At 50.1% G+C, this 115,343-nt stretch carries 90 protein-coding genes (2 of these 90 cut by a window edge); 52 read left to right on the forward strand and 38 right to left on the reverse strand.

What is annotated here, in order from left to right; translation table 11 throughout:
- The 3 genes from ACXAGC_RS00570 to parC all read right to left on the reverse strand — a co-directional run.
- Window positions 1–1,828, reverse strand: the 5' portion of a protein-coding gene (locus ACXAGC_RS00570) for a putative bifunctional diguanylate cyclase/phosphodiesterase (protein ID WP_474841483.1). Its footprint begins 353 nt before the window's first position; only the first 1,828 of its 2,181 coding nucleotides appear in the window; the start codon lies at window positions 1,826–1,828; the stop codon falls past the left edge of the window.
- Entirely contained in the window at window positions 1,800–2,339 is a 540-nt protein-coding gene (locus tag ACXAGC_RS00575; RefSeq protein ID WP_474841485.1) for a heme NO-binding domain-containing protein, read from the reverse strand. The genes ACXAGC_RS00570 and ACXAGC_RS00575 overlap by 29 nt, the downstream gene beginning before the upstream one ends.
- Before the next feature lie 109 nt (window positions 2,340–2,448).
- Window positions 2,449–4,752: a DNA topoisomerase IV subunit A gene (gene parC, locus ACXAGC_RS00580; protein WP_474841487.1), complete on the reverse strand. Its 2,304-nt coding sequence runs from the start codon at window positions 4,750–4,752 to the stop codon at window positions 2,449–2,451.
- A gap of 200 nt (window positions 4,753–4,952) precedes the next feature.
- Between parC and ACXAGC_RS00585 the strand changes: the two genes are divergently transcribed.
- From ACXAGC_RS00585 to ACXAGC_RS00615, 7 genes are all read left to right on the forward strand, one after another.
- Window positions 4,953–5,987, forward strand: a complete 1,035-nt coding sequence (locus tag ACXAGC_RS00585) for a family 43 glycosylhydrolase (protein WP_474841489.1) — start codon at window positions 4,953–4,955, stop codon at window positions 5,985–5,987.
- Between the two features lie 103 nt (window positions 5,988–6,090).
- Entirely contained in the window at window positions 6,091–8,094 is a 2,004-nt protein-coding gene (locus tag ACXAGC_RS00590) for a GDSL-type esterase/lipase family protein (RefSeq protein WP_474841491.1), read from the forward strand.
- A gap of 1 nt (window position 8,095) precedes the next feature.
- Window positions 8,096–9,655: a rhamnogalacturonan acetylesterase gene (locus ACXAGC_RS00595; protein ID WP_474841493.1), complete on the forward strand. Its 1,560-nt coding sequence runs from the start codon at window positions 8,096–8,098 to the stop codon at window positions 9,653–9,655.
- 2 nt (window positions 9,656–9,657) lie between these two features.
- The gene (locus tag ACXAGC_RS00600; protein WP_474841495.1) at window positions 9,658–10,500 is read left to right on the forward strand and encodes a sugar phosphate isomerase/epimerase family protein; all 843 of its coding nucleotides are present in this window, start codon (window positions 9,658–9,660) and stop codon (window positions 10,498–10,500) included.
- A 531-nt stretch (window positions 10,501–11,031) separates the two neighbouring features.
- Entirely contained in the window at window positions 11,032–14,058 is a 3,027-nt protein-coding gene (locus tag ACXAGC_RS00605) for a TonB-dependent receptor (protein ID WP_474841497.1), read from the forward strand.
- 76 nt (window positions 14,059–14,134) lie between these two features.
- On the forward strand, window positions 14,135–14,449 hold the full coding sequence (rhaM, locus tag ACXAGC_RS00610; protein ID WP_474841499.1) for an L-rhamnose mutarotase: 315 nt from the start codon (window positions 14,135–14,137) through the stop codon (window positions 14,447–14,449).
- A 160-nt stretch (window positions 14,450–14,609) separates the two neighbouring features.
- A complete protein-coding gene (locus tag ACXAGC_RS00615) occupies window positions 14,610–15,665 on the forward strand; it encodes an aromatic ring-hydroxylating oxygenase subunit alpha (protein ID WP_474841501.1) in 1,056 nt (351 codons plus the stop codon).
- A 40-nt stretch (window positions 15,666–15,705) separates the two neighbouring features.
- Here the strand turns inward: ACXAGC_RS00615 and ACXAGC_RS00620 are convergent, their stop codons facing one another.
- Entirely contained in the window at window positions 15,706–16,692 is a 987-nt protein-coding gene (locus ACXAGC_RS00620; protein WP_474841503.1) for a glycoside hydrolase family 28 protein, read from the reverse strand.
- 432 nt (window positions 16,693–17,124) lie between these two features.
- Window positions 17,125–17,919: a DUF1961 family protein gene (locus tag ACXAGC_RS00625; protein WP_474841505.1), complete on the reverse strand. Its 795-nt coding sequence runs from the start codon at window positions 17,917–17,919 to the stop codon at window positions 17,125–17,127.
- Between the two features lie 171 nt (window positions 17,920–18,090).
- On the opposite strand from ACXAGC_RS00625, the gene ACXAGC_RS00630 reads away from it, so the two are divergent.
- The 11 genes from ACXAGC_RS00630 (at window position 18,091) to hutC (ending at window position 33,888) form a co-directional block, all read left to right on the forward strand.
- On the forward strand, window positions 18,091–20,796 hold the full coding sequence (locus ACXAGC_RS00630) for an exo-rhamnogalacturonan lyase family protein (RefSeq protein ID WP_474841507.1): 2,706 nt from the start codon (window positions 18,091–18,093) through the stop codon (window positions 20,794–20,796).
- Window positions 20,797–21,064: 268 nt separating this feature from the next.
- Complete coding sequence (bglB, locus tag ACXAGC_RS00635) at window positions 21,065–22,171, forward strand: beta-galactosidase BglB (RefSeq protein ID WP_303572053.1); 1,107 nt, start codon at window positions 21,065–21,067, stop codon at window positions 22,169–22,171.
- A gap of 26 nt (window positions 22,172–22,197) precedes the next feature.
- Window positions 22,198–23,745, forward strand: coding sequence for an MFS transporter (locus ACXAGC_RS00640; RefSeq protein ID WP_474841510.1), 1,548 nt, complete (start codon window positions 22,198–22,200; stop codon window positions 23,743–23,745).
- On the forward strand, window positions 23,738–25,075 hold the full coding sequence (locus ACXAGC_RS00645; RefSeq protein WP_474841512.1) for an oligogalacturonate lyase family protein: 1,338 nt from the start codon (window positions 23,738–23,740) through the stop codon (window positions 25,073–25,075). Before ACXAGC_RS00640 ends, ACXAGC_RS00645 begins: the two co-directional genes overlap by 8 nt.
- An 11-nt stretch (window positions 25,076–25,086) precedes the next feature.
- Window positions 25,087–25,848, forward strand: a complete 762-nt coding sequence (locus ACXAGC_RS00650; RefSeq protein ID WP_474841514.1) for a glucose 1-dehydrogenase — start codon at window positions 25,087–25,089, stop codon at window positions 25,846–25,848.
- 76 nt (window positions 25,849–25,924) lie between these two features.
- Window positions 25,925–26,698, forward strand: a complete 774-nt coding sequence (locus ACXAGC_RS00655) for an IclR family transcriptional regulator (protein WP_119502766.1) — start codon at window positions 25,925–25,927, stop codon at window positions 26,696–26,698.
- A 10-nt stretch (window positions 26,699–26,708) separates the two neighbouring features.
- Entirely contained in the window at window positions 26,709–27,716 is a 1,008-nt protein-coding gene (locus tag ACXAGC_RS00660; protein WP_474841515.1) for a sugar kinase, read from the forward strand.
- Between the two features lie 50 nt (window positions 27,717–27,766).
- Complete coding sequence (locus ACXAGC_RS00665; protein WP_119502768.1) at window positions 27,767–28,555, forward strand: DeoR/GlpR family DNA-binding transcription regulator; 789 nt, start codon at window positions 27,767–27,769, stop codon at window positions 28,553–28,555.
- Window positions 28,556–29,037: 482 nt separating this feature from the next.
- Window positions 29,038–31,659, forward strand: a complete 2,622-nt coding sequence (locus ACXAGC_RS00670) for a M14 family metallopeptidase (protein ID WP_474841518.1) — start codon at window positions 29,038–29,040, stop codon at window positions 31,657–31,659.
- Window positions 31,660–31,774: 115 nt separating this feature from the next.
- The gene (locus tag ACXAGC_RS00675; protein ID WP_474841520.1) at window positions 31,775–33,151 is read left to right on the forward strand and encodes a formimidoylglutamate deiminase; all 1,377 of its coding nucleotides are present in this window, start codon (window positions 31,775–31,777) and stop codon (window positions 33,149–33,151) included.
- A complete protein-coding gene (gene hutC / locus ACXAGC_RS00680; protein WP_474841522.1) occupies window positions 33,151–33,888 on the forward strand; it encodes a histidine utilization repressor in 738 nt (245 codons plus the stop codon). Before ACXAGC_RS00675 ends, hutC begins: the two co-directional genes overlap by 1 nt.
- A gap of 35 nt (window positions 33,889–33,923) precedes the next feature.
- On the opposite strand, the gene ACXAGC_RS00685 is transcribed toward hutC, so the two are convergent.
- Entirely contained in the window at window positions 33,924–35,252 is a 1,329-nt protein-coding gene (locus ACXAGC_RS00685; protein ID WP_474841524.1) for a Na+/H+ antiporter family protein, read from the reverse strand.
- A gap of 202 nt (window positions 35,253–35,454) precedes the next feature.
- Between ACXAGC_RS00685 and hutI the strand changes: the two genes are divergently transcribed.
- From hutI to ACXAGC_RS00710, 5 genes are all read left to right on the forward strand, one after another.
- Window positions 35,455–36,675, forward strand: coding sequence for an imidazolonepropionase (gene hutI / locus ACXAGC_RS00690; protein ID WP_474841526.1), 1,221 nt, complete (start codon window positions 35,455–35,457; stop codon window positions 36,673–36,675).
- A complete protein-coding gene (gene hutH / locus ACXAGC_RS00695) occupies window positions 36,672–38,216 on the forward strand; it encodes a histidine ammonia-lyase (protein WP_474841528.1) in 1,545 nt (514 codons plus the stop codon). Before hutI ends, hutH begins: the two co-directional genes overlap by 4 nt.
- Complete coding sequence (gene hutG / locus ACXAGC_RS00700; RefSeq protein ID WP_474841530.1) at window positions 38,213–39,013, forward strand: N-formylglutamate deformylase; 801 nt, start codon at window positions 38,213–38,215, stop codon at window positions 39,011–39,013. The genes hutH and hutG overlap by 4 nt, the downstream gene beginning before the upstream one ends.
- A gap of 9 nt (window positions 39,014–39,022) precedes the next feature.
- Window positions 39,023–40,678 (forward strand): urocanate hydratase, encoded by a 1,656-nt coding sequence (gene hutU / locus ACXAGC_RS00705; RefSeq protein WP_474841532.1) that lies wholly within the window; start codon window positions 39,023–39,025, stop codon window positions 40,676–40,678.
- Between the two features lie 162 nt (window positions 40,679–40,840).
- Window positions 40,841–43,948 carry a hybrid sensor histidine kinase/response regulator gene (locus tag ACXAGC_RS00710; RefSeq protein ID WP_474842370.1) on the forward strand — a complete coding sequence of 1,036 codons (3,108 nt, stop codon included), beginning with the start codon at window positions 40,841–40,843 and terminating at the stop codon, window positions 43,946–43,948.
- A gap of 28 nt (window positions 43,949–43,976) precedes the next feature.
- Here the strand turns inward: ACXAGC_RS00710 and ACXAGC_RS00715 are convergent, their stop codons facing one another.
- Window positions 43,977–44,684, reverse strand: a complete 708-nt coding sequence (locus tag ACXAGC_RS00715; RefSeq protein ID WP_303572068.1) for a DUF2982 domain-containing protein — start codon at window positions 44,682–44,684, stop codon at window positions 43,977–43,979.
- A 265-nt stretch (window positions 44,685–44,949) separates the two neighbouring features.
- Between ACXAGC_RS00715 and ACXAGC_RS00720 the strand changes: the two genes are divergently transcribed.
- The 3 genes from ACXAGC_RS00720 to ACXAGC_RS00730 are packed head-to-tail and all read left to right on the forward strand — an operon-like array spanning window position 44,950 to window position 48,359.
- Window positions 44,950–45,963 (forward strand): aspartate carbamoyltransferase, encoded by a 1,014-nt coding sequence (locus ACXAGC_RS00720; protein ID WP_474841535.1) that lies wholly within the window; start codon window positions 44,950–44,952, stop codon window positions 45,961–45,963.
- Window positions 45,964–45,968: 5 nt separating this feature from the next.
- Window positions 45,969–47,249, forward strand: a complete 1,281-nt coding sequence (gene hemL, locus ACXAGC_RS00725; RefSeq protein ID WP_474841537.1) for a glutamate-1-semialdehyde 2,1-aminomutase — start codon at window positions 45,969–45,971, stop codon at window positions 47,247–47,249.
- A gap of 21 nt (window positions 47,250–47,270) precedes the next feature.
- The gene (locus tag ACXAGC_RS00730; protein ID WP_474841539.1) at window positions 47,271–48,359 is read left to right on the forward strand and encodes an adenylate/guanylate cyclase domain-containing protein; all 1,089 of its coding nucleotides are present in this window, start codon (window positions 47,271–47,273) and stop codon (window positions 48,357–48,359) included.
- A gap of 5 nt (window positions 48,360–48,364) precedes the next feature.
- Here ACXAGC_RS00730 and ACXAGC_RS00735 read toward each other — a convergent pair whose 3' ends face one another.
- Together ACXAGC_RS00735 and ggt are read right to left on the reverse strand one after the other, a co-directional pair.
- The gene (locus tag ACXAGC_RS00735; RefSeq protein ID WP_119502783.1) at window positions 48,365–49,282 is read right to left on the reverse strand and encodes a Dyp-type peroxidase; all 918 of its coding nucleotides are present in this window, start codon (window positions 49,280–49,282) and stop codon (window positions 48,365–48,367) included.
- Window positions 49,283–49,353: 71 nt separating this feature from the next.
- On the reverse strand, window positions 49,354–51,018 hold the full coding sequence (gene ggt / locus ACXAGC_RS00740) for a gamma-glutamyltransferase (protein WP_474842372.1): 1,665 nt from the start codon (window positions 51,016–51,018) through the stop codon (window positions 49,354–49,356).
- A gap of 328 nt (window positions 51,019–51,346) precedes the next feature.
- Between ggt and ACXAGC_RS00745 the strand changes: the two genes are divergently transcribed.
- Window positions 51,347–52,246 carry a glycosyltransferase family 2 protein gene (locus tag ACXAGC_RS00745; protein ID WP_474841541.1) on the forward strand — a complete coding sequence of 300 codons (900 nt, stop codon included), beginning with the start codon at window positions 51,347–51,349 and terminating at the stop codon, window positions 52,244–52,246.
- Between the two features lie 113 nt (window positions 52,247–52,359).
- Here ACXAGC_RS00745 and ACXAGC_RS00750 read toward each other — a convergent pair whose 3' ends face one another.
- The 3 genes from ACXAGC_RS00750 to glnK all read right to left on the reverse strand — a co-directional run bounded on the left by ACXAGC_RS00750 (window position 52,360) and on the right by glnK (window position 55,681).
- Window positions 52,360–53,862, reverse strand: a complete 1,503-nt coding sequence (locus tag ACXAGC_RS00750) for a catalase (RefSeq protein WP_349589900.1) — start codon at window positions 53,860–53,862, stop codon at window positions 52,360–52,362.
- Between the two features lie 204 nt (window positions 53,863–54,066).
- Window positions 54,067–55,311 (reverse strand): ammonium transporter, encoded by a 1,245-nt coding sequence (locus tag ACXAGC_RS00755; RefSeq protein WP_119502788.1) that lies wholly within the window; start codon window positions 55,309–55,311, stop codon window positions 54,067–54,069.
- Window positions 55,312–55,342: 31 nt separating this feature from the next.
- Complete coding sequence (gene glnK / locus ACXAGC_RS00760) at window positions 55,343–55,681, reverse strand: P-II family nitrogen regulator (protein ID WP_119502789.1); 339 nt, start codon at window positions 55,679–55,681, stop codon at window positions 55,343–55,345.
- Window positions 55,682–55,927: 246 nt separating this feature from the next.
- Between glnK and ACXAGC_RS00765 the strand changes: the two genes are divergently transcribed.
- The 3 genes from ACXAGC_RS00765 to ACXAGC_RS00775 all read left to right on the forward strand — a co-directional run bounded on the left by ACXAGC_RS00765 (window position 55,928) and on the right by ACXAGC_RS00775 (window position 58,352).
- Entirely contained in the window at window positions 55,928–56,752 is an 825-nt protein-coding gene (locus tag ACXAGC_RS00765; RefSeq protein ID WP_474841544.1) for a hypothetical protein, read from the forward strand.
- 63 nt (window positions 56,753–56,815) lie between these two features.
- Window positions 56,816–57,733, forward strand: coding sequence for a DUF808 domain-containing protein (locus tag ACXAGC_RS00770; protein WP_474841546.1), 918 nt, complete (start codon window positions 56,816–56,818; stop codon window positions 57,731–57,733).
- 319 nt (window positions 57,734–58,052) lie between these two features.
- On the forward strand, window positions 58,053–58,352 hold the full coding sequence (locus ACXAGC_RS00775; RefSeq protein ID WP_474841548.1) for a hypothetical protein: 300 nt from the start codon (window positions 58,053–58,055) through the stop codon (window positions 58,350–58,352).
- A gap of 230 nt (window positions 58,353–58,582) precedes the next feature.
- On the opposite strand, the gene mrcB is transcribed toward ACXAGC_RS00775, so the two are convergent.
- A complete protein-coding gene (gene mrcB / locus ACXAGC_RS00780; RefSeq protein ID WP_474841550.1) occupies window positions 58,583–60,913 on the reverse strand; it encodes a penicillin-binding protein 1B in 2,331 nt (776 codons plus the stop codon).
- 165 nt (window positions 60,914–61,078) lie between these two features.
- Here mrcB and ACXAGC_RS00785 point away from each other — a divergent pair, with 165 nt between their 5' ends.
- On the forward strand, window positions 61,079–61,318 hold the full coding sequence (locus tag ACXAGC_RS00785) for a DUF6489 family protein (RefSeq protein WP_119502794.1): 240 nt from the start codon (window positions 61,079–61,081) through the stop codon (window positions 61,316–61,318).
- Window positions 61,319–61,333: 15 nt separating this feature from the next.
- Window positions 61,334–63,109 (forward strand): PHA/PHB synthase family protein, encoded by a 1,776-nt coding sequence (locus tag ACXAGC_RS00790; protein WP_474841552.1) that lies wholly within the window; start codon window positions 61,334–61,336, stop codon window positions 63,107–63,109.
- A gap of 66 nt (window positions 63,110–63,175) precedes the next feature.
- Here the strand turns inward: ACXAGC_RS00790 and ACXAGC_RS00795 are convergent, their stop codons facing one another.
- Window positions 63,176–63,574 (reverse strand): DUF4168 domain-containing protein, encoded by a 399-nt coding sequence (locus ACXAGC_RS00795; RefSeq protein ID WP_474841554.1) that lies wholly within the window; start codon window positions 63,572–63,574, stop codon window positions 63,176–63,178.
- 275 nt (window positions 63,575–63,849) lie between these two features.
- On the opposite strand from ACXAGC_RS00795, the gene phaR reads away from it, so the two are divergent.
- The 5 genes from phaR to ACXAGC_RS00820 all read left to right on the forward strand — a co-directional run bounded on the left by phaR (window position 63,850) and on the right by ACXAGC_RS00820 (window position 68,196).
- A complete protein-coding gene (phaR, locus tag ACXAGC_RS00800; protein ID WP_119502797.1) occupies window positions 63,850–64,266 on the forward strand; it encodes a polyhydroxyalkanoate synthesis repressor PhaR in 417 nt (138 codons plus the stop codon).
- Between the two features lie 235 nt (window positions 64,267–64,501).
- On the forward strand, window positions 64,502–65,119 hold the full coding sequence (locus ACXAGC_RS00805) for a phasin family protein (protein WP_474841557.1): 618 nt from the start codon (window positions 64,502–64,504) through the stop codon (window positions 65,117–65,119).
- A 26-nt stretch (window positions 65,120–65,145) separates the two neighbouring features.
- A complete protein-coding gene (locus tag ACXAGC_RS00810) occupies window positions 65,146–65,493 on the forward strand; it encodes a phasin family protein (RefSeq protein WP_119502799.1) in 348 nt (115 codons plus the stop codon).
- A 107-nt stretch (window positions 65,494–65,600) separates the two neighbouring features.
- A complete protein-coding gene (locus tag ACXAGC_RS00815) occupies window positions 65,601–66,818 on the forward strand; it encodes a polyhydroxyalkanoate depolymerase (protein WP_119502800.1) in 1,218 nt (405 codons plus the stop codon).
- Between the two features lie 139 nt (window positions 66,819–66,957).
- Window positions 66,958–68,196 carry a lytic murein transglycosylase gene (locus ACXAGC_RS00820; protein WP_474841560.1) on the forward strand — a complete coding sequence of 413 codons (1,239 nt, stop codon included), beginning with the start codon at window positions 66,958–66,960 and terminating at the stop codon, window positions 68,194–68,196.
- 65 nt (window positions 68,197–68,261) lie between these two features.
- Here ACXAGC_RS00820 and phbB read toward each other — a convergent pair whose 3' ends face one another.
- Both phbB and hrpB read right to left on the reverse strand, forming a co-directional pair.
- Window positions 68,262–68,984 (reverse strand): acetoacetyl-CoA reductase, encoded by a 723-nt coding sequence (phbB, locus tag ACXAGC_RS00825; RefSeq protein ID WP_349589921.1) that lies wholly within the window; start codon window positions 68,982–68,984, stop codon window positions 68,262–68,264.
- Window positions 68,985–69,306: 322 nt separating this feature from the next.
- Window positions 69,307–71,790 carry an ATP-dependent helicase HrpB gene (gene hrpB, locus ACXAGC_RS00830; protein ID WP_474841563.1) on the reverse strand — a complete coding sequence of 828 codons (2,484 nt, stop codon included), beginning with the start codon at window positions 71,788–71,790 and terminating at the stop codon, window positions 69,307–69,309.
- A gap of 188 nt (window positions 71,791–71,978) precedes the next feature.
- Here hrpB and ACXAGC_RS00835 point away from each other — a divergent pair, with 188 nt between their 5' ends.
- The 4 genes from ACXAGC_RS00835 to ACXAGC_RS00850 all read left to right on the forward strand — a co-directional run bounded on the left by ACXAGC_RS00835 (window position 71,979) and on the right by ACXAGC_RS00850 (window position 77,075).
- Entirely contained in the window at window positions 71,979–73,157 is a 1,179-nt protein-coding gene (locus ACXAGC_RS00835; protein WP_474841565.1) for a GGDEF domain-containing protein, read from the forward strand.
- Between the two features lie 77 nt (window positions 73,158–73,234).
- Complete coding sequence (gene thpR / locus ACXAGC_RS00840; protein ID WP_474841567.1) at window positions 73,235–73,837, forward strand: RNA 2',3'-cyclic phosphodiesterase; 603 nt, start codon at window positions 73,235–73,237, stop codon at window positions 73,835–73,837.
- Between the two features lie 91 nt (window positions 73,838–73,928).
- The gene (gene purU / locus ACXAGC_RS00845; protein ID WP_119502805.1) at window positions 73,929–74,783 is read left to right on the forward strand and encodes a formyltetrahydrofolate deformylase; all 855 of its coding nucleotides are present in this window, start codon (window positions 73,929–73,931) and stop codon (window positions 74,781–74,783) included.
- Between the two features lie 108 nt (window positions 74,784–74,891).
- The gene (locus tag ACXAGC_RS00850; protein WP_474841569.1) at window positions 74,892–77,075 is read left to right on the forward strand and encodes a M3 family metallopeptidase; all 2,184 of its coding nucleotides are present in this window, start codon (window positions 74,892–74,894) and stop codon (window positions 77,073–77,075) included.
- A gap of 86 nt (window positions 77,076–77,161) precedes the next feature.
- Here the strand turns inward: ACXAGC_RS00850 and ACXAGC_RS00855 are convergent, their stop codons facing one another.
- A complete protein-coding gene (locus ACXAGC_RS00855) occupies window positions 77,162–77,743 on the reverse strand; it encodes a hypothetical protein (protein ID WP_474841571.1) in 582 nt (193 codons plus the stop codon).
- Window positions 77,744–77,894: 151 nt separating this feature from the next.
- A complete protein-coding gene (locus tag ACXAGC_RS00860; protein ID WP_474841573.1) occupies window positions 77,895–78,734 on the reverse strand; it encodes an NHL repeat-containing protein in 840 nt (279 codons plus the stop codon).
- Between the two features lie 206 nt (window positions 78,735–78,940).
- Here ACXAGC_RS00860 and ACXAGC_RS00865 point away from each other — a divergent pair, with 206 nt between their 5' ends.
- Complete coding sequence (locus ACXAGC_RS00865; RefSeq protein WP_474841575.1) at window positions 78,941–80,740, forward strand: cation:proton antiporter; 1,800 nt, start codon at window positions 78,941–78,943, stop codon at window positions 80,738–80,740.
- A gap of 273 nt (window positions 80,741–81,013) precedes the next feature.
- Here ACXAGC_RS00865 and waaA read toward each other — a convergent pair whose 3' ends face one another.
- Window positions 81,014–82,321: a lipid IV(A) 3-deoxy-D-manno-octulosonic acid transferase gene (gene waaA / locus ACXAGC_RS00870; protein ID WP_474841576.1), complete on the reverse strand. Its 1,308-nt coding sequence runs from the start codon at window positions 82,319–82,321 to the stop codon at window positions 81,014–81,016.
- Window positions 82,322–82,402: 81 nt separating this feature from the next.
- Between waaA and ACXAGC_RS00875 the strand changes: the two genes are divergently transcribed.
- The 3 genes from ACXAGC_RS00875 (at window position 82,403) to ACXAGC_RS00885 (ending at window position 85,547) form a co-directional block, all read left to right on the forward strand.
- The gene (locus ACXAGC_RS00875) at window positions 82,403–83,437 is read left to right on the forward strand and encodes a glycosyltransferase family 9 protein (RefSeq protein WP_474841578.1); all 1,035 of its coding nucleotides are present in this window, start codon (window positions 82,403–82,405) and stop codon (window positions 83,435–83,437) included.
- A complete protein-coding gene (locus ACXAGC_RS00880) occupies window positions 83,434–84,510 on the forward strand; it encodes a glycosyltransferase family 4 protein (RefSeq protein ID WP_474841580.1) in 1,077 nt (358 codons plus the stop codon). Before ACXAGC_RS00875 ends, ACXAGC_RS00880 begins: the two co-directional genes overlap by 4 nt.
- A 95-nt stretch (window positions 84,511–84,605) precedes the next feature.
- Window positions 84,606–85,547 (forward strand): bifunctional helix-turn-helix transcriptional regulator/GNAT family N-acetyltransferase, encoded by a 942-nt coding sequence (locus ACXAGC_RS00885; protein WP_474841582.1) that lies wholly within the window; start codon window positions 84,606–84,608, stop codon window positions 85,545–85,547.
- Window positions 85,548–85,629: 82 nt separating this feature from the next.
- Here ACXAGC_RS00885 and rplI read toward each other — a convergent pair whose 3' ends face one another.
- From rplI to ACXAGC_RS00935, 10 genes are all read right to left on the reverse strand, one after another.
- Window positions 85,630–86,082: a 50S ribosomal protein L9 gene (gene rplI / locus ACXAGC_RS00890; RefSeq protein ID WP_119502813.1), complete on the reverse strand. Its 453-nt coding sequence runs from the start codon at window positions 86,080–86,082 to the stop codon at window positions 85,630–85,632.
- A gap of 20 nt (window positions 86,083–86,102) precedes the next feature.
- Window positions 86,103–86,333, reverse strand: coding sequence for a 30S ribosomal protein S18 (gene rpsR, locus ACXAGC_RS00895; RefSeq protein ID WP_070126454.1), 231 nt, complete (start codon window positions 86,331–86,333; stop codon window positions 86,103–86,105).
- An 11-nt stretch (window positions 86,334–86,344) separates the two neighbouring features.
- Window positions 86,345–86,743 (reverse strand): 30S ribosomal protein S6, encoded by a 399-nt coding sequence (rpsF, locus tag ACXAGC_RS00900; protein ID WP_474841584.1) that lies wholly within the window; start codon window positions 86,741–86,743, stop codon window positions 86,345–86,347.
- A 169-nt stretch (window positions 86,744–86,912) separates the two neighbouring features.
- Window positions 86,913–87,683, reverse strand: coding sequence for a 3-keto-disaccharide hydrolase (locus tag ACXAGC_RS00905; protein ID WP_119503512.1), 771 nt, complete (start codon window positions 87,681–87,683; stop codon window positions 86,913–86,915).
- 55 nt (window positions 87,684–87,738) lie between these two features.
- Window positions 87,739–88,356, reverse strand: a complete 618-nt coding sequence (locus tag ACXAGC_RS00910) for a gluconate 2-dehydrogenase subunit 3 family protein (protein ID WP_474841586.1) — start codon at window positions 88,354–88,356, stop codon at window positions 87,739–87,741.
- A 2-nt stretch (window positions 88,357–88,358) separates the two neighbouring features.
- Window positions 88,359–90,041 carry a GMC oxidoreductase gene (locus ACXAGC_RS00915; protein ID WP_119502817.1) on the reverse strand — a complete coding sequence of 561 codons (1,683 nt, stop codon included), beginning with the start codon at window positions 90,039–90,041 and terminating at the stop codon, window positions 88,359–88,361.
- A 43-nt stretch (window positions 90,042–90,084) separates the two neighbouring features.
- Window positions 90,085–90,972 (reverse strand): hydroxypyruvate isomerase family protein, encoded by an 888-nt coding sequence (locus ACXAGC_RS00920; RefSeq protein ID WP_119502818.1) that lies wholly within the window; start codon window positions 90,970–90,972, stop codon window positions 90,085–90,087.
- Window positions 90,965–92,182, reverse strand: a complete 1,218-nt coding sequence (locus ACXAGC_RS00925; protein ID WP_474841589.1) for a nucleoside permease — start codon at window positions 92,180–92,182, stop codon at window positions 90,965–90,967. Before ACXAGC_RS00925 ends, ACXAGC_RS00920 begins: the two co-directional genes overlap by 8 nt.
- A 49-nt stretch (window positions 92,183–92,231) precedes the next feature.
- Entirely contained in the window at window positions 92,232–93,287 is a 1,056-nt protein-coding gene (locus ACXAGC_RS00930) for a sugar phosphate isomerase/epimerase family protein (protein WP_119502820.1), read from the reverse strand.
- A gap of 31 nt (window positions 93,288–93,318) precedes the next feature.
- A complete protein-coding gene (locus ACXAGC_RS00935; RefSeq protein WP_474841592.1) occupies window positions 93,319–94,476 on the reverse strand; it encodes a Gfo/Idh/MocA family protein in 1,158 nt (385 codons plus the stop codon).
- 295 nt (window positions 94,477–94,771) lie between these two features.
- Between ACXAGC_RS00935 and ACXAGC_RS00940 the strand changes: the two genes are divergently transcribed.
- The 3 genes from ACXAGC_RS00940 to ACXAGC_RS00950 all read left to right on the forward strand — a co-directional run bounded on the left by ACXAGC_RS00940 (window position 94,772) and on the right by ACXAGC_RS00950 (window position 97,175).
- Window positions 94,772–95,776 carry a LacI family DNA-binding transcriptional regulator gene (locus tag ACXAGC_RS00940; protein ID WP_474841594.1) on the forward strand — a complete coding sequence of 335 codons (1,005 nt, stop codon included), beginning with the start codon at window positions 94,772–94,774 and terminating at the stop codon, window positions 95,774–95,776.
- 73 nt (window positions 95,777–95,849) lie between these two features.
- Window positions 95,850–96,743, forward strand: coding sequence for a sugar phosphate isomerase/epimerase family protein (locus ACXAGC_RS00945; RefSeq protein ID WP_303572102.1), 894 nt, complete (start codon window positions 95,850–95,852; stop codon window positions 96,741–96,743).
- Window positions 96,744–96,851: 108 nt separating this feature from the next.
- Entirely contained in the window at window positions 96,852–97,175 is a 324-nt protein-coding gene (locus tag ACXAGC_RS00950) for a DUF3392 family protein (protein WP_119502824.1), read from the forward strand.
- Here ACXAGC_RS00950 and acnA read toward each other — a convergent pair.
- Window positions 97,172–99,967, reverse strand: a complete 2,796-nt coding sequence (gene acnA, locus ACXAGC_RS00955) for an aconitate hydratase AcnA (RefSeq protein ID WP_474841597.1) — start codon at window positions 99,965–99,967, stop codon at window positions 97,172–97,174. The two genes, ACXAGC_RS00950 and acnA, sit on opposite strands and share 4 nt — an antisense overlap.
- Before the next feature lie 145 nt (window positions 99,968–100,112).
- On the opposite strand from acnA, the gene ACXAGC_RS00960 reads away from it, so the two are divergent.
- Window positions 100,113–100,586, forward strand: a complete 474-nt coding sequence (locus ACXAGC_RS00960; protein ID WP_474841599.1) for a cupin domain-containing protein — start codon at window positions 100,113–100,115, stop codon at window positions 100,584–100,586.
- Between the two features lie 35 nt (window positions 100,587–100,621).
- Here the strand turns inward: ACXAGC_RS00960 and ACXAGC_RS00965 are convergent, their stop codons facing one another.
- The 3 genes from ACXAGC_RS00965 to ACXAGC_RS00975 form a co-directional block, all read right to left on the reverse strand.
- Window positions 100,622–101,839, reverse strand: coding sequence for an MFS transporter (locus ACXAGC_RS00965; RefSeq protein ID WP_474841601.1), 1,218 nt, complete (start codon window positions 101,837–101,839; stop codon window positions 100,622–100,624).
- Window positions 101,840–101,970: 131 nt separating this feature from the next.
- On the reverse strand, window positions 101,971–103,389 hold the full coding sequence (locus ACXAGC_RS00970; RefSeq protein WP_474841603.1) for a sugar porter family MFS transporter: 1,419 nt from the start codon (window positions 103,387–103,389) through the stop codon (window positions 101,971–101,973).
- A gap of 55 nt (window positions 103,390–103,444) precedes the next feature.
- Entirely contained in the window at window positions 103,445–104,665 is a 1,221-nt protein-coding gene (locus tag ACXAGC_RS00975) for a XylR family transcriptional regulator (protein ID WP_474841605.1), read from the reverse strand.
- A 169-nt stretch (window positions 104,666–104,834) separates the two neighbouring features.
- Between ACXAGC_RS00975 and xylB the strand changes: the two genes are divergently transcribed.
- From xylB to ACXAGC_RS00990, 3 genes are all read left to right on the forward strand, one after another.
- A complete protein-coding gene (xylB, locus tag ACXAGC_RS00980; RefSeq protein ID WP_474841607.1) occupies window positions 104,835–106,325 on the forward strand; it encodes a xylulokinase in 1,491 nt (496 codons plus the stop codon).
- 71 nt (window positions 106,326–106,396) lie between these two features.
- Entirely contained in the window at window positions 106,397–107,716 is a 1,320-nt protein-coding gene (gene xylA / locus ACXAGC_RS00985; RefSeq protein WP_474841609.1) for a xylose isomerase, read from the forward strand.
- Window positions 107,717–107,779: 63 nt separating this feature from the next.
- Window positions 107,780–108,940 carry a pyridoxal phosphate-dependent aminotransferase gene (locus ACXAGC_RS00990; RefSeq protein ID WP_474842375.1) on the forward strand — a complete coding sequence of 387 codons (1,161 nt, stop codon included), beginning with the start codon at window positions 107,780–107,782 and terminating at the stop codon, window positions 108,938–108,940.
- Between the two features lie 87 nt (window positions 108,941–109,027).
- On the opposite strand, the gene ACXAGC_RS00995 is transcribed toward ACXAGC_RS00990, so the two are convergent.
- From ACXAGC_RS00995 to ACXAGC_RS01015, 5 genes are all read right to left on the reverse strand, one after another.
- Window positions 109,028–111,142, reverse strand: coding sequence for a TonB-dependent siderophore receptor (locus ACXAGC_RS00995; RefSeq protein WP_474841611.1), 2,115 nt, complete (start codon window positions 111,140–111,142; stop codon window positions 109,028–109,030).
- A gap of 132 nt (window positions 111,143–111,274) precedes the next feature.
- Complete coding sequence (cheD, locus tag ACXAGC_RS01000; protein WP_474841613.1) at window positions 111,275–111,883, reverse strand: chemoreceptor glutamine deamidase CheD; 609 nt, start codon at window positions 111,881–111,883, stop codon at window positions 111,275–111,277.
- Between the two features lie 11 nt (window positions 111,884–111,894).
- Window positions 111,895–112,725 carry a CheR family methyltransferase gene (locus tag ACXAGC_RS01005; RefSeq protein WP_474841615.1) on the reverse strand — a complete coding sequence of 277 codons (831 nt, stop codon included), beginning with the start codon at window positions 112,723–112,725 and terminating at the stop codon, window positions 111,895–111,897.
- A complete protein-coding gene (locus ACXAGC_RS01010) occupies window positions 112,726–115,017 on the reverse strand; it encodes a methyl-accepting chemotaxis protein (protein WP_474841617.1) in 2,292 nt (763 codons plus the stop codon).
- Window positions 115,018–115,020: 3 nt separating this feature from the next.
- Window positions 115,021–115,343: the 3' portion of a chemotaxis protein CheW gene (locus tag ACXAGC_RS01015; protein WP_119502837.1), read on the reverse strand. The gene runs 181 nt beyond the window's last position; only the last 323 of its 504 coding nucleotides appear in the window; the start codon falls outside the window, past its right edge — the gene reads right to left on this strand; it ends in the stop codon at window positions 115,021–115,023.

Below are 115,343 nucleotides of genomic sequence, written 5' to 3' on the forward strand. Positions count from 1 at the left end.
CACTAATTGCCCGCTGCTCATCCTGCATAAAAATAGACTCGGTCAGTTCTATTTCAATTAATGACTCCGACACTTTTTTTTCCGCACAAATGGCTTTCGCCTGAGCGGGAAAGTGAGGATCTAATAACTGGTTTGCACTGATGTTAACGGCGAGAGGCACAACCTGATGCTGCTGTGCCATAACGATGAGGTAGTCACATGCGCGGGACAAAGCCTGCAAGCCGATTTGCAAATCCAGCTGATTCGCCTCAGCCAGCGGAATGAAAATGCCCGGAGAGACGTTACCGTGCATAGCAGACTGCCACCGGCACAATACTTCGCCGGACTTCAGCACGCCCTGTACATCGTATTTACCCTGAATGTAGAAATCCAGGCTATCCTGCTCGATGGTCTTACGTAAATCAGACAGCATGCTGACCTGCGCCTTCATACTCTCCCACAAGCCCTGCTGGTAAACACTCACCCGCCCTTTACCGCCAATCTTCGCCTGATACATGGCTGCGTCGGCATTCTGAATTAAGCGTTCAACGCTGCCGCCATCAAACGGATGACAGGCAATGCCGATACTCGCGGAAAGATGTAACTCGGTACTCTGCGCCTCAATTTTGAGGTTTTCTATCCCCTTAATGACAGATTCACCGATGGCGCTGGCACGATCTTCATCACAATCCGGCAATACCACCACAAACTCATCGCCCCCCCAGCGGGTGACTGTTTTACTGTTGTAATGTATGCGGGAAAGTACGCGGGCCACTTCCTGTAAACAGCGGTCACCGATTTCATGGCCGGCACCGTCATTGATTTGTTTAAACCCGTCCAGGTCGATAAACAAGAGCTTAAAATTCTGACCGGATTCCAGTGCGTTTTCCAAAGCTTCATTCAGCCCGTTACGGTTGCTCAAACCGGTCAGATCATCATGCATGGCCATCTGACGTAAGCGGGTTTCATTAAATTTACGCTCTGAAATGTCACGGACAGTGGCAATCAGATAAGGCTTTTTCTGATACTGGCTTTCAAACCGTGCCAGCGATATATCTACCGGCAATTCCCGCTCATCAAGTGTTACCAGCACCGTTTCAAACCGTATTTGCTGGTGTCCGTGCTTTGACAAATGTTTGTCTGCATCAACAATCAAATCCTTTAACGACCAGCCGAGGGTCATGTTTTTATCCTGCACTTTGATAAGAGAAACGAATGCCTCGTTACACTCAGTGATGGAATAGTCGTCTGACAACACCAGCATTGCTTCGCGGGAGCTTGCGAAGGCGGATGCCATCAGATGAAAGGTCTGCTCTGCTTCACGTTCGTAAGTGATGTCGCGGGTGGTGCCCACAATCCGCACTGCAGAACCAAATTCGTCCCGCTCCAGCACTCTGCCCCGTAAACGCATCCAGAGAAACATTTCGCGGAACCGGTAACGGAAGGACACCTCAAGCCGGTCTTCGCCGCCATGCAGTACGATGGACCACTGAAACTCCAGATTGGAAATGTCTTCTTCGTGTATGTTTCGCAGCAAATCAATCGGACTACTTTCCCGCAGAGACTCTTTAGCGGAATGGAGTGAAAATGAACGGATGGTAATTCTGTCGTCACTGGCACGCCATTCCCAGTAAGACTCCTGGGCAGCCCACATGGCAAGACGCAACCGGGTTTCCGTTGCCTGACTCTGCTGCAGAGCGTCATACAAAGCTACGCTACGTTCAGTCAACAGGGCTTCCGCCTGTTCACGGGCACGCTTTTCCCTGGCTAAACGGCGCTCCAGCGCTGCAATCGCCTTGCTGTTTTTGTCCATGTCCGCATCAGCTTTCAACGGTGATATTGAATTCATAGGTATGGGGCTTGTCTGATCTGACTGTTGTACGTTGAATTGTTTGCCCGAAGTGATCGGCAGCTGCGTCCATCAGACCTTCAGCCAGAGAATGCAGTTCGCGGGTTGAGTAATATTCTAACAGCATGGTGTTATCCGTTTTGGACAACACTTTGAAAGTCGGTAAATCAGCATCAGGATAGAGTTTGCGCACCTGAACGTGAATATCGTTGTCCAGCACACTGAGGGCATCCAGAATGCCGCTGCGCCCTGCCATCACCTGGCCATGGGCGGAAGCAAGACGACCAAACAAATAGTAGCCAAAGTCGTGCAGCAGTTCCTCTGCAGGCTTGCCGGTCTTTTCCACCAGCACACCAACCAGTTTCTGCATTTCAGAGAAGGGGTAGTAACCTACTGATGTGTAGGCACCATCATTTTCAAGGTTCGCCGCGATAATCACCTCATCAGCAAATTCCGGTGAGACCTTTTCTTCCAGCATTTCAACCAGCGTTGTGAACACAATCCCCAGCATACGGACATTCCTGTTTTATCCAATCTTATTAAGTGTAGCCCGGTAATACCGGGCCACAACTCAATAATTGGTCTAAACCGCAGAAGGTAAGCTGATTGCAGTCAGAGACTTAGGCGTCGTCGTCGTTGCCTTCGCTGTCTGTTTCAGGCGCAGCAGCTTTGGGGAGTTCAACAATGAGGTCGTCTACCCGCTGCAGACCACGGGGAAGTTTGTTGCCCCGGCGTCCCCGCTCACCCTGGTAATGCTCAAGGTCAGCCGGTGACAGTGTCATGCTGCGCTTGCCAGCAACCACTTTCACCGATGCGCCGTCAGGTACAACGGCTAAACAGCACACAAACTCTTCACGGGTTTGTGCTTTCGCTGATGGGATATTAATGATTTTATTGCCTTTTCCTTTCGCAAGGCTGGGTAAATCCCGTAATGGGAACAGCAACATACGCCCTTCATTAGAAATGGCTAAGCACCAGTCGGATTCAATATCATTTACCCGTTGCGGCGTAATCACTTTGGCTGCGGAGGGTAAACTTAAGAACGCTTTACCGGCTTTATTTTTGCTGATCATATCCGCAAATTTGCCGACGAATCCGTAACCGGCATCAGATGCAATGAGATATCGCTGCTCATCATCACCCATGAGTACATCAGTAAACTGTTCTCCTCCCACTACACTGAAGCGCCCGGTCAGCGGTTCCCCCTGACTGCGGGCAGAAGGCAGACCATGGGCGTCACAGGAGAATGCGCGGCCCGAAGTATCTAAAAACACCGCAGGCTGATTGCTCCGGCCTTTCGCGCTCGCCAGAAATCCGTCACCGGCTTTGTAGCTTAGCCCTTCTGCGTCTACGTCATGACCTTTGGCGCATCGTGCCCAGCCTTTTTCCGACAGAACTACTGTTACCGCTTCGGACGGGATAAGCTCTTTTTCAGACAGGGCTTTGGCTTCGCCACGCTCTACCAGCGGCGAACGGCGATCATCACCGTACTTCTCAGCATCAGCCAGAATTTCTTTCTTAATCAGCGTCTTTAAGCGGCGATCAGAGCCCAGTAAGGTTTCCAGTTTCTTGCGCTCCTCTTCCAGCTCATCCTGCTCACCTTTAATTTTCATCTCTTCTAACTTGGCGAGGTGACGTAATTTCAGTTCCAGAATGGCTTCTGCCTGCTTATCAGACAGTGAGAACCGGCGCATGAGCTCTGCTTTCGGCTCATCAAAGGTACGGATGATCTCAATCACTTCATCGATATTTAAGAAGGCAATCATTAAACCTTCTAAAATATGCAAACGCGCCAGCACTTTATCCAGGCGGTACTGAAGACGGCGGGTTACAGTGTCTTTACGGTAAACCAGCCATTCCGCAAGAATAGTGCGCAAATCTTTCACTTGAGGACGGCCGTCAAGACCAATCATATTCAGGTTTACGCGGTAACTTTTCTCTAAATCTGTAGTCGCGAACAAATGCTGCATGAGCTGTTCACTGTCCACACGGTTAGAACGCGGCGTGATAACGAGGCGGGTTGGATTTTCGTGGTCAGATTCGTCACGTAAATCACTTACCATAGGCAGCTTTTTCGCCTGCATCTGAGCAGCAATTTGCTCTAACACTTTGCCGCCGGAGGCCTGGTGAGGCAGCGCCGTAATAACAATGTCGCCACTTTCTTCAGTGTACACAGCACGCATTTTTATTGAACCGCGTCCGGTTTCGTAAATTTTCCGGATGTCTGCCCGCGGGGTAATGATTTCTGCATCGGTTGGGAAATCCGGTCCCTGAACATGCTCCAGTACGTCATTTAATTCGGCTTTGCTGTCATCCAGCAGCATGGCACAGGCATTGGCGACTTCACGCACGTTGTGAGGAGGAATGTCTGTGGCCATCCCTACCGCAATCCCTGTCACGCCGTTTAGCAAAATATGCGGCAAACGTGCAGGTAAAACTTTAGGTTCTTTCAGCGTACCGTCAAAGTTAGGCATCCAGTCTACGGTGCCCTGTCCCAGCTCGTTCAGCAGCACTTCACTGAAACGGGATAAACGGGCTTCTGTATAACGCATGGCAGCAAAGGATTTGGGATCATCCGGTGCTCCCCAGTTTCCTTGTCCGTCTACCAGCGGATAGCGGTATGAAAACGGCTGAGCCATCAGTACCATGGCTTCGTAACAGGCAGAATCACCGTGAGGGTGGAATTTACCTAATACGTCACCCACGGTTCTGGCCGACTTCTTGTATTTTGCCGTTGAACTTAAACCAAGATCAGACATCGCATATATAATGCGGCGTTGAACGGGCTTTAAGCCATCTGCGATATGAGGTAATGCCCGGTCCATGATTACGTACATGGAGTAATTTAAATAGGCATCTTCGGTAAACCGGCGTAGAGGAAGTTGCTCAACCCCATCCCGGTTGATAATGATTTCGTCGCTCATGCGTTATTTTCGTTATGATGTGGTTCACTACTTTTTAGCCATTGTGAGCCAATCCCCGCCGATACGCAATAAGCTGACAAACCGGGCGGTAATTTCATTATTGGAACAAAACGTTGAAGCCGCCTGTTCAGCCTTGCCTGCGGAACACCGCCCGCTCTACACTCGCTTCACTCAGTGACGACTTATTAACGTGGACAGGGATGAAGCCTGAAGCAATTATTCTATGCCTTGCTGTTTCTTTGATGACAGCTTGTGCCGGTGACAGAAGCGTATCTGAAACACAGTCTGTGCAAGGTAAGGCAGCCCCGAAACCACTTTACCGTGACCCCGTTTATGACGGCGCCGCTGATCCTACAGTGATGTGGAATCCTCAAACTTCCAGCTGGTTCATGTTCTACACAAACCGGCGTGCCAATATGCCAGATCCCGAAGGTGTTGAATGGGTTCATGGAACGCCCATCAGTATCGCAGAATCAACGGATGGTGGTGTGACATGGCGCTATAAGCGCAATGCTGTTATCAACTATCCCCACTCCGGTGATAACAGTATTACCTACTGGGCACCGGATGTGTTTTTTCATGAAGAAACCTGGCACATGTATCTCACCATTGTGCCCGGCGTATTTACAGACTGGGCTCATCCCCGCACCATCGCGCATTTCACCAGTACTGACATGCTGTCATGGCATTATGAGTCAACATTGAAGCTGGCCAATGAGAAAGTCATTGATGCCGATGTCATCGCCCTGCCGGATGGTGGCTGGCGCATGTTTTACAACAATGAGCCTGACGGGAAGTCTGTGTACTATGCTGACAGCGACGATTTGTATCACTGGCAGGACAAAGGCAAAGCTCAACTGGCCAGTCGCGGGGAAGGTCCGGTTGCTTTTAAGTGGCAAGGTTACTGGTGGCTGATTGTTGACGCATGGCGAGGGCTGGCGGTTTACCGCTCGAATGATTTAACCCGCTGGGAACAACAAACCGGCTATTTACTGGCGGACCCCGGAACAGGAAAAGACGACGGTATTAACGGCGGCCATCCCGACGTAGTGGTTGAAAATGACCGCGCCTGGCTTTTCTATTTCACCCATGGCGGCAGAGTGGGAGAGAATGCAGGGAAAGACAATGCAGAGTCCAGACGCAGTGTCATTCAGGTCACTGAGTTGCAGTTTGAAGGTAACTGGCTGACTACTGACAGGAATGCGCCTGCGCTTATATCCTTACCGGCAAAATAATTTTGAACCCGCCGGTTCAAATGTGAAATTATTTTTACATACCTGTTTACGCATTGTGAATCCTTGTGATTGAATTTGACTGTACTTTTCAGGATGAATCACAGTGAAACTAACCAATCCATTTGCCGCGAGGCTTGCCGGCCACACCGCTCTTTTTGCAAGCATCATTACCTTCACAGCTTTTTTCCTGGCAAGCTGTGCCAAATCCCCTCCTCCCCAATCCGAACCTGACTATACCGCTTACCTGTTTGCGTCGTTCAGAGGTAATGGTGAAGACGGCTTGCATCTGGCATACAGCAGAGACGGTCTGAATTGGACTGCGTTGAATAACGATTATGCCGTTTTGACACCAGACGTCGGCACGAAGCTGATGCGGGATCCCACGTTAATAAGAGGACCGGAATCTTTTCACATGGTGTGGACCACCGGCTGGGAAGACAAAGGTATTGGTATAGCTCACAGTGATGATTTGGTCACCTGGAGCGACCAGCAGTTTGTCCCAGTGATGTCGTCCTATCCTGCCGCTAAAAATGCCTGGGCGCCGGAAATTTATTATGACGAAACAGAGCAGGAGTTTGTCATCTTCTGGGCATCTACTCTGGCCGGAAAATATCCTAAAACTGAGGCTCAGGCAGATAAGGGCTGGGATCACCGCATCTATGCAACCCGTACGAAAGATTTCGCCGGATTTACCCCCACCACGCTTTTCTATCAGCCGGACTTCAATGTCATTGATGCCAACATTACGGCGCTGGATTCAGGATACGTGATGCTGGTAAAAGACGAGACCCGTTATCCTGCCGCCAAACGCTTACATACGGCATTCAGTGACAATATCAACGGGCCATGGAGGTTCACTGAATCGTCTTTTTCTCCGGATAGTTTATGGGTAGAAGGCCCGACGACGCTTAAGGTAAAAGACGGTTTCCTGGTGTATTACGATGCCTATATGACACACCGGTTTGGTGCTATGTTCACCAGAGACTTCATTCACTTTGAAGACAGAACGCCTCAGCTTAATTTGCCTGCCGGCACCCGTCATGGTAGTGCTATTCCCATTACCGAAGAAGAACTTCAGACACTGCTTAACGCCCGGGGTGATGACACAACGCACTGGTCAGCAGATTCACTGAAATCAGTGTGCAGTGGTGTACCGTTAACCTGCAAACTGGGGGGCGGCACGGGCAATTACCAGGTCGCAGTTTCCGGCACACTGTCATCAGATATCTACGCAGAGAGCCGCAGAAAAATGTTCACTCCGGCGGTCGCCAGCGATATGTCTGCTAACCCCGGGTCTCCCACTGCTTACTTCGCGGTTAATGTGCGCGACCCGGAAGGCCAGCCCATTCAGGATGTCAGCGAGCCGTCAACGGATGGACTGAACCTTACCTTTATGCAGCCCCTTGATACCATCAGCAGTATTGAAGTGACACCTGTCAGGAACAGCCGCTCTTTGTTTATCATCGGTGATTCAACGGTGTGCGATCAAACACCGCAATGGTCAAAGGCCAGCGAAGATCGCTATACCGGTTGGGGGCAGTTGCTGCCAGCCTGGTTTGCGCCGTCAATGACTGTCATTAACTATGCAGACAGCGGAGAAGGCACCGAAGCATTCTCTGTGCCTGATGGCGTGCTCTGGCAGAAAATGGCGGGACAAATCCAGCCTGATGACTGGGTATTAATCCAACTCGGGCACAACGATAAGAAAACCCCAAAGTCCGTTTACGTGTCACGGATGACCGGATTACTTGAAACCATTCAGGGTAAGGGAGCACATCCGGTTGTAATTTCTCCGATGATCCGCAATCACAATATTCCGCTCACGCAGCAGCACATATACGGCGATCTTGTTGTGCGGGACGTACTGCCTGAAATCACCGCCTCCGCGAATGTACCCTACATTGATTTAATGTCGCTTTCCCATGACTGGGCCACCCGGTTGGGACAGGCTGAAGCACAAACCTATTTTGTGGATGACGATCAGACCCATTCAAACGAGCACGGCGCAGGGATATTCGCACAATTTATAGTGGATGAAATCAGCCGTCAGCAATCAGACCTGGCCAGTTACCTCCGTGTATCGCAACATGACAAAGCAGAGAAATAATATGCCTTATCTATCACGCTTCTTACGCCCCGTTTTCGCGTTCTTCGTTACCAGTGTTTGCGTGGTGTTTTCCTTTACCGCACTGGCAGATGATGAAAAGCATCTGACACCAGCCACCATTTTTATCGCCGGCGATTCCACTGCAGCCACGTATAACAATGCTGATCACCAGGGCTGGGGAGCGGTTTTTCAACAATACTTAGACGACAAACAGGTCACCGTTGATAACCGTGCCAAAGGAGGCCGCAGCACGCGAACCTTTATTGCTGAAGGCTGGTGGGACAAATTACTTAACGATGTGAAGCCGGGGGATATCGTGCTTATCCAGTTCGGTCACAATGATGCCAGCCCCGTCAATGACGACTCCAGAGCCAGAGGGACATTGAAGTCTCTGACTGAAGAATACCGCGACATACACAATTTACTGACCGGCAAAGACGAGCGGGTATTTTCTTTCGGTCACTACATTCGCCAGATGGTGGCAGATGTCCGACAGAAAAAAGCCACCCCTGTTTTACTGTCGCTGACGGCCAGAAATATCTGGCATGGCGATCGTATCGAACGGGGCTCCGGTGAATATGGTGGCTGGATGCACAGTCTGGCCATGGAACTGCATACACCATTTATTGATGTGACCAACGCTGCGGCTGATCAGTTAGAAGCACTGGGCAAGGAAGACACCGCTGCGCTTTATCCAAAGGATCATACTCACTTTCATACGCAGGGGGCAAAGCTTCACGCTGAAGTCGTTGTCGCTGCCATAAAAGGTATGCGCCCGTCTCTTTCACCAGAACTGTATTCAGAAACCGGTAATGCGGTTACTGCGAACAACTGGACCTTCGTTAATTTACCCGTGGTGCAAAATCAGGCACTTCGCAGTGTGTTTATGGTGGGCGATTCTACTGTCAGAAATGGTCGTGGCGATGGTGCCGGCGGTCAGTGGGGTTGGGGTGATTTCATTGCCGCCGCGTTGCCTGATGCCAATGTGAACTTTGTTAACCGCGCCGTAGGAGGCCTGAGCAGCCGGACTTTCGTCACCGGCGGACACTGGCAACGGGCACTGAATATGATGAAGCCCGGCGATATTGTGCTGTTACAATTTGGCCATAATGATGCCGGCGCGCTTAACGATGACTCCAGAGCCCGCGGTACCATTAAGGGCACAGGCATGGAGCAAAAGCGTATTGAGAACATGCTTACCGGCGAACCTGAAGTTGTTCACACCTATGGCTGGTATTTACGTAAGATGATTGGAGAGGCCAAAGCGCAGGGCGTCATCCCGGTAATTTGCTCTCCGGTTCCCCGTAAAAAATGGGAAGACAACGGCTTTCGTACTGCCCGCGCCCGTGACAGTTATCCCCAATGGGCAGAGGCGGTGGCCCGCACTGGCAACACGGCTTTCATCGATTTACACGAATTGGTTGCAAGCGCTTACGACGGTAAACCCCATGAGTTAATCGACAGCTATTTTGGTGATGCCCATACCCACACCAGCAAAGTAGGCGCAGAAGTCACTGCAGCAATAGTCGCTGAGCGCTTAAAACCTATGCTGGGTCTGTAAACATGAGTGCATTGAATATCGGCGTACGCGCCCATGATTTTGGTCAGGGCAGTATCGAGGAAGTTAGCAACCGCATTGGCCAGTATGATGTGTCCTGCGTGCAACTGGCTTTGCCCAAGTCCTTTCCTTTTATGGGACCGGATGCAGGGCGTATTACGCCGGGCTTTGCCAGCAAAGTGAAAAACGCCTTCGCTGCACACAATATCGATATTGCTGTGCTGGGTTGCTACATCAACCCCGTGCATCCGGATAAGCAAATCCGTGAAGCATCGCTGCAATGGTTTGAAGAGCATTTGCAGTTTGCCAGCGACTTCGGTTGCAAAATCGTGGGAACGGAAACCGGCAGTATTAATGCAGATTGCCTCTGGCATCCCGATAATCATTCAGAGAAAGCGTTTGATGAACTGGTTACTTCAGTGAGAAGGCTTGCCCTGACCGCAGAGAAGTTCGGGGTAATCGTCGGTATTGAAGGTGTGGCGCATCACCACATTATTAATACACCGCAACGTTTGTGTCAGTTGCTGGAGGCGGTGGATTCCCCAAACGTCAAAGTGATCTATGATCCGGTAAACTTCTTTCCGGTAAACATGCCTGTCTCTCAGGAGGCTGCCATGGATGAGATGTTTGCAAAGCTTGGACAGCAAATCGTCGCAGTGCACTGTAAAGACTTCATCACTAAAGACCACAAAAAATTCGGGGATTTACCTTCCGGCACAGGTGAGATGAATCACCGCTATCTTTTTGCCTGGCTGGCCAGATTTAAACCGGATATTCAGATCATTCTAGAAAATACATCTGCCGGCAACATCGACAAGGTACTTTCCTTTCTGGATAATCAATTGTAGTTCAACCCTTTTCAAGCGTGTTTGCTCAATCCTCTGTACCCAACCCTCCGGGCAAACACGCAATTTATCCTGTTATTTTTACACCGGCAATTCCCGCGAAACAATTGTAAACCAGCCGTCAAAACAGATTTAAAAACCTGTTAGTTTCATATATTAAATTTTTTGTACTTTTCCGAAAATAGTTTTGGCCACTATTGACCGGTAATTTTGCCCCCGAAAAGCACGATGACTGACCTGACACACCGGTAAATGACATCAAACTCGCTTATTTGATCACCTAAAAAAGCATTATTAATCATAACCTTAAACACACGCCAACCGCTCCCATTTCAATTATGGAACTTTATAGTTAAAAGCTTATTTATCCCTTGACGGCTGATTGTGGATGAAAACGCTTGATTGGAAATGATTGGGCTGTGTTGACGGCTTTTTGGGCCGGGATTACCATCATTTTCGATGTAAACAAAATATTAAAAACATGTACGGAAGACTTACATCGAACTTGGCCGATAACAGCAAATCGAGGTTAAAATGAAAAACTTCAAGGACAACAGAAGAAACACCGGGCAAAACCCTACCCTTGCCCGCAAGCCACTTGCCACACTTATTTCAAACCTACTGATTGCAGGATCCTGTGCGTCCCTTTCACTGGCAGCAGTGCCGGCATTTGCACAGCAGAATACCGCTACGCAGCAGGAAGACGCCATTAAGGTGTCCGCTACTGCTAATGCCAATAACGCTGAAACTGCAGAAGCAGAAAATGCGGATGACGAAACAGAAGTTATTGAAGTCAAAGGTATCCGTTTCAGTCAGCGTGGCGCTATCGACCGTAAGAAGATGGCAGGCACCATTATGGACTCCCTTGTAGCTGAAGATGTCGGCCAGTTCCCCGACAAAAACGTGGGTGAAGCCCTGCAACGTATTCCCGGCGTTCAACTTGACCGTGATTTTGGAGAAGGTGCGTCAATCAGTATCCGGGGTGTTGAGCCCGGCTTGCTCCGTGTAGAAGTTAACAATGTATCAGCCCAGGGCTTTGGCGGCGACCGTGGTGTCGACTTCCGCGCCATGGCGTCAGAACTCATCCGCTCACTGGATGTAATTAAAGGTTCAGAAGCCCGGCTAACTGAAGGGGGTATCGGTGGTACCGTGCAGGTTAACACCCGTAAACCTAACGAGTTTACTGAGAACTTCCTGTCTGTGAACGCCGAAGGCCAGTACAACGACCTTACCGGCGAGCCCAATAACCGCTTTAACTTTGTTGGTGTATACAAATTTAATGAAGATTTTGGTGTACTGGCGAACGTAACCAGTGAGAAAAAGAACACCATGATCCATGCTATCCGGAATACCGAGTGGATGCTGTTCGATGATTACGACAACACCGCAGAAAAGACGTTCGTGAATCAGGATTTTGCAGATATTACTGACAAAGCAGACTGCGCCACATCCAGTGATCAGGACCTGTGTGAGCAACAATGGTATGACTTCTCACCCCGTATCCCCCGCTACGGTATCTGGGGTCGTGAGGAAGACCGGATCAGCGCCAACCTGATGGTACAGTACCGTTTCAATGATCGTTTCCAGACACATGTGGGTTACACCTATAACGACCGTGATAAGACCGCAACTGACCTGAACCTGCACTTGGAATCAGGTTCCGCCGCCCGTGTCGATCCGGCATCTGTAGTGGTTGATGACCAGCACAATGTGACCTATTTTGAGACCATTGCCGCCGGTGTGACCAACCGTACGCTGAATTTCGCCTGGGATCAGACAACGTCTATCTTCGAAGCAGGTTTCGAATATGATGCCGATGTGTGGAGCGTAGAAGGCTTGCTCTCCAAATCAGACTCTAAGCAGGACATTGATTCCCGGGATACCCATATTACTGCCGAAGGTCTTGCTGGCATTGCTGTTACACTGAATGATGAAGGCATGCCGGAATGGGATTTCAACGACGGCTATTTTTATAATGCCGATGACCCTACCGATACCTCCGACCGTTTTGATGTAAACGACCCGGGCAGCTACCGCTCACGCTCACGCTATAAATATGCACCGCATACCGATGAATCAGACGAAACCATGGCAAAACTGGATTTCACTTATGTGCCGGATTCAGATTTCATCACTATGGTGCGCTCCGGTGTGCAGTACACGAAACAGGAACAGATCAACGCCGATTATCAGTACAACATCATTCGTGATGTGGGTCAGGTATATAATGGTGTTGAGTGGACCGTTGATGACCAGATTGCGCTGATCAGCGGCAATACTTTCCAGTCAGATGAGTTGTTTGACGGCTATGATTTACCGGTAAGTACCGTAGGCTCTTATCAGGCCGTTGATACCCAGCCTTTCATCGATGCAATTCAGGCCATTTCGGACGACAACACAACCCGTGAAGATCTCGATGTGCGTTCAGGCAACTACGACGTATCGGTAGAAACCCAGGCCATCTATCTGCAGGGTAACTTCGAGACTTACGTGGGTGAAATGCGTCTTTGGGGTAATGCCGGTGTGCGGTACGTTAAAACGAAAACGGCTGCAAACGGTAATGTTTGGGAACGGATTATTGTTGACCAGGTTGATGAGAATGGTGATGTTCTCACTGACCCAATCACCGGCGAAGACTTAGCAGGTGTGGAAGATCCGGATCATCCGGAGGATTTCGAGGGCCGTAAAACTGTTGACGGTGAATACAGCGACACGCTGCCAAGCATTAACGTGAACCTCGGTATCATTCCTAATGAGCTGGTGCTTTACATGGGTGCAGCAAAAGTTATGTCACGGCCAAAAACCACCGACCTGAACGTGAACGCTGACTGTACCATTTATAAAACACGACGCTCTGTCGAAGATGATATTCACGATTACTGTACTGCCGGTAACCCCGCTCTGAATCCGTATCGTGCGAATCAGTTTGATATTTCACTGAACTGGTATCCCGATGAGAACTCAGTCATCTCCGGTGCTTACTTCATCAAAGATATCACCAGTTGGATCATTGATGCAGAAACCCGTTTTGATGTGGACTTCTTCGGCGACGGCCGTCTGTTTGATGTGCGCCAGAAAATCAATGGCTCAGGTGTAACCACCAAGGGTATCGAGCTTCAGGCTTCCACTGTATTCACCTGGTTGCCGGCGCCCTTCGACGGCTTCGGCGGTAGTGTGAACTACACCCGCATGTCTGCTGATGATGTTGGTTTGTTCAACCAGTTAAACGGTGAGGAACTGCCCTTCCCGTCACAATCTGAAAACAGCTATAACCTGACTGCGTTCTATGAAACGGATATGTGGAGTGTTCGCCTTGCATACAACTATCGCGACGAATACCTGGCATCGCCGGCAGACCGTTCCGGGAACCCCGTCTTCGTTGATGATTCGGGGTATCTGGACGCAAAAATTGTATACAACGTCACAGAAAACCTGCGCGTATACGCTGACGGTCGTAACTTAACCGGTGAAGTGAAAACTTATACTGCAGGCCCGCACCGTTTATCAGATCTGCAGTGGTCCGGACGTGAGTACGCTGTAGGTGTGACTTACCAGTTCTGATACCGACATAGTTAACTTTGTTACATAAGGCTTCCTGACAGGAAGCCTTTCTTTGTTTACTTACCAGGAGCAACCTTTGGAAACCATCGCATTTGTTATGCAATTACGCCCCGGTTTTGAAGCGGAATATGAAAAACGCCATGATGAAATATGGCCGGAGTTGGTGACGCTATTGAAAGAAGCCGGAATAGAAGACTATTCCATTTTCCTGCATCCGCAAACGCTGCAACTGTTCGCCACACTTAAGCGCCCGGAAAATCACAAAATGGATACCCTGCCAGAGCAGGCAATAATGCAAAAATGGTGGGCGTATATGGGCGACATTATGGACCACAATCCCGATAACAGCCCCGTCAGCGTGCCACTGAAGCCGGTTTTTTATCTCAGGTAGAGCAACACTTGAGATTTCGGTTAGCCGCACCATTTTATTTAAAAATTATTCTTTACGCGGACTCATTTACAGAGTAAAAATGCGCCAAATTCGGGTAAGCCGGATCCTACTCTGCCAGCCAGTCTTGCAGCTTACTTTTTTGTCATTGCCGGAGAACTCAATGGCATTTCAATATCCGCCGGTGAAGAGCTATTTCGACGCTGCATCATGCGATGCTGAGGTTAAGTTTGCCTTCGAAAAAGGGCTGCGTTATGCAGGCCACACTCTTATGGTACCCGAAAAGTTCAGCTACTTTACCCTGCCTCACCTGCATGATCGCTACGTGCTTTTTAATCAGGGTGATGGTTACGACATCGTGTCGAATGTTTGTCTGCACAGACAGGCAAAACTGCTTGAAGGCGCAGGGCGCACACGAAATATAATCTGTAAGTTGCATTGCTGGGGCTATGACAACCTGGGCACGCTGCGTGGCACACCGCAATTTGGCGAAAAGCAAACCGGTGCACTGAAAAAAGAGTCACTGGTGAACTGGCACGGCTTACTCTTCCGCGACCGCGCGCCGGACATGGACTTAAAAGCACTGGGTCTTAGCAGCTACATTAACTTCGATGATTATTTTTTCGCTGATCTGGAAACGGCCCGCTATAACTTTAACTGGAAGACATTCATTGAGATTTACCTGGAAAATTACCACGTATTCTCTATGCACCCGGGTTTAAAACAGTATGTGAAAGCCGATGACCTGGAATGGGAATTTGGCAATGATTTCTCAGTACAGAAAGTGGGACTGGGTCAGGATTTACTGAAAGCGACAACACCTCACTACCGCCATTTCCAGGATGCACTGGCTGAGCGCTTCGCCGGCAACCTCCCCCGGTACGGTGCGATCTGGTGCTTTATCTATCCCAACATCATGATTGAGTGGTATCCCGAAGTACTGGTTGTCAGCACTGTATATCCGGACGGTCCGCGACACTGTACTAACCACGTAGAGTTTTATTATCCGAAAGCATTCCACGCAAAATCGCCGGAATACTTCACGGCAGAGAAAAACGCCTACATGGAAACCGCTGAAGAAGATGAAGTGGCCTGCACACTGCTGGAAAAAGGCCGTGAAGCGCTTTACCTTTCAGGCGAAGAAGAATTCGGCCCGGTAGACAGTTTTCTTGAAGCCGGTGTTGCCGGTTTTTATGAGTTTTTGACACAGGCTGAGTAGACAAGGTGGCAGTAGTTATCCTGCCACCATTGCTGATAATTTATGCGTTATACCACTCAAAACCACCAACATTAACGTTCTGAACCGCCTCTTCGCGGGTGTTTTCTGCAACCACATTGCTGAGTGTGACGTTGCTGACCGGCAATTCTGCCTGGCCTTCTATCTTACACAGATACCCGGCTTTGCCCACCCGGACGTTCTGCAAATGAATGCCGGAGATAGTCGTCAGTTTGCGCTCGTAAGTGGGTACAAGATCTTTCCACTGATACAGTATATCTGTGGCAATGGTCAGTGCGCCGCCGTTGATGGCAGGTGCGGTGATATTCTGCACCACTACATTTCGTACATAACCGCCTCTGCGCTCGTTGGTTTTTATCAGAACCAGATTGCCCGTGCCTTCATACGTAAATGCTGCGCCGCCTTCAAAATGGCAATCATCGACAAACACATTTTCAATGCCACCGGATAATTCACTGCCTATGGCGATTAGCTGATGAGCCCGCTTTATCCGGCAATGCCGGATAACCACGTTTTTGCACGGCATGTTTAAGCGCCAGGCGTCCTGATTTCTGCCAGCCTTAATGGCTATTGCATCATCCCCCTGGTCAAACTCACAATGTTCAATCAGCAGGTTTTGTGTCATTTCAGGGTCAACGCCATCATTATTGTGTCCGTACGCTTTTACCGAAACGCCGCGGATGACAACATGCTCACTCATGTAAGGATGCAGTACCCAGAACGGGCTGTTTTCGATATCAATATCTTCTATCAGTACGTGTTTACAACGATTGAAATGCACGAAGTGAGGACGCAGGTTGGCATCTTCATAATCCATTTTACGGACTTCAACCGGCTCGCCTTTCGCTGCCATATGATAAAGGTTCGCCAGCGCCTGCATATGTTCAGGCGGACGCTTATACCAGATTTTCCAGGTATCCAGGTTGGCAAAAAGCTTGCCTTCACCGCTGAGCGCAATGTACTCGCATCCGTAAGCGTAAATAAGCGGCGAGTAGTTATAACACTCCATGCCTTCCAGGATGTTTTTACAGCGGGTAAGTAATCTTTCGGATCCCCTGAAAAAGTAAGCTGAGCACCTTTCCGGACGTGCAAATTCACAAAGCTTTTTAAATGGATTTTACCGCACACCCACTCACCCTGAGGAATAATCACCCGCCCGCCACCAGCCTGATGAGCGGCATCAATTGCACTTGCGATCGCCCGGTTGTTGGCGTGCTTATCACCCGCGATGGCACCAAAGGCGCGGATATCAAACTCCGGCGTATGAGCAAAGTCGGGAACAATGATATCCGGCATAGCAAAAGGTGTATTGGTCTTAAACGACTGCGTATTCATACCGGCCTGAGATGAGGTGATAACTGAAGATTGCTGACATGCAGCCAGCAAGGCTGCGGACGATGATGCGAGCAGGAAATCCCGCCGGGAAAGACGTTGTTTATCGTTATTTCCCATGGCCAGCTCCTTTCAGCGCCCAAATTTTCAAATCGCGGTACTGAAACTTTGTCCACTGCATTTGCCGGAAGCCGAGTTTCCCGTCCTGTAACGGCGGGCCGGTGTCGATGCCGTCTACCACCGGCACATCGTCGGTGTAATCGATAACGGTGCGCCCGTTGATCGAAAGTTGAATATGATTCTTATGTTTCACTAAGCGAATATGATTGATGCGGGTCTCTGTTGCCGCTATGCCGGGCTCACCTTGTTGCAGTAACGAGAATGTGTTGTTTTTGCGCAGATTAGCGTGCCCCCTTGCCGGATTGTGCGCAGCGTTCGCGTAATAAGAAATATGGTAACTGCGAATATCCCCGTTGGTATATTGGGTGAATGTGCCATCCCTCGGAGCAAGGCTTGCATCAAAAATGTCTTCACCTCGTACGCCTTTTGCGGCAAAAAACACGATAACCAGTCCCGCATCTGTCTTCAGCGCCTGCGCATCCCACTCTGCAATGAAACTGTCAGGCAGCGTCTCAGGCATCCAGAACACATGGTGACCTGCTTCGTCGGGCGACCACATTTGCATCCAACCATTCTGAAAGGCTGCCCGGCCCGGGCCTTCCATACGCCAGCCCGCCATATCCACCTCCCGGGATAACGGATTTTGATAAATAATGTCGCCTTTTGTCCATTTTTCTTCCACCACCTGTGCACTGGCAGTCATCCCCGGTGATGCATTACCACTACAGCCACAGGCCAGAAAAAATAAAGCGCCTGCAGCAAAATACGTTCTGACTGAAACCATACTCCCTCCGTGTGCCATAACACTATTTTTCAAATGTGAAACTCTTTGACGATTCACTGGCAATCACAACCGGTCAAATAGTGTTATTTTCGTTCTCGTATGATAGAAGTTAAACAAAGATTAACAAGCGGTTAATATTTTTAGTTTCAGATTTGGTATAAAAGGAATCTCATGGACAGACGGCAATTCATCGTTAACAGCAGTATGGCGGCGTCCGTACCTTTTGCATTGTCAGCAACAGGTTGTGCTTCAACGGTAGCGGGACAGGCAGCAGGGCAACAGGCAATAAAGCCGGTAACGCGACTGCCCGGAGCACTGAGCTGGCTGGAGGGAGAACAACCCGCTTATCAACCGGGCACCACGTTTGGCTATCCCTGGCCCCGCGGCGAATTACAAGCTGAAACGCCGTTGTCGCTGGTTCATGAATCAGGCACGCAGCTCCCGCTGCAGTCCTGGCCCACCGCTTACTGGCCCGATGGCTCGGTTAAGTGGACTGCGCATGCTATTCCGGCAGACGCCCGATGCGGTGATGCGTGTAAAATAGTGAAAAGTAAACCCGCCACGCCTGCTAAGGCGGTATCCGTTGATGAATCGAATCAGCACATCAATGTAAACACCGGTGTCATACAGTTTTCTGTTCCCAAAAAAGGTTCGTCGTTAATCAGCACGCTCTCCCGCGATGGCAAAGTAACGGGGAAAGACGCCAAACTGGTGGGAATGCGAAAAGCGTCGCCTGATAACGACGCCACCAATGAGCATTTTGAATCTCAAATTCAACAGGTCGTTGTGGAACAAAACGGTCCGGTGCGGGCGGTAATTAAAGTAACCGGCATAAACCGCACTGCATCACAACGTGACTGGCTACCTTTCACGTTACGCATGTATGCTTATGCAGGCGGTGAAACCGTACAACTCACCCATTCATTTATCTTCGACGGAGATGCAGAATCCGACTTTATCAGTGGTTTAGGTCTCAGGTTTAACGTGGTGCAAAGAGACGAGCTTTACAACCGCCACGTTCGCTTAGTGGGCGCAGACAACGGTTTGTGGGGCGAGGCGGCAAGAGGCATCACCGGGCTGCGCCGTGACCCGGGTGAAGCGGTCCGGAAAGCGCAAATTGAAGGTATAGCTCTGCCACCTGAGTCAGAGTGGGATGAACGGGTAACCAGCCGTTTGCATTACATTCCCGTGTGGAACGATGTCACCCTTACCCAGACAACGGCAAACGGTTTCGAAATCCGCAAACGTACCAAAGCCGGGCATGGCTGGATTGGTTCAGATCAGGGGCATCGTGCCAGCGGCGTCGGCTACCTGGGAGGCGTGTCCGGCGGGATCCTGTTTGGCATGCGGGATTTCTGGCAATTACACCCGGTGCAAATTGATTTGCGGGACACCGGTCAGGATGAATCCTCTGCCACTATCTGGTTCTACTCTCCTGAAGCCCCCGCGATGGATTTACGTTTTTACCATGACGGCATGGGTCAGGATACCTACGACAAACAACTCGATGCCCTGAATATTATTTACGAAGACTATGAGCCCGGATTCGGCGATGCTCATGGTATTGCGCGCACCACAGAGTTTACTCTGGCCGTAACCGGCAGTACGCCATCCCGCCAGCAAACTATTGATATGGCAGCGGCAATTCGCGAACCGGCCAGACTGATTGCCGCACCGCAGGACTACCTGGCAGCCAACGTATTCGGCGGCTCCTGGAGCCTACCGGACTCATCAACCCCTGCCATGAAGAAAATTGAAGATCGCCTGGCCTGGCAAGTGGAATATTATGCCGGGCAAGTTGAGCAACGTCACTGGTACGGATTCTGGAACTATGGCGACATTATGCATACCTACGACAGCGACCGGCACGTGTGGCGCTATGACATAGGCGGATATGCCTGGGATAACTCAGAGCTCTCGCCGGACCTGTGGCTCTGGTACTCCTTCCTCCGCACCGGCGATCCCACCACCTTCCATCTGGCTGAAAGAATGACCCGCCATAACCGTGATGTGGACATTTATCACGCAGGCCGCTTTAAAGGATTAGGCACCCGTCACAATGTGCAGCACTGGGGATGCAGTGCCAAGCAAATGCGGATCAGCACCGCGTCTTATCGCCGTTTTCATTATTTCATTACCGGCGATGACCGCACAGGTGATGTGCTCAGCGAAGTGACGGATGCAGATAAAGCGCTGGCCGTGCTCAACCCCACCCGCAAGGTAGAAAGGACAAACCCGATCCCCGGCCTGGCGAAAATGGGAGCCGGCACAGACTGGGGCTCTGCCGCCGCAAACTGGCTGACTGCATGGGAGCGTACCGGCGATGATAAGTACAGAGCACGTCTTGCGGATGCCATGACAGTCATCGGCAATCACCCTCAGGGCTTTTTCGCCGGAGCATTTGGGTATGATCCTGAGAAACAGGCGTTAGTACCCTACCCTGAAGCTGACCCAACCCTGTCTCATTTAAGTTCAGTGTTCGGCCTCATCGAAATGTCCACAGAACTAAATCAGCTCATCGATATTCCGGCTTACCGGGAAGCCTGGCTTAAATACGGCCGGCTTTACAGCGCGCCGGATGAAGAGCAGGAAGCTGCGCTGGGGAAAGTGATGCGCGGCAACAGTCTTACCGTGGCCCACTCGCGGTTAACCGCCTATGTGGCTGCGCAGGAAAATGATCCTGAACTGGCCAGACGCGCCTGGAAAGAATTCAGGCAGGAATGGGGAGGAGAGAAATCCATTGGCACAACCCGGGTAACGGGTCCTGATGTGCTAAACCCCGTTGATGAAGCCGCCTGGGTATCGACAAATGATGCCGCCCAGTGGGGCCTGGCCGCTATTCAGAATCTGGCGCTGGTGAAGTCAGCACTTTCATAGAATGACGCGCTTTCACCGGTAAAGCGCAACAGTGTGTGGAAAAGGTTTGTGTCAGTCAAACCTACCCTTCGGGCGGCAGTTTTGCCGCCCTTTTTTCAACGTCCTTCCTTTTTTGATTTCACTTCGCTGAACCCTCTGTTTCAAATGTGAAATTAATGTCACATATTTTAACATTTCGATGTTAAGCCAATGTAAATCGAGGTAACGTGATTGAAATTGATTATTTCGGTAACGCCGTTACCCGTTTGGTTTTAAAGAAGGACTTATCATGCCTGCATTAGTTAACGACATCGCGTATTCCACCGTCCGGCAGAACATAGACAAACTCATCGATAATCTGGTGAACATCACCGATGAAACCGGAGAATTCTTGCTAAAGCTGGAAGACGGCAGAGTGATAGACACCAAAGGCTGGAATGACTGGGAATGGACCCACGGCATTGGTTTATATGGCTTGCTTAAATATTGGGATATCACCGGCGACGATAAGGCCCGTGAAATTATAGAAGACTGGTTTGCTAACCGCTTTGCAGAAGGCACTCCCACGAAAAACGTCAACACCATGTCGCCGTTCCTGACACTGGCATACATGCAGGAACGCACGGGCAACCGCAGCTACCTGCCGTATCTGGATGTGTGGGCAGAGTGGATCATGGATGGTATTCCACGCACTGAGGAAAATGGTATTCAGCATATTGTTTTCAACTCGGTAAACTACCAGCAAATGTGGGATGACACGCTGATGATGAGTGTTATGCCGCTGGCAAAAATCGGCTTGTTACTCGACCGACCTCACTATGTTGAAGAAGCTAAGCGCCAGTTTATGGTACACACCAAATACCTGGCTGATCGTAAAACCGGACTATGGTTCCACGGCTGGACATTCGACGGCCGTCACAACTTCGCTGACGCACTGTGGGCCCGTGGTAATTGCTGGGTCACCATTGCCATTCCTGAGTTTATAGAGCTGTTGGATCTCCCTGAAACCGACGCACTGCGATTGTTTTTGATTGAAACCCTTGAGGCTCAGGTCAAAGCGCTGGTTGAAACGCAGCATGAAAGCGGTTTGTGGCACACACTGCTGGATGATCCCACTTCTTACCTTGAAGCATCTGCCGCAGCCGGTTTCGCATACGGCATCTTAAAAGCGGTACGCAAAGGCTACATTAGCGATGAATACCGTCCTTGTGCAGAAAAAGCCATTAAAGCTGTGCTTGAAAACATCGATGAAACCGGCGAGTTACAGCAGGTCTCCTTTGGTACGCCGGTGTTTGACACCTTACAGGGCTACAAGGATATTCCGCTGACGTCGATGCCTTACGGCCAGTCCATGGCGATTCTGGCACTCGTTGAGTACATGAACGCATACATCTGATTGATTTAATCAAGGAGGAGCGCACCATGGCACGACGCGAGCTCAAACCGGTAAACTACGTAGCATACGGCCTCAATGATATTCTCGGGGCCGGCTCCATGGCCGTGATAAGTGGCTGGATATTATTTTTCTATACCACATTCTGCGGCTTGTCAGCCGTTCAGGCCGCCAGTATTTTCGCCATCGCCCGTATACTCGATGCAGTGGCGAGCCCGCTTATTGGTCATATTTCTGATGGATTAGGCAATACTAAACTGGGGCGTCGTTTTGGGCGACGCCGGGTATTTCTTATCTTCTCCATTCCTCTGTTACCCAGCTTTGCATTGATGTGGGTAAGTGGTCAGCATTATCTGTACTACCTCGTGACGTATGTCTTCTTCGAGCTGGTCTACGCGGCGGTCATCATTCCTTATGAAACCCTTGCTGCAGAAATGACAGATGACTATAAGAAAAAGGCTAAACTGGCCGGTGCCCGCATCCTGACGGGTCAGGTGTCAGCCATCCTGGCCGGCATTCTGCCAAGCTGGATAGTCAGTGCAGTTGGCGGCAAAGAGTCAGCCTCCACCTTCTTAATCATGGGTGTCATTTTCTCCGTGCTGTTTATGGTGGTTGTGTTCACCGTATGGCTTTTCACCTGGGAACGTGACGTCAAAGAAGTCGGAGAGCAGGAGCTGACCAAAGGCAAAGGCTGGACGGTTTCCGGCACGCTTAAAGCGCTGTACACCAACCTTACCTCCACTATGAAAATCCGTGCCTTCAGGCTGCACCTGGGTATGTATCTGGGTGGTTACATCAGTCAGGACGTATTTAATGCCGTGTTCACGTATTTCGTGGTGTTCGCTATAGGCGGCTCTGTGGTCATTGCATCAGAAATGATGGCCGTAACCTATGTTGCACAGCTCTTTGCCGTCGCAGTCGCAATCCCCATGGTGATGAAATTTGGTCCGGCCCCCAGTTACCGTGTTGCCATTTTGCTTTACATCATTGCCATTGTGTCTCTGGTTGCCATGTACATCACCACCGACAACTTTAACTTCATGTGGCTGATGCTGGGCGTCATTGTTGCCGGATTAGGCCGGGGAGCACTGAACTACATTCCCTGGAACACATACAATTACATGGCTGATGTGGACCAGATTGTGACCGCCCGACGCCGTGAAGGCAGTTTTGCCGGCGTGATGACCTTTATCCGTAAAGCAACCCAGGCCGTTGCAGTGATGTCTGTGGGTATTATTCTGGAAGCCGGCGGCTTTATTTCCGGTGCAGAAACCCAAAGCAACCAGGCCATTTCCACCATCGTCCTGATGCTCGCCATTGGCCCGGTAGTAGTACTTATTTTCGGCTTTTGGGTCTCGACTAAATTTAAGTTATCCAAAGAAACCCACGAAGTGCTGATGAACGAAATTGAGCACTTAAAGCGCGGAGCAACCACACCAACAAGCGAAGAAAACAAAGCCATTGTCGAAGACTTATCAGGCTTCGCTTACCGCGACTTGTGGGGTAATAACACGGTTGGTATTGCACAGGACAACGGTTCGTCAGCGGGGAGTCGTCATGAAAATGCTAATGTGTAGAACATTGCTCACCGCAGTGGTTGCCCTGATGGCCGGGGCTTTGTCTCCGGCAGTCAATGCTGAAGACATTCCTAAATCATGGATTGATAAAGACACCGGCCACCGGGTAATACGCCTGTCAGAAGAACCCGGTTCCCGCTCGCTGTACTTTCATCAAAATGCCTACAGCGCAGATGGCAACAGCATGGTTATTTCGGTGGATAACCCCAGAGGGGTCGCCGTTGTTAACCTAAAAGACGGGTCTGTTAAGCGGCTGTTTGAAGACCCTGACGCGGGCATATTGTTCATGGGCCCTGCCAGCCGTGATGTATATGTGACCCGTATAGAAGGCGCAGGAAGTGGTGAAGTCGTTGCCAAAAATGAGCTGCAACAGCCCACAGAAGTTCTGGCTATCAATATAGACAATGGCCGGGTACGGCATGTTGCCACCGTACCACGGGGAAAAATTCATTCCATCAATAAGGATGAAAACCTGCTCATTGGTGCATTTGCAGAGCGCGAATACAGCATTGAATCCGGTCCCCGCCACGCCCGTTTCGAAGCGCGCTATGAAGCGACCGGTAAAGATGGGAAACCGCTGACCTTTGCAGAAGCCAAAGAAGTGCGCATTAACGAGCGGCTGGAAGCACGTATTCCCATGGAAATGTTTGTGGTGGATACCCAAACCGGCGAACAACGAACTATTCACAAAGCGACTGACTGGCTGAATCACATTCAGTTCTCCCCCGCTGACCCGGACAAAATCATGTTCTGCCATGAAGGCCCCTGGCATAAAGTGGATCGCATCTGGACGATGAATGTGGATGGCAGCCATATTCAAAAAATGCACACCCGCAGCATGAACATGGAAATTGCCGGTCATGAGTTCTTTGACCACAGCGGCAGCCGTATTTTCTACGACTTACAAACGCCCCGCGGGGAAGTGTTCTGGTTAGCCAGTGTCGATCTTTCCTCAGGAGAGCGTACCTGGCGGCACATGCCCCGGGACTACTGGTCAGTGCATTTCAACATTTCCCCCGACGGCAAGCTGTTTGCCGGTGACGGCGGCGATGAAGAAATGGTTGCCAGAGCCAAAGACGGTAAATGGATTTATCTGTTCAGGGATGAACCAATAAACGATGTGGCTGGGATCAGTGCCCCTGATGCAGCGTCATTGATTAAACCGGCAACCTTGCAGGCAGAGCGTCTGGTCAATATGGCTGACCACGACTACCGCCTTGAACCTAACGTTACCTTTACCCCTGATAACAAGTGGGTGGTCTTCCGTTCCAATATGCATGGCCCGGTGCACGTTTACGCCGTAGAAGTGGCCAAAGCACAACAACCTTAAGGAAACCGGTTATGTCTGTTTCATTTGATCTAACGAACAAAACAGCCCTGGTGACAGGCGCGAGCCGTGGAATAGGCCTGGCCCTCGCCACCGGACTTGCAAGTGCAGGCGCCAGAGTGATCTGTGCCAGCAGCCGCGCCGGCGGATGTGACGATACTGTTGCCCAAATCCGCGATAACGGTGGCGAAGCCACCGCATTGTCAGCCAATTTAAGTGACGCTGATGCAACACTGGCCCTCGCTGAAGAAGCGTTATCTGTCTATGGCGGCGTGGATATTCTGCTCAATAACGGCGGAACGATTTTCCGGGCACCGGCTGCTGATTTTCCGCTGGAGAAGTGGCAGGAAGTGATGCGGGTGAATATTGATTCTGCATTTATTTTGTCGCAAGCCATCGGCAAAACCATGGTAGAGCGCCAGTCGGGGAAAATTATCAATATTGCATCGATGCTGAGCTACAGCGGAGGCATTACGGTTCCCGCCTATACCGCCAGCAAACACGCTATTGCCGGTTTAACCAAAGCGCTGGCCAATGAATGGGGCGCGCATAATGTGCAGGTTAATGCCATCGCACCGGGCTACATCCGTACCGACAATACTCAGGCCCTGCAGGATGACGAAAACCGCAGCACTGAAATTCTCAAGCGTATTCCGGCTAACCGCTGGGGCGAGGCGCAGGACTTACAGGGGGCAGCCGTTTTTCTTGCCAGCGCAGCAAGCAATTACATCAACGGACACATTCTGGCCGTGGATGGCGGATTCTTAGCCCGGTAACCCGTACCGGGCGGGATTGGCAGTTCCCTTCCGGCAGCGGATAAAGGTTAGCTACATAGCAAAAAAGGACACAGTTATGACAGAACGATATTTGATACCCAGTGTGGTGCATGCCTGCGAAGTTTTCCGCTTGCTGGCCAGCAGAGATCGCGGCATGACCATGCAGGAACTGGAAGCTGCACTGGATCTGCCAAGAACCACGGTTTTCCGTTTACTGCGTACGCTGGTTGCTGAAGAAATGCTGGAAAAACGCGGCAAAATTTACTTTTGTGGTGCCAATCTGATGCAGTTAGGTCTGCAAATCATTCACTCAGATCGTATGCAGCAAATGGCCATTCCCCATATTCAGCGTCTGGCCCTGCGCACCGGTCATACCGCGCACCTGGCTGTACCGAATCACGGTAAAGCGCTAATTGTAGAAGTGTTCGACAGCCCGAATCCGTTAATGGTATCCAAACGCCCTGGCGTAGAAGCCCAAATGCACTGCTCCTCAACAGGAAAGGTGTTTCTGGCGTTTTTATATTATGACAACCTGGAACTGTTGCTGGCCGAACATCCCATGGAGCAGCATACGCCATTTACTATCACTAACATCGCCGATTTACGCAAAGAGCTTAACCGGGTACGGGCATTAGGTTATGCCGTAGACGAAAGAGAATATAACAAGGACGTACGTTGTGTTGCTGTTCCTGTGCGCAATAGCCTCGGCACCGTAGTGGCATCGGTGGGTATCACCGCACCGGCCGCTGTATTCCCCAAAACAGCCGTGCCTAAAGTGGCTGAAATGGTTAAAGAAGCAGCCAGAGGCATCTATAAAGATGCCTATCAGCTTGAACGGGTAAGCAATTAGGTCGGTGCCTGTGACAGCAGATTCGCTTTTTAATACAACTATGCCACGCTGCCTGCTTGCCGGCGAAGTGATGGTGGAATTATCCCTCGCGGAACCCGGATTATTCAGGCAGAGTTTTGCCGGCGATGTTTACAATACGGCGGTATATCTCAAGCGCTGCCTGCCCGCCTGCGAGGTGAGCATGCTCACCGCTGTGGGATGGGATCCCTTTAGCGTAGCTATGAAACAGGCCATGGTTGAGGAGGGTATCAACACCGGCTTCATACTCACCCATCGCGAAAAAGGGCCCGGACTCTACGCCATTCATACCGACGCCAGCGGAGAAAGAAGCTTTCAGTACTGGCGCAATGACGCAGCAGCAAGGGAGTGGGTAACGCTGTGGCAGCAAACCCTCACCGGCTCAGAACCAACACCTTTACCGCAGGCAGATTTAATTTACCTGAGCGGAATTACACTGGCGGTGCTGGATGAAACCCAACGGGCTTTATTGTTCGACTGGCTGCATCAGGCAAGAGAAAACGGTATCAGAGTAGCATTTGATCCTAACTACCGGCCGCAACTGTGGGCATCTGTTGATGAAGCCGCAGTATGGACCCGCCGGGCTTACCGCATTGCTGATATCGCCTTTCCCGGCATGGATGAACACAAACTGCTTTTCGGTCACAAAGACTGTTTTGATGTGATGGATATTGTGGCTGGCTGGGGCGTGAAAGAAGTTGTTGCGAAGAACGGAACCGACCAGATACGTGTGCTTTTTAATGAAACCATGGTGACCATTCCCGTGACACCGGTAGCCCATGTTGTCGATACCACCTCGGCGGGTGACGGATTTACCGGCGGCTATCTGGCAGCACGTCTCGACGGAAAAAGCGTCCGTCAGGCCGCGCAGCAGGGGGCTGACGTGGCGTCCACCATTATCCGGTTTCCGGGAGCCATTGTGCCGGAACCCGCATTCACTGAGGCATTAAAACGGCTCCGCGACACAGAAACTACTGCCCGTCCGGAAACGGCAGGATAAACCGGGGTTCGTTGCCCCTTGTTATTTACGGAAAAATAAGAAGACCGCACATGCTTGAAAAACAACGGCATCAACTGATCATCAGCGCCCTGGATGAAACCGAATTTCTCAGCGTGAAAGATCTCTGCTCACAGTTAAAATCGTCAGAAGCCACCATCCGCCGGGATTTAGTCAAGCTGGCGGCACTGGACAAAATCCGCAAAATTCGTGGCGGTGCGCAGGTAAAAGAGAATGCGGTACGGGACAGCAAACCCGGGCTGTCTGCCAGCATTTTTGCACAGGACAGAAGCCGTAATGCGAACACTAAGCGGATGATTGCCAAAGCAGCCACCCAGCTCGTTCAGGACGGTGAGGCCATCATTATAAACGGCGGTACATCAACATTTATGATGGCCGAGTTCCTGGCGGACAGAAAACTGAACATCCTGACTAACTCATTCATTCTTGCCCACGAACTGCTGGAAAGCAGCCAGAATCAGGTTGCCCTGCCCGGCGGACAGGTTTACCGCCACCAGAGCATTATTCTCAGCTCGTTTGAAAACGATACTACGCAAAAATACCGGGGCAGCATGATGTTCATGGGGTCGCCCGGCGTCAGCGAATTCGGCATAATGGAAACTGACCCGCTGTTAATTCTCGCAGAGCAGAAACTTCGCAAGCGTGCTGACAAACTGGTGGTACTGGCTGACAGCACCAAAATTGGTGTGAAAGGCAACCTGCTTTTCTGTGGCCTGGAGGAAGTAGACATTGTGATCACCGACAGCCAGGCCAACCCTGAAGCCGTGCAACGTATCAGGCAGCACGGCGTCGATGTCATGATTGTTGAGGCGTGTGGTTAGTACCGCGCCTCCGTGTTTTCCCGCCGCAAGCCCCTCCGCCCAACATTAGTGCAAGTTGCACTCTCCAAGCTCAACATTCAGCTAAATAGCATATTTATTCACCAAAAATTATCTTGTATATATCTATAAAAACTGAAAACCCCGCTGCACTTTAACTGAAATATTAGTAAAGCCATCCTCATAAATACGAAATTCAACGCGATAAATAGGATACTCACACTATACAAAAGTATCAAAGGCAGACTTATTGCACCCGCAACCCTTAAATGTATAGACCTATTAAAATACCACCTGCATAAGGATGCGATAATGAAAGCCACACATGTATATCAGCGGCAGTTCATCATATCCCAATGTGTTTGCCAGTAGCGCTCAACCCGGAACAGTTGGTATAACCGTACGTAAGGACTTTTTCTGACGGACACTCAGGCAATGGCACTACAGTGCGGTTGCCGGATAACAACATTAAAAAAGGAACAAATATGACTTTTTCCAACGGGGCGTTTTTTACAACAAAGCCCGTTAAATCCTTTAGAAAGCTGGCTTTGGGTTTGATGATCAGTGGCCTGCTTGGCACCTCTGCGCCGGTACTGGCACAAAACGATGCCATACCGGCTCCGGTTGATGTGCTGGGGCACGCGCCGGGTGATGATTTTTATCTGGCGAATTACGAAGATTCACTGAAGTATTTTCATGCGCTGGCAGACAGCACGGATAAAATGCAGATGTTCACGGCGGGTAAAACCACGCAAGGTAAAACCTTCGAATACGCCATCATCTCCACACCGGAAAACCTGGCGAAGTGGGAAGAGTATAAAGCCATTTCCCGCAGGCTGGCTGACTCCAGAGATCTGACGGATGAGGAAGCCCGGAAACTGGCTGCCACGTCAAAAATTATCGTTCATATTGATGGCGGCATGCACGCCTCTGAAGTGGCTGACCATCAGCTCCCTATCAAACTGGCTCATACCATGGTGACCCCGGGCGACCCGAAAATCAGCCGCATCCTTGACGATGTGATTCTGGTTTTATGGCCAACACTGAACCCGGACGGACAGGACATGGTGGTTGACTGGTATCGCCAGAACACCGGAACAGAGCACGAAACCAGCCCCATGCCGTGGTTGTATCAGGAGTACGTCGGCCACGACAACAACCGCGACGGCTATATGCTAAATATGACAGAAAGCCGCTCTGTCACCGCTCAGGTTCAGGAGAATGCGCCGGCGATTTTCTATTCCCAGCACCAGAAAGCGCCCTTCCCTGCCCGGATTTGGGTACCGCCGTTTTCAGATCCTATTTCAGAAAATATCGACCCGCTGGTACGACACTGGACCAGCCTGATTGGCATGCACATGATTGGCGAGTTCGAGCACCAGCAGTTACCGGGAGCTATCGCGCAGGCCCGGTTTGATAACTGGTTCCCGGGCTTTCTGGATTACACCCACGCCTTCCGCCACACTATTTCCTATTTCACGGAAACGGCTCTTCACCTTTACGCCACGCCCTGGGAATACGATGCCAAAGACTTTCCGGATAACCGCAAAGATCTGAAGCCTCAGGTGATGTATCCATCTCCGTGGAAAGGCGGCAAATGGACGCTGGGTGATGCCGTACACTATATGGAAGTGGCCTCACTTTCTACGCTGGATACTGCATCACGCTACCGCGAGCAAATCTTGTATGACCGCTATCAGTCAGGTCGCGATACCGTCGCCCGTTTTAAAGAAGAAGGGCCTTTTGCCTGGATAATTCCGGCTCAGCAACACGATTTATCAGAGGCCGGTGAACTGGTTGAAGTCATGCTGCGCCAGCAGATTGAAGTGTATCAGGTAAGCAAATCCGCTACATTTGGCGACACCAAAGTCGCTGCAGGCAGCTGGGTTATCCCCATGGATCAGCCGTTCGCCGGACTGGTACAGGAGTTGTTTGAACGTCAAACGTATCCCGCTACCTTTGTTGATAAAGACGGCCTTCCGGAAAATCTGCCCTACGATGCCACAGGCTGGACATTACCCCTGCAAATGGGTGTGGATACAGTAGCGCTGACATCCAAACTGTCTGACCGCGACAAGAAGAAACTGAAAGCTGTTACAACAGCAGATCTGCCTTCCGGCATTGAAGGCCGCGGTAATGTATTTGTTGCTCCTCATAATCAGAATGCCAGCTTCGCTCTCATTAATGCAGCCCTTGCAAAAGGTGCTTCGGTAAGCCGCGGAATGCATGACAAGCAACCCGCATTCTTTATTTCAGGGATAGACAAAGACAGCGCTGAAGCGCTGGCCACAGCCCACGATGTTACTCTGCAAGGCACTTCCCGCGCACCTGAAAATGCGCAGGCAGTAGAGACGGCGAGAGTTGGACTCTACCGTCCGTGGAAACCGTCTATGGATGAAGGCTGGACCCGCTGGATATTTGAGCAGTACGGTTACAACCCGGTTACCCTGTACAACGACGATATGAAAGCCGGAGATTTACTGTCGAAAATTGATGTACTGGTACTGCCGGACATCGATTTAAGCTGGATCACCGAGGGCTTCAGTGCGCCTAAGAGCGACAGCTGGTATAACCGTACAGGTGGTGCCACAGAGGATCCTGTACCGGCAAAATATGCCGGAGGCATTGGTTCAGAAGGTGCACAGGCATTACGGGATTTTGTTGCCCGTGGCGGTAAACTCATTGCCTTCAACCAGGCGTCTGATGCCGCTATCAGCTTACTGGGACTGCCGGTAAAAAATGTCCTCGCCGGTGTGGGCAGCGACGTTTTCTACTGTGCCGGTGCGCTGGTACAAACCGAACTGAACAAAGAAGCTGACAGTGCAGCAACACTGGGTCTGCCGGATGCCCCGGTAGTGATGTTCTCTCATGGTCCTGCCTTTGATACATTACCCGGCTTTGACGGCACCATATTGTCTTCCTATCCTGAAGAAGGTGACGTATTGCTGAGTGGTGTGTTGCTGCACCCTGAAGCGATAAATGGCAAAGCGGCTGCTATGGAAGTGAATTACGGTGACGGCGAGGTGTACCTGCTGGGCTTCCAGCCTCAATGGCGCGCCCAGTCACACGGCACGTACAAGTTTATCTTCAACAACCTGTACAAGTAACGCCACAACGCATAACTATGCAACCGGCTCTGTCGACGACTGAGCCGGTATTTTTGTTCCCTTTCTCAAATTATGTCTATACAATAAATCTATCATCCCCCGAATGGTAGCTACCATGACATCACAAACTGCTTCGCTTTCTGACTATACCCTTTTCGCCCGTCGTGTATTGCTCCCTGACGGCTGGCATCAGGATCAGCGAATCAGTATTGCCGGCGGGAAAGTAAGTCATATCACACCAGCAAGCCCTGAACCTTCAGATCGTGTGATTGATGTGCTGCTTCCCGGCATGCCAAACCTGCACAGTCACGCGTTTCAAAGAGGGATGGCAGGGCTTGCAGAAGTGAAAGGACCGGGCGCAGATTCGTTCTGGACCTGGCGGCAGGTCATGTACCGCTTTCTGGAAAAACTCACACCGGACGACCTTACAGCAATTGCCACCCTTGCATACATTGAAATGCTGGAGAGCGGGTTTACCCGTGTTGGCGAATTTCATTACCTTCACCATACGCCTGATGGAAAACCGTACGGCCAGCCCGCCGCCATGAGTGATGCCATCATCGATGCTGCCATCAGTACCGGCATCAACCTGACAATGCTTCCGGTTTTCTATGCGCACAGTGGTTTCGGCGGTCAGGCACCTGAAGCCACACAGCAACGCTTCATTCACAGCACTGACGACTTCGGTAAACTCTATGAACATATTGAACGCCGGCTGCTGACTACAGACGGTGCCGTAACCGGCGTAGCCCCTCACAGTTTACGGGCGGTGACCGGAGAAGAGCTGCAGTTTTTAACGTCGCTGGGAAACGGACCGGTTCACATTCACATTGCAGAGCAAATGAAAGAGGTGAACAGTTGTCTGGCCCATTACGGCGCCCGTCCCGTTCAGTGGCTGCTGGACAATCAGCCCGTTAATGCGCGCTGGTGTCTGGTGCATGCTACTCACCTGGATGACGCCGAAATTTCCGGTATTGCACGTTCACAGGCAGTCGCCGGGTTGTGCCCTGTTACCGAAGCCAATCTGGGCGATGGTCTTTTTCCGCTTAACCCGTTCCTGGAAGCCGGCGGCCGCATTGGTGTGGGTTCAGACTCCAACGTAAAAATTGATGCACCGGAAGAGTTACGTCTGCTGGAATATGGTCAGCGCCTGCAACTGCAAAACCGGAATGTAAGCCAGCGCCATGCAGGTGAACGCTGTGGTCAGTCTTTGTGGCAACAAAGCGTTGCCGGCGGCGCTCAGGCACTCGGCACGGCTCCCGGATTGCAACCCGGGAGCCGTGCCGATATGGTTTCTTTGAAAATCAGCGGGTTACCCGATATGCTAAGGTCTCACGATAATATTATCGAGCAACTGGTTTTCTGTCACAATAAAGACCTGATTGACTGTGTGTGGGTAAATGGCCGGCTTACAGTAAAAGAAGGCCGTCATGCCGGCAGAGAACACGCGCAACGCGCCTTCATTAAGACCATTAACAGAGTATTTCAGTAATGCCGCCAGAACCGCAGGAAAAAGGGGTCAAAGATACGCTGCACCAGACAATCTGCAACGACATTCGTCAGCAGATCCTCTCGGGCACCTGGCCTCCGGGTTACAAAATCCCTTTTGAGCATGAACTTGTTGAGAACTACGGGTGTTCCCGTATGACGGTAAACAAAGCCATTACCTCTCTGGTAGATGAAGGATTGATTCACCGCCGCCGTCGCGCCGGCTCTTTTGTGGCGCGTCCGAAAATTCAGTCTGTCATTGTGGATATTCCTGATATACAAACTGAAATCGCTAACCGGGGGCAGCCATACGGCTTCTCTCTGTTATCACGGCGCAAACGCACCGCGCAGAAACGGAAAGCGGAAGAACTGGAACTGGGTGCTGACAATCCGTTACTGGAATTACGCTGTCTTCATCTGGCAAGTAACCGGCCCTTTGCACTGGAAATGCGTCTCATCAACCTGAATGCCGTCCCTGAGGCTGAAGGCATCACGTTTGAGGATGTGTCGCCGGGTCACTGGCTGCTTGAACATGTAGCCTGGAGTAAAGCCCAGCACCGTATCTCTGCCATTTCAGCCAATGCAGAACAGGCTGAAGCGCTGGGTATTGAAGAAGGTACAGCATGCCTGTTACTGGAGCGTCAGACATGGCGTGGCGGCGAAGGGATCACTTACGTAAGACAGTTATTTCCGGGCGATGCCTATAATCTTCTCGCCCGTTTCTCACCCGCTTTCGGTTAACCGCAGCCACGCTTTATAAAGGCTGCGGCTTCCTGCTATAGCAACATGGCAGCAACCCAACCGCCTGCCAGCAAGGGTAAATTGTAGTGTAAGAAGGTAGGTACAACCGTGTCCCAGATATGGTTGTGCTGACCGTCTGCATTGAGTCCGGCAGTGGGTCCCAAAGTGGAATCTGAAGCCGGAGAGCCCGCATCGCCCAGTGCACCTGCCGTGCCCACCAGCGTGACAATGGCCAGCGGACTAAAACCCAGTTGCAAGGCCAGCGGCACAAAAATCGCGGCGATAATCGGGACAGTGGAAAAAGAAGAGCCCACGCCAAGGGTGATCACCAGACCCACCACTAACATCATCAGCGCGCCTAACGCCTTGCTGTTGTCAATCAACGCCGCACTGGTATCAACCAGAGACTGAATATCTCCGGTTGCACGCATCACTGCCGCGAACCCGGACGCTGTGATCATGATAAAGCCCACGTTGGCCATCATCTTCATGCCTTCAACAAAAACATCATCGGCCTGCTTCCAGCGGATAACCCCGCTGATACTGAAGATCACAAAGCCCACCAGTGCACCAAGCACCATAGAGTCAAACATCAGTTGCACCACAAATGCAGTAATCACGGCAACACCTGACACCGCCAGTGAACGGCCGCTGTATTTCACCTCTGTATGCTCAGCCCGTTTCAGCTTTTTATCACTGTATTCCCGCGGTTTGCGGTAGCTGATAAACACAGCAACCAGTAAACCGGCCAGCATGCCAAGGGCAGGCAATGCCATGGCCCGGATGACAGATACACCGGACACATCAGCACCGCTTTCCTGCAGATTTACCAGCAGAATGTCATTCAGATAAATGGAACCGAACCCCACCGGCAGAAACATGTACGGGGTGATCAAACCAAACGTCAGCACGCAGGCAATGGCCCGGCGGTCCAGCTTCAGCTTTTGCGTGACCAGCAGCAGAGGCGGTACCAGCAAAGGAATAAAGGCAATATGAATTGGAATGAGGTTTTGCGAGCATACCGCCATCACTAACAAAGCAGCCATTACGCCATAACGGATATTCCGTGCCAGCGCGGGATTTTCCCCCTGCTTCTTATCAAGTTTTTTCAGCACCTGCCCGGCCAGCAGATCAGGAATACCCGAGCGGGAAATTGCCACCGCAAAGGCCCCCAGAAAAGCATACGACAGTGCTACCGTCGCGCCTGCACCCAGTCCGCTGTTGAAGTTATTCAGCGTGCCTAAGGTACCCAAGCCACTGAGCAGGCCACCCGCAAACGTCGCGATAATAAGCGCTATAACTACGTGCACCCGCGCCAGACTTAGCGCCAGCATTATGCACACCGCAATCAACACTGAATTCATGCTTACCTCTTATGTCTATACTTATATTAATGATGACAGGCAATTTTATTTTTATTGTTCTGTTATATCGGGGGCTGGCAATAAATACAAGACGTAACATAGATATTGCGGTGAAATGGATAAATATTTGGATTTATATGACTATACATATTAAAAATTGTTGGCTATATTAAATTGAAATAGCGTCCACAGAGACAAGCGCATGAAGCAACAAGCTGAAAAGATTTGGGTGAATGCAAGGCTGGTAACCATGACCGATCCCGCCGCCCCTCTGGCGATAACAGAATACGGTGCGGTCGCGATGGCTGATGGCAAAATTCTGGCCGCCGGTCCTGCTGCCGCCGTCACTGCGCAGTATCAGTCTGACCAGGTTATTGACTTACAGGGCCTGCTGGTAACACCCGGCCTCATCGACTGTCATACCCATCTGGTGTATGCAGGCAGCCGTGCCAATGAATTTGAAGCCAGGCTGGAAGGGACCAGTTATGCTGACATCGCCGCACAAGGTGGCGGCATTATGTCTACGCTCACCTCAACCCGCGCCGCATCAGAACAAACCCTGCTGGATGAAACCCTGCCCCGGCTCGACAGTCTGCTTGCACAGGGTGTGACGACGGTAGAGATAAAATCAGGTTACGGACAGGATATTGAGTCTGAACTTAAGCAGTTACGGGTTGCACGGTCACTGGCGCAGCACCGGGCAGTGTCAGTCTCCCCCACACTGCTGGCCGCGCATGTGGTACCGCCGGAATTTAAAGGCCGCGCTGACGACTATGTGTCGTATGTATGTGAACAGCTGTTCCCGGCTGCACTGGCAGATGGCAACATTGATGCAGTGGACGCATTTTGTGAGCACATTGCCTTTACGCCACAGCAAACCAGCCGGATTTTCGACACTGCCAAACAGGCCGGGATCAAGGTAAAACTTCATGCCGGACAACTGTCAGACAATGGCAGCGTGTCGCTGGCAGCAAACTATCAGGCACTGTCTGCCGACCACATTGAATTTGCCACCGCGAAAGACGTGGAAGCCATGGCCGCTTCCGGCACCGTAGCTGTGCTGCTGCCAGGCGCCTTTTACTGTTTGAGAGAAACGCAGAAGCCACCGGTTGAATTACTCAGACAACACAATGTTCCGATGGCTGTTGCTACAGATGCCAATCCCGGTACGTCACCGGTAACGTCTCCACTTCTTATCATGAACATGGCTTGTACCCTTTTCGGACTTACCGTTGCGGAAGCCTTCAGTGGTATGACACTTCATGCCGCCGCTGCGTTGGGTCAGCAATCTCAGACCGGCAGTCTGGAAGCCGGAAAGTACTGCGACCTTGCCTGTTGGGACGCACCGTCACCAGCACACCTTATTTATCAAATCGGACTTAATCCCTTACGTCGCCGAATCTTCAGAGGACTGGAAAAATGACAACAATAATAATGCAACCTGGTCAGGTATCACTTAAAGACTGGCGTACGATTTACGAAGGTGCACCGGCTGTTCTGCACGAAGATGCTCTACCCCGGGTGATTGCCTCAGAACAGGCAGTACAGCGCATTATCGCCCGCAACAAACCGGTATACGGTATTAATACCGGCTTCGGAAAACTGGCGAATGTGCGTATTCCTGATGATCAGCTGGCACAACTGCAGCACAACATCGTCATTTCTCATGCTGCCGGCGTGGGTGAGCCGGCTCCGGTTAACGTTATCCGTTTGATGATGGCGCTTAAACTGGCCAGCCTGGGACACGGCGCATCCGGTGTGAAGCTGGAAACGGTTAAACTGCTGGAAGCTTTCCTTAATAAAGGGATCACTCCGGTTGTACCGGAAAAAGGCTCAGTCGGGGCATCCGGCGATCTTGCGCCTTTATCGCATATGACTATGGCGCTCATCGGACTGGGCGATGTGCTGGTCAACGGCAAACAAATGCCTGCCGCTGACGCCATGGCTAAAGCTTCACTCACTCCGCTCAGCCTCGGACCGAAGGAAGGTCTGGCGCTCCTCAATGGTACCCAATACTCTACGGCTCAGGCCCTTGCAGGACTGTTCGCCGCACAACATGGCTTCGCCACCGCACTTATTACCGGTGCCATGTCTACCGATGCGGCCAAAGGTTCAACCGCCCCGATGGATCCACGCATTCACGCCTTGCGTTGTCACCAGGGTCAAATCACCGTAGCTGCAGCGCTGCGTGAGCTTCTGGAAGGCAGTACAATCCGTGACTCTCATCTGCAATGCGAGAAAGTGCAGGACCCTTACTGTCTTCGCTGTCAGCCCCAGGTCATGGGTGCCGCTTTTGACTTACTGAATCAGGCCGCCACCACCCTGCTTACTGAAGCCAATGGTGTGTCAGATAACCCCCTTATTTTCAGTGATACGGATGAAGCCCTGTCAGGAGGAAACTTTCACGCCGAACCGGTTGCCTTTGCAGCCGATATGATTGCCATGGCCGTGTGCGAAACCGGTTCACTGAGCGAGCGGCGTATTGCCATGCTGGTTGACCCGGCGCTGTCAGGTCTGCCGGCATTTTTAACGCCCCGTCCGGGCCTGAATTCAGGCTTTATGATCCCGCAGGTTACTGCAGCGGCCCTGGTATCTGAAAACAAACAACAGGCATTCCCGGCCAGTGTGGACTCCATCCCCACCAGCGCGAATCAGGAAGATCATGTTTCAATGGCCGCGCACGGTGCACGCAGACTGGCTGGAATGAACACTAATCTGCAGCATATTCTGGCCATAGAATTGTTGATCGCTGTGCAAGGCATCGATTTACATGGTGACATGAAAACCAGTCCTCATCTGGAAACCGTCAGACAAACACTGCGCAGTGAAGTCCCTATGTTGCAGGATGACCGCTACATGGCAAAAGACATGGCAGCCGCCTTTGCGCTCGTAGCAGGCTCAGACCTCACAGGACCGGTCGCAGAGATTTTTAACCCGGCGCAGTCCGGCGGAGCGTCAGCATGAGTAGTAACTGGCTGGAGATCAGCGAGGGCAATGCGCCCCTTGTGCTGAGTATCCCTCATACCGGGCTGACCATACCGGATGAAATAGCACAACAGCTGCAATGCGATAAAGAAACGGCACTGGCTGACACAGACTGGTGGGTAGACAAACTATACAGTTTCGCGCCTGAACTCGGTATTACCGTGGTGCGCAGCCATATTTCCCGCACGGTTATCGATTTAAACCGGGACCCGTCCGGCGTATCGCTTTATCCGGGCCAGACCACCACACAACTTTGCCCGCAGGAACGTTTTGACGGCGTTCCGTTTTATCCCGCACCGCTTTCTGAAGAAGAAACGGAATACCGTAAAGCCACGTGGTTTGTGCCCTATCACAACGCACTGTCCCACCAGCTGAACCGGCTTAAGCGTCAGCACGGGCAGGTCGTCCTGTTTGATGCCCATTCCATCCGTTCGCTGTGTCCCCGTTTATTTGAAGGTGAATTACCGGGCCTGAATCTGGGTACAAACACAGATAAAAGTTGCCACAGCGACTACGCCACCATTGCATTTTCTGCGCTGCAAAGCAGCGTACATTCTGCGGTAAGCAATGGTCGCTTCAAAGGCGGCTGGATCACCCGTCACTACGGCAATCCGGGACAAGGTATTCATGCACTGCAACTGGAAATCGCCCAGCGCTGCTACCTGCGTGAGCCGGCAGAACCCGGCCGGCCTGAATACGATGCAGCTTCTGCTGCTCCGCTTCAAAACGAATTAAAACAGTTACTCTCCCGGCTGATTGACCGGGCAAAATCCTGAGGAAAGATCATGACAACATCCCGAGTAATCCGTGCCCCGAGAGGCAGTGAACTGAACGCTAAAAGCTGGCTGACCGAAGCGCCCCTGCGTATGTTGATGAACAACCTGGACCCGGAAGTGGCAGAGCGTCCCGAAGATCTGGTGGTTTACGGCGGTATTGGTAAAGCAGCCAGAAACTGGGAATGTTTCGACAAGATTGTCGATACGCTTAAAAACCTGAATGACGATGAAACACTGCTGGTGCAGTCAGGGAAGCCGGTGGGAGTGTTCCCCACCCACGAAAATGCGCCGCGGGTACTGATTGCCAATTCCAATCTTGTTCCTCACTGGGCGAACTGGGACACCTTTAACGAACTCGATAAAAAAGGACTCATGATGTACGGCCAGATGACCGCCGGCTCATGGATTTACATCGGCTCTCAGGGCATTGTTCAGGGCACCTATGAAACCTTCGTCGAAGCCGGCCGCCAGCATTTCAACGGCGATCTGGCAGGACGCTGGATCCTGACTGCCGGACTGGGCGGTATGGGCGGTGCACAGCCTTTAGCGGCCACCATGGCCGGTGCCTCCATGCTCGCTATTGAGTGCGATGCTACCCGCATTGATATGCGCCTGCGCACCCGCTATCTGGACGAAAAGGCAGAGACACTGGATGAAGCTCTGGCCATCCTTGAGCGGGCAAAAGAAAACGGTAAACCGGTATCGGTAGGCCTGTTAGGAAATGCAGCGGAAGTACTGCCGGAAATGGTTAAGCGTGGCATTAAGCCGGATATGGTTACCGACCAGACATCAGCCCACGACCCGGTTAACGGCTACCTGCCTGCGGGATGGACGCTGGAAGAATGGCGTGAGAAACAGGTGAGCGACCCGGCAGCAGTGACTGCAGCAGCGAAAGTGTCTATGGCAGAACATGTAAAAGCGATGCTGGCCTTTGATGATATGGGTATCCCTACCTTTGATTACGGTAATAACATCCGTCAGGTGGCTTTGCAGGAAGGTGTAACCAATGCCTTTAACTTCCCGGGATTTGTACCCGCTTATATTCGTCCGCGCTTTTGTGAAGGTGTAGGACCATTCCGCTGGGTTGCCCTGTCAGGCGACCCGGAAGATATTTACAAAACCGATGCCAAAGTAAAAGAGCTGCTGCCTGATGACGCTTCATTGCACAACTGGCTGGATATGGCGCAGGAACGGATCAGCTTCCAGGGTTTACCGGCACGCATTTGCTGGGTGGGACTGGGCGACCGTCACCGTCTCGGACTGGCGTTCAACGAAATGTACCGTAACGGCGAACTTAAAGCGCCGGTGGTTATTGGCCGTGATCACCTGGACAGCGGTTCTGTGTCGAGCCCGAACCGTGAAACCGAAGCCATGATGGACGGTTCGGATGCGGTTTCCGACTGGCCGCTGCTCAATGCCATGCTGAATACAGCGGGCGGTGCCACCTGGGTATCGCTGCATCATGGTGGTGGTGTGGGCATGGGCTTCAGCCAGCATTCAGGTGTTGTGATTGTATGTGACGGTACTGAAGAGGCTGACAAGCGCATTAGCCGTGTACTCTGGAATGACCCGGCCACCGGCGTGATGCGTCATGCTGATGCAGGTTACGAACTGGCACAGAAATGTGCGCAGAAACACGACCTGAATCTGCCTATGCTTAAATAACCGTTAAGCCTTCCGTAATGCGGAAGGCTAATTTTACAGATAGCAGCAATTTACACCCTGTTTTTTGTACAAACGCGCCTGTTGGTGGTTTAATAGGCGCACGTTTTTCCAACCAGCTTATCAAAAATGCGCGCAGTACTGTGGTCCTGGTTCAGCATCTTGATGTTTTTTGGGGTGTGCACTGCGCCGGCTCAGGCTCAGACTACCCATCAGCTCATCAATGAAAATATTGAAACCAGCCTGACGGACAATTTTGAATTTTACTTCGAGACAGACACGCAGCTGACTATCAGTGAAGCAATCAAGCGTCGTCCTGATTTCCGTTTTTATACCGACCCGAATCCTAACTTCGGTTTTCAGTCCCGCGCATTGTGGCTGGTTACCAAATTCAACAACACAAGTAATACCCGTGACTGGGTATTCAATATCGATTTCAGCCAGTTAGATAAAGTCGATTTTTATCTCGTCAGAGGCGATGAAGTCTTAAAGCAAAGTCATCAGGGTAAGCTGCAAACCGAGCAGATATTCCGCGTACCGACCATGCGGGCTGAGCTGCCGGTGGACGCCCCGCTGGAGTTATACCTGCGGGTCGAAAGTTCCTCTTCCAGCCTGATTGTACCGTTATCTGTGGAGCCGGAAACCCGCCATAGTTTCGGCGTACAACTGGACAGTCTGCTGTGGGGATTGTTCTACGGCGGCCTGATCATTCTGGCAATATACAACTTCGCGCTGTTCTTCGGTTCCAGAGAGCCAAGCCTGGTCGCCTATGTGGGCTACATTGTGGCGGTATTGCTATGGCAATTTGTCTGGGGCGGCCATCTTCACCTGATATTCCGCGACGGCTTTGACCCGTGGTTTGCTGCGCATACAGAGATGATTTTCGTCATCATCGGGATCAGCTCCGGGCTGTTCGCGGTTACCTTTCTGGAAACCAGAAAACATGCCCCGAATTCCCATCCGGTGATCATGTCTCTGCTGGTTTTGCAGGGCGTTATCGGCGCAGGCTGTCTCATCGATTTGCTGCCTCACATCTGGAAGAATAACCTGGTGTATGGCGTGGGTATGATTGCGATTTGCAGTTACATCTATGCCGGCTTTGAGGCTTACCTTAATAAGTTCAAACCCGCCCTCTATTTCATCTTCGCCTGGGGCATGCTGGCCAGCGGCGCAATTGTGGGCATTCTGAGCTTACTGAATGTTTTACCTTCCAATGACTACACCACATACTGCTTCCAGGTCGGCGTGTTTATCGAAGCCGGGTTGTTCTCCTTCGCCCTCATGGAAAAGAGTCGCAACCAACTGGCCTCTGAGGTTAGCCAGGCAACCAATGAGCTTCGCAATAATATGGAACTCATTGAAGAGCAGAATGCCCGTCTGGACATTGCCCGCAAAGACGCTATTAAAGCCAGTAACGTAAAATCTCAGTTCCTGGCCAATATGAGCCATGAAATCCGTACACCACTCAATGCCATTCTCGGATTCAGTAAAGAGCTCACCCATGTTGCCCTGCCGGTGGAACAACAGGAGCAGGTTCGAATCATTAACACAGCGGCGGATAACCTGCTGGGTATCGTCAATGACGTACTCGACTTCTCTAAAATTGAGGCCGGTAAACTGCAAATTAACAATCAGCCATTCTCACCGAACCAGTTACTGGAAGACATGGTGACGCTGATGTCTAAGTCTGCCCACTCCAAGCGGCTGGAATTTGTTTTTGATACCGGCCCGTTACCGGAAAAACTCATCGGCGATGTTTTCAGAATCAAGCAGGTACTGAACAACCTTCTCAGTAACGCACTGAAGTTCACCTCTTCCGGCACCATCACCCTCACAGTGAAAGGCACGTCCCTGCCCCACGGCATCCATGAATTACACTTCCGGATTGAAGATACCGGTATTGGTATCAGCCGTCAGGATAAGAAAAAACTGTTTAATGCTTTCTCCCAGATTGATGATGCCTTGAACCGTAGTTATCAGGGCACAGGGCTCGGCCTGGTTATCTGCCGGGAGCTGATTAAACTGATGCGCGGCACACTGGATTTAAACAGTGTTCCCGGGCTTGGCAGTGTCTTTGACATCCGTCTGCGGGCGAATCAGCTTAGTCAGAAATACAGTCTGACACCGAACGCCGAATGGATTGGAAAACGGGTTGTGGTATTCGACCCTGTGCCGGACACCCGCAGAGCCACAGCCTCCATGCTCACCGCGCTGGGAGCCAGGGTGACATCAGCAGATTCCGTAGCCTTCCTGAACATGCTGGATATGCATCCTGATTTACTGTTTGCTACTGTACCGGTTTCCCATCTGGAGAAGCGGAACACGTACCTCAGTGAACTGGTGGAGTTTCCGGCGAAAAAACGCATCCTGTGGTACTCCGGTCCGGAACCGTTCAACCAGTATCCCAGCCTGACCCAGCACTTCCATGAACAGGTAAGAATGCCTGTCACACTCACCAAACTGGAAAGCCTGCTGCATCAGAAAACAGCCCGTCGCCGTAATCCGATGCAGGATAAGATGAATAACCTGCCCAAGGCACGTATTCTGGCTGTTGATGACATGGAAATGAATCTTAAGCTGCTGCATACCTGGCTGGATCACTCGCCGGTCAGTCTGACCACGTCCATGAGCGGGCAGGATGCCGTTAACCGTTGTCAGAGCACGGAATATGATCTCATCCTGATGGATGTTCAAATGCCGGGTATGGATGGTTTGCAGGCATCCAGACTGATCCGCAAAACGGCTCTGAATATGGGTACCCCTATCATTGCAGTCACCGCCCATGCTTTCAAAGAGGAACAGGAAAGGTTGCTGGCGTCAGGTATGGACGATTATCTGCCCAAGCCTATCGAAATGGGCGCCCTTCTCGATTTGATTAAGCGCTGGTGTCAGAACGCCACCCCGACAGCCATGGCTTTACCTACTCTGGACTGGCAACTGGCGGTTAAACGCACCCACCAGAACCCGGAAGCTGCACGCTCGTTACTGGGGGATTTTGTGGTGTTGCTGCCGCCCACCATTTCCACATTAAAATCGATGTGGAAAGAAAAAGACTTCGACGGCCTGAAGGCGGAAGTGCACAAACTTCACGGAGCCTGCTGCTACACCGGTGTACCGAAGTTACAGGAACTGGCTTCAGAACTGGAAATCGCACTAAAGCTTGAGCAAAACTTCCTGATTGCAGAGCATCTGCCTGCCCTGCTGAATGAGTGCGAAATATTAATGACAGAAGCCAGACGCTTCCTGGAAGAAATGAATTACACCTTCCCCTGAGCCGGAGACTCAGGGGAAGGTGCAGGCATCAACCTGCCTGAGTATCCATCAGTCTGTCCTGACGGGCTTGCTGGCACTGGCGCATAAAGCGGGCAAAGTCAGCAGGTTCACGATCAATATCAGAGGCGGCAATAAACACATCATACCCCAGCGACTGACGAAGCTGAGACATTCTGTTCGCCAGCATGGCTTTAACGCCGGTAAAAGTTTGATTGTCTGCAGTGGTGTAATGTTTATCATCAAACATTTCCTGCTCAAAACAGGCACCGGTTTTACAGTTTTTTTCATCCCTGTGAAGCAGCAACGGACGTTGCTCCATCAGTAAATGGGTGGCCAGCCGGGGGGAAACATGATTTAAGAACGCACCGTAGTCTTTAATCCGGAAACCTACCGCTTCAAGCTCCACCTGTTCTAAACCCTGCTGCACCCGCGGGCAGTCTATACGCTGCACGTTATCCCACTGTAACAGCCAGTTGCCCAACCGGTGATGATAACGGATTTCCTGCGGAGAAATTTCGATACTGAACTGAGGCTCTCTTACTTTGAACCAGCCGATGAGCAGCGATACAATCGACGCACTGGTCAGGAAAATAGCAGCCAGAAACAGCCAGTCCGGCAGAAATTTCATCCATATTGCCGACATTATCAGTCCGGCCACACCCAGCACCAATGCAGTGATGCCGTTACCCTTTGACGTTGCCCTGACATAAATAGGGTCAGAATCAGTTCCAGACATAAAAATACACCACAAATACGATAACCGCCCAGATGAATATCATACGCAGACGCCGGCATTGCGGACAGTCAGTCCGCCACCATGAACGGGATGGTTTGTTTGCCTGCGGTCGCTTTGTCACATTCATCCGGTGATTATCTGAAGAAAGTTTGATTTTACCCCGGCCTGCGCAGAAAAACTCATAAACCTATTTAAGGTTCTTATCTCTACACATCGCCGGCTTTTTGATAAACTGTTCAGGTTTATTTTGTTTGTTGAGAGCACTATGTCACAGTTTACCGGCAACCATATCCTTTCGGTCAATCAATTCGATCGTGATGCCATCGAGAAAGTCTTTTCTGTGGCCCATTCCATGGAGCCTTATGCAAAGCGTCAGAAGCGCACCACGGTGCTGGACGGCGCCATCCTGGGTAACTTATTTTTCGAACCCAGCACACGTACACGGGTAAGTTTCGGGACTGCCTTTAACCTGCTTGGCGGGGAAGTACGGGAAACCACCGGCATGAGCAACTCTGCGCTTGCGAAAGGTGAATCGCTTTACGACACAGCCCGTGTATTAAGTGGCTATTCCGATATTATTGCCATGCGTCATCCGCACGCGGGTTCAGTAAGCGAATTTGCTGACGGCAGCCGTGTACCGGTCATCAACGGCGGCGACGGCGCAAACGAACACCCGACGCAGGCATTACTGGACTTATTTACCATAAAGCGTGAGCTGGAATACAATGGTAAAGGCATCGACGGACTCCACATCGCCATGATTGGTGATTTGCGATATGGCCGTACCGTACATTCTTTGTCGAAACTGCTGTGTTTGTATAAGGATATTCACTTTACACTTATCGCACCAGCAGAGCTGGCCATGCCGGACTACATTGTCTCTGCCATTGAAGATGCCGGTCACAAACTGACTATCTCTGAGCATATCGACGGCACGGTAGATGCGGACATCTGTTATCAGACACGCATTCAGGAAGAACGCTTTCCTTCTCAGGAAGAAGCCAATAAATACCGTGGCCGCTTCCGCCTCAACCAGTCTATTTACACTAAGCATTTCCAGTCAAAAACGGTGATCATGCATCCACTTCCGCGGGATTCCCGTATGGAAGCTAATGAGCTGGATAACGATTTGAATACCAACCCGAACCTGGCCATCTTCCGGCAGACCGATAACGGCGTGCTGGTAAGAATGGCACTCTTCGCGCTGACACTGGGCGTTGAAGATCTGGTCGCGAAATATGAACGCGACGTGGTTTGGTACACTAACAAGAGCCAATAAGCATTATGTCAAAATCTGAAGTCCTCTTTGCCCGCGCGCAAAAAACGATTCCCGGTGGCGTGAACTCCCCGGTCCGTGCCTTTAAAGCGGTAGGCGGCACACCCCGTTTCATCACTAAAGCAGACGGCGCTTACATCTGGGATGCTGACGACAATCAGTACATTGATTACGTGCAGTCCTGGGGCCCCATGGTACTGGGTCATAACAACGATAAAATCCGTGAAGCTGTTATCAATGCCGCACAAAACGGATTGAGTTTTGGTGCGCCTACAGAATCAGAAATTATCATGGCCGAAATGGTCAGCAGCATGGTGCCGTCAATGGAAATGGTACGCATGGTAAATTCAGGGACCGAAGCAACCATGTCGGCAATCCGGCTGGCCCGTGGCTATACCGGCCGCAACAAGCTGGTTAAATTTGAAGGCTGTTACCACGGTCATGCCGATTCACTGCTTGTAAAAGCCGGTTCCGGCGCACTGACACTGGGCGTACCAAGTTCACCGGGTGTACCTGCGGATGTGGCGCAGCATACGCTGACGGTGGAATACAACAACCTTGAAAGCGTTGAAGAAGTCTTCCGTGAACACGGCGATGACATCGCCTGCATCATCGTTGAACCGGTTGCCGGCAACATGAACTGTATTCCGCCTGTAGAAGGATTCCTTGAAGGCTTACGTAAGATCTGTGATGACCACGGCAGTGTATTGATTTTCGATGAAGTGATGACAGGCTTCCGTGTCGCCAAAGGCGGTGCACAGGCAAGATACAACATCAGGCCGGACCTTACCTGTTTGGGTAAAGTGATTGGTGGCGGTATGCCGGTGGGTGCATTCGGTGGCCGCCGCGACATTATTGAACATATCGCCCCTACCGGCCCGGTTTATCAGGCAGGGACTTTATCAGGTAATCCGGTAGCCATGGCAGCCGGCCTTGCCGCACTGGCTCAACTTGATGATGACGCCATGTATGAAGGGATTTTCGCTCAAACTCAGGCACTGGCAGACGGTTTTCAGGCTCTGGCGGATAAACACGGCATCCCTATGACCACCAACGTTGCCGGCAGCATGTTCGGCTTGTTCTTTACCGGCATTGACCGCGTGACGAACTACCAGCAGGCCATCAACTGCAACCAGGAGCAATTCCGTGTGTTCTATCACGGCATGCTGGACAACGGTGCTTACCTGGCTCCGGCGTCTTATGAAGCAGGGTTTGTGTCAAAAATGCACACTGCAGACGTAATTGATAAAACACTCAGCATTGCTGATAAAGTGTTAGGCTCTCTGTAGTGTTGGATATGTGGTGACACCATGACGTTAAGCTGGCTACTCATTTATAGTCTTATCGCTGTGGGCGGTGTTGCCGCATATTTCCTGTTCAGACAGTCTGCACAAATCCGCGAACTGAAGGCTGAACTCGACAGAACACATCCGAAGAAAACGCCTGTTTCTGATACCCCTGACGGCCGTGAAGCCAGTTACGTCGAAAAAGCCAATGAGGCGATGCAACTGAGTAAAACCTTCCAGAAATTCGTCCCCCGTCAGTTCGTTGAACACTTTGCCAAACATGGCAGCGGAGCCACGCTGGAACTGGGACATGCAGACGAAGACGAAGTGGCTATCCTGTTTTGTGATATCCGCGGCTTCACCGGCTTGTCAGAGCATCTCAGCCCGCAGGAACTCATGGGCTTCCTGAATTCCTATTTCCTGCGCATGAATGATCCTATTCATCAGAACCGTGGATTTATCGACAAATTTATTGGCGATGCCATTATGGCGCTGTTCGACCACCCGGGCGGCACCGCTAAAGATAAAGCCCGCGATGCCCTTCAGGCTGCTATCGATTTACGAAAAGCACTGGTGATGTACAACTCTCACAGGGATAACTGTGAATATCTGCCCATTAATATCGGGATCGGTATTCATTTCGGACCGGTGATCATCGGTACTATCGGTTCAGATGACCGCATGGACACCACGGTACTCGGCGACAGTGTGAATATTGCTTACAGACTTGAGTCACTGACCAAAAAATACAATGCTGACATTATTGTCAGCGCACAAACCCTGGAAACGGTAGGCGCGGGCTATCCGGTTAAAACCCGTTTACTTGACTGGGTTAAAGTGAAAGGCCGGCAAAGTGCCATTGAAGTGTATGAAGTGCTCGATCATCTGAGTGAGGAAGAACAGAAAGCCAGGCTCTCTGTGCAAACACAAATCACCGCCGGACTGGCCTGTCGTATGCGCAGGGAGTGGGACGACGCCATTGCTCACTTCATGAAAGCCAGAGATATCAATCCGCAGGATCAACTGCCTCAGCATCACATCGATGTATGCCTGCAATACCGTAATTTAACGCTCAGTGAAGACTGGGACGGTGCATTGAAGCTGCACCACTAACCTGGTTATTTTTTTGCGTGCTCGCGGATAAAGTTAACCGGCGGCGCAAAGAAAGATGCCCCGGTTTCCGCACTGGTGTAATCCAGCCAGCGGTCATAATCACCGTCTCCGGTACCGAAAACCTGGCTGTGCAACATAGACTTGAAAGGCCGTGCACTGGCTGAACAGCTTACAAAGAAAAGCCCCTGAGTTGTCAGATCTCCGTAAGGCATTCCCTGTTTAATTAACCCCGGTAAATCATCATCAGGCCCTTTCGCCGACGCGCGGATACAATGAGACATGGGGTTTTGCTCCTGACTCACCAGGTTGTGTTCCCTGGTCAGACCGATAATTTGTTCCTGCTGACGGGCAGTAAGACTTTCCCAGCGTCGCAAATCGTGGCGGTAACGTTGCACATGCACGTAACTGCCGCCGTTAAAAGCCAGTTCGTCGTTATCGATAATACCGGTTTTGCGTCGCTGCATTCCACGCGGATTATCCGGCGCATAGATAAAACCATTCAAGTCACGGCCATCGAGATAACGGAAACCTCTTACCTGCTCCACCAGCTCAACGTGCAGCCTGAGCAGCTCCATCACTTCCATGCCTACCGCATGACAGATGTCAGCACGGTCAGCACGTATTTGAATAAACAGGTCGCAGGGCGTGGAAGGGGCAGTGCGATCTTCACACTGCATATCCGGAAACGGAGCCAGTTCAGTGGGAATAAAGCCCGGATACAATTCAGACCAGAAACCGGCACCGATGGCAATCATGCCGGTGAGCATGGCTTCATAGTGCTCGTTTTCGTAAAAATCGAATATATCCAACACGCGGGCAAGCTTTCCCCTCACCGTTTCTGCATCGTCATCCACGACATTCAGCAATAAATATTGCGCATGCAGATTCGGTTCGGCGCACACCCCTTTTTGAGGTTGACTCATGACATCCTTCCGTTTGCCCGCTGATTATTGATTTATGGGCATTTTCCCGGGCCAGTAAGTAATAGTGTGGCTCAATACCCCGCGGCTTGTCCATCTTTTCGGCTTTCAGAGGCACCGAAATACACGCCCCGCTGACTATCCTGCATAATTGCCTGATAACCACCGTAGATCCCGACGGCAGGTTGCAGAGTGTGACCTTTCTCCATCAGTTCACGTTTAACCGTTTCACTGAAGCCTGATTCAAGATGTACCTGACCGCCATCCAGCATGAGATGTCCGGTAGGGCTGCTGGAACCGGAATGTAATATACGGGGCGCGTCACCGGCTTCCTGTAAGTTCATGCCAAAATCAATCAGATCGACGATGATTTGTGCATGCATTTGTGGCTGGGTGGCACCGCCCATTACACCAAAGCTTAACCACGGCTTACCATTGCGGGTAACGAAGGCAGGAATAATCGTGTGGAAGGGACGCTTGCCCGGCGCATACTCATTCGCGTGTCCTTCCTGCATGGTGAACAGCTCCCCCCGATTCTGCAGCACAAATCCCAGTTCCGGTGGCGTCATGCCTGAGCCCATACCACGGTAGTTACTCTGGATCAGAGACACCATGTTGCCGTCTTTATCGGCGACGGTCAGGTACACGGTATCACCTTCGTACACACCGGCATCATAGCGTTTGGCCGCTTTTTCCGGATTGATAAGTTGCTGCCGCTCTGCGGCGTAGTCTTTAGAAACCAGCCAGTCTACGGGCACTGAAGTAAATGCCATATCTGCATAGAATTTTGCGCGGTCTTCAAATGCCAGCTTTTTCGCTTCAACGAAAGTGTGAATGTAGTCTGCAGAGCCGAACCCCATCCCTTCAATATCGTAACGCTCAAGAATATTCAGGATTTGCAGAGCAGCAATACCCTGTCCGTTAGGGGGTAACTCCCATACATCGTACCCCCGGTAATTCGCGGATACCGGTTCAACCCACTCTGACGTATGGCTGGCCAGATCATCTAAGGTAAGGTAACCGCCCTGCTCTTTCATGTAGGCAGCGATTGTCCGCGCTATATCGCCTTTATAAAAGGCATCTCTGCCGCCGGTGGCGATTTTTTCGTAGGTGGCAGCCAGTCCGGGATTTTTAAACACATCCCCTTTTTTAGGTACTTTACCGCCGGGCATAAAGGTTTCAGCAAATCCGTCATATTGACCAATCCGGTCGGCATTCATTTGCAGGTAATACGCAATGAGTTCAGAAACCGGAAAACCATTACGGGCATATTCAATAGACGGGGTTAAAATGGCAGTCACAGGCAGAGAGCCGAACTTGCTGTGCAGCTCAAACCAGCCATCCACAGCACCGGGAACCGATACCGGCAACGGACCAAATGAGGGCACTTTATTGAGCCCTTTTTCTGCAAACACGGCTTTGGTCAGGGTACGGGGTGAGCGGCCGGACGCATTCAGACCATAGAGTTTCTTCTCTTCTGCACTCCACACGATAGCAAACAGATCACCACCGATACCGCTTCCGGTGGGCTCCACCAGACCAAGCATGGCATTCGCTGCAATCGCTGCGTCGATAGCATTGCCACCCTGCTTAAGAATATCCAGCCCCACCTGGGTCGCCAGAGGCTGACTGGTGGCTACCATCCCGTGCTGTGCAATGACCTCGGAACGGCTGGCAAACATTTCACCGGTGATCCGGTCGTATGCCCCGGCAACGGCAGACACGCCCAGTAATACCATACCGGTGATAACCGGCTTCAGACTCTTTCTTATCAGTCGCAAATGCATTTCCCCGCTCTGTCTAACCACTGTAAAAATTACCGGCTTTCTGTAAATTCATATTTAACACACTCCGCCCTGCAATTCATCCGGGCAGGCCAGAAAGCAAAAAATGACGAATTAACGCGAAGTTAGCCCGTTCACTATACTTTAGTTTAAAGGTGGAACTAAGTTTGCAGTAATTTTGCGGATTTATTCACTGTTTTTCTAACAGACTCACCACGAGCCGTATCTGTGGTTGGAAATTAACCCGTCCCGCAGGGACATGAACCGACAGAGAGACGACGCCATGAGCACTGATTTTAGTATTGTTACTATTGTTAAGCGACGTACCCAGCAGTTGTCTAACCTGATTAGCAGCATAGAACGCTCTACACTTTTACCAAAAGAAATGGTGATTGTATGGATGGCTCCGCCAAGTGACGAATCACTATTAAGTAGCGAAAACTTCCCTATCGTGCACCGTTTTGCAGCAAGTGATGAACTTCCGATCCCGAAAGCCCGTAACCGTGGTTTCGATACCTGCAAAACCGACAAATTTATTTACCTTGATGTGGACTGCATCTGCCCTGAATCTTTACTGGAAAATCTGGTCCGTTCACTCGCCATCGGTAAGGTTGTCACCGCCAATGTATGCCAGCTTGATAAAAAAGCGGAAGATATTAACGAAAGCTATGTGCAGCAGCTTGCCCTTCCTCAGGCCACTGCCGCAGAAAAAGTCCCGTTTGTGCAGTTCGATACTAATATATTCGGTATCACCCGGAAGGATTATGAGCGTGTAGGCGGGTTCGATCTCGATTATCATGGCTTTGGTATCGGCGATTTGGATTTTGCTGCACGTTGCAGCCAGGCAGGCCTTTATCTGGTTAACACCGGCCGTCATGTATTCAAGCAATTCCACGCTCACTACAACCCACCGGTAAATCACTTATGCGATATCGTATCGAACGCTGAAGTGTTCAAACAGAAATGGGGTGCGTATCCGTCCTGTGATTTGTTCGCCCGCTTCGCTGAACTCGGGCTTATTAACGCAGATTATGAGGAGTCTGGTATGCGTGTGGTACGTCTGGTTACAGATGAAGAGCTGGCGACTTACCTGGTAAAAGAACCGGATAGTGTGGCGTCAGAAGGCACATCAGCTCCGGCTGGTACGTTAACCCGTACAGGTGCATTGAAGCAAACGGCCTGATGTAAGAAATTACGCGGGGTCCGGTTCCCCGCGATTGGTTCTTCACAACGAAAACACCCGGCATCTGCCGGGTGTTATGTTTTTCAGTTTAATTGCCCGTGACCGGGCAACTGTTACTTATCTTCCAGAGGCGTGTCTTCGGTGATGGGCACCGCGTTAACGTCTGTATCCAACGCTTCCACCGCTTTTCGGACACCTGCAGCGTAGTCAGGATGTACTTTTTCAAGAACAGCGTACCAGCGCTCTTTTACGCCGTCTGAACATGGCCCCATCGCGGCAGCATAGTTCTTGTACAACCTTTCTTTCTGCTCGTCAGAGAACATGTTGTAAAGGGCTCTTGGCTGCACGTAATCAATGTCCGATTCTTCCTGATAGTAGCGGTCAGCATCGCCATCGATGCGCAGCGGTGGTTCCGGGTTCTTAATTTGAGCCACCGGACCGTTGTGCTGGTTTGGCTCGTAATAGGCGTCAGGATTACCAAAATCATTGGTAAAGAAGCGCATCGCACCGTCTTTATGATAATGGTTCAATTCCGCTTTCTTCGGCGCATTAGCCGGTAAGGCTTCATAGTGAGTTCCCAAACGATAACGGTGAGCATCTGCATAGGAGAACACCCGGGCCTGCAGCATTTTATCAGGACTGAAGCCGATACCGGGCACCACGTTTGACGGGCTGTAGGCTGCATTCTCAATCATCTGGAAGTAGTTTTCAGGCACGGTGTGCATTTCCAGTTCGCCCACTTCAATCAGAGGGAAATCACCATGAGGCCACACTTTGGTGAGGTCGAAAGGGTTATAAGCCTGCTTCCCTGCCTCTTCTTCAGGCATCACCTGAATGTACAGAGTCCATTTAGGATATTTGCCGTCTTCGATGGCATTGATTAAGTCTTCCTGATAAGACTCACGGGTTTTACCTATGATCTCTTCAGCCTCATCATTGGTGTAATGTTCATGCCCCTGCTGTGTTTTAAAGTGGAATTTCACCCAGAAACGCTCGCCTTTGGCATTCCACATACTGAAAGTGTGTGAGCCGTAGCCGTTCATGTACATAGGGTTCTTAGGAATACCACGATCAGACATCAGAATGGTGACCTGATGCACAGACTCAGGTTGTCCGGCCCAGAAATCAAACATCGCTTCCGGGCTGCGAAGATTCGTTTTCGGATGGCGCTTTTGAGTACGGATAAAATCCGGAAACTTAAACGCGTCGCGGATAAAGAAGATTGGGGTATTGTTACCCACCATATCCCAGTTACCTTCTTCGGTATAAAACTTAAGACTGAAACCGCGTACATCACGCTCGGTGTCAGCAGCGCCTGATTCGCCGGCAACGGTAGACCAGCGACTCAGCACTTCGGTCTTTTTGCCAATCTCAGAGAACAGGTCGGCACAGGTGTACCGGGTAATGTCGTGGGTCACTGTAAATGTACCCTGCAAACCCCAGCCTTTGGCATGCACCGTACGCTCAGGAATACGCTCCCTGTTCTGGTGTGCCAGCTTTTCAACAAGCTGATAATCTGTCAGCAGAACCGGACCTCTTGCGCCCGCTGTTTTGCTGGTTTCGTTAGATTCGACGGGCGCGCCCGCGCTGGTGGTGAGAGTTGGTTTTTTACTCATAACGGTCTCCTGGGAAAAGCACGATAGTTGGTGTAACTATGCGTACAACAGAGAGCCGGAAAACGACCAATCTATTTTTTAAAAGATGTTAATTATTTATTTCTATTAAACAGAAAAAACCCCGCAGATGCGGGGTTCAAATTTTGGTGAGTTGAGCATTATGCTTTTGTTATAGGTTGCCCAATCAAGTCTCCGTGTTGAAGATTAACGACCTGAAGTAAAGTCAGGATATGCTTCCAGACCACATTCAGCAACGTCAACACCTTCAAATTCTTCTTCTTCAGAAACCCGGATGCCCATTACAGCTTTCAGGATTACCCAAACAATCAGACTGGTTACGAATACCCATACAAAGATTGTAGCAGCACCTAACAGTTGACCACCGAAAGTAGAACCTTCGTTAGTTACCGGAACCAGTAACAGACCTAACAGACCAACTACACCGTGAACAGAGATAGCACCTACAGGATCATCGATTTTCAGTTTGTCCAGGAACACGATGCTCAGAACAACCAGCAGACCACCTAACGCACCGAACAGTGTTGCCATCAGAGGCGTTGGCGTTGAAGGTTCAGCAGTAATGGCTACCAGACCAGCCAGTGCACCGTTAAGTACCATAGTCAGGTCAGCTTTACCGAACATTACGCGGGCCAGCAGCAGAGCAGCAATTGCACCACCGGCAGCGGCGGCATTGGTGTTCATGAATACAACCGCAACAGAGTTAGCACTTTCTACAGTAGCTGTTGCCAGAACAGAACCACCGTTGAAGCCGAACCAACCCATCCAAAGAATGAATGTACCTAAAGTCGCCAGAGGCAGGTTAGCACCCGGGATAGCATTTACTTTGCCATCTGCAGTGTATTTACCTTTACGTGCGCCAAGTACCAGTACACCGGCTAAGGCTGCAGCAGCACCTGCCATGTGAACAATACCGGAACCTGCAAAGTCAGAGAAACCGTTGTCGCCCAGCACGTACATACCGAATACAGACTCACCGCCCCATGTCCATGCACCTTCCATTGGATAGATGAAACCAGTCATCACAACTGCGAATGCCAGGAAGGCCCACAGTTTCATACGCTCAGCAACCGCACCGGATACGATAGACATTGCAGTGGCAACGAATACTACCTGGAAGAAGAAGTCAGCTGAAGGCGCGTAGGTAGCCGGTTCTTCTGCAACACCTGTTGCACCGTCACCAACAATACCTGAAAGGAATAATGTGAAGTCACCACCGCCGTACATGATGCTGTAACCGCAGATCATATACATGGTACAGGCAATGGCATAAAGCGCCACGTTCTTGGTCAGAATTTCAGTGGTGTTTTTAGCACGAACCAGACCCGCCTCAAGCATGGCAAAGCCGGCAGCCATCCACATGACTAACGCACCGCAAATAAGGAAATAGAAGGTATCTAATGCATACCCGAGTTCAAATGTGATTTCCATTGTTTTCTCCGCAATTTCTTATTGTGTTGTTTTACAGCGCGTCTGCGTCAGCTTCGCCGGTACGAATACGAACAGCATGTTCAAGGTCGTAGACGAATACTTTACCGTCACCGATCTTGCCCGTTTTTGCTGCGCCAACGATGGCTTCTACCAGACGATCAACCTGGTCTGCCTGAACAGCAACTTCCAGTTTTACTTTTGGTAAGAAATCCACCTGATATTCGGCGCCGCGATATAATTCAGTATGTCCTTTTTGACGTCCAAACCCTTTCACTTCGGTAACGGTAAGACCGTCGATACCGATCTCTGAAATGGCTTCACGAACATCATCCAGCTTGAATGGCTTGATGATAGCTGTGACTAGTTTCATGTGTTGCTCCCAAATAATGGTTGTTTGTTTTCGCTTTTAGCGGGGGTTGCTGAAGTAAACCAAGTCCTATGCCACAAATTTTAATCTATAAAAAACAGATATTTATGCATTAAAACGAATGAAGAGCTTAAAAATTACGCACCATGATCGTGCGAAGGCAAAATAGCGCACCATAATTGGGCAGCCAAAATCGTGCTTGTGTAAAGACCGGGAACTTCATCTTATTTCAGCGGTCTTCTGTCGCGTATGGAAACCACGGACACCGCTTTCTTTGCCCCTCAAAGGCCAACTTTTGATCCACCCCGCTCAGGAAAGAAAAGCGGGGTCTTTGTCGTGTCTGTTATTATTCACCTTATATTGCTTGCCGCACTGGCGCTGATGGAAAGTAAGCGCGATATTCCGGAGCCCGTGGTCAGTAAACCCATCACGGCGACGTTAATCCGTCTGCCACAACCTCAGGCTGCCCGGGAACCGGACACACTACCGGACACACTACCGGAAACCATTCCGGAAGCACCGGCTACCGCCAAGCCTGAACCTGAACTGGCCGCACCGGAGTCCAAACCAGCTCCGGAACAGGCAGCCCCGCCTGAGATCAAAACACCGCCGGCAGTAAAAGCGCCGTTGCCGCAACAACCTGTGCAGCCTGAAACGTCAGAGCCGGTTCAACCGCCTGTGTCTTCTGATATTGCGCAGCCGGCTGCGCCAACAGATTCAGGCACGGTTTCAACCAGACCGTCATTAACATCGCGCCGTGCTCTGGATGCTTTTTTCAGCCGGCAACAGGCTGCCAGTACACAGCAGGATGCTGAGCAGGTAGCCAAAGAACTCAGGCGGGCAAAAACGTCACCGGATATCAGCGATCCCCGCAAAGGCGCAGAAAAAGAAGATCCTCTTGCCCCGCCCCCTGCCGTTGAAGTGGATTGCAGTAGTAAAACCACCCAAACCCTGGCATTTATTTCACGTTTTACCGGTGGACGGGCGACCTGTTCAGACAGGGGCAAAGGGTTTGAGAAATTCATTGATGCGCGGATAAATAAAGGGGTCAAAGAAGAAGAGAATCAAAATTAGTCTGTATTGCGTATAAGGGCTTCTACAGATAACCTATGCCCCGATTCTTATTGAGGAAAACCTATGGCAGCCGCTAACTTACTCGCCCTGATTGATGATATCGCTACTTTGCTGGATGACATTTCCGCCATGTCTAAAGTGGCTGCGCAGAAAACTGCCGGGGTTCTGGGTGATGATCTTGCATTAAATGCCAACCAGGTTCAGGGAGTGCGTGCCGAAAGAGAACTGCCTGTGGTCTGGGCTGTGGCAAAAGGCTCGCTGCTCAACAAAGTGTTCCTGGTACCTGCAGCGCTGCTTATTTCTGCTTTTATTCCGGTTCTGATCACCGTCATGCTGGTCATTGGTGGTCTGTACCTGTGTTTCGAAGGGGCTGAAAAAGTATTGCACCGGCTTTTCCATAAAGAAGATGAAGCAGAGCGTGAAGCCAGAATTGAAAAACTCTCACAGGAAAATATTGATCTTGTGGCGCTTGAGAAAGACAAGATTAAAGGCGCCATCCGGACTGATTTTATTTTGTCCGCAGAGATTATCGTCATTGCACTGGGTAGCGTACAGCAGGCTGATTTTGTTACTCAGGTAGGTGTGTTGTGCGCGTTAAGTGTGGGGATCACCGCCGGTGTGTATGGTCTGGTTGCCGGCATTGTGAAAATGGACGATGTCGGTCTGTATCTCCTCAGAAAGTCACTCACCGGCGGCTACAACGGTTTTCAGCGTGTCACTGGCCGTGCCCTGCTCGTTGCTGCGCCTCTGTTAATGAAAACCCTCGCTTTAGTCGGCACCATTGCTATGTTCCTCGTTGGCGGCGGCATCCTTACTCACAATATTCCGTTTATGCACCACCTCGCTGAATCCATTAATCACAGTGTGGAGCAACTCAGCTTTGTCATTTCCCTTGTCACCGATGGTGTGGCTGGTTTGATTGCCGGCTCGGTAATTGTGGGTATTGTTTCGCTGTTTTCTAAAAAGAAAGACGCGCATTAAGCTGTTCTGATGCTGTCGGGGCGGCAAGCTTTGCGCTGGCCATTACCAAAATCATCGCGGGCTGACTCACCTGTCAGCCCCGTACATCATACCTGGTCAAATTCGCCAAATAGAGTTTTCAAAATTACTAATTCTTAGTGTTTATACTATTTACACTTATCTAAGCTTTTCCACACCGACAAAACAAAACATTTAAAATCAACACCTTAAAATTTTTATTCGTATTGGCACAACTATCGCTAAAGTTAATGCGACTTAACAATTAACTGCCGGGAAGTCAGTAAGAGTGCAGTTTATTAACCTTAACTTTGGAGAAATTATGTTTACTTTACGTCGTCAATTCACTGCACTTGCACTTGTTGCTACTTCTGTTCTGTCTATACCGGCAATGGCTGAAACATCATTGCAAAGCCAGCTTCAGGGCTATTTATCTGAGATGGTTGAGCAACAAATCGATAATGTGCGCACAGAAATCCTGTCTGAAGTGACTCAGCTAGTGGCCAACACCACGTATCAGGCCGAACCTGAAGTAGCTGAAGAAACACTGGTTGCTGACATCAAGATCCGTGATCTTAAACAGGAAGATGCTATGTCTTTTGAAGACATCAAAGGAGAGTAATGATGATGACATCAGGTGCGTTGTTGTTGCTTGCGCTGGGACCGGTTGTCGCGTATCTCGCCAGCGCAGTGTTATTCAGCGGTGTGCAACACATTGCAGACCGCTTTCACTAATCCCAACGAGCTCCCGTAGGGCCTTCCCTGAGTCAGAACTGGTAGCGGGACAGATTTTTACTGAGCCGTATGTCGCTGCCAGTTCTGACTACAGGGCTTTTTCGATAAGAAAAAGCCTTAATTTCCAAACAAACGTTCCCACCAGCTTTTCTTTTCTTTGCCCGGAGGCGCTACAGGCTTACCATAGCAATCCTGCGCCGGCGGCGGCAGTACATCAAGAATAGCCGGCACACTCATGGAGTCAGGACAGCCGGCAATGGTCAGTGCCCCCGTCTGACTGTCGAAATGAGCAATACCTAACCCTTCCGGAAAACGTCGTGACAGTGACTTGGGCGACTGACTTTTCTGATAGTTTACAAACACAGGTAAGGCCCCGCCGGCACCGGTTAACAGCACTGGCTGGTTATCATCATTCCCTACCCATACAGTTGCCACATTATTCCGGTCAAAGCCGGTAAACCAGCTGTCGCGGTAATCATCTGTGGTGCCGGTTTTACCGCCCATGTTGATATTCGGGAAGTTACTGCCCACACGTTTCGCTGTACCTTCCGTGGTCACTTTATACAACGCGTAGTTCAGCAGGTATGTGGCGGCCTCATCTACCCGCTGTGAATAGTAATCGGCATTCTGCCATACCAGCCGGTTATTCGAAGAAACAACCGATGTCACAGTATGCAGCGGAATATAACGGCCATTGTTCGAAATGGTCTGATACATCTGGTTAGTTTCCAGCGGCGATAACGACATGGCCCCGAGTGTCATAGCCGGCACCTCGCGGAAGTCACTCTCTACTCCCAGCCGGTGAATGGTTTCTGTCACATTGTCGAGCCCCACTTGCATACCGAGATTCACTGTAGGCACATTTAACGATTCTGTCAGACCTTCAATCAGAGGTACTTGTCCACGGAATTTCTTATCCGCGTTCAGGGGTGACCAGGTCTGTCCGCTGCCGTTTTCAAGGGTAATGGGTTCGTCCTGTAACGGAGTGGCCAGATTAAACATCACCGGGTCTTCCAGAGCAGTGAGATACACTGCCGGCTTAATGAGTGATCCCACCTGACGTTTGGCATCCAGCGCACGGTTAAACCCTTTGAAGCTGGTATCTTTACTGCCCACAATGGCACGAATTTCACCACTGGCGATATCCGTCACAATCATCGCTGCCTGTAACTCAGCTTTGCGATCTGACTGCAAGCCTTTCAATGTGTTTTCAACCGCTTTTTCAGCCCTGCGCTGGGCATATATATCCAGCGTGGTAAATACCTTCACCCCGGAGTCACGCAGGGAAGGATCGGCCAGAATGGAGTTCAGTTCACGGCGCACTTTATCCATAAACGCGGGATGTTTCCCGCTGGCTAAGCTCGCGCCGGACGCCAGACCTACAGGAGAGTTAACAGCAAATTCGTATTGCTTACGGTCGAGTTCGTTGGCTTCAAATAAAATACGCAGCACCAGATTACGCCGCTCAATAACCCGTTCTTCATAGCGTCTCGGATTGTAATAGGATGGTCCTTTAATCATGGCCACCAGCGTGGCGATTTCAGGTACGCTGAGTTCATTGGCCGGCCGGTCGAAATAGAAATAGCTGGCAAGGCCAAAACCGTGCACGGCCATATCTCCGTTCTGACCCAGAAAAACTTCGTTCAGATAAGCCTGCAAAATTTCATCTTTGCTGTAACGGGCATCGATGATGAGTGCCATCAATGCTTCTTTTATTTTCCGCGTCAGCGCTTTTTCTCTGGTGAGGTACAGGTTTTTCACCAGCTGCTGCGTTAAAGTACTGCCCCCCTGCACGGTTCTCCCTGCCTGAATGTTGGCAACCAGCGCGCGGAGAATAGAAAGTGGTGCGACCCCGTGGTGCTTGTAGAAATCTTTATCTTCTACAAGGATCAGGGCTTTCGGCAATAAAGGTGGAATTTCATTCAGCTTCACCAGCATACGGTCTTCGCGGGTGCCACTTACCATCCGCGTGACAAGCCAGGGCTCCAGGCGAATTTTCGGCAGTGAAATACCGGCACTGTCATCCCGGATACTGCTGATGCGGCTGCCCTGCCAGGTAATGGTGATCTGGCGTAAAGGCTCATCGCCGTCAGGAAAACTGAAAGCCCGTCGCTGAACCACCAGCTTATTGCCGGTATAACGATATTCTCCGCTACTATCGGGACTCGTGACCTTCCGGTAACCAAGCAGTTTCAGTTCATCCAGCACTTCTTTTGGCGTGATTTCCAGCGCTTCAGATAACATTAGTGGCCGGGCAAATATTTGCGCCGGGACTTCCCATTTATTGCCTGTAAAGGTGTGCTTAATCTGGGCATCCAGATACACCATGTACCCTGCCAGCACCACGAACCCGACAATACATAACTTGAACAACAGCCCGGGCCAGCGACGGCGGGGCTTGCTGCCAATTTTCTTTGGTTTATTAACTTTCGTCTGTTTTTTAGCCACTTATCATGCCAATATAGAAAACGTCAAAGGGGATTTTGCGGTTTTCGCGGCTGAATTTCCAGCCTGAAACTAACCGTGCAAATCATTGTCATCTTGCAGTAATCTTATGATTACGCCAGAACAATCAATCCGGATGGCCCGGAAGGCGCCAGAAAGGAGTGAAACATGAAAATTTCCATCGATATCGACCTTTCACCCAAGGAAGCAAGAGAACTCATGGGATGGCCGGATATGAGCAAACTTCATGAGGCCACCATCTCACAACTCAGCGAGCAAATCAAAAGCGGAAATCAGGAAGCCATGATGTCCATGCTGAAGCCCTACCTGGACGGCAGTCAGCAAGCATTCTCATTCTATCAAAAGATGCTGGAAAGCATGGCAACCACAGGAACCAGCAAAAAATAAGCACGGAGGTTTTTTGTGCACGAGCAGGACAAAGATCATATTCTGGACACATTGAATCAATACGCACAGCAGTTTAACGCCATGGTTCATAACATTCTGACGAAGAAAAATAGCAGTGAGGAGACTTCCGCTATGTTCGACCCGGAAAAGTTAGGTTCGCTGCTGTCAAACGACACGGTAGAGGTAGATTCGGCAAAGCTTATCCAGACGCAAATGGATTTCATGCGTCAACAAACTGAATTGTGGCAGCAGGCCACTAAGGCCATGCTGGGAGAGAATGCCCATCCTGTTATGCAGGAAGAAAAAGGCGACCGTCGTTTTTCTCATACAGACTGGCAGGACAATCCCATTTTCAGCTACATGAAACAGGCTTACCTGATTAATTCTAAGATGCTGCAAGGCATGATTTCATCCATGCATTTCAAAGATCCTAAGTCGGAAGAACAGGTAAAATTCTACACACGCCAATATATCAACTCGGTATCACCAACTAACTACTTGCTGTCTAACCCGGAAGTATGTGAAGAAATTCTGAAAACCAAAGGCCAGAACATGGTGAAAGGTATTGAGAATTTCATGCGGGATCTGGAAAAGAGTCCTCTTGAAGCGTTCAAAATCACACAGACCGATATGGATGCCTTCGAGTTAGGTGTCAACCTGGCTACCACCGAAGGCCAGATCGTTTATCAGAACGAGTTGATGCAGTTAATTCATTACACACCGAAGCATGAGAAAACCTTCGCAACGCCAATACTGTTTGTGCCTCCTTTCATCAACAAATACTACATTCTTGACCTCGACGAACGTAAGTCCGTGGTAAAAGGCCTGCTTGATGCCGGTTTTTCTGTGTTTATGATTTCATGGGTTAACCCGGATGCAAAACTGGCGGACCAGGATTTCTTCGATTATATGAAGAAAGGTCCGGTGGAAGCCCTTGATGTGGTTTGTGATATCACCGGTAAGAAGAAAGTGAATATGGCGGGCTTTTGCGTAGGTGGCACATTACTGAGCACAGCGACGGCTTATCTGCGTGCGAAAAAAGACACCCGCATTGAGTCACTCACTTTACTGACCACCTTACTGGACTTCAGTGAACCTGGTGAAATTGGTAATTACCTGACCGAAGATGCATTACCTGTGATGGAGCAGAACGCAGATATTAAGGGTATTTACGACGGCCGCATTCTGGGCCTGAGCTTTAGTCTGCTGCGGGAAAATAACCTTTTCTGGTCGTATTTTATTAATAACTACCTTAAGGGCAAAGACCCTGCTGCGTTTGATATTTTATTCTGGAACAGCGACGCCACCAACATCACCGCGGCCTGTTTTAAGCAATACATCCGCACCATGTACTGGGAGGATAAACTGAAAGTGCCGGGGGCAGTAGAAATTGACGGCATTCCCATCGACCTTGGAAATATCGATGTGCCGGTTTATTTCCTGACGACTCTGGCAGATCACATTGTGCTGTGGCAGGGCGCCTACAAAGGTACACAGCTGGTATCAGGCGATACACGCTTTGTACTCGCCGGGTCGGGACACCTTGCAGGGGTAATTAACCCGCCAGATCCCGGGAAATATCCGCACTGGATTAACGACAATTTACCGGCAAGTGCCAGCGAATGGTTTGATGGTGCTGTGAAGCAGGAAGGCTCATGGTGGCCAGACTGGCATGCATGGTTGCAGGGTCACCGGAAAACAAAAGTGAATGCCCCGCAGCCCGGTGAAAGTGAAAAATATCCGGCCATCGAAGCAGCCCCGGGCAGTTACGTGAAAAAACAGCTGGGATAAGCCGGCAGACAAAAAAAGGGGGCGTTCAACGCCCCGCTTTGCTTCTGTCTACATGAGGATTCAGTATTACGATTCGCTGTTTTGTGTTTTAGCGATGTCCAGTACACGGGATCTCAGTTTTTCATCCGTTTGTACCAGTTGTGCAATGGTCGTGTAGGTTTGCACCTCAAGACCGGTTTTTTCAATTTCGGTTACCATTTCAGTTTGTGCAGCCTGCTGAATTTGCTGCATCTTCTCAGGTGTTTCGTCACCTTTCAGTTCAGACTGATATTTATCTGCAACATCACTGACCGCATTCATCGCGACTGTAAATTTCTCAAGAGTTGCATCATCGAAATCCTTCGACTGTGTCATCGGCGCACTTGACGGGGCAGCCTCTCTGGTTTCCTGAGCTGCCTGTGCAGCGAAATTTAACGTGCAAGCAACAGCGAGGCTCATCACAAGTGATTTGACAAGTTTAGTCATAATAATCTCCGGTTTCATTTGAATTGCCTGAAATGCGTTATCTTCAAATGAATGTGATTAAAAGAAAGATAATCCGGCTATTCAGGCTCTCAACAGTGATACAGCGATAACTATGCCAATCACGATTTAATCAATAATTTCAGAATGTTAATAAAAATCAGATTTTCTTATCAGTGAAAAAGGTAGTCAGAGTGTCGCTTATTTTCACACCTTTTAGGTTGCCGCAGCGGCATTTTGTGCGTTACTCTCATTTCAGCATCGCCGGAGGTAACATTATGATCATCATTAAAAAATATCCTAATCGCAGATTGTACGACACATCTCAGAGCCAGTACGTTAACCTCGATTATATAAAGGCGTTAATCAATGAACGTCAGGAATTTAAGGTGATTGACTCCAAAAGCGAAGATGACATTACCAAGTCATTATTGCTGCAAATTATCAGTGAATCCGAAGCCAACGAAAATCAGTCACTGTTGACAAATTCGTTACTCAAACAACTAATCCGTTATTACGACACTGACATGCAGGACTTTCTGCGACAGTACCTTGAACAATCTCTTGTTACCTTTATAGAGCAACAGGATCAGGTGCAGGGTATGATGAAAAATATGATGGATAACACGCCCTTCGGTATGTTTAACAAAATCATCGAACAAAATATGGATGCCTGGAAGAAGAACCAGAAGTAAGTATCACATACTGGCAGGGGAGCAATTATCCTGCCCCAGAACGGACAGACCTGCCACATTTCCTCTTCAATGCTGCAGAGCAGCATAAAAAGCTATTTGCTTATTAAATATTCGTCTAAACATTCTTGCTGCACCGCAACATTTTTGTTGATCTCTGCAAATGTCCTGGTTAATATCTAATCAAATCTTGCTGCAACGCAGCAGAAGGACTTTATCAACTGGTCGGGAGAAGAGTATGTTTGGCAAGTTTTCAGAACAGCTGAAAAGTACCACTAAACCGGTACATACGCTGTTTGCTGTGAATACAAAAACGCTGGAAAGTCTGTCTCAACACCAAACCACGTTATTCACGGGTTTGTTGAGCGACAGTGTTCGTTACATTGAAGCGGTAACGAAACAAACAGAGTTTAAAGGTGTAATGACAGCGAATTCTGAACTGGCTGAGTCAGTGCGTGAACGCATGACCAGCGCGTCAAAAGACACCTACTCCACCCTTAACGCTATGCGTGAAGAAATGACCGAAGTGATGGCGGCCAGTTTGGCCACCGCTACTGAAGAAACCAAAGAAACAGTTGAAAAAGCGACAGCAGCCGTGAAGAAAACCACAAAAGCTGCCGCACCGAAAAAAGCTGCGCCTGAAGCCGCGAAAGCGCCGGTAGAGGCAGCAGAAAAAGTGGCTGAAGCAACAAAGGAAACTGTTGAGAAGGCCGCTGAAGAGACAAAAGCCGTTGCTGAAGAAGCAAAGGAAGCGACTGCTGAGGCAAAACCTGCCGCAGCAGCAAAGAAACCAGCAACACGTACCCGTCGCACGACTGCTAAGAAGACTGCGACAACGACTAAATCAACTAGCTAACTTACCCCGGAAACTGGAGACTAGTAATGTTTGAGCAAATGAACGAGCAAATGAAAAGCGCAATGAAGCCGATGACTGACCTTGCGACATTGAACATGAGTACAATGCAGGATCTGGCAGAAAAACAGAACGCCCTGTATTCATCTCTGTTATCTGAAAATATGTCTTATTTTGAAAAAGCTTCTCAGCAGAAAGATCTGTCTGGTCTGGCTGAGATGAACAAGGCATATGTTGAAACTATTCAGGAAACTGTTACTGATGCAGCGAAAAGCTCATATGCAGTAATTTCTGATGCACAGCAGAAAGCTGGCGAGATGTTCAAAGGTTTAAGCGACGAAATGACTGCGAAATTCCAAAGCGCAGCTAAAGCATAAGTCCCTCCTGAGCGGCCTTCAGAGGCCGCTCAGGTTACCCCACATCAAGTGAACCTTTTCATCCCCCAAAAGGTCTTAGCCCCAGCCAGTATTTGAGGAGAGACGTAATGAATTATCAGGCTTACGATTATTTGACGCGCGGCGCATACATTATGCACGAGGGTTTCAGTCTGCTTAATGATATTGCGAACCATCCTTCCAATCTTTTCGCACATACCTTACCCGGCCGCATAACCCGCGCTTCGCTGGAAACTGCCATGCGGCTGACACAACGCTACGAGAAGCTGGGGTTTAATATCGACGAAATCAAAATCGACGATAAACGCCATAAGGTGAAAGAAGAAATCGTAATGAGCAAGCCGTTTTGTGATCTCATTCATTTCAACCGGATCGGTGTGAAAGATGATCATAAGGTCTTGCTTGTTGCGCCTTTATCCGGCCATTTTGCTACCTTGTTGAAAGGCACGGTGGAAGCGCTGCTTCCGGATCACGAGATTTATGTGACTGACTGGGCTGATGCCAGAGAAGTACCGCTGGAAGACGGTCCGTTCAGTTTTGATTGCTATGTGGGTTATCTTATCGAGTTTCTTGAGTTCTTAGGGCCGGGCACGCACTTAATGGCGATATGTCAGCCTACTGTTCAGGCTTTAATCGCCACCGCAGTGATGGCCGGACAGAAAAATGCCTGTGTGCCCAAGTCGCTCACTCTCATGGCGGGCCCCATTGACTGCTCCAAGAATCCTACACGGGTGAACGAGTTCGCTCAGGAACATCCGATGAACTGGTTCCGTAATGTGGCGATTATGTCGGTACCTTATGGTTATCCGGGCGAAGGTCGTCAGGTGTATCCCGGTTTCATGCAGCTGGGCGGTTTTATCAGTATGAACCAGCAAACTCACATGAAAAAGTATCAGAGTTTCTTCCAAAATCTGGTATTTGGTGAAGAAGAAGATGCTGATCGTTTCCGCGCCTTTTACGATGAATATCTGGCAGTACTGGACATGCCCGCCGAGTTCTATCTTGAAACCATTGAACGGGTATTCAAGAATAACGAGATTGCCCGCGGTGCGATTACTTATCAGGGTAACCCTGTAGATTTTGAAACCATCGACAATACTGCTCTGCTTACCGTAGAGGGTGCTGATGATGATATTTGCGGCTTAGGACAAACAGAAGCGGCACAGGATATTTGTAAAAATATTCCGAAAAATATGCGTAAACATCACGTACAACAGGGAGCCGGTCATTACGGTATCTTCAGTGGATCTAAGTTCCGCAAATCGGTACGCCCGGTTATCACTGATTTCATCCACAAGTACGCATAAGCCTTCCCAGACAAATAACTCTTTCCTGCAGCGCTCCTGATCTCACCGGCGGAGCGCGCCGTATTTTCCCCATGTTTCCCTCGCCCCCGGGGGCTCAGATAAGGTAGCATGAACGCCTCATCAACAAAGGTAATATGCAATGTCTAAATGGATGCCGCGTAAGCTTGGTTTTTCAATACTGTCACTGCTGACAGCGACTTCTTCAGCTTATGCCAATACAGATTTTGAACAGTGTAAAACACAGTTATCTCAGCAAGCCGTAGAACAGGGCGTGAAAGAAGAAACGGCAAAGGCCGTGTTCGCCAACATTCAATATCAGCCCCGCGTGATCTCGCTGGACCGCAGCCAGCCTGAATTTGTACAAACCTTTCCGGGCTACTACAGCAAACGCGTTACGGCATGGCGTATCGGCAAAGGCCGGGAAATGTACGCTAAACATAAAGAACTGTTAAATAGCTTAAGCCATAAATACGGTGTGCCTGCCCATTATCTGGTGGCATTTTGGGGGCTGGAAACCAATTTTGGTGGTTACAAAGGTAAGATGAATGTACTGAATTCACTGGCGACTCTTGCCTGTGATGAAAGACGTAGCAGCTATTTTTCCAAAGAATTAGTCACTGCGGTTAAGCTTCTTGAAAGAGAATCTTTAGATCAGACCAAAATGGTAGGTTCCTGGGCAGGCGCCATGGGCCATACACAATTTATGCCCTCAGCATATATGAACTATGCGATTGACGGCGACGGCGATGGCCAGATCAATCTGTGGGACAGTGAAGAAGATGCCCTCGCTTCAGCGGCTAACTTTTTGTCTCAATTAGGCTGGCAACCCGGATTCCGTTGGGGAAGGGAAATTCAGTTACCGGATAATTTCGATTATCGCGAAACGGGATATAAAAACCGGCGCAGTATTACTGAGTGGAACGAAAGCGGGATCAAAAAAGCAGACGGTAGTGCGCTGGGTAACAGTGATGAAAAAGGCTATGTCGTTGTACCTGCCGGTCATAACGGTCCGGCGTTCATTGCCTATCACAACTTCCGAATTATTATGCGCTGGAACAATTCTGAATTCTACGCCATCGCCGTAGGTAAGCTGGCTGACCAGATTGCCGGTGAAGCCGGTATTGATAAAGCGTTACCGGAATTACCGGCTTATACCAGGGATGACATTTTGAAACTGCAAACAGCGCTGAATGCTTCCGGTTACAATGTAGGTAAACCCGACGGTATTATCGGACCGGCAACCCGTGCAGGGATCCGCGAATATCAGTTGGCCAGCAACCTGATTGCTGATGGTTTTCCGGGACTGGATGTGATGAAAGCGATTGGTGTGTTGCCGGATGAACTCAAAGAGAGCGACGGCAATAAAGAAAGCGAGTAGCTGGATCCGGATACGGTCAGTTCACAGAGCACGGGCGTGCTCTGTGAACATTGTAACCGTACAGCTTAGTACATGTGCTGTCCGCCGTTAATGGACAATGTAGAACCGGTAATAAATCCGGCTTCATCGCCTATTAAGAACATAACACTGCGGGCGATGTCTTCAGGTTTCCCCAAACGACCCACCGGAATTGTTGCAATGATCTTCTTCAATACTTCTTCCGGTACCGCACGCACCATGTCAGTATCAACATAACCCGGCGCAATAGCGTTTACGGTTACACCTTTACCTGCACCCTCAAGTGCCAGCGCTTTAGTAAAACCATGAATACCGGACTTAGCTGCCGCATAGTTAACCTGGCCATACTGACCAGCCTGACCGTTAACCGAACCGATATTAACAATGCGACCAAAACCACGGGCGCGCATTGAATCAATCACTGAGCGACACGTGTTAAAACAGGAAGCGAGGTTAGTTTGAATAACGGCATCCCATTGCTCAAAATTCATTCTGTGCATGGTGCCGTCCCGGGTGATCCCGGCATTGTTGATTAGAATATCCACCGGACCATAATCTGTCGCGATTTGGTCAATTGCTTCTTTCGTTTTCTCAAAATTCGAGACATCGAACTTAAATGAAGGTATGCCAGTGCGTTCAGTAAACGCCTTAGCCGCTTCATCGTTACCACCATAATTTGCCACAACAGTGTAACCCGCATCTTTCAACGCTACACAAATTGCTTCACCTATTCCCCGGGTGCCACCTGTGACCAGTGCAACTTTGCTCATTTCGTCTCCCTCAAATGTTGACTCATATTTGTACAACAATTCTATATAAGCATGCTTGATGAGATGTTGACAACGGAAACCTGAAGACTTTTTGCGCGGGGTCAATGCCCGTGTCCAGATGAATGACTATAGTGAATAAGAAACTTCTTACTTATCATGCAGTTGAAAAAATGAACAAGTATTTAGCTATTAACTGGTCAGAGGATCTCTTTTAATAACAAATACTTGCATAATAATTGCAGCACGTAAATTAGTTGTATACACCGTTCAAACATGATTAAAGTTGTAAGACGGGTACAATAGTTCAGGAACAACCCCCCGTTTATTTTCGCGGCTTCATTGAACGTCCGGCTTCAGCTTCCATCGGATTATCAGGCCACCGGTGTTTCGGATATCGTCCTTTCATTTCTTTCTGCACAGCAAGATAACTACCCTGCCAGAAGCCGGCCAAATCCGATGTAGTTTGTACTGGTCTTCCCGCAGGAGACAGCAACTCCAGCGTAATGACTTTTGCGCCGTCTGCAACAGTGAACGTATCTGCACAACCAAACATTTCCTGCAGTCTGACCGGAAGCACGACTTCGCCGTTTGACCGGTAGACCAGTTTCCTTTTTTCACCGGAAGGCACGGTAATGCTCAGTGGCAAAGCATTGTCCATGGCGTGTTGCTGGCTCCAGGGGAGTGACTGGTGTAGCAGTGTCGCCCAGGACAGGCCGGCAAGTTGCTCCCAACTTTTAAACGAAGATAATCGTGCGGAAATATCACTACGGTCCAGAAGCGACAATGGTGACTCAGGGTCTTTCCATACCGGCGGGCTGTCGAAAGCTTGCGGTTGATGTAAGTCACACCCGCAGGCCATTTGATACCGGTACCACCATTGCCAGTCTTTTTCACTGAAAGGCCACGCGGATAACGGCAATCCTTCCAGCAACGATACCCAGGCCTCACCGCGAATGCGGGCCGGCACGTTAGTTGCCGGTTCACTGCTTAACACTATTTCATGGAAACCTTCGGTTTTGCGCGCTTCCATTTGCTTCTTCTGACTGTTGTACGTCACCGTATCTTTAAGTTTGAAAGCCTGCGAATATAACTGTCTTAATAAGGTTTCATTAACAGGTTCGGCCTGACGAATGATCACGTCGGAACCGTTAACCTGCCCTTCCTTAACCACCAGCCAGTCAGACTTTTCAATCATTCCTTCAGGCAGAGCAGCGCCACGGCCACTGGCCAGCTTATAATCACTACCCTGCTTACGTCTCGCAACCCGCTCAGGAAAAGCCAGCGCGAGACACACTGCAACAGCTTCACCATTTAACTTTCGGGGCTCTGCTTTCAGTGAGATGCCAAGTGCAGATGCAAACCGCGAGGCCCTGGATTTCAAACCGGATAACTGGGGTTCTGCCAGTTGTTCAAGCCAGGCTGATACGTGAAATTGCCGCTCAGAAGCTGAATGCTCTTCACAGGCAGCCGCCACATAGCAGGCAACATCCTCCAGTTCAGGCAGGCGCGTCTGCGCTCCGGCTTCTTTTGCCTTCACTAACATATTTGCCAGAGCCGGGTGCACCGATAATTTGTTAAGTCCGCGACCATGTGCTGTTAACGTACCATCGCGGTCTACGGCACCGGCTTGTTGCAGGCGGTGTAATGCTGCTGCAGATTGCGCCTGAGAAGGAGGCGTCAACATGCGCATATTATGCAATTCAGTTCCCCAGGCCAGCGCATCCAGAGTAAGCGGGGAGATATCTTCACGCAAAATTTGTGGCAGCGGGTATTTTGCCAGTCTGTCATGCTGCTCTTTCGGCCACATGCGATACACTTTCCCGGGCCCCAGGCGCCCTGCCCGTCCCTTGCGCTGAATAGCCGAGGCCTGCGAAATCATTTGCGTATTCAGGCGGGTAAACCCGGTGGGAGGATGGTAATTAGCGACATTTTCAAGACCGGCATCAATGACTACTTTAATGCCTTCAATCGTCAGGCTGGTTTCGGCAATATTAGTAGCAAGAATGATTTTTCTCATTCCCCGGCTATCCGGTAAAATAGCGGCAGTTTGCCGTTGTTTACTCAACGCGCCATACAGAGGATGCACCACATATTCAGATGCATTCAGCCGCTGCTCCAGCAAGGTGGCAACTTTATTAATCGCGCCGGCGCCCGGTAAAAAAACGAGAATATCGCCGTCATCCTGTGCAAGGCTGAACTGAATTTGCCTGGTAACCTGCTCATGCAAAGTATGGCTTTGTACCTGACCGGTATAGATTTCCTCTACCTCAAACTGCCTGCCGGCAGATTTCAGCACCATGGCATCGGGCATCAGCGTCAGTAATTCATCCACATCGAGAGTGGCAGACATCACCACCAGAGATAAATCTTCCCGCAACCCTTCCTGTACTTCCAGCGCCAGCGCAAGACCAAAGTCACTGTGAATACTGCGTTCGTGAAATTCGTCAAAGATGATTAAGTCAACACCAGCTAATTCCGGATCCCTTTGAATACGGGCAGACAACACACCTTCTGTGACAATCTCCAGACGTGTTTGCTTACTGACCTTACTTTCACCGCGGATACGGTAACCCACAGTTTGTCCGGTTTCCTCTCCGAGCAATGAAGCAAGGTAAGCTGCCAGATTGCGTACCACAACCCGCCGCGGTTGCAACATGACAATGCGCCCCGGAACAAGCTCCAGCAGTGCCAGAGGCAGTACGGTAGATTTGCCCGCCCCGGGCGGTGCACCGACAATGACATTGCCGGCGGCAACAGCAGTTATCAGTTCAGGGATCAGGCCTGCGGCAGGTAATTTACTTTGCATAACAAGAAAACAGGTTCAACAGATAATCTGGCAAGTATATACCTGTGCCCCGGAAGAAATACATAAAGTCATTGATAAGTCAGCCACTTCCGTTTAGATTTTAGACTGTAAGCGAACTGTTTTTATTTTCCGAATACAGTTCTACTTTCATATATTCAAATTTCGTATCAGATAAATGAAGTGAGTAAATGGATTTACAGACCATCATTATTTGTACGGCCATTGCCAGTATGACATTGTGTTTTACTATGGGCATGGCCTGGCAAAGTCACAAGGCATCAAACTATATCTTCCACTGGATGTGTGCCGGCGCCTGCTTTCTCGTCTCCAACCTTACCGCTTTTGTCTGCATTAAACTCGACGTACAAGGCGTGCTCCACCCGGGAATAGCGAATGTGTTATACATGGCAGGCCATGCCTTTATCACCTCGGGTATTGCCCTGTACATTTATGGTAAGGCTCCGCCTTATCTGGCAACCGGTGTGGCGCTTTTCACGCTTCTGCTCCATCTGAGCCCGGATTTCAGAGGGTCGGTTGATGCCAGATTTATTATCCTGACTCCCGTTGTAGTGATGCTCAGTGGCGCATCCATTACCATGTTGTGGCACACCGCCATGCGTAAAAAGGGGAGATTCCTGTGGCCACTGCTTATCACAATTACCATTTTCGCCCTCCAGATGTTAATACGCACTGTGGCGTTACTCACTTCTCACGACGCACTGGCATTTACCGGTAACGACATATTTCAGATTGCAGGCTCGCTGGCCGTTATTACTTTTATTTCAATGCTGGCAGTAACATTAAATTACGTCATCAACGGCGAACATCAGCAGATGCTGAAAAAGCTCTCGAACACGGATTTCCTCACCGGCTGGCTGAATAGAAAAGCACTTGAGCCCTGCGCACTTTCATGCCGGGAAACAGCGCAGCGGACAGGACACACTTTCGGCATCATCATATTTGACGTTGATCACTTTAAAGCAATTAACGATAAATGGGGTCACCATGCCGGTGACGTTGCTCTCCAGCAAATTACATCGCGGGCAAAAGATATTGTCAGAGACGAAGACAACTGTTTCAGGATCGGCGGCGAAGAATTTCTGATTATTCTGACACGTTGTAATGCAGAACAATTGCAGCGGGTGAGTGAACGATTGCGGCAGTCTGTGGCAAGCCGGCCGGTGATGATGAACGATAAGCCAATGAATATTACAATCAGCATAGGCAGTGCGTTAAGTCATCACGATGATTCAGGCTGGCAAGCGCTGTTTGACCGTGCTGACAAAGCACTTTACCAGTCAAAAGCAGAAGGCCGGAATACGGTCAGCATTTCTGAACCGGAGCATACCGCTGAAGCATGGCAGTAAATTAACCCGGTTTACTTTGAATCCCCTGCAAGCCTGGTTTACTGTACGCCTTTCACAGAAAAACACGGGTTACCGCAATGCGTTCATTTATCGGCCTTGATCTTTCTTTGCAGGAGAAGCTCGCGCTTTCCGGCTGGCGGGAACGGGCTCTTCCGGCTGTAGCGCTCAGGAAAACAGGTGCCATTATCGCTCACGGTCAGAAAGCCCCGCCTGCTGCGGTGCCACCGGAGAACTATCATCTCACACTGGCATTCCTTGGCGACATCAACCAGAGACAGCATGAAGCACTGTTACACGCACTGGACGACGTCGCTGCAGAACCTTTTTCTGTGACCCTCAACACCACCGGAGTGTGGGACGGACCTAAAATTTTATATGCGGGCCCTGATGAGCCGTGCCCGCCATTGATGCAGTTAGCTAAGTGTGTACGTAAAGCCGCCCGTGAAGCGGGAATACCGCTGGAAAACCGTGAATACAAACCTCATGTCACTGTTGTCAGGAAGGCCGGCAGCGACCAGCCTGCCCCTCTGTTGCCTCCGGATATCAAACTGCAATTCCGTGACTTTCACTTTTTTGAGTCTGTCTCTACGCCATCAGGTGTCCGCTACCCCGTGCGGCACTCCTGGTCTCTGGAGCCTGATATCTCCGTTCGCGAGCGATTACGGCGGGGCCTGGTATGAGATATATCAATTGAGGCTTTACAGATGCCAATTGCATGGGTAAAACAACACACTGAATTCAACAACCTATTTGTCAGAGCCTTTACATCTCATGCAACAAACTTTTCGTCTTGTAATTGATTGTCCGGACCAGATTGGCCTTGTCGCCAGAGTTTCCCAGTTTCTTGCCGGTCACGGAGCCACTATCGTCGAGGCTAATCACCATACCGACCTGCAAACCGGCCGCTTTTTTATGCGCCATGAAATCGGGGCTGACTCAATCAAACTGGACTATGACGGGTTTGTAAAAGCGTTTACACCGGTTGCAGATGAATTCCGGATGAACTGGAAACTAACCGACTCCCGCGTAAAACAGCGTGTTGCTCTGCTGGCCAGCCTTGAATCCCACTGTCTGGTAGATTTGCTGCACCGCTGGCACACCGGCGAACTGCACTGCGACATTCCGGTGATCATCGGTAATCACCCGCAGATGAAACAGTTTGCTGACTGGTACAAAGTACCGTTCCATTGGGTGGATTTTAAAGCTCTGGGTAAAGAACAGGCGTTCTCGCAGATAGAAACGCTGATCAGCGAATACAAAATTGACCTCACAGTCCTTGCCCGATTCATGCAAATTCTGCCGGATACGTTGTGCACAAAGTTGCAGGGAAAAGCGATTAATATTCATCACAGCTTCCTGCCGTCTTTTGCCGGTGCAAGACCTTATCAGCAGGCCTACGATCGCGGTGTTAAGCTGATTGGAGCCACGTGCCACTACGTAACGAAGGATCTCGATGAAGGCCCTATCATCGAGCAGAGCGTAAAGCGCATCAGTCACAGCGATTCAGCCGCAGACATGGTCCGCAAAGGAAAGGATTGCGAAGTGACAGCGCTGGCCCACGGTGTGCGTTATCACCTGGAAGACCGGGTCATTATTCACCGCAACAAAACTGTGGTCTTCGCGTAAAGACCACAGTCCACCGTACCTGTCCCGGAACCCGTCGTCGTTATATGGCCCTCAGCGCCGCATTCTTATACACTGAACCGCTGATAATAACGACGATGGAACTCTATAATGAAAAAATTTACTGCCTCGCTGACAGCGCTGGCTGTTGCGCTTACCCTCGGCGCATGTTCTGACCAGGCAGCCAACCAGGCTGCAACGACCTCAGCGGATGCAAGTGCACAAACGCAGCAACAGTATCCGGAATTTAACAATGTGTTACTGCAACCCTTCCCCGGGCCTTACGGCGGCGTTCCCCAGTTCGACAAAATGAAGGTTGAAGATGTTAAGCCAGCCCTGAGAAAAGGAATGGCACTTAACCTGGAAGAAATAGAAGCCATTGCAAATAACCCTGAACCGCCTACGTTCGACAATACGATTGTCGCCATGGAACGTGCCGGCAGTGCACTGGACCGTGTATTCCGTTACTACGGTATTTTCAGCTCGAACAAATCCAGCCCTGAATTTCGGGATGTGCGGGCAGAAATGTCTCCGGAACTTTCCTCATTCTCAACAAAAATTACCCAAAATGAAGCGCTGTTTGAGCGTATTAAAGCGGTTTACGAAAGTGAAGAACTGAAATCGCTGACGCCCGAAGAACAACGTATTACATGGATCACCTACAACAGCTTCGCCCGTAACGGCGCTACCCTGGATGGTAACGCAAAAGCACGCTATGCCGAAATCAATAAAGAGCTGGCAACGCTGTACAACCAGTTCTCAACGAATGTGCTGGCCGACGAAGAAAACTACGTGACTTATATCACCGCGGAGCAACTGGGCGGCCTGCCGGAATCATTTGTAAAAGGTGCAGCCGCTGCTGCAAAAGAACGTGGTCAGGAAGGTAAGTATGCAATTACTAACACGCGCTCATCTATGGATCCTTTCCTCACTTACAGCACAGACCGGGCGCTTCGTGAGCAGGTGTGGAACACCTACTACAACCGTGGTGATAACGGCGATGAATATGATAACAATGACATCATCAAACAAATCCTGACGTTACGTGATGAACGGGTCGAATTGTTGGGGTATGACAATTACGCCCAGTGGCGTTTAGAAGACCGTATGGCAAAAACACCTGAGAATGCCATGGATCTGATGATGAAAGTCTGGCCGGCAGCCATTGCGAGGGTAGACGAAGAAGTAGCAGACATGCAGGCTATCGCTGATGAAGAAGGCGCAAACATTACTATCAAGCCCTGGGATTACCGTTTTTATGCCGAAAAAGTACGTAAAGCTAAATACGACCTGGACTCAAACGAAGTAAAACAATATCTGCAACTGGATAAACTCCGTGAAGCAATGTTCTATGTCGCCGGCCGTCTGTTTAACTTTGACTTCACACCGGTTCCTGAAGGTTCGGTACCGGTTTTTCACCCTGATGTGAAGGTATGGGAAGTAAAAGACAAGGACAGCGGTAAGCTGATTGGTCTCTGGTATCTCGATCCTTTCGCACGTCAGGGCAAACGCTCAGGAGCATGGGCGACCACATACCGCAGTTACACCACTTTTGACGGTGAAACCACTGTGCTGGCTTCTAACAATTCTAACTTCGTTAAAGGCCCTGAGGGCGAGCCCACGCTAATTTCCTGGGATGACGCCAATACCTATTTCCACGAATTTGGTCATGCCCTGCATTTCCTGTCTTCAGATGTGGAATACCCCACGTCCCACTCCGGTGTACGTGACTATACCGAGTTCCAGTCACAATTACTGGAGCGCTGGCTCACCACTGATGAAGTCATCAATAACTACCTGGTGCACTACAAAACCGGCGAGCCGATTCCCGCTGAACTGGTAGAAAAAATTAAGAATGCATCCACCTTTAATTCCGGTTTCGGGACAACCGAATACATGGCTTCGGCAATCATGGATTTGCTGTATCACACCACCGATCCTGAGAAGATTGAGCCTGATGCCTTTGAACGGGATCAACTGAAGGCGCTGGATATGCCTGAAGAGATTGTGATGCGTCACCGCAGCACACAGTTCGGACATGTATTCTCCGGTGAAGGTTATGCAGCAGCGTACTATGGCTACATGTGGGCAGACGTTCTCTCTGCAGATGCAGCGGAAGCATTCGCAGAAGCCCCCGGCGGCTTTTACGATAAAGAATTATCGGCAAAGCTGGTGAAATATCTCTTTGCTGTCCGAAATGCAATGGATCCGGCCGAAGCTTACCGTCTGTTCCGTGGTCGCGATGCGCAAACAGATGCACTGATGCGTGCGCGGGGGTTCCCGGTACCTGAGTAAGCCCCGGTACCTGAGTAAACCGCTTAATAACGAAAAAGGGGCGATTATGATAATCGCCCCTTTTTTATCAGCCTCTCAACACTGAATTAAAAGCTTACGCGGTAACCCAACTGCACCTGATTGTCGTAACTCTTGTCCTGAGACAAAGTGATATCTGATGTATCGCCGTGCCAGGTTTCTCTGCGAACAGCAAACGACATGGTGTGATTTTCTTCAGCACCTTCCGTTTCCAGATATACTGATACGGTGTTGCTGTCAGGCAGGGCAAAAGAGCCGCTTACCGGTAAATCAATATCATGAGCAGGACGCACGCCGGACGCTACCCCAACCCGGTAAGCTGGTTGTTCCCACCAGGTAATCAACTCATACGCTCTCGATGTCACCCGTTGACTGAACACACCAAAGTCCATTACAGCCCGACCGTAAGATGCCACTGCTTCAAGATTAACTGTATCGCTGATTCTGGTTGCCAGACTCAGTTTGTAATCTTTCTGGCGGCAACCATTGAATCTGATTTTATTTTTCGACAGGGAAACGGAGATATCACCGGAGTAATCGAGTTTTTCTTCCAGCCAGGCTTCAGCCTGGTCACCAATAGAAGAACTGGCCAGACATACCTGAGGTGTCAGCAGGGCACAAAGTGCTAAAGTGGTTACCTGTTTCAACATGGTTCTGCTCCGCTTTATTATCATTCTGCAAAGGGCTTACCTCAGCGAGTGATTAAAGTATAAGCAAACGGGCAGCTTTTTGGGTATATAAAACCATCCTCAATTAGTCTAACTATACCCAAAAAATATCAGTGTGTTGATTTTATAGCCATTAATGAAATTTTAGCTTTGCGAGTTTTGCAGAGGTATAAGGCGTGCTTTCCTGTGAGATCCATACGTTACCGTCAGGACCATAGCAAACACCTTCGACCTGAGCGAATTGTGAGAGAAAGTCCACAGTTTTAAGCTGATATTCACCACTGACAGTGGCGATGAAAGGTTTAAACATGCCCAGGGCATTACTGCGGTAACCGACCAGAACAAACTCCTGTGTATCACTGTTCCAGTCTGCGCCGGTGACAACGCCGGGAAGTCCGTCTACAGATGCAAAAGGAGTAAGTACTTGCTTAGCTTTTATATCCTGTAAAACGTAGACGTGTGACTGCTCAGTAGCCCAGCTTTTTGAAAACAGGATCAGTTTTCCATCCCGCATTGTCATGGCTTCACCATCATAATCGTGAGCATAGGGAGCATTTTCCTGCGGCGTATTACCTGCGTAGGTAAAACGGCGCTTTACTGCTTCCTGCACGGGGTCTGCACGGTTAATTTTATAGACGGTGAGTGATTTATGCTTACCGGCATTATTTCCGATGTCACCAATATAGAAATATTCATCGTCACCGGTAATGGCTTCCCAGTCACGGTTTATTGCATCCAGCGTCACCCTTGCGGTCAGCGCTCCATCCTGTCCAAGGGTAAACAATTCCGGCTCATTGCCAGAGTCATTGACGGTGTAAATATTGTTGCTGTCGCAGAACAGGCCCGATGTTTCCTTCAGCGCGTTATCCAGCGTATAGGTGGACAGCACCTCAACACCATGTTGTGGATCTGCTGACACACTGCAACCTGCCAGTAACAATAACGGGCTTAAAATGAAAACAATACGGTTCACTGATATTCTCTTTCTGCTGTAAATAAGGTTAATCTAAATAAAACAATGTGATATGCACAAGTTCAGACTACTATACCATTGTGACGATTATTTTTTGCAATGACTAACGATAAATCTGCTTTGACCTGAGGTCAGTATAAAAGCCGGAAAATAATAAATATGCCGGGCATCAGCGGCATAACTTCAACTTTAAGAAGGAACACCACGTGTCAGACCCGTTATTAAGCCTGGTCAGTGTCGGCCTGCTGTCTATATTCTGTCAGTTTCTGGCTTATAAAATACGCCTGCCAGCCATTTTACCTTTGCTGATAACCGGTATTATCGTTGGCCCGGTATTTGGCGTGCTCGACGCAGACGCACTGTTCGGGGATCTTTTGTTCCCTGTAGTGTCCCTGTCGGTGGCCATCATCCTGTTTGAAGGTTCGCTGACACTGAAATTCAGTGATATTGCGGGTCACGGCAATATGGTGAGAAACCTGTGCAGCGTTGGCGTGCTGGTCACCTGGGTGGTTGCAACCATCGCTGCCCATCTGAGCCTGGATTTATCCTGGCAGCTTGCAGCCCTGTTTGGTGCCATCGTGACCGTAACAGGCCCGACGGTCATTGTGCCGATGATCAGAACTGTAAGACCGAAAAGTAACATCGCTAACATTCTGCGCTGGGAAGGCATTGTCATTGACCCTATCGGTGCACTTCTGGCGGTGCTGGTTTACGAGTACATTGTGGCCTCTCAGGACACGGCACTGGTACATACTCTGGTGGCTTTTGGTAAGACGGTAGGCATGGGCACCGTCCTTGGTCTGGCCGCCGGCTACCTGCTTGGTCTTTCGCTACGTAAAGAACTGGTCCCCCACTATCTGCAAAACACAGCTGTTCTCACCCTGATACTGGGTGTTTTTGCCATCTCTAATCATGTAGCCCATGAGTCAGGCCTGCTGGCAGTGACCATTGCCGGTATGGTACTGGCAAATATGAAAAATGTGGACGTGGAAGACATCCTGGAGTTTAAAGAAACATTAAGTGTTCTTCTGATTTCCGGCCTGTTTATTATTCTTGCGTCACGGTTGAATCTCGACTCTGTGTTCGAGGTCGGCTCCGGCGTCATTGTGGTTCTGGTGGCCATTATGTTTATCGCCAGACCCCTTTCCGTACTGGCTTCCTCTGTGGGCACCGGACTAAACTGGCGTGAACTGGCGCTGATCAGCTGGATAGCGCCCAGAGGTATTGTAGCGGCAGCCGTATCCGCACTGTTTTCTCTGAAGCTGGAGGAAATTGGCTATGAGGGTGCAGGGGTTATCGTTCCCATCGTCTTTGTGGTCATTATTACCACCGTCGTTGTGCAGAGTCTGTCATCTAAATCTGTGGCCAAACTTCTGAAGGTTCGTTCCCCTGCGCCAAACGGCTTTTTAATTTTCGGCGGCAGTAAGTTCAGCCGGATGCTGGCAAAGGAACTGAAAGCACATGATTTACCGGTTTGTATTGCCGATACCAACTGGGATGCCATTAAAGAAACCAGAATGATGGATATTCCGGCCTATTTCGGGAACCCCATGTCGGATCACGCAGCGCGAAGCCTGGATTTAGGTTTATTCGGTACTGTACTGATCATGTCCCCCTACAAACAACTTAACCCTATGATTGCTTATCATTTTGAGTACACCATGGGTAAAGATAAAGTGTGGGGCTTAACCAACAACGAACAAAGTGCACGGCCATCGCATCAGGTTAGCACCCAGTATGCGCAGAAATTGACACTGTTTGCTGAGGGAGTCACATACGGATACCTGGCTTCTGCTGTCTCTCATGATGCATCCGTGAAAACAACACGCCTGAGCGAAGAATTTACTTTCGAAGATTATTCCGCAAGATACGGCGACAGAGCTATTCCGCTTATTGCTCTGGACGAGAACGGACGTTCTCATGCATTTTTGAATGGTAAAGATATTGCGCCGAAAGCAGGATGGAAATTAATCAGCTTGATTATACCGGAGAGTGAACCGGTGTGAGGCCAGAACGGCACCCTACCCTTGGGGCAGGGTGCCTCTCCCTGGAAATAACGTGTATTCAAGCGCTCCCCTCTATTATTATTATTGGATGCGTTGTTGTTTATTTTTTACTTGAGCTACACCGTCGGCGCTTATGAAAGCAATAGACAGACCAACTTTCAAAAAAACATATTTATCAATGCTTTATGCCTTTTACAGGGCATTTACCAACCATTACCCACTGTTGACGCACCAACAGCACGCACCATTTCAATTCACATGCACCAAAAAGGCTCAAAGGGATGTACGGATGACTTCCAGTGTCTTCCCGGTCGCGCCGCGGTTTGCACTGATCACTGCAAATCCGGCCTCACCCGCCACACGGGCAGCTTCGGGAGAATCAAGCAACGTTTTACAACTGGCGGCGAGTTGCGTTGCATCTTCTACAATGCTGAGCGCACCACATTCTTGCAGGTACTGGCAAATAAGCGGATTGTTATAAACGTTGGGGCCCATGATTACCGGTAATTTTTGTGCAGCCGGCTCCAGGGCGTTGTGACCACCTTTATCCGCAAGACTGCCACCGACAAACGCAATGGTGCCGAATGTGTAAACCGTATTGAGCTTGCCCATTTCATCTACCAGCATGACATCAGTCTCACTGCTCACCTGTGCGCCCGGTGAAGCTGTGCGCAGGTAGTGTAACCCTGTTTGTTCCAGCAGATCCGCTACACGGGCAAACCGCTCCGGATGCCTGGGTACAAGAATGAGCAATAAATCCGGAAATCCCGGCTTCAGGCTCTGATAAGCATCAAGTAAGGCACTTTCCTCACCTTCATGAGTACTTCCACCAATCAGTGCCCTGCGGACATTTTTCTCAAGACCGTAAAATGAATCACCGGCATCCGGTGCAGACATTGCCTGATCAAACTTTATGTTGTTAGTAAGTGTTAACTTCTCTTTTTCGATACCGAGAAACTGATAATTTTTAAAGTCTCTCATGCCCTGGGCACATACATGGGAAAGCTTGTGGAGCATGGGCTCAAACAGTATTTTCAATTTCTTATATCGTCTGGCGGAGCGATCTGTCATTCGCGCATTAATCACTACAACCGGAATGTCTCGACGCCAGCAACTATGGATCAGATTAGGCCACAGCTCCACCTCAGTGATCAGCACCATTTTGGGCTTCACCCGCCGCAGCATACCCGCCATAGCCATGTGTAAATCGTATGGTAAATAGAAGTGGTGAACAGTATCTTTGAATATAGATCTGACCCGCGCCGAACCGGTGGGCGTGGTGGTGGTTATCGTCACCGGTGTTTCCGGTTCTTCTTTCATTAACTGCTTAATCAGCACAGACGCCGCAACCACCTCGCCTACCGACACACAGTGAAAAAGGTATCCTCCCGGTGCGGCCGGCTGACGTACAAAACCAAACCGCTCAAACCGGCGATGGTTATATTCTTTATTTCTTCTCTGCCCGCGAATGATGAGATTCAGAAAAGCGAACGGAACGATCAGCGCCAGCACTAGTGAATAAAACCAGCGAAACAACGTCTCACTGAGGCCGGGCCGGTATTGGTTTTTGCTGGCAGTCATACGTACTCTGCGTCCTTTCGTCATTAAACTGTCGTGAAGCTTTGTTTAACTAAAAATCAGTTTTCAATTATTGTGTTTGTTATGCCGGACAAGAGTCACAAGCCTGCTGTACTTCTGGTTAAACTAAGCGCCATCGGTGACATTGTAATGGCCTCGGGTTTGCCATCCAACATAAAATCCTCACTAAATGCTTCACGTCTTGTATGGCTTACCGAAGCGCCCTATGCCAGTTTCATTGCTGCTCATCCTGATGTTGACCAGGTTATTCCCTGGCCGAAGAAAGAATGGTCAGCACTGGCAAAAAAAAAGCGCTGGCTGAGCCTCTGTCGCGCTGTAATAGCATTTAAGGCTGAGCTGTCATCACATCACTTCGATATCGCTATAGATGCACAGGGACTGCTTAAAAGCGCCTTTTTTTGCTGGTTGTCCGGCGCAGGCCGTCGCATAGGGTTTAAAAGCAAAGAGCACAGTCACTGGCTACTGACAGAATCACTGAATAAACCGGACTCTGATGACATCAGCTCGGAGTACAAAGCACTGGGGCGCTATCTTGGTGCACATGAATTCACCATGACACTCCCTGCCTCCCCGTCAGCTGTTCGCCAGGCGAAGGATGCCCTTGCTGCCAGCGGTATCAATCACGACTATATCGTTCTGTGTCCCTTTACCACCCGTCCTCAGAAACACTGGCCAGTGCAACACTGGAAAGATGTCATAGCGTGGTTAAACAATCATGACAGTCTTCCGGTGATTATTGCCGGAGGGCCTGACGATGCGGATACAGCATCAGAACTGGCATCAGGCAAAGAACACATATTCTCTTTCACAGGAAAACTGTCTCTTGCTGCCAGCGGGGCATTACTGGCAAATGCACGTGTTGTGGTTGGTGTGGATACCGGTTTGACTCACCTGGCGATTTGTCATCAGCGACCTGTTCTGGCCCTGTTCGGTTCCACCTGTCCGTATACGAAAACAGATAATCCGGATGCGACAGTATTGTACGAAAACTTACCTTGCGCCCCCTGTAAGCGTAAGCCGGTTTGCAACGGAGCCTATGACTGCATGCGGGCTATCACGCCACAAAAAGTCACCGCATGGCTGGAGAAGTGGCTATGACGATAATGGTGATGCATGTGGAACTTGGCAGACAGTTGTATGGCGGTGCCAAACAGGTTGAATATCTTATCAATGCGTTGCCAGAAGACACCATTACCAGCCACCTGGTGTGCGCATCAGACAGCGCGATTTCTGACATCCCGGCGCCCGGCTGTATCAAGCATCCGGTCCCTTACTCCGGCGATACGGATCTCAGGTTTCCTTTCCGCCTTTACCGGCTTATAAAAAGGTCTAAACCGGATATTCTGCACATTCACAGCCGCCGGGGTGCTGATGTGTGGGGCGGCCTGGTGAGTGCACTGTTCGGTATTCCGGCTGTATGTACCCGCAGAGTAGATAATAAAGAGTCTGCACTGGCTGCATTGAAGTACCGGCACTACAAAGCTGTCGTCAGTATCTCGCAAGGTGTACATGATGTGGTGTCACGGCATTGCAAACAGATCCTGCAGCCTGTGATCCACTCGGCAGTCGATCTGAATGACTTCCGCTACAGCAGGGACGCTGAGTGGTTTCGGGAAAAGTATGACATCCCTGCAAACCATAAGGTCATCGCAAACTTTGCCCAGCTTATCCCGAGGAAAGGTCAGAAAGATCTCATCATGGCCATGCAAGCTGTAATTGCCCGCAGACAGGATGTGACCTGCTTACTGTTCGGTAAAGGTAAACAACAGGCTGCGTATCAGCAACTGGCAGATGACTCCGGAGCCGGTAAAAATATCAGGCTGTGCGGGTTCACATCAGATGTTCCGCGTATTTTGCCAAATATTGATGTGATGGTTCACCCTGCTTATGCAGAAGGCCTTGGCATAATCCTTCTTCAAGCCGGGGCCTGTAAAGTCCCCATGATAAGCTGCCCTGTTGGCGGCATTCCGGAAATTATTCACAACGAAAAAACCGGCTTACTGGTTGAGCCGGGAGACCCGGCCGCACTGGCGCGGGAAATTCTTCGTCTGCTGGATAACCCGGCAGAAGCCCGGGCTCTGGGTGAAAACGCGTATCATCATGTGCAGCAGCATTTCAGTATCGCCGCCATGGCGGATGCTTACACGGACCTTTATAAAAGTCTCGTATAGAGAGTTCTCTTGCAAACTACATCATTTCCCCTTGTCACATTACCCGTTGAGATCTAATATACGTAACTAGTTACGTATATTATGGGGTTTAGGGAATGGGTGATGTTTTACAACTGGCAGGTGCAGCTGCACTGGGCAGCCGGTTCAGAAGATTGTCTGAAAAGCTGGTTGCGCAGGCCAGTGAAGTCTATAGAGCGTATAACGTTTCCATGGAACCAAGCTGGTTCCCTGTCATGTATAGTCTGATGCAGGAATCGCCGTTAAGTGTAAGTACCATTGCAGAAATTACCGGCCAGTCTCACCCGTTTGTCAGTAAAACCACCGCTCAGATGAAAAGCGCAGGATTACTTGTCACCCGTCCTTCTGAGCAGGATAAGCGGGTGCAATTGCTTTCATTGTCAGATAAAGCTCTGACGATGCTACCGGTGCTTGAAAAGCAGATAGCCGACATCGGCAATGCCCTTAATTCAGCACTGAACGACGTGGCGCCGGACTTCCTTGAACATCTGGGTGCCGTAGAAACCCTGCTATCACAAACGACTTTGCTGGGCCTGATAAAACAAAAGGCAACACGGGGATTCCGCGTAATTGACTATTCCCCTGAGCATCGTGATGCGTTTTACCAGCTCAATAAGCACTGGATAGAACGCTATTTCACCATGGAAAGCTCTGATCATGCCTCGCTGGGGGACCCCGAAAATTATATTCTGAAAAAAGGGGGCCATGTTTTGCTGGTGCAAAATCCTGCCGGTGATATTTGCGGAACGGTAGCACTGATAGCCATGGATGATGACTGCTATGAACTGGCTAAAATGGCTGTGGCAGACAGCAAACAGGGCAAAGGTTTGGGAGCACTCCTTGGGGAAGCTGCCATACAAAAGGCCCGGGATGCCGGAGCGAAGAAGCTTTACCTGGAAAGTAACAGGAAACTGGCACCGGCCATCAGCCTTTACCGCAAACTGGGGTTCAAAGAAGTGGATAAACCCACACCTTCACCCTACGCGCGGTGCGATATACAAATGCAGCTAATGCTGTAAGTTGATACGGGAAACATTTTAACGGGCATAAAAAAACCGCTGCAAGTGCAGCGGTTTTCAGTATTACTTAATCAACTGGCAATTAAGCTTCTGCAACAATAACAACCTTAACAGATGTCATTACTTCAGAGTGTAACTGCAGGTCGATGTCGTATTCGCCAGTTTCACGCAGTGTACCGGTAGGCAGTTTAACTTCTGCTTTAGATACTTCAACGCCGGCAGCAGTGATTGCTTCAGCGATGTCACGTGTACCGATTGAACCGAACAGTTTGCCTTCGTCACCAGCAGGAGCAGCGATAGTCACTTCACCCAGTTCAGCAACTTTAGCAGCACGAGCTTCAGCAGCAGACAACTGGTCAGCGATTTTCGCTTCCAGCTCTGCGCGGCGAGCTTCAAACTTTTCAACGTTAGCTTTAGTTGCAGGAACTGCTTTACCCTGTGGGAACAGGAAGTTACGCGCAAAACCAGCTTTAACGTTAACTGTATCGCCCAGACCACCAAGGTTAGCGATTTTGTCTAATAAGATGATTTCCATCTAAGTTACTCCTTCGCCAATTACTTGTTGTGTGAATCTGTGTACGGCAGCAGTGCTAAGAAACGCGCACGTTTAATAGCAGTAGACAGCTGACGCTGATACTTTGCACTGGTACCAGTGATACGGCTAGGAACGATTTTACCGCTCTCAGTGATGTAGTTTTTCAGTGTAGCAATATCTTTATAATCGATTTGCTCAACACCTTCTGCAGAAAAACGGCAGAACTTACGACGTCTGAAAAAACGAGCCATGATAGATCTCCTTACGCGTTGTCTTCAGTGGTTTCAGTTTTCTTTTCCGCGCGCTCACCGCGTGGAGCAGAATCGTCACGACGCTCACGACGTTCTTCCTTCATCATTGAAGAAGGTTCAGTCACAGCGTTCTTCGTGCGCATAACCAGGTTACGCAGGATCACATCGTTAAAGCGGAAAGCATTTTCCAGCTCGTCAACAGCTTCTGCAGTTGCTTCAGCGTTGATCAAAACGTAGTGTGCTTTGTGAAGCTTTTCGATTGGGTAAGCCAGTTGACGACGGCCCCAGTCTTCCAGACGATGGATTTGACCACCTTCTTGCTTCAGGATAGTGGTATAACGCTCGATCATACCAGGTACTTGTTCACTCTGATCAGGGTGAACCATAAATACGATTTCGTAATGACGCATTACACGCTCCTTACGGTTGTAGCCTCGACAGTACAGCCAAACTGTATAGAGACAAGGAACTAGATAGGTTTGATGGCTGTAAGGGCGCGCATTATATAGATCAATTGTTCACCAGACAAGCAAAAAAGCCGCGATAATTCGCGGCTTTGAAAGATTATCACTGTAAAGCTTAACGGAAATCCGTCAGAGTATTCTGGCCGATTTCACGTACCCAGATATTACGGAAGCTCACAGGGTTACTGTGGTCCTGTAACTGGATAGGTGCACAACCATGCGCTTCATAAGAAGGTCCGCCAATCCATTCCGTTTTACCTAAGATTTCAGTGTGGTTTTGTACCAGCACACCGTTGATTAAAACGGTCAGGTAACCCGGTTTCACCAGTTCATCACCGTCAAATTCAGGCGCATTAAAAATGATGTCGTAACTCTGCCACTCACCCGGCGGATTCACCGGGTTAACCAACGGGATAGCCTGCTTGTAGATACTGCCTGCCTGACCGTTGGGATAAGTTTTATTGTTATACGAGTCCAGAACCTGAACTTCATAACGCTGCTGCAGGAAAATACCTGAGTTGTTGCGCTGCTGGCTTTCCAGCCCTTCAACATCCTCTGGCGTTTTCCACTCGGCATGCAGTTGCACGCTGCAGAAAGACTGCTTACTGACAATGTCTCCGGTTCCCGGTTTTACAGTTAGCGTGCCGTCTTCTACCGTCCACTTCGCTTCACCACCTTTCAGTGATTCAAAAGCGGATAAGTCAGTACCGTCGAACAGTACCACCGCATCAGAAGGTGCTTTGCCCGGCGCAGTTTCAACCATAGCAGGAACAGGTTCCCACACTTCAGATTTTGCAGCTTGCTCTTCCGGACTCAGTTCCTTCGCCATTGACGCTGTTGACGCCAGTGACAGTGCTAAGCCGGATAGCAATGTTGTTTTTGTCATCTTTTTCATTATGTGCCCTTAATATTGAAATGATGGTGTTGGTGAAAAGGCTACCTCAGGTAGCCCAGGCTCTGTCACCTTTCTTATAAGGGATATCTTCGTATTTAGTCGGAATGGCAACGTAACGCAGTACTTTCGTCGAGCCAACTTCTGACGTGAAGAACGAGAACAGTACCAGTTGCTTGATCAACGAGAAGTAATGAGGAGCAACCAGCTCTTCATCCCATGGCGCTCCCGCATTAGGATTGCTCATGGCCACATCACCATAAATGCCTTTCTTAGCATTATAGGCTTTAGCTTCTTCGTCGAGGGCAGACAACAATTCCATCTTCTGCTCAGCAGAAAGCAACAGGAAGTCTTTGCCATACTCTTTTTCAGCACGCTTCTTCAGGGTTACCAGGCCTTCTTTGAAGGTTTTCTGCATAGTCGGGTGATAGCAGTCTGCTACCAGTACGGCCATACAGCTACCTACGTCGGCATCTTTTGCTCCCGGTGTGTCGGTACGGGGAAGGATAACTTCGCCCAGTTCGTTGAAGAAGGCTACGTCTTCCTTGCTGAAACCGGTGTCGGACAGCGGCACCACTGGCAGATTTTCGTAAGCCAGCGCTTTGCCACCGACAAATGCAACACCTGTGGCAGCAGTGATGAATTTAAGTAAGTCACGACGGTTCATGGCTACAGGTTTCCTTTTTTCAGTTCGTCTACTGCAAAGTCTGCTGCACGGGCAGTCATTGCCATGTAGGTCAGAGACGGGTTAACACACGATGCTGAAGTCATTGCCGCACCATCGGTCACGAACACGTTTGGTGCATCCCAAACCTGATTGTGCTTGTTAAGTACTGAACTCTTCGGATCGCGGCCCATACGCGCCGTACCCATTTCGTGAATACCCATACCCGGTGCGTAATCAGCATCATAACCCTGAACATTCTTAAGGCCAGCAGCCTCAAACATGTCAATGGCGTCCTGCTTCATATCTTTACGCATTTTGTATTCGTTTTCACGGATCTTAACGTCCATGGCAAGTACCGGCAGACCCCATTTATCTTTCTTCTTGCTATCAAGATAGATACGGTTGTCATGATGCGGCAGCATTTCACCGAACGCTGTCATACCAATAGTCCAGTCACCCGGCTCAGACATCGCATCTTTCAGGTTAGACCCCAGACCAAGTTCGGCGATGTCTTTACGCCAGCCACCACGGCTTGCAGAACCCTGATAACCGAAGCCACGTACGTAATCACGCTTGTCGCCATCCCAGTTACGGAAACGGGGCACATAGAAGCCAGCCGGACGACGGCCGAAGTAATAACTGTCTTCGTAGCCTTCAACACTGGCGCTTGCGCCTACGCGGAAGTGGTGGTCCATGACGTTGTGACCCAGCTCGCCAGAGCTGCTGCCCAGACCGCCTTCCCACACATCCGTTGCTGAGTTCATCAGCAGCCATGCAGAGTTAAAGGCAGAGGCGTTTACGAATACAATTTTACTGTTGAACTCGTAAGTCTCGTTAGTTTCCGCATCAATGATTTCAACACCGGTTGCTCGTTTCTTATCTTTATCGTATTTGATTTCTTTTACGATGGAGAAAGGACGCACTGTCAGGTTACCGGTTGCCATTGCTGCCGGCAGCGTAGAAGACTGCGTTGAGAAATAGCCGCCAAACGGACAGCCTAACCAGCACTTGTTACGGAACTGACAACCCACACGGATATCATTAATCCCCTGGGTAATGTTTGCAGAACGTGAGTGGATGAAATGACGTGAACCACCAAACGCTTTCTTAACGCGGGCAGCAACGTCTTTCTCAACTGCATTCAACGGAATAGGAGGCATGAAGTGACCGTCAGGCAGTACGCTCAGGCCTTCACGGGTACCACTGATACCCGCATATTTTTCAACGTAGTCATACCATGGCGACAGGTCTTCATAACGAATTGGCCAGTCAACGGCGATACCTTCTTTGCCGTTAGCCATGAAATCTTCCGGATTCAGACGGTAGCTCTGACGTCCCCATAACAGTGAACGTCCGCCCATTTGGTAGGCGCGGTACCAGTCAAAGCGTTCTTTTTCAATGTAAGGCGCTTCCTGCTCATTAGCCCACATGCCAAGCGTCATTTCATTCAGCGGGTAATCGCGGGAAAGTGCAGGATAAACTTCTTTCATGTCCTGCGTAGCCAGGCCCCGGTGAGGATAGTCCCAGCTTTCTTTATGCGCATTAATATAATCTTTAACGTGCTCAATATTTCGGCCACGTTCCAGCATGAGTACTTTAAGGCCTTTCTCGGTCAGTTCTTTGGCAGCCCAGCCGCCACTGATCCCCGATCCGACAACGATCGCATCATAGTTATTACTTGCCATGTTTTGTCCCCTTAAACACGTCCGGCAAAAGCGTTTCTACTGATCAGACATCACAAATGCGGATCGCCTGGTTAAGCGACTTCAGTTTGCCTGCCTTACTGTCTGGAGTTGGAATAAATTCCTGGGCCAGATACCCGTCAAACGGTAAATCCTTAATCGCTTTCGCAATGGCCGGATAATACAGTTCCTGAGAGTCATCAATCTCGTGACGCCCCGGCACACCCGCTGTGTGGTAATGCCCGAAATACTGATGGTTGTCACGTATGGTGCGAATGATGTCACCCTCGCTTATCTGCATATGGTAGATGTCGTACAGCAATTTAAAATGCGCTGATCCCAGCCGGCGACACAGCTCGATACCCCAGGCTGAATTGTCGGCCATGTAATCAGGATGATTGACCTTGCTGTTAAACAGTTCCATTTGCAGCACTACCCCGTGCTTTTCAGCATGAGGCAGAATTTGTGATAGCCCTTTAACGGCATTTTTCAGTCCGGTTTCGTTGTCCATACCCCGTTTGTTACCACTAAAACAAATGAGGTTGGTGTAACCGGCTGCCGCCACTTTCTCTATATGCGGAATGTAACGTTCGATGAGCGCTTCATGAAAACGGTCGTCACACCAACCGTCTTCAAGGTTCAGTTCAGCACCATTACACATAGAGCAATGCACGCCATGTTTCTTAAGGATATGCCACTCATCAGGACCCACTAAGTCAATCGCTGAAAAGCCCATATCTTTAATGGCAAGGCAAAGCTCCTCTAAAGAAAGATCCGGAAATGTCCAACGCGCCACTGCGTGTTTGATATTTCCTTTGAGGGCGGCATGCTGGCTTGTGCCAGCATGCGCATGAAGAGATAAAGCACTGGTCGCTGTCAGCCCAACCCCTGACAGCGCCAGCCCTTTAAGCACCGCTCTACGCGAATTACGCATCGGTGGAAACCTTCTCGTCTTTGAACAGGATGAAGAAAAGTACCAGTACGACAGCCGCGAACCCTGCAGGGAACAACCAGATGCTGCTCCAATCCGCTCCGGCTTCTGATGTGTAGGTGTCGGTGATCTTACCTGCAACCCAGAAACCAATCAGCATACCCACACCATAGGTGGCTAATGTGATAAGGCCCTGCGCCGCACTTTTGATTTTTTCACCGGCTTTAGCATCGGTATAAATCTGTCCGGATACGAAGAAGAAATCGTAACAAATACCGTGCAGTGCAATACCGATTAATAATAAGAACATACCGCCGTCAGCATCACCGTAAGCGAACATCACATAACGCAGTACCCACGCCAGCATACCCAGCAATAACGTTGCCTTGATGCCGAAACGGTTCAGGAATACCGGCAGTGCCAGAATGAACAATGCTTCTGAAACCTGACCCAGCGCCATTTTACCCGTCGGATTTTCCACGCCGATGCCGGCCAGGAACGGGTTCGCATTCTGATAGTAGAACGCCAGCGGAATACAAATCAGTACCGAAGACAGGAAGAACACCAGGAAGCTGCGGCTTTTAAGCAGTGTCAGTGCATCCAGACCCAGCATTTCACCCAGACTTGCCGAAGCTGTACCTTTCGCTTTAGGTGGTGTTGCAGGTAACGTGAAGCTGAAGATACCCAGAATTAATGAGCCAATGGCAGAAAGCGCAAAGGTGTTACGCAGTGCGCCTTCAGAAATGCCGCTGGCAGAATCCCATGAGAACACATAGCTGATCACCAGACCGGCTAAAATCCAACCTATGGTTCCCCAAACACGTACTTTACCGAATTGTTTTGACGGGTCAGTCATCTGGCCGAATGATACCGAGTTAACCAGCGCCAGCGTCGGCATATAAGCAATCATGTAGCCCAGTACATAAGGGTAGAATGAAGCAAAATCTGTGGAGGTGTACATCATGTACATCAGCGCTGCGCCAATCAGGTGAAGCACACCCAGAATACGTTCTGCATTGAAGAAACGGTCAGCGATTAAGCCAACGATGAAAGGCGCAATAATCGCACCCCAGGACTGGGTAGAAAACGCCATACCGATTTCACTACCGGAAGCGCCCAGTGTTTGCCCCATGAAGGTACCTAAGGTCACAAACCAGCCACCCCAGATAAAAAACTGGAGAAACATCATAATGCTCAGGCGGGTCATTATCATTGTTATATCCTCTTACTACTTCGGGGCCTTTTGGCCCCGGGCATTATTATTATTTGTCCAGACCCAGGATCCGGCGGTTTCTTTCTGTGCTGCTGCCAGCACCGGCAAAGTCATCGAACGCAACTTTAGTTGGCTCAATAATGTGAGATGCGATAAATGGTGCCCCTTCAGCTGCACCCTGCGCAGAATCTTTCAGACAGCATTCCCACTCAAGCACTGCCCAGCCTTCAAAACCGTACTGGGTAAGCTTAGTAAAGATGCTCTTGAAATCTACCTGGCCGTCGCCCAGTGAACGGAAGCGTCCCGGACGGTCTACCCAACCCTGGTAACCACCGTATACGCCGCTTCTGCCATTTGGCAGGAACTCAGCATCTTTCACATGGAACATTTTGATGCGGTCGTGGTAACGGTCGATGAAGTCCAGATAATCCAGTTGTTGCAGCACGAAGTGGCTGGGATCGAACAGGATGTTTGCGCGGGGGTGATCGTCGACTTCCTGCAGGAAACGCTCAAATGTTGCACCGTCGTGTAGGTCTTCACCCGGGTGGATTTCGTAGCACAAATCAACACCAGCTTCTTCGAATGCATCCAGAATAGGTCTCCAGCGGTTACCCAGTTCTTTGAAGCCTTCGTCAACAAGACCGGCAGGACGTTGCGGCCACGGGTAGACCAGATGCCACATCAGTGCACCGGAGAAAGTCACGTGTGCTTTCAGGCCAAGACGTTTACTGGCTTTTGCTGCCAGCATCAGCTGATTGATTGCCCATTCAGTACGCTCTTTCGGCTTACCGTGTAAATGCTCAGGCGCGAAGTTATCGAATAACTCATCGTAAGCAGGGTGAACAGCCACCAGTTGTCCCTGCAAATGTGTAGACAGCTCGGTAATTTCAACACCGGCTTCAGCACACATGGCTTTTACTTTGTCGCAGTATTCCTGACTTTCTGCGGCAATTTCCAAATCAAATAATTTGGGGTCAGTAGGCACCTGAATGCCCTTATAGCCCAGTGAAGCTGCCCACTTTGCCATCCCTTCCAGGGTATCAAACGGCGCTTTGTCACCTGCAAATTGTGCTAAAAAAATCGCAGGGCCTTTAATTGCTGCCATGGTAATCTCCTAAATTCTGTATACGGGTCTGTTACTCGGTATCCGGGATCGGATGCCACTTCACGTCGCTGGCGCCGGAGGCAACCATTGCTTCAATAAATGCCATTCCGCGTAAACCGGACTTCAGACCGGGCACGCCTTCAGCTTTACCTGTCTGACCTTCGCGTACAGCGATGGCAAAGTAACGGTAGAGGTTAGCAAAAGCTTCGAGATAGCCTTCAGGATGACCTGACGGAGTACGGCAGCGATCGGACGCTTCAGGATACAAACCCGGTTGGCCGGAACCGGCACGGTATACGCAGTAAGGTGCATCCAGTGTGCGGAAAATAACGGAGTTAGGCTCCATCTGATGCCATTCCAGTCCGCCTTTATCACCGTACACTTTAATTTTCAGCGCGTTCTCTTCACCGGCACACACCTGGCTGGCGATGAGCACGCCCTTAGCGCCTTCAGCAGTGCGGAAGAATGCTGCACCGTCATCGTCTAAACGGCGGTTCGGCACAATGATGTTCATGTCTGCACACAGTTCAGTTACCGTGTGGCCGCTGATAAATTCGGCCAGACCAAAGGCATGGGTACCGATATCGCCCATACACCCTGCACCGCCCGACAATGCCGGATCTGTGCGCCATGCAGCCTGTTTGTTATCAGGATCGTCTTCGCCGCTTAACCAGCCCTGCGGGTACTCAACGAGAATTTTACGGATGTTGCCCAGTTTGCCATCTTCAACCATGGCTTTAGCCTGCCACACCATGGGATACCCCAGGTAGGTGTGTGCCAGTCCATACAGACGATCAGAACTGTCAACGACTTTCGCCAGCTCTTTGGTTTCCGCCAGATTCAGACCGGCAGGCTTTTCGCAGAATACATGATAGCCAGCTTCGAGCGCGGCTATGGTGACCGGCACGTGAAGATGGTTCGGCGTGACAACCACAACCACTTCCATACGCTCGTCAGCAGGTAATTTATTTTCTGCTTCCAGCATTTCCTGCCACGACGCATAAACGCGGTCGCTGCTTAAACCCAAACTGTCACCGGTACGCTGATTATTCCCAGTATCGCGGCTGAATGCCCCGCAAACTAAATCGTACTGACCGTCCAGGCCTGCTGCGTGACGATGTACGGCGCCGATAAAAGCACCTTCACCACCACCGACCATACCCATGCGAACCCGCTGCAACTTCGCCATGTATTCCCCCAATTGTGCACATCGTTGTTACAAATATGTAATTACTGTAAAAATGTAACGGATTACATAAATTGATGTCAACGAATTTTCTACCATCGTCGTAGTTCGAACGACCAAATGTAATGAATACACGGAAATTTTGTATATTTTTTGTGTATATTTCACATTTAAAACTGGATTTATGCTTACATTTGGGTAATCCTGTCGCGACAAAATGTAATCCGTTACATATGCACAGAAGTGAATACCTCACTTCGCACTGCAAAGAATAAAAAAGTGGTTTGAGAAAAAGGTAATGCCAAATATCCGAGATGTCGCTGATTTAGCCGGAGTTTCCGTGGCAACTGTGTCGCGTGCTTTGCAACAGCCTGAACGTGTTTCTCCGAAAACACGGGCTAAGGTCATGTCAGCAGTAAGTGAAGTAGGATATAAGCCTAATCTGATGGCGGTAAAATTCCGCTCCGGTAAAACGCACAGTCTGGTAGTACTGGTTCCGACGGTGGCAAACGTATTTTTTGCCCGGGTGATCAGTGGCATGCAGGAAGCTGCAGCCGAATCCGGCTATTCACTGTTACTGGGCAACACGCTTGGTAATGCAGACATCGAGGCAAATTACGCCAAGATGGTACAAACATCACAAGCTGACGGACTTATTCAGCTTCGCGCACACAACCCGTTTTCTGAAGATACCGGCAAGAACGACAGCATGCTGCCCATGGTGAATGCCTGTGAGGTGCTCAGTTCGAATATTTGCCCGACCGTGACACTGGATAACCGCGCCGCGGCCAGAGCCATGACGGAGCATCTGCTCTCTCTTGGTCACAAACGTATTGCGCTTTTTAAGGGGCCTGCAGACAGTCCCCTCACACAGGAGCGGCTTGCCGGTTACCGTGACGCGTTACAGGCCGCCGATATTCCTTACGATCAATCTTTGCTTTTCGCCGGCGATTTTACGTTGCAGGCTGGATATGAAGCTGCCGGCCGGATGCTGGCACTGGATAACCGCCCTACTGCGGTATTTTGTGAGAACGATGAAACCGCTCTGGGTGCACTTCAGGGCTTTAAAAACGCAGGTTTGCGGGTACCTCAGGATATCTCGGTTGCCGGCTTTGATAATATCGACTTTGCCGCCTATTGCGATCCCCCTCTGACCACCATTGCACAGCCGGCAGAAGCCTTCGGCCGCACTGCTGTAAACTTGTTAGTGGACGTACTGGAAGGCAAACTGACAACGGCACCTAAAGTAATTATGCCGTTCAAACTCATTTTACGGGGCAGCACCGGAAAGGCTCCGGATTAAACAGAACGATGATATTTACTTGCTGCGTACGCTGTAACTTCGTGAGCAAGTGCAAATGACGAAGGAGAATAACATGTCAGGCAGAAACAATAAGGCAAGTCATATTGCCAGCAAGATCGGCCAGTCTTCACTGGACCGTCGTCAATTCGTAAAACTGGGCGCAGCCGGAGCAGGCCTGCTGATGGCACCGGGATTTGCATTTGGTCAGGCTAAAGCGGAAACCCGCGTAGGACTACAGCTGTATACACTGCGCGATATGATGGCCGTCAGTGTGCCAGCCGTGCTGAAACTGGTTTCAGCGGTAGGCTACAAAGAACTGGAATTCGCCGGTTATTTTGGTCACAGCCCGAAAGAAATCCGCAAAATTGTTGATGGTGAAGGCCTTTCAGCTCCTTCTGCACACATTCCTCTGGATATGTTCCGCAAAGAAGGCATTAATAAAGTTATCGAAACCGCCCTCGAAGTAGGCCACAAATATGTGGTTATCCCCTATCTGACTGAAGAACAGCGCGGTACAACCATCGATGTGTACAAAAAGCTGGCAGAAGAATGCAATAAGTGGGGCGATGCCTGTAACCGTCAGGGACTGAAACTGGCCTACCACAATCATGATTTCGAATTCCACGTTACTGACGGTGTCGAGCCGTACGATGTGTTACTGAATGAAGTGGATGCCGACAAAATGGCGATGGAAATGGATTTGTTCTGGATGTTCAAAGCCAATAAAGATCCGCTGGCCTATTTTGCCAAACATCCCGGCCGCTTCAAGCTGTGGCACGTCAAAGACATGGACAAGCAGGGCCAGTTCGCTGACGTAGGTACCGGTACAATTAACTTTGCCAAAATCTTTGCCGCATCGAAGCAGGCAGGCGTAGAGCACCGCTTCGTTGAACGCGACCAGACACCGGATAAACTGCAAACCATTCAGCAGGGTTACAAAGCCGTATCCACCTTGCTGGCCGGCTAATACCTGAGTGGTCATGCACATACGCTGAACCTTAATTCAGACGTAGGTTTTCTTTGCCGCAAAACGTAAAATGCCCGCTATCAAAGCGGGCATTTTTGCAGTGAATTTATGACAGAACTATTTGGCCAGTTAAGCCAGTGGCTATCTCCCTATTACACCCAATTGAGTATCATGCTGATGGCCACCATTCTGGTGGTGTACGGCGATATCATCAATAAACATATCAAACGCATGCTGGCGCCGTATCATTTTCTTATCCGCACCACACTGTTCGTGTTGCTGTGTGCTTTCGGATACGGGCTGCTCACTATTCACGGTGCGCCGTTCCTGCTCTACCTGATAAAATACCTGCCCTGGTATTTACAGGGCGCGGGCTTTATCAGTGCATTCATCATTCTGGGCGTACTTGCCGAAAGACGGCGCTATATTTAAGCGCCTTTCTTCAGATACTCGCGGATAACATAGTGCAGGATGCCGCCGTTTTCGAAGTAGGTAAACTCATTGGCGGTATCAATCCGTACGTCCATCATAAATTGACGGGCCTCACCATCGTCAGTCGTGACAGTTACCTGCACTTCCTTCTGACCACGTTCAACCGGTGCAATGCTGTAGGTTTCGTCACCACGCAATGACAGTGATGACGCGCTGTCGCCCTCTTTAAACTGCAACGGCAGAATACCCATACCAATGAGGTTAGAACGGTGAATACGCTCATAACTCTCTACCATTACGGCTTTGACACCTAATAATGACGGCCCTTTGGCTGCCCAGTCCCGGCTTGAGCCTGTACCATACTCTTTGCCTCCGATAACCACAGCCGGCACACCGTCTTCACGGTAGCGCATGGCCGCATGGAAGATAGACATAGCATCACCGCTGGGATAATGGGTGGTTGCGCTGCCGGTGGTGCCGGGTGCTAACTGATTTTTCAGTCTCACATTGGCAAACGTACCCCGCATCATCACCTCGTGGTTACCACGGCGTGATCCCAGAGAATTAAAGTCTTCCGGCTTAATATCCTGCTCCTGCAGATATTGTCCCGCGGGGCTGTCCGGGGCAATGGCGCCGGCAGGAGAAATATGGTCGGTAGTGATGGAGTCACCCACCTTCACCAGACAACGCGCACCTTCAATGGCACTCAGTGCCGCAGGCTCACTGCCCATGTCAGCGAAGAACGGCGGATGTTTGATGTAAGAGGAATCCGGCCAGTCATACACAGAGCTTGAAGACACATTCAGTTCGTTCCAGATGTCATTGCCTTTAAATACATCCGCGTATTTCTGCTTAAACAGATCGCCCGATACATAGTCGTTAATTTTCGCCTGAATTTCCTGTTCTGATGGCCACAGATCTTTCAGATAAACCGGTTTTCCGTTCTTATCTGTACCGATTGGCTCACGGGTAATATCCACTTTCATGTTGCCAGCCAGCGCGTACGCCACCACCAGCGGTGGTGAAGCCAGGTAGTTAGCCGCTACATCCGGATGGATACGACCTTCAAAGTTACGGTTACCGGACAATACCGAGGTAACGGTGAGTTTCGCATCGTTAATTGCACGGGAAATTTCTTCAGGCAGCGGACCGGAGTTTCCGATACAAGTCGTACAGCCGTATCCCACCAGGTTAAAGCCAAGTTGCTCAAGGGGCTCCATCAGTCCTGCATCTTCCAGATACTGTGTGACCACCTGTGAACCCGGCGCCAGTGAAGTTTTCACCCAGGGCTTACGGGTCAGACCCAGCTCCACGGCTTTCTTCGCCAGCAAACCGGCACCGATAAGCACTGACGGATTAGACGTATTCGTACAGCTGGTAATGGCAGCAATAACGATTGCACCGTCTTCCAGATTAAATTTCTCACCATTGAAGTCGACGAAAGAATCCTGCTCTTCATCCACCTCTGCCATGTCGCCGCCTTCAGCAACAAATTTAGCTTCTTCACCTTCGACTTTTATATCAATCTGAGACTGATACCAGTCAGTGAAGGCACTCGCGGCAGTATCAAGAGCAATACGGTCCTGCGGACGTTTGGGTCCTGCAATAGAAGGCACCACATCAGCCAGGTCCAATTCCAGCGTTTCATGATAAATGGCATCTTTCGTGTGATCGTCGTGCCACAGACCGGCTGATTTTGCGTAGGCTTCCACCAGTTCAATCTGTTCGTCAGGACGACCGGTCAGTTTCAGGTAATCCAGTGCCACACTGTCTACCGGGAAGATACCGCAGGTGGCACCGTATTCAGGCGCCATGTTCGCAATAGTCGCGCGGTCTGCAGTGGTAAGGTATTTAATGCCCGGGCCGTAGAATTCAACGAACTTACCCACCACACCATGCTCTCGCAGTTGTTCAGTGATCGTCAGAACCATGTCAGTAGCAGTTACGCCGGGATTTAACTTACCGGTTAAACGGAAGCCTACAACGTCCGGGCGCAGCATGGTAACGGGTTGTCCAAGCATGGCCGCTTCGGCTTCAATACCACCCACGCCCCAGCCAAGTACGCCAAGACCGTTAATCATTGTGGTATGAGAGTCTGTGCCTACCAGCGTGTCCGGATACACCAGTGTGTCGTCTCCTTCCTGTTTGGTAAACGCACAACGTGCGAGATATTCCAGGTTCACCTGGTGCACGATACCCCGGCCCGGCGGTACCACTTTGAAGTTGTCGAAAGAAGACTGTCCCCATTTCAGAAACTGATAGCGCTCACGGTTTCTCTGAACTTCAACACCGGTGTTTTTCTCGAAAGCATCCTCTGAGGCAAAATAATCCACCATAACAGAGTGGTCGATAACCAGCTCTACAGGGTTCAGAGGGTTAATGGTTTGTGCATCCCCTCCTAAATTATTAACCGCATCACGCATGGCGGCGAGGTCAACAATGGCCGGGACGCCGGTAAAATCCTGCAGAATTACCCTGGCCGGCACAAAGGAAATTTCATGCTGACTGTCATCTTTGATATCCCACTTCGCCACTTTCTCAATATCTTCGCTGCTTACGAATTCCTTGTCTTCGTGGCGGATTAAGTTTTCCAGCAGGATCTTTATGCAGAAAGGCAGACGGTCGAGGTCGAATTGCTGCCCAATGGAATCGAAACTGATTGCTTTGAATGCATTATCGCCAACATTAACGGTCGTAAACTTCTGATATTTCACGTTTTCACCTTTCAAATTGAATGAGTGCGCGGTTCTGTATGGCCTGAACAGACAAAAAAGCGCCGGAGAATTTCTCATTCATACGGTGATGTTGTGAAAAAAAGTTCACCCATTCACCACATCGGATTTGTTTAGAATTGGTTAATAAAGATGATGTTTTCGATTAACGGGCACGGTATGCTATTTGTACAGGGTAAACACACAAAAGAAGAATTATAAAAACATGGGCAAAACGCGACATCACGAATTAATCGATCAACTGCAACTGGAACCCCACCCGGAAGGCGGATTTTACAGGCAGATATTCAAGTCTGATAAACAGGTTAATTCACCTGCACACGGTCTGGGCCGCCCCGCCATGACGCATATCTACTTTCTGTTGCTTGAAGGTCAGGTAAGCCGCTTCCACCGCGTTTTACACGATGAAGTCTGGAACCATTACGAGGGAGCGCCATTGCGTCTGTACCACATTCATCAGCAACAGCTGAGAGAACAGCGGATTGGTGGCAGGGAACATGGCTATGCAGCTGTCATTCCGGCCGGCAACTTTCAGGCCGCTGAAACCACCGGAGAATACACTCTCGTGGGCAGCAGCGTAGCGCCGGGCTTTGACTTCGCCGACTTCAGTTTCATTGAGGAACCGTCACTGAAACAATGGATTGAGATCGCCCATCCGGATATGTCACGTTTTATCTGAATCAACAGACAGGCGTGACATCACGCCCGTCTTCACTATGCCTGTGCCGTTCGCAATCTTAACACCGGGCGCTCATCAATGAAAATGTGGATCAGCGCAGTGATACCGGCAATCACGCAGGCACTCCACCAGACTACATCATAAGAACCGGTAGTATCGTACAGATAACCACCCAGCCAGACTCCGCTGAATGAGCCCAGCTGATGGCTTAAAAATACAATGCCGTACAGCAGCCCCATGTGCGGCAGACCGAATAACTGCGCCACCAGCCCGGATGTAGGCGGCACCGTGGCCAGCCACAACAAACCAGTCACAATAGAGAATATGTAGACCGATGTTGATGACATGGGAAAATACATGAAGCCGGCAATGGCAACAGCCCGCAATGCGTAAATGAGGGTGAGCAGATTTTTCTTGGAATATTTACCCGCCCATGAGCCGGACAACAGGCAGCCAATGATGTTAAACAATCCAATGAGCGCCAGGCTCATGACCGCGATGTCAGCGGTAAAGCCCCTGTCAGCAAGAAATGCAGGCATATGCACGGTAATGAATGCCAGCTGGAAACCGCACACATAAAACCCCACCACAATCAGCCAGTAATGGGGGTAGGTACAAGCCTCTTTCAGCGCCTCTTTCACAGTCTGACGCACCTGTGTGTTGCCCTGCGCCGCCTGCTGCCCGCCGCTGCCGGTTAATGAACCGGCCATCAGGCTCATCATCAGCGCACTTCCCGCCATCAGTAACAACGCATTGCTCCAGCCATAAGCGGCAATAAAATGCTGTGCAACGGGTACTACCAGCAACTGTCCGGCGGAGCCGGCTGCACTGCCAAGACCTAAGGCAAATGAGCGTTTTTCCGGAGACACCATTCTTGCCATCGCAGGCAATACCACACCCAGGCCGGAGGCGGCGATGCCCATCCCCATCAGCAAGCCGGCTCCCACGTTCAGGCTGCCGGCGCTGTCACTGAAGGCAGTAACCGCTAAACCACCGGCATACAGGAAGGCGCCAAGAATAACGGTTTTTACGGTACCGAAACGGTCTGCCATTGCCCCGGCAACAGGCTGAAAGAGTCCCCACCATAAGTTTTGCATCGCCAGCGCAAAAGCAAACACCTCACGGCCGTAGCCAAACTCTGAGGAAACAGGCTCCATGAAGAAGCCCATGGAAGAGCGCAATCCAAAGTTGAGCGATAACAATATGCAGGCAAAAGCGATGGAAAAACTGAGGAGTCTGACCGGCTGTGACATGAGGCATCCTTGTGATGCAGCCCTTTACACTCCGGTATCTGTTTGCGGTAAAAGGCTGAAACGTAAAAAGGCATACTACCGCTTTTCGTATGCCTTTAATACTCAGTGGATGTAAGGTTTTTCCCGCCGGCTCAGCCTTGCATATCTTCCAGTTCACGACCGCGGGTTTCATACACGTACTTGCTGACAAAAATTACTGACAGCACCGCACACAATGCATAGAAGCCGTATGCACCTGCCAGACCAATACCGGCCAGCATCATCGGGAAAGTCCATGTGATGGCGAAGTTTGTCAGCCACTGAATCAATCCGCTCACCGCCAGACCGGAGCCACGGATTTGATTGGGGAACATTTCTCCCAGCATCACCCACATGACCGGTCCCCATGAGAAGTTGAAGCAGAACACATACAGATTGGCAGCAATCAGTGCAACAGGTCCCCAGGCACCCATTATCAGTTTTCCGTCCATCCCCTGCTCTGCGTTACCAAACGCGACAACCAGCGCGATAAGCGTTACAGACATACCGGCAGAACCCCACTTCAACAGTGGTTTACGGCCCACTTTATCGATGATTGCCAGGGTAACCAGACAGGCAGCAATACTGATGGCTCCGCTTATCACGTTGATCAGAAGAGCGTCACTTTCTGAGAAGCCGACGGCCTGCCATAACACCGCGCCGTAATAGAATACCACGTTAATACCCACCAGTTGCTGCAAGGTGGCAAGTCCCAGACCAATCCACACGATGGGTCTGACCTTTCCGGTATCCGGTTGTTTCAGGTCGCTCAGGCGCGGCTGATGATCATTTGCCAGTGTGGATTCAATTTCAGTCAGCTTTCCCGCTCCTGCATCACCGTAAAGCTTACCCAGAACCTGCTGCGCTTTGACTTTATCTCCTTTTACTACAAGGAAACGGGGACTTTCAGGTATAAATAACAGCATCAGTAAAAACAACGACGCCGGGATCAGCTCCATCCAGAACATCCAGCGCCAGGCTGCATAATCCATCCACAGAGCCTGCGTAGAACCCGAGGCGAAATCGGCAAGAATATAGTTACTGAGAAAAGCGGCAAATAACCCGCTGATAATAGCGATTTGCTGGATCGACGTGAGCATGCCGCGGTATCTGGCAGGCGAGACTTCGGCAATATAAGCCGGCGCCATGACAGAGGCAGCGCCTACCGCAAGTCCACCCAGGATACGATAAAAAACAAACTCACCACCACTGGTTGAAACGCCGGAGCCCCAGGCACTGATAATAAAAAATACTGCCGCCACCAGCAGCAATGCTCTTCTGCCGTACTTATCTGCCAGCCGCCCGGCAAAAAAAGCACCTACAGCACAACCTAAAAGCATACTGGAAACATTAAATCCCGTACCCACACTTTCTGACTGAAAGGCGGCCTGCAAACCGTCAACAGTGCCGTTAATAACGCCACTGTCGAACCCGAATAAGAAACCACCTATAGTGGCAACAACACTGATGAAGAGTATAAAACTCCTGTTTTCAGAGGGCTTGTCTGCACTTGCTGATAACACGGTGTCCATAGGGTACTGATTCTCCGTTATTAATAATTCTGCGTCATTTAAGTTTCATTGCTCTCTAGATAGCGGCAAACTTTGATAAACCTTCCACGGGCAAGTCATCCAGACTTTGGGGCCGGTGTGCCTGACGGTACTCCACCGGAGTCTGGTTAAAATGCTTGCGGAATATGGCATACATGTATTGAATCGACGGGTAGCCACAAATTTCTGCGATTTCAACTGCGGCTTCATCAGTTTCCTTCAGCATTTTGCAGGCACGGCTGAGTTTTTCGTTATGAATTTCGGTGTGAATACTGTGTCCCCGCTCCTCTTTGAAACGGCCCTCCAGGTTTGAGCGGGATATACCTACGTAGTCCAGCACCTGATCAACTTTAATGCCGCGACATGCGTTATGCCGTATGAAATGCATAGCCTGCATTACCAGCGGGTCTTTAATCGCTTTGTAATCGGTAGACTGCCGTTCAGCTACACGCTCGGGTGGTACGAGTACCGGCGCTTTGCTGACTGGTAAACCCTGCAATTGCCGGTGCAGCATTCTTGCAGCCTGAAACCCCATGTCAAAACAGCCCTGCTTCACTGATGTCAGACTGACACGACTCAGGTACCGGGCCAGCTCGTCATCATCTATACCTATCACTGAATACCTTTCAGGAATGAGTAAGCCAAGATGATCACAGGCTTGCAGCAGGTGACGGGCCCTTGCATCGGTAACTGCCACGATTCCGGTCGGTTCCGGTAAACTATTCAGCCAGTCGGTGAGTCGTTTTAAAGAATACTGCCAGGTTTCAGGACGTACGGCATGACCACGATAAACGAAACACTCATAGCCTTCCCGCCGAGTCAATTCCAGCATGGCTCGCTCACGCTCATGTGCCCACCGGTTCTGAGAGTCAAGAGGCGCACCGTAAAAGGCGAATTGTTCTATGCCTTTTTGTTTTAAATGTTCAAATGCAGCTTCAACCAATGCAAAGTTATCGGTAGCGACGTAGGGCACTTGGGGATAATCAGCCTGATTTTGATAAGAACCGCCCACTGCCACGACCGGCACTCTGGCTTTAGTCAGCGCTTTTTCAATAGCAGGATTGTCAAAATCTGCAATAATCCCGTTTCCGCTCCACTCGTCCAGATGCTCCAGCCGGGTCATAAAGTCCTCTTCAAGATACAAGTCCCAATCGGCTTTCGACGTTTGCAAATATCGGCCTATACCTTCGATAATCTGACGGTCATAAACCTTACTGGCATTAAACAGCAACGTGATACTGTGTGACTTTTCGAACATAGCTGGCCCCGACTAATAAGATTCCGTAAAGCAATTTATGAATATTGTTTTTACGCATCCTAAACCACCGCAAAGCAATTAACAAAAAGATTACAAAATTTCATAATTGCTCTGATCGCTTTTGATAATCAACATAGAGGAATAGCGGATTACCAGAAGTGGAAACAACATGTACATAGGCATTGATTTAGGCACCTCAGGGGTAAAAGTGGTGTTAACAGACGAACAGGGCGCGGTGTTAAGAACCACCCATGCGTCTCTGGATGTGTCGATGCCAAAGGCCTTATGGTCAGAGCAGGATCCGGCAGACTGGTGGGAAGCGACCTGTCAGTGTCTGGATGCGCTGAAAGCATCGCAGGACTTAAGTACCGTGAAGGCTATCGGACTGAGCGGACAAATGCACGGGGCAACCTTGCTGGATGAAAACGGTGACGTGTTGCGCCCTGCCATCCTGTGGAACGACGGCCGCTGCGATGATGAATGTCATGAAATAGAAGCGGCCGTGAGCGACGCACGTCAGCGCAGCGGTAATATCGTGATGGCAGGCTTCACCGCGCCTAAAATCCTGTGGGTTAAGCACCATGAACCTGATGCCTACAGACGCATTCACAAAGTATTGTTGCCCAAAGATTACCTGCGTTACAAACTGACCGGTGAATTTGCCAGCGAAATGTCAGATGCAGCCGGCACTATCTGGCTGAATACGGAATCCCGTAAATGGGACAGCACATTGCTGGCTGCCACAGGGCTGAATGAATCTCATATGCCGGCACTTTTCGAAGGGAATGCGGTCACAGGAGAGCTGACGGCCAGCCTTGCCGAACGCTGGGGCATGAAATCCGTCCCTGTTGCCGGCGGCGGTGGCGATAACGCTGCCGGCGCTATTGGCTGCGGTATTGTTGATGCGGGTCAGGCCATGTTGTCACTGGGCACATCCGGGGTTTACTTTGCCGTCACCGATACCTTTCGCATTAACACAGAGCAGGCTGTACACAGCTTCTGTCATGCCCTGCCTTCCCGCTGGCATATGATGTCGGTAATGCTGAGTGCTGCAAGCTGTTTACAATGGTACGCAGGTCAAAGTGGCTATGAGGATGTAGGGGCGATGCTTGATGATGTTGAGCAGTCAGTCTCTTACTCTGATGACGCAACACCGTTGTTTTTGCCTTACCTGACAGGTGAGCGGACACCACATAATAATCCTTATGCGAAAGCAGCCTTTTTCGGGGTCACAGCCAGCACTACCCGCGCGCACATGGCCAGAGCAGTTATTGAAGGCGTTTCTATGGCACTGGCAGACGGCATGGACGCAGTGCATCAAAGTGGCGTGAGTGTATCGTCAATCAGCTTGATCGGCGGCGGAGCGAAAAGTCCTTTCTGGCGACAATTGCTCAGCGATATCAGCGGTCAGACTCTCACCTACCGCAAAGGCGGCGATGTTGGTCCTGCGCTCGGAGCTGCAAGGCTTGCGCAACTGGCGGTGAATCCTGACAAATCCTTATCTGACATTTGTTTTCAGCCCGAAGCAGAAGCGGAATATCAACCAGACCCCAAAGTTAATGAAGCCTATTTAGCAAAACGTCAGCAGTTCCGTGAGCTTTACTACGCCATAGAACCTTTCTGGTCGTCACCGAAAAAACAGAAAACTTTCACGAATTAACATAATTGTTGAACTGCGCAGGGTCTTTCACACTGTCTTCACCATAACCCTGCCTGAACAGGAAAAAGAATATGAGCAACTATTTCGACGCAATTCCAAAGATCAAATACGAAGGCGCGGACTCGACCAATCCGCTGGCATTTAAACACTACAACCCGGAAGAAGTGATCATGGGTAAAACCATGGAAGCGCACCTGCGCTTTGCTGCCTGCTACTGGCACAACTTCTGCTGGGACGGAGCTGATGTATTCGGTGGCGGCACATTTAATCGTCCCTGGCTGACTCAGGGTGATGCCATGACGCAAGCCAAAGCGAAGGCGGATGCGGCTTTCTCATTTCTGGAAAAGCTCGGCGCGCCTTATTACTGCTTTCACGATGTTGATGTGGCACCGGAAGGTCAGTCTCTGAAGGAATACGTGCACAACTTTTCCACCATGACTGAAGTGCTGGCGCACAAGCAGGAAGAAACCGGCATGAAACTGCTCTGGGGCACGGCGAATGTATTCAGCCACCCACGTTACATGTCAGGCGCAGCAACCAACCCGGATCCGGCCGTGTTTGCCCGCGCAGCCACTCAGGTATTTCATGCGATGAATGCCACCAAACAACTGGGCGGTGAAAACTACGTGTTGTGGGGCGGCCGTGAAGGTTACGAAACCCTGCTGAACACCGATTTAAAGCGTGAACGTCAGCAACTGGGGCGCTTCATGAACATGGTGGTTGAGCACAAACACAAAATCGGCTTTGACGGCCTGCTGCTGATTGAACCTAAGCCACAGGAGCCGACGAAACATCAGTACGACTACGACACAGCAACCGTTCATGGCTTCCTGTCTGAATTTGGTTTAGAGAAAGAGTTTGCCGTAAACATTGAAGCTAACCACGCCACCTTGTCCGGCCACTCTTTCCATCACGAAATAGCCACTGCATTTGCGCTGGGGATCTTCGGTTCTATTGATGCCAACCGCGGCGACCCGCAATTAGGCTGGGATACTGACCAGTTCCCTAATTCAGTAGAAGAAATGACACTGATTTGTTACGAAATTCTGAAAAATGGTGGCTACACCTCAGGTGGCTTTAACTTTGACACCAAATTACGCCGTCAAAGTATCGAGCCGGAGGACTTATTCCTGGGCCACATCGGCGGCATGGATACCTGTGCGCTGGGCCTGAAAAAAGCCGCTGCCCTGCTGGAGTCTGAAGCACTGGGTGACGCCGTTGAGAAACGCTATGCCGGCTGGTCAGAAGATTTCGGCCAACAGGTATTAAACGGTAAAATGTCGCTGGAAGACGTAGCTAAGTTCGCCAGCGATAACGCACTGGATCCCAAGCCGGTATCCGGCAAACAGGAAGGCCTGGAAAACATCGTAAACCAGGTGATCTACAAGTAAGCTGGCTGGCGCTGACCGGTTTGCTGTATCATGGCTCTTCGTTTTTACGGGGAGCCTGTTTTGTTGAAGTTTTCAGATCGTGCCAACGCCATTACACCCTTCTATGCCATGGCTTTTTCAGAGAAAGCCAGTGCCCTTGAAGCAAAAGGGCATCATGTCGTCAGACTCAATATTGGCGAACCGGATTTCGGTGCTCCTGGTCCGGTTGTGCAGGCCATGCAGGATGTCATGGAAAGGGCAGAACTGCCCTACACTTCAGCCTTAGGTTTACCGGCCTTGCGGGAAGCCATTGCCGGTTTCTATCTTCAGCGACATGGTGTTGCTGTCAATCCAGACAATGTTGTAGTTACTGCAGGAGCATCAGCCGCGCTGCTTCTGGTGAGTGCCGCACTGGTTAACCACGGCGATAAAGTGATGCTGGCCGACCCGGCCTACCCGTGCAACCGTCAGTTTATCCGAAGCTTTGGCGGGCAGTTGCAAAGCATTCCCGCCGGCGCTGAACAGCGCTTTCAGCTGACACCACAAAGCGTGCAGGCAAACTGGCAGAGCGATACCAAAGGTGTGATGCTGGCATCACCGTCTAATCCCACGGGCACATCGGTGCCTGAAAGTGATCTGGCGGCAATATGCGATTTTGTAAAATCCCGCGGTGGCTGGCGTATTGTTGACGAAATTTACCTGAATCTCAGCCATGATGGTCACGCTCAGACAGTACTGGCTTTTGACCCCGACGCCATTGTGATCAACAGCTTTTCAAAGTACTTCGGTATGACCGGCTGGCGTTTAGGCTGGTGTGTAGTGCCGGATGACATGGTGCCGGTGATGGAGCGTCTGGCGCAGAACTTATACATTTGTCCGTCGACCCCCGCGCAATATGCGGCGCTGGCCTGTTTCACCCCGGAAACCCTGAACGTTTGCGAAGGACGCAGAGATATTCTGCTGCACCGGCGTCAGCGGGTTCTTGATGGCTTAAAGCAGGCTGGATTATCCGTGGATGTGGAGCCGGACGGCGCGTTTTATGTATATATCAACGTCACCTCTACCGGTCTGAATGCCATGACTTTCTGTGAGCGGTTACTGGAAGAACAGCACGTTGCCCTGACACCGGGTAATGATTTTGGCGAGGCTACCGGTGATGATTATGTGCGTTTGTCCTTCGCGGCTTCAGAAACTGCATTGGATGAAGGTATAAAGCGCATCGGTAATTTCCTGGCGTCACTGTGATTTATCAGGACTGGTAGCGGCTTAAATATAGAAAAACCGGTCAGCGGCCCCTGAAGGCAGCGGAACCGGCTTTGTGAGTATATTTATTTAAAACTGATATTTCACACTGGCAGTGTAATTCACCGGCGAGCCCGGCATTACCCAAAGCTTATGGTATGAGTTTTCAAAGTAGACTTCATCAAACAGGTTGTTGACGTCGAACTTCACACTCAGCTTCTCATTTAATGCCAGCGAAGCCGACAGGTTCACCAGCGTATAGGAAGGCAGTATAAATCCGGCGTCAGTGGTTTCCCCCAGGCGGTCGCCCACATAACGCACCGTGGCGCCGAAGAAGGCTTCTTTTTCCATCAGTTGCGTATAGTGATTCAACGAGATAAAGCCTGCGTGTTTCGCCACATTGATCAGACGGGAGCCTTTCGGAATGGTCACGCCCCAATCGAGGTTATTCACTTCATTCGCGGTTTGCGCATCCGTGTAAGCATACGAGAAATCCAGACGGGTATTGGCAGTTAAGTCTGTGGTCAGCTGAAACTCAACGCCCTGGCTCTCCACTGTACCTAATGTCGCCGACAACCCGGTGTTGGGCTCTGCTGTCAGCATGTTGGTTTTTTCAGCGTCAAAGATAGCAATGCTACCGGAGAACCGCTCAGCCAGATTTTCCCACTTAGCACCCACCTCAAACGAGGTAGTTTCTTCCGGGTCAAACGCATTGCGGTCGGAATCAAGCCCGGGGTTGGGTCTGAACCCTTCAGCATAGCTGGTATACAGGCTCACCTTTTCGTTTACAGCGTAAGTCAGACCGAGACGGGGCGTGACCACTGTTTGATCCTGGCTCTGACCGGCACCTGCAAGATGGTCATAAATTTCCTGCTCAAATTTGTCTACACGGAAACCCAGCAGCAGTTTAGTGGCTTCATTTAACTCGATGAGATCCTGCGCATAAAAACCCAGACCCTGTTGCTTTTCTGCAGTAAGGGTAACAGGCGATACATCAGGACGGGCTATGGTGTAATCAGGATTGGCCGGATCAATACTGTAAGTGGTGTCACCGGCGCCCCAGGCTGTTCGCCAGCGACGATAGTCAGTATCGATATGATAATTGTAGTAATCCAGACCAATCAGCAGGTTATTGGTTAAACCGGCAACCTCTGCTTCGCCACTCAATTCTGCACGTAAGGATAAATCCTGCGCTTCATAATCACGGGTTCTCCGCTGGCGCGACAGAATATCCGGATCAGTCAGTAATAACTGACGGCCAGCCGACAGCTCAGTATCTGAAGATTGTCCTTTCATGGACGAATCGCGGTACGCCATGCCTGTAAGCAGGTGCCAGCTGTGAGTCAGTTCGTGGTTCAGCACCAGTTGATGACCGAAGGTTTTCACCTCATGTGCACCGTCCCGGATATCACCGTAAAAGTCTTCCGGGTTCACCGCATCAAAATCGTTGTCCAGTACATAAACACCACGGTCCAGCGGCTTTTCCTGATCAAGGATTTCCATCTGATAACTCACACTGGTGACATCAGACAGGTTCCAGATGAACGAAGGATTGATATTGAGGTTTTTAAAGAAAACGAGATCTCTGTACGTGTCAGAGTCTTCATATGAACCATTGAGCCGGTAAGCCATGTCATCATTCAGACCATTCGTGTAATCGAATTCAACCTGTTTCTTACTGTAATTACCCAGTGTGCCCTGAACGTAGCCCTGTTCTTCAAATTGCGGCTTTTTAGTAATGATATTGATGGTACCGCCGGGTTCTCCCTGTCCGTACAAGGCAGAACCGGGGCCTTTCATTACTTCAACTGACTGAATATTTACTGTGCCGCGGTTCCCGCTGTAACCGCGAACATTAAAGCCGTTAATGAGATAGCCAGTGGCGTTGTTTTCATCGCCTGAGAAACCACGAATGGCAAAACTGTCGAACATGCCTCCGGAGTTATTCTGTCTGACGACAGCAGGAGAAAAATCCAGCGCATCAATGAAACGGGTAATGCCTTCACTGGCTAACTGATCTGCACTGATACGATCAACTGCCTGAGGCGTTTGAATTAACGGAACATTGCCACGGTAAGGCTGGAAGTGTCGCTTCACTTCAATGTGTTCCACGTCATCCTTCTTTTCCTGCGCGGCAATAACACTCTCTTGTGCTGCTGCGCTGGTGGATAGTGCGAGTAATGAATATAAAAACTGCTTTTTCATAAAATCTTCTGTAAGGGGGGAACCAAATGGCGCAGGATGTTATATCATATCAACTCAGTGAGCAAACCGGTTTTGTTGAAGCTTTTATGAAGATTAAAGGCCCCGGACTATATAAGGGCGCTGGCAGAACGCTTAATTCCCAAACATATCAATGGAACCGGTCGCTTTCGTTTCCTCGTTAACACGCATGGCGAGTTCCGCTTCACGGTCATGAATGGTGTTGTTGTTCATGTCGTAAATGCGCTTCATCAGCACCGAACCGGTAGATGGGGTGAAATAAATCTTGCGGGCGTAATTAGCCATCAGATCGCTGGCCAGGATGGGAATATTTTCGGTTCTTAAGAAGTCGATGGCAAATTCAGAATTGGTTGCGCCGATATCATTTTGCACATATCCGGGCAACACTCTGGCACCGCCGAATACCTTAGCAACCAAACGTTTCTTTTCTCCGCCCAGATGAAGGCAATCATTTAACAGCACTTCCATGGCATGCACACCGTAGCGGTTTGCTTCAAAAGACATTTTGTCGATTTGCTTATTATTTGGCAGCATGAAATGGTTCATGCCGCCAACTTCAGTGATGGGATCATACAGGCATACTGCCACGCAGGAGCCGAGTACCGTCACAATGAGTTTGTCTGCCGCAGTGACATAGTATTGACCAGGTAAAATTTTTACCGCATCACGGCCAAAACGACTGTCGTAGTAGGAAGGAGGCTGACTAAAATCATGGGCGGACACGTTATGTGTAACTACCTGACTGGCGCATAAATTGTTTTACCAACCGGTCTGAGAATATCCGATGCATCAGCGAAATGCTCAGAGTGCCCGGCGATATACAGGCTGTCATGCTTGAGATGACCGACCAGCCTGTTCAGAATCTGATATTGAGTCGGTTTATCAAAGTAAATCATTACGTTACGGCAAAAAATGACATCCATTTTCTCTTTGAAGCTATAATCTTTATGTAACAGATTGATTTGCCTGAATTCCACCATCTCCCGCACTTCATCGACCACCCGCACCATGCCGGATTTCGAGCCTTTGCCCCGGTAGAAAAACTGCTTTTGTCTTTCCGGCGACATTTTCTCGATAGACGACGCTTTGTATACACCATTTTTTGCGGTTGCCAGCACCTTGCTGTCAATGTCCGATGCGTAGATTTTGATACCCGGCCGGAATGAGCCAAAGGTTTCAGCTACTGTCATAGCAATAGAGTAAGGCTCTTCTCCTGTACTGCTCGCCGCGCACCAAATCGCGGTCACATTGGAATGATTACGAAGGTATTTTTCCAGCGCGGAAAAGTGATGAGGCTCACGGAAGAATGACGTTAAGTTAGTAGTCAGCGCATTAACAAATTCCTGTTGTTCAATGTCACTGCGCTCTACCACTTTTAAATAGTCACTAAAGGTTTTCAGCCCCAGCGCCCTGAGGCGCCGGGATAACCGGCTGTACACCATGGTAACTTTAGAGTCTGCCAGACGAATGCCTGCAATCTTAAACACGGTGGCGCGCACCCGTTCGAAGTCGTCCTGACTATAAGCATATTCTCTGTCGACTTGCTCAGCGGTTGCGGCGGTCATTTAGAATGTCTCCCACTCACTTTCGCTTGGCGAGCCTGGCTTCAGAGCTTTAGGCGTACTCACGGCTGTCATACGTGCGGCCGGCTTTGCAGAGCCGTTCATTCTCTTAGCTGGCGGTGGTGCAAGCAGACTACCACCATCCAGTTTGAACATCGCAACCCGTTCTGTCAGGCCAATGGCTTGTTGTTGCAAGCTGTCAGCCGCAGCCGCAGCCTCTTCAACCAGTGCCGCGTTTTGTTGCGTCATTTCGTCCATGCTGTTCACGGCTTTGCCCACTTCTTCGATGCTGGTAGCCTGCTCAGAAGACGCTGCAGAGATTTCAGACATGATGTCGTTCACGCGCTGAATCGCATTAACCACTTCAGCCATGGTATCGCCGGATTTGTTAACCAGCTGGTTACCACCGTTGATTTTGCCCACTGAGTCAGAAATTAACTCTTTGATTTCCTTCGCGGCTTCCGCTGAACGTTGTGCCAGCGTACGCACTTCCGATGCTACCACGGCAAAGCCCCGGCCCTGCTCACCGGCTCTGGCTGCCTCTACAGCCGCATTCAGTGCAAGGATGTTAGTCTGGAAGGCAATACCGTCAATGACGCCGATGATGTCTGAGATTTCCTGAGCTGACGCATTAATATCGCCCATGGTATCGACCACCTGACGAATAAGGTCCCCGCCTTCATTGGCAACTTTTGAAGCCTGTGAAGCCAGCATGTTTGCCTGCTCTGCGTTCTCTGCATTCAGACGCACGGTGCCGGTCAGTTCTTCCATAGCGGAAGCCGTTTCTTCCAGACTGGACGCCTGCTGCTCAGTACGGCTGGATAAGTCGGCGTTACCTGTGGCAATTTCCGACGAAGCTGTATTAATGGTGTCTACCGCTTCGTTAATCGAACGGATAGTCCCTGAAATTTCTTCGGCAAATGAGTTGATGGCGTTGGCCAGCACCTGGAATTCACCCTGGAAGTCATCATCTACCCGCTGTGTTAAGTCACCGGCTGACATTGAAGACATAACATCGCTGATAGTACCGATGATACGTTTATTGTCCTGAACAAACTGGTTAATTGAATTACCCAGTTCAGCAAAATCACCATCCAGTCGCAGCGGGTCGGTATCCAGATCACCCACCACCAGGCGCTGCATGGTGGCGCGGATAGCCTGAACTGCCTTAACCCGCGCGGTAATATCTACAGCATATTTAACCACACGGTAGGGTTTACCATTCTGGTCGAAAATCGGGTTGTAGGAAGCCTGGATCCACACATCGTCACCGGCTTTATTGATGCGTCTAAATTCATCGGCGAAGTAAATACCTTTGCTCAGTTGCTCCCAGAATGAACGGTATTCCGGACTTTTCTTATATTCCGCATCAACAAACATGCTGTGATGTTTGCCCTGAATTTCTTCCAGTGAATAACCCATAGCGCCAAGGAAATTCTCATTGGCGTTGATAATTGTACCGTCCAGGTTAAATTCGATAACCGCCTGAGCACGGTTCAATGCTTCAATCTGACCACCGTAATAAGCATTTTTGATTTTCTCGTCAGTGATGTCTGTGGCAAATTTAACAACCCGGATCACTTTACCGTTTTCATCGTATACCGGGTTGTAAGATGCATTGATCCAAATTTCACTGCCGTCTTTGCGAATCCGGCAGAACTCGCCCGAGGACACCTGACCGCGGGCCAGGTTGCGCCAGAAATCTTTATATTCCTGACTGGAAGCATAGTCACCTCTGCAGAACATACGGTGGTGTTGACCCTGAATTTCCTCCAGGTCATAACCCACTGCGCCACAAAAGTTTTCATTAGCCGTAATGATAGTACCGTCCGGATAGAACTGAATAACTGCCTGAACGCGATTCAGTGCGTCAGTAATAGCATTGGTTAAAATGGCGTCCTGATTATCAATCAGTTCAACGCTGTAGGCGGTTGTCTCGCCACGCACGTTTTTCAGCCCGGCCACCGTAACCTTAATATTCCGGTCCTTCAGTTCCAGTAACACCTCGCCACCGCCCGGCGAGTGCGCCGCGGCCTGCTGAAGACTGCTGGCCTGTAAGCCAAGGGCACTGATGTTACTGCCAATAAGGGTCATGACCGAAAAACCGCTATTGCGGGCTTTAATACTACTTTCCAGTTGCCCCAGCAGCGCCTTTGCCGCTTTGTTTGCGACCACTATGTTGCACTGACCATCCAGAATCAGCAGACATGCAGACGATGCTTCAAGGGCCTGGATGCTTTCCAGCGATCCTACTACGGCATTGTCCTCACCACTTAACCATTTAAAAACACCCATCGATTACTCTCCTACACTCGCCTGACCGACTTCCACCAGCCCAAGTTCATTGCTGTTAATTAAACTTTCAATATTGACAAGAATGACCATGGTTTCGTCCACATCCGCCAAGCCATGTAAATACCGACTATCAAACGCCACGCCAAACTCCGGAGGTGGCAACATTTCTTCTTCAGTTAGACGGATAACATCGGATACACCGTCAACCACAATACCCACAATGCGCTCATCCACATTCAACATAATGACAATGGTGAATTCGTTATAAGTGGCTTCGCCCACATTGAACTTAATGCGCAGGTCAACCACAGGCACAATATCGCCCC

Source organism: Alteromonas sp. AWJ4_197 (assembly GCF_056160285.1).

What these genes read in the sequence shown, in the direction of transcription:
- waaA (WP_474841576.1), bottom strand. Translation starts at nt 82,321, where the DNA reads ATGACTGCCAGCAAAAACCAATACCGGCCCGGCCTCAGTGAGACGTTG.
- ACXAGC_RS00620 (WP_474841503.1), bottom strand. Translation starts at nt 16,692, where the DNA reads ATGGAGTGTTATAACTACTCGCCGCTTATTTACGCTTACGGATGCGAG.
- ACXAGC_RS00665 (WP_119502768.1), top strand. Translation starts at nt 27,767, where the DNA reads ATGCTTGAAAAACAACGGCATCAACTGATCATCAGCGCCCTGGATGAA.
- ACXAGC_RS00630 (WP_474841507.1), top strand. Translation starts at nt 18,091, where the DNA reads ATGGACAGACGGCAATTCATCGTTAACAGCAGTATGGCGGCGTCCGTA.
- ACXAGC_RS00940 (WP_474841594.1), top strand. Translation starts at nt 94,772, where the DNA reads ATGCCAAATATCCGAGATGTCGCTGATTTAGCCGGAGTTTCCGTGGCA.
- ACXAGC_RS00855 (WP_474841571.1), bottom strand. Translation starts at nt 77,743, where the DNA reads ATGTTGAAACAGGTAACCACTTTAGCACTTTGTGCCCTGCTGACACCT.
- ACXAGC_RS00875 (WP_474841578.1), top strand. Translation starts at nt 82,403, where the DNA reads ATGCCGGACAAGAGTCACAAGCCTGCTGTACTTCTGGTTAAACTAAGC.
- ACXAGC_RS00995 (WP_474841611.1), bottom strand. Translation starts at nt 111,142, where the DNA reads ATGAAAAAGCAGTTTTTATATTCATTACTCGCACTATCCACCAGCGCA.
- rpsR (WP_070126454.1), bottom strand. Translation starts at nt 86,333, where the DNA reads ATGGCTCGTTTTTTCAGACGTCGTAAGTTCTGCCGTTTTTCTGCAGAA.
- ACXAGC_RS00655 (WP_119502766.1), top strand. Translation starts at nt 25,925, where the DNA reads ATGACAGAACGATATTTGATACCCAGTGTGGTGCATGCCTGCGAAGTT.
- ACXAGC_RS00615 (WP_474841501.1), top strand. Translation starts at nt 14,610, where the DNA reads ATGGCATTTCAATATCCGCCGGTGAAGAGCTATTTCGACGCTGCATCA.
- ACXAGC_RS00975 (WP_474841605.1), bottom strand. Translation starts at nt 104,665, where the DNA reads ATGTTCGAAAAGTCACACAGTATCACGTTGCTGTTTAATGCCAGTAAG.
- ACXAGC_RS00595 (WP_474841493.1), top strand. Translation starts at nt 8,096, where the DNA reads ATGCCTTATCTATCACGCTTCTTACGCCCCGTTTTCGCGTTCTTCGTT.
- ACXAGC_RS00685 (WP_474841524.1), bottom strand. Translation starts at nt 35,252, where the DNA reads ATGAATTCAGTGTTGATTGCGGTGTGCATAATGCTGGCGCTAAGTCTG.
- ACXAGC_RS00885 (WP_474841582.1), top strand. Translation starts at nt 84,606, where the DNA reads ATGGGTGATGTTTTACAACTGGCAGGTGCAGCTGCACTGGGCAGCCGG.
- ACXAGC_RS00605 (WP_474841497.1), top strand. Translation starts at nt 11,032, where the DNA reads ATGAAAAACTTCAAGGACAACAGAAGAAACACCGGGCAAAACCCTACC.
- hutG (WP_474841530.1), top strand. Translation starts at nt 38,213, where the DNA reads ATGAGTAGTAACTGGCTGGAGATCAGCGAGGGCAATGCGCCCCTTGTG.
- ACXAGC_RS00925 (WP_474841589.1), bottom strand. Translation starts at nt 92,182, where the DNA reads ATGATAATGACCCGCCTGAGCATTATGATGTTTCTCCAGTTTTTTATC.
- ACXAGC_RS00835 (WP_474841565.1), top strand. Translation starts at nt 71,979, where the DNA reads ATGGATTTACAGACCATCATTATTTGTACGGCCATTGCCAGTATGACA.
- ACXAGC_RS01010 (WP_474841617.1), bottom strand. Translation starts at nt 115,017, where the DNA reads ATGGGTGTTTTTAAATGGTTAAGTGGTGAGGACAATGCCGTAGTAGGA.
- ACXAGC_RS00770 (WP_474841546.1), top strand. Translation starts at nt 56,816, where the DNA reads ATGGCAGCCGCTAACTTACTCGCCCTGATTGATGATATCGCTACTTTG.
- ACXAGC_RS00785 (WP_119502794.1), top strand. Translation starts at nt 61,079, where the DNA reads ATGAAAATTTCCATCGATATCGACCTTTCACCCAAGGAAGCAAGAGAA.
- ACXAGC_RS00645 (WP_474841512.1), top strand. Translation starts at nt 23,738, where the DNA reads ATGTGTAGAACATTGCTCACCGCAGTGGTTGCCCTGATGGCCGGGGCT.
- rplI (WP_119502813.1), bottom strand. Translation starts at nt 86,082, where the DNA reads ATGGAAATCATCTTATTAGACAAAATCGCTAACCTTGGTGGTCTGGGC.
- hemL (WP_474841537.1), top strand. Translation starts at nt 45,969, where the DNA reads ATGTCAAAATCTGAAGTCCTCTTTGCCCGCGCGCAAAAAACGATTCCC.
- xylB (WP_474841607.1), top strand. Translation starts at nt 104,835, where the DNA reads ATGTACATAGGCATTGATTTAGGCACCTCAGGGGTAAAAGTGGTGTTA.
- ACXAGC_RS00575 (WP_474841485.1), bottom strand. Translation starts at nt 2,339, where the DNA reads ATGCTGGGGATTGTGTTCACAACGCTGGTTGAAATGCTGGAAGAAAAG.
- phbB (WP_349589921.1), bottom strand. Translation starts at nt 68,984, where the DNA reads ATGAGCAAAGTTGCACTGGTCACAGGTGGCACCCGGGGAATAGGTGAA.
- ACXAGC_RS00805 (WP_474841557.1), top strand. Translation starts at nt 64,502, where the DNA reads ATGTTTGGCAAGTTTTCAGAACAGCTGAAAAGTACCACTAAACCGGTA.
- phaR (WP_119502797.1), top strand. Translation starts at nt 63,850, where the DNA reads ATGATCATCATTAAAAAATATCCTAATCGCAGATTGTACGACACATCT.
- ACXAGC_RS00950 (WP_119502824.1), top strand. Translation starts at nt 96,852, where the DNA reads ATGACAGAACTATTTGGCCAGTTAAGCCAGTGGCTATCTCCCTATTAC.
- ACXAGC_RS00585 (WP_474841489.1), top strand. Translation starts at nt 4,953, where the DNA reads ATGAAGCCTGAAGCAATTATTCTATGCCTTGCTGTTTCTTTGATGACA.
- xylA (WP_474841609.1), top strand. Translation starts at nt 106,397, where the DNA reads ATGAGCAACTATTTCGACGCAATTCCAAAGATCAAATACGAAGGCGCG.
- ACXAGC_RS00710 (WP_474842370.1), top strand. Translation starts at nt 40,841, where the DNA reads ATGTTTTTTGGGGTGTGCACTGCGCCGGCTCAGGCTCAGACTACCCAT.
- ACXAGC_RS00715 (WP_303572068.1), bottom strand. Translation starts at nt 44,684, where the DNA reads ATGTCTGGAACTGATTCTGACCCTATTTATGTCAGGGCAACGTCAAAG.
- ACXAGC_RS00640 (WP_474841510.1), top strand. Translation starts at nt 22,198, where the DNA reads ATGGCACGACGCGAGCTCAAACCGGTAAACTACGTAGCATACGGCCTC.
- ACXAGC_RS00820 (WP_474841560.1), top strand. Translation starts at nt 66,958, where the DNA reads ATGTCTAAATGGATGCCGCGTAAGCTTGGTTTTTCAATACTGTCACTG.
- ACXAGC_RS00730 (WP_474841539.1), top strand. Translation starts at nt 47,271, where the DNA reads ATGACGTTAAGCTGGCTACTCATTTATAGTCTTATCGCTGTGGGCGGT.
- ACXAGC_RS00920 (WP_119502818.1), bottom strand. Translation starts at nt 90,972, where the DNA reads ATGCGTAATTCGCGTAGAGCGGTGCTTAAAGGGCTGGCGCTGTCAGGG.
- thpR (WP_474841567.1), top strand. Translation starts at nt 73,235, where the DNA reads ATGCGTTCATTTATCGGCCTTGATCTTTCTTTGCAGGAGAAGCTCGCG.
- ACXAGC_RS00795 (WP_474841554.1), bottom strand. Translation starts at nt 63,574, where the DNA reads ATGACTAAACTTGTCAAATCACTTGTGATGAGCCTCGCTGTTGCTTGC.
- ACXAGC_RS00745 (WP_474841541.1), top strand. Translation starts at nt 51,347, where the DNA reads ATGAGCACTGATTTTAGTATTGTTACTATTGTTAAGCGACGTACCCAG.
- ACXAGC_RS00945 (WP_303572102.1), top strand. Translation starts at nt 95,850, where the DNA reads ATGTCAGGCAGAAACAATAAGGCAAGTCATATTGCCAGCAAGATCGGC.
- ACXAGC_RS00675 (WP_474841520.1), top strand. Translation starts at nt 31,775, where the DNA reads ATGACATCACAAACTGCTTCGCTTTCTGACTATACCCTTTTCGCCCGT.
- hutU (WP_474841532.1), top strand. Translation starts at nt 39,023, where the DNA reads ATGACAACATCCCGAGTAATCCGTGCCCCGAGAGGCAGTGAACTGAAC.
- ACXAGC_RS00765 (WP_474841544.1), top strand. Translation starts at nt 55,928, where the DNA reads ATGGAAACCACGGACACCGCTTTCTTTGCCCCTCAAAGGCCAACTTTT.
- ACXAGC_RS00905 (WP_119503512.1), bottom strand. Translation starts at nt 87,683, where the DNA reads ATGACAAAAACAACATTGCTATCCGGCTTAGCACTGTCACTGGCGTCA.
- ACXAGC_RS00600 (WP_474841495.1), top strand. Translation starts at nt 9,658, where the DNA reads ATGAGTGCATTGAATATCGGCGTACGCGCCCATGATTTTGGTCAGGGC.
- bglB (WP_303572053.1), top strand. Translation starts at nt 21,065, where the DNA reads ATGCCTGCATTAGTTAACGACATCGCGTATTCCACCGTCCGGCAGAAC.
- ACXAGC_RS00935 (WP_474841592.1), bottom strand. Translation starts at nt 94,476, where the DNA reads ATGGCGAAGTTGCAGCGGGTTCGCATGGGTATGGTCGGTGGTGGTGAA.
- glnK (WP_119502789.1), bottom strand. Translation starts at nt 55,681, where the DNA reads ATGAAACTAGTCACAGCTATCATCAAGCCATTCAAGCTGGATGATGTT.
- ACXAGC_RS00850 (WP_474841569.1), top strand. Translation starts at nt 74,892, where the DNA reads ATGAAAAAATTTACTGCCTCGCTGACAGCGCTGGCTGTTGCGCTTACC.
- ACXAGC_RS00930 (WP_119502820.1), bottom strand. Translation starts at nt 93,287, where the DNA reads ATGGCAGCAATTAAAGGCCCTGCGATTTTTTTAGCACAATTTGCAGGT.
- ACXAGC_RS00910 (WP_474841586.1), bottom strand. Translation starts at nt 88,356, where the DNA reads ATGAACCGTCGTGACTTACTTAAATTCATCACTGCTGCCACAGGTGTT.
- hutC (WP_474841522.1), top strand. Translation starts at nt 33,151, where the DNA reads ATGCCGCCAGAACCGCAGGAAAAAGGGGTCAAAGATACGCTGCACCAG.
- ACXAGC_RS00755 (WP_119502788.1), bottom strand. Translation starts at nt 55,311, where the DNA reads ATGGAAATCACATTTGAACTCGGGTATGCATTAGATACCTTCTATTTC.
- ACXAGC_RS00750 (WP_349589900.1), bottom strand. Translation starts at nt 53,862, where the DNA reads ATGAGTAAAAAACCAACTCTCACCACCAGCGCGGGCGCGCCCGTCGAA.
- ACXAGC_RS00880 (WP_474841580.1), top strand. Translation starts at nt 83,434, where the DNA reads ATGACGATAATGGTGATGCATGTGGAACTTGGCAGACAGTTGTATGGC.
- purU (WP_119502805.1), top strand. Translation starts at nt 73,929, where the DNA reads ATGCAACAAACTTTTCGTCTTGTAATTGATTGTCCGGACCAGATTGGC.
- hutI (WP_474841526.1), top strand. Translation starts at nt 35,455, where the DNA reads ATGAAGCAACAAGCTGAAAAGATTTGGGTGAATGCAAGGCTGGTAACC.
- rpsF (WP_474841584.1), bottom strand. Translation starts at nt 86,743, where the DNA reads ATGCGTCATTACGAAATCGTATTTATGGTTCACCCTGATCAGAGTGAA.
- acnA (WP_474841597.1), bottom strand. Translation starts at nt 99,967, where the DNA reads ATGAGAAATTCTCCGGCGCTTTTTTGTCTGTTCAGGCCATACAGAACC.
- ACXAGC_RS00735 (WP_119502783.1), bottom strand. Translation starts at nt 49,282, where the DNA reads ATGAGTCAACCTCAAAAAGGGGTGTGCGCCGAACCGAATCTGCATGCG.
- ACXAGC_RS00775 (WP_474841548.1), top strand. Translation starts at nt 58,053, where the DNA reads ATGTTTACTTTACGTCGTCAATTCACTGCACTTGCACTTGTTGCTACT.
- ACXAGC_RS00915 (WP_119502817.1), bottom strand. Translation starts at nt 90,041, where the DNA reads ATGGCAAGTAATAACTATGATGCGATCGTTGTCGGATCGGGGATCAGT.
- parC (WP_474841487.1), bottom strand. Translation starts at nt 4,752, where the DNA reads ATGAGCGACGAAATCATTATCAACCGGGATGGGGTTGAGCAACTTCCT.
- ggt (WP_474842372.1), bottom strand. Translation starts at nt 51,018, where the DNA reads ATGGTATTACTGGGCGTGTCTGCCGTTGCCGGGGCATACGACCGGATC.
- ACXAGC_RS00815 (WP_119502800.1), top strand. Translation starts at nt 65,601, where the DNA reads ATGAATTATCAGGCTTACGATTATTTGACGCGCGGCGCATACATTATG.
- ACXAGC_RS00670 (WP_474841518.1), top strand. Translation starts at nt 29,038, where the DNA reads ATGACTTTTTCCAACGGGGCGTTTTTTACAACAAAGCCCGTTAAATCC.
- hrpB (WP_474841563.1), bottom strand. Translation starts at nt 71,790, where the DNA reads ATGCAAAGTAAATTACCTGCCGCAGGCCTGATCCCTGAACTGATAACT.
- ACXAGC_RS00960 (WP_474841599.1), top strand. Translation starts at nt 100,113, where the DNA reads ATGGGCAAAACGCGACATCACGAATTAATCGATCAACTGCAACTGGAA.
- ACXAGC_RS00970 (WP_474841603.1), bottom strand. Translation starts at nt 103,389, where the DNA reads ATGGACACCGTGTTATCAGCAAGTGCAGACAAGCCCTCTGAAAACAGG.
- ACXAGC_RS00625 (WP_474841505.1), bottom strand. Translation starts at nt 17,919, where the DNA reads ATGGTTTCAGTCAGAACGTATTTTGCTGCAGGCGCTTTATTTTTTCTG.
- ACXAGC_RS00650 (WP_474841514.1), top strand. Translation starts at nt 25,087, where the DNA reads ATGTCTGTTTCATTTGATCTAACGAACAAAACAGCCCTGGTGACAGGC.
- hutH (WP_474841528.1), top strand. Translation starts at nt 36,672, where the DNA reads ATGACAACAATAATAATGCAACCTGGTCAGGTATCACTTAAAGACTGG.
- ACXAGC_RS01005 (WP_474841615.1), bottom strand. Translation starts at nt 112,725, where the DNA reads ATGACCGCCGCAACCGCTGAGCAAGTCGACAGAGAATATGCTTATAGT.
- ACXAGC_RS00810 (WP_119502799.1), top strand. Translation starts at nt 65,146, where the DNA reads ATGTTTGAGCAAATGAACGAGCAAATGAAAAGCGCAATGAAGCCGATG.
- ACXAGC_RS00965 (WP_474841601.1), bottom strand. Translation starts at nt 101,839, where the DNA reads ATGTCACAGCCGGTCAGACTCCTCAGTTTTTCCATCGCTTTTGCCTGC.
- ACXAGC_RS00720 (WP_474841535.1), top strand. Translation starts at nt 44,950, where the DNA reads ATGTCACAGTTTACCGGCAACCATATCCTTTCGGTCAATCAATTCGAT.